This window comes from Mycobacterium sp. NGS34, assembly GCF_059812845.1.
In genome coordinates this window covers 111,478-226,172 of the sequence record NZ_JCALDM010000006.1, presented here as the reverse complement: position 1 = coordinate 226,172, position 114,695 = coordinate 111,478, and the positions used below count along the sequence as shown (strand labels likewise).

The following is a 114,695-nucleotide window of genomic DNA, read 5'->3' as shown; positions in this document are numbered from 1 at the left end:
TTGCCCGACGTTCCGGTGATCCCGATGACCGTGACGTGTTCCGACGGGTTTCCGTACACCGCGGCGGCCAGGCCGCCGAGCACGCCGCGGGGCGCCGGGTGCACCAGGGTGGGCACGGTCACTTCGCCCATTTCCGCGACCCCGGCGGCGTCGGTGAGCACCGCGACGGCACCGCTTTGGATCGCGTCGCCGGCAAAGCGGGCGCCGTGCGTGGCCGAGCCGGGCAGCGCGGCGAACAGGTCACCGGGCCGCACGTCCTGGGCGCGCAGCGTCACGCCGGTGACCGGGACGTCGGGCACTGCCACGCCGTCGGCCATCACCGCGCCGACCTGGGCCGCGAGCTCGGGCAACGGGACGCCGGCGCCCGCGCTGGGGCGCAAATCAGTGGACACCGACACACCTCCCGTCCACCCGCGTGGTCCTTTTGATCGGCCATGACACCCTACCGAGGAGCACCGGCCGGCCGGCGTTCCCGGGCGAGCGTGCGCGGTTGTAGACCCTCCCTCGCGTGCCGACGTACAGACACGCACCGTCGCGGCGGAGAGGGCGCGGCGGAGGGGGCTAGGTGGCCTGCAGGGTGAGCGGCGGTCCCGGATCCGGCGACAGCGGCACGTTCTCGCGCTGCATCAGCCAGCCGGCGATGTTGTGGAACAGCGGGGCCGCCGAGTGCCCGGGCGTGCCGTCGGCGTTGCGCTGGGGGTTGTCCATCATGATGCCGATGACGTAGCGGGGATTGTCGACGGTGGCCATGCCGGCGAAGGTGACCCAGTAGACGTCGTCGAAGTAGCAGCCACAGCCCGGATTGATCTGCTGGGCGGTGCCCGTCTTGCCGGCCATCTGGTAGCCGGGCACCGCGGCCGCCGCCCCGGTGCCCTGTTGGTAGCCCATCGGGTCGTGCTGCACGACGGCGCGCAGCATGCCCCGGACCGTCTGCGCGGTCTGCGGCGAGACCACCCGGACCCCTTCGGGGTGCGGTTCCTCGGTCCGGTTGCCGTCGGGTGCGATGGTGGCCTTGATGATCCGCGGCGGTACCCGCAGGCCGTCGTTGGCGATGGTCTGGTACATGTCGGTCATCTGCAGCAGGGTCATCGAAAGGCCCTGTCCGATGGGCAGGTTGGAGAAGGTGCTGCCCGACCACTGGTCGATGGGCGGGACCAGCCCGGCGCTCTCACCGGGCAGCCCGACGTTGGTGCGCTGGCCCAGCCCGAACTTGCGGACCATGTCATAGAAGCGTTCCGGGCCGACGCGCTGCGCCAGCATCAGGGTGCCGACGTTCGACGACTTCCCGAACACGCCGGTGGTGGTGTAGGGCATCACGCCGTGGTCCCAGGCGTCGTGGATCGGTACCCCGCCCATCTGGATCGAGCCGGGCACCTGCAACACCTCGTCGGGGTTGGACAGGCCGTACTCGATGACCGAGGACGCGGTGATCACCTTGTTCACCGACCCCGGTTCGAAGGGCGAGGACACCGTCAGGTTGCCCAGTTGCCGGTCGGCCTGGCGCCCGATGTCCTGGGACGGGTCGAAGGTGTTGTCGTTGGCCATGGCCAGCACCTCGCCCGTCTTGGAGTCCAGCACGACCGCCGAAACATTGTGCGCCCCAGACAAATTCTTCGCCTGCTGGACCTGCTGCTGGACGTAGAACTGGATGTCGTCGTCGAGGGTCAGCTGGACGGTCGAGCCGTTGACCGCCCGGTGCCGGTTGCGGTAACTGCCGGGGATGACGACGCCGTCGGATCCGCGGTCATAGGTGACGGAGCCGTCGGTTCCGGACAGGACGGAGTCCAGGGAATCCTCCAGCCCGAGCAGTCCGTGACCGTCCCAGTCGATGCCGCCGACGACGTTGGCGGCCAGCGATCCGCCCGGATACTGGCGCAGGTCCTGGCGTTCGGAGCCCACCTCGGGGAACTTCTCCGAGATCGCGCTGGCGACCGCGGGATCGACGGCGCGGGCCAGGTACACGAAATTCTCGTTGCTTTGCAGCTTCTTCAGCACGGTCGCATAATCCGGCTTGTTGTTCAGCCGCGCCGAGACCTCCTTGGCCATGTCGCGCAGCCGCTCCTGCGGATCGGGCGCCGCGGGGTTCTTCTTTTTCGCCTCCTCCAGCTGCTGGTGAATCCGCTTGGGCTGGAACGTCAATGCGCGCGACTCGATGGTGAACGCCAGCTGTTGGTTGTTGCGGTCGACGATGCTGCCGCGGACGGCCTTCTCGACGTCGGTGACCTTGAGCTGGCCGGCCGCCTGGGCGCGCAACTTCGGGGCGTCGGTGACCTGCAGGACGAACAGCTGCGCCGCCGCGACCGCCATCAGCAGCACGATCACCACGTTGCCGGCCCGATGCCGGAAGACGAACGACGCGCCGCGCGAGCCCACTTCCACGATCTGGCGGGTGCGGCGGTCGCGCGCCGAGTGTCCGACCGCCATCGCCTCGGCCGGACGAGCTTGCTTGGCCTGCTTGGCGTTCCGGGCCTTCTTCGGTTGCCGCACGTCCTTGGGCTCCTGCGGCTTACGGGGCCGGCGGGCCGGCCGCGCCGACGGCGACCGGCGTCCCCGCCCGTCCTCGCCGCGCCTCATCGGGCGGCACCCGGCGTCGCGGCGGTCAGCGGCCCGAGCTGTTGGCCGTTAGCCGGCGGGACCGGTTGAAGGGCCTGAGGCATTTGGGCAGCCGGGCCGGGCAACCCCGGCCGCACCGGGACCGGCACCTCCGCGGGCAGCGGGGCGGGCACCGGTGCGGGAGCCGGGATCGGCAGCCCGCCCATGGGAACCGAGACCTCGGCGGGCGCCGCAGGCTGCGCGGGACCCGCCGGGGACGGCAGCCCCGGCGTCGGCAGCACCGGCACCACCCCCTGGAAGTGCCCGGTGGCCGGACCGCCCGGCATCCCCGGCAGCGGGGTCACGGGCTGCGCGGGCAGGTGCTGGCCGCCCACCGTCGACGAACCGTCCGGGGCGCGCAACAGCGCCTCCGGTCCCGGCCGCGCCGGCACCGGCGGGGCCCCCGGCGCCGGCAGCACCCGGACCGGAACCTCCGGCGGCAGCGCCGGCGGCGGCGGAGCCGGCGGGGGCGCGTCGGAGATCTTGCTGTTCAGCGGTGGCGGCGGAACGCCGTCGGCCGGCTTCGGGCTGCCGACGACCACCCAGTTACCGGTCGGATCCTGCACCAGGTGCGCGGTGTCCCGCGTCGGGATCATGCCCTGCTTGCGGGCCGCTTCGGCCAGCGCCGGCGCCGACTCCGCCTCGCGCACATCGCGTTCCAGCGACTCCTTCTGCTGCTGCAGCATCCGGTTCTTCTCGCGGGCGTGGCTCAACTGATAGGAGCGCTCGGCGGAGTCGGTGGACAACCACAGCGTCAGGCCCAGCCCCAGGCCAAGGGCGCCGATGATCAGCACGACGAACGGAACCTTGCTCGCCAGCGTCCGCGGGCGCAGGTCGATCGACGCGAGCCGGGCGGCCAACCGCTCGGTCAGGCGGGGTCGGACGGCCTTGGGCGCCTTGGCTTTCCGCGCCTTGGCCCGCGCCTTGGCCTGGCTCGCATTCTTGGGGCGGCCCGGGCGTTCGGCCGGCCGGGCGATCGGGCTGGTTTGCGGTCCCGAATTGTGCGACCGGCCCTCGCGGGCGGTGGACGAGGCGGTCCCGGGCCGCGTGCGGCGCGGCGACGCCCCGTCGGCCGCGGCGCGCTTGTTCTTGCGGGCCGAGCCGTTGCGGCGCTTGGGCGTCTCGCGCGTTACCTTCATGAGTCGCCTTTCCGGCTAGCCTGCTGTGATTTCGCGTTTGGTCCCAGCCGTTGCAGCGCCCGCAATCGCACGGCGGCGCTGCGGGGGTTGCGCTCGACCTCGGCCGCGTCCGCGCGTTCGGCGCCGCGCGTCAACGACGTGAATCTCGGCTCGTGGCCGGGAAGTTCGAACGGCAGATCCACCGGCGTGCGCGACGCGACCGCGTCGGCGAACACCCGCTTGACGATCCGGTCCTCCAGCGATTGGTAGGCCATCACCGCGATGCGCCCGCCGACGGTCAGCGCGTCCAGCGCGGCGGGAAGGGCGGCGCGCAGCGAGGTCAGTTCGTCGTTGACGGCGATCCGCAGCGCCTGGAAGGTGCGCTTGGCCGGATGTCCGCCGGTGCGCCGGGCAGGCGCCGGAATCGCTTGGTAGAGCAGCTCTACCAACTGCGCGGTCGAGGTGAACGGGGCGCTGCGGCGCCGGCCGACGATCTGTTTGGCTATGCGGCGGGCGAACCGCTCCTCGCCGTAGCGGTGCAGGATGTCCGCCAGCGCGGCCTCGTCGTAAGTGTTGACGATGTCGGCCGCGGTCAGCGGCGACGACGGGTCCATCCGCATGTCCAGCGGCGCGTCCTGGGCATAGGCGAAACCCCGTTCGGCGCGGTCGAGCTGCATGGACGACACACCGAGGTCGAAGAGGATACCGTCGACGGATTCAGCTGCGGCACAGCCGGATTCGGCCAACGCCTCGGCGAGGCCGTCGTACCGGGTGCGGACCAGGGTGACCCGATCGGCGAACCGGTCCAGCCGGTCCCGGGTGATGTCGAGGGCGCTGGGGTCGCGGTCGAGTCCGATCAGCCGCAGACCGGGCAGTTCGGTCAGGAACCGCTCGGCGTGACCGCCGGCGCCGAGCGTGGCGTCGACGAGGACCGCGCCACTCCCGTCGGGGTGCCGGCGCGTCAGGGCCGGGGTGAGCAGCTCGACGCAGCGATGCAGCAGGACGGGCACGTGCCCGAAATCGTCCGAATTCTCAGCCACCGCAACGCCTCCCCTGAGAACCGCTGCCCTTGCATCCCGGCCGGCCCGGAGGGCCGCCCTTGCATCCCGGCCGGCCCGGAGGGCCGCCCTTGCATCCTGGTCCCTGTCCGAAGGTACGAACCTGGCGTTGGGGAAGTACGCCAGGGTCGGTTCGGGCAGAGGCCACGATGCACGGGCAAGCGCCTCAGATAATGTCGCCGAGTGCTTCATCGCTGGCCGCGGAGAAGTTCTCTTCATGGGTCTGCTGGTAGTCGTGCCAGGCCTGCGCATCCCAGATCTCGAGGTAGTCGACCGCCCCGATCACCACGCAGTCCTTGGTCAGGTTCGCGTAACGGCGGTGGTCGGCCGACAGCGTGATGCGGCCCTGCGCGTCGGGATGCTGCTCGTCGGTGCCGGCGGCGAGGTTGCGCAGGAAGGCCCGGGCTTCCGGGTTGCTGCGTGAGGTCTTGCTGGCCCGGCGCGCCAGCTGCTCGAATTCCGTCCGGGGGTAGACCGCGAGGCTGTGATCCTGGCTCTTGGTGACCATCAACCCCCCTGCCAACGAGTCGCGGAACTTGGCGGGCAACGTCAGCCGCCCCTTGTCGTCGAGCTTGGGCGTGTAGGTGCCGAGAAACACCAGCTCACCTCCCATGGAGACCCGGCTCTCGCCTCACCCAAACGCTTCAGCCACCATACCCCACCATCCCCCACTTCGCCCCATTATTGGGGTGGCGTGGCCGAGTTTTCCCCGTTATCCGCCACCAAGGCGGCCCCGGGCACCGACCAGTGGCTCCGGACGTCTCGTTGCAGCCCGACCTTCACGCCTGAAAACCGCACCTCAGGGCCATGGAACCGGCGGGTGGGGCGCGGTGGGGCGCCTCGGTGGGGCCCGGTGGGGCATGTCGGGCGCCGGAAGGCTCGATTCGGGCTCGATTGGGAGTCGAATTGAAATCCACCCGGCGCACCCACTCGCTCGGGCACAAAAAAAGAGGTAGCCGTGCCGGCTACCCCTTGTGACGCCTCGTCGTCTCCGCTACTCGTCGAAGCGCCGGCGGAAGCGATCCTCCATGCGACTGGTGAACGAGCCGCCACTCTTGTTGCGCCGCTGGCGCGCCGACCCGGGCGCGGATCCGGAACGATCCGGCCTGCCCGCCAGCCGCGGGCCGGTGATCGCATAGACCACGCCGCCGAACATCACGATGAAGCCAAAGACGCTCAGGATCGGGAAACTTCCGATCATCGTGGCTTTGAACGCAACCCCGGACACCAACATCGCCAGGCCGATGACGAACAACGCCGCGCCCTGCAGTCGCCGCCGCGCGGTCGGTGCGCGCAACCCTCCGCCACGGACGCTCGACGCGAACTTGGGATCCTCCGCGTAGAGGGCGCTCTCGATCTGATCGAGCATCCGCTGTTCATGATCGGAGAGTGGCATTCGTCCCTCCTTGCCGACAGTTTGACACGTAACTATCGATAGCACGCGGATGCCCGGTGTAAGGGCAACTACCACAAATGATACGAGGTCGATCTGCGCCGTACCACTGGTTCGGCAGCGATTCTATCCCGGGCGCCCTCCCACGCCCGCGCACCCAGCAACGACGGTGCGCCGCAACCCGCTTGCCGATGGGGCGCGCTTCGCCCCCTCATGGGAGGCTGCTACCCACGGCCGCCGGGCGCGCGGAGCCGCGGCGGTCGGATAATGGCGACAGCGGCACGGGCCGGAGCCACACCTGAATCCACCCGATGAGGAGGACACCGCGAGTTGGCGATATTCCTCATCGATCTGCCGCCGAACGATATGGAGCGCCGCCTGTCTGACGCCCTCGGGGTGTACGTCGAAGCGATGCGGTACCCGCGGGGCACCGAGAACCAGCGCGCCTCCATGTGGCTCGAACACATCCGTCGCCACGGCTGGCAGGGGGTGGCCGCCGTCGAGGCCGAGGCGCCCGAGGGCCCCGGCGCCCAGGCCCCGTCGGCCGCCGAACTGAGCGACGCGCCGCTGCTCGGCGTGGCCTACGGCTACCCCGGGGCGCCCGGGCAGTGGTGGCAGCAGCAGGTGGTCCTGGGCTTGCAACGCGGCGGCTCGCCGCCCCAGGAGATCGCCCAGCTGATGAACAGCTACTTCGAGCTGACCGAGCTGCACATCCACCCCCGCGCGCAGGGCCGCGGCCTCGGCGAGGCGTTGGCCCGCCGGCTGCTCGCCGGGCGCCCGGAGAAGAACGTCCTGCTCTCCACGCCGGAAATCAACGGAGAGCCCAACCGCGCCTGGCGGTTGTACCGGCGACTGGGCTTCACCGACGTCATCCGCCGCTACCACTTCGCAGGGGACCCACGCGCGTTCGCGATCCTGGGCCGCCCCCTGCCGCTGTAGCGACACCGCCCGGGGCGGCGCACCCGGCGGGCCGGATCTGGCACGATGACCTCGTGCACGCCAGTCTCGCCCCGGTCCGGCCCCGCGGCTTTACCCCCCGGCGGCGCCGCGTTCTGGCCATCGCGATGCTGCTGCTGATCGTGCCCCTGGCCAGTGGGTGCCTGCGGGTCCGGGCGTCGCTCACCGTCTCGCCCGACGACCTGGTGTCCGGGGAGATCATCGCGGCGGCCAAACCGAAGACGCCGAAGGACACCGGCCCGCAGCTCGACACCAATAACCTGCCGTTCGGCCAGAAGGTGGCGGTGTCGAACTACGACAGCGACGGCTACGTGGGCTCGCAGGCGGTGTTCTCCGATTTGACCTTCGCCGAGTTGCCGCAGCTGGCGAACATGAACTCCGACGCCCAGGGGGTGAGCCTGTCGCTGCGCCGCAACGGCAACCTGGTGATCCTCGAGGGCCGGGCGGACCTGACATCGGTGACCGACAACGACGCCGACGTCGAGTTGACGGTCGCCTTTCCCGGCGTCGTGACCTCCACCAACGGCGACCGCGTCGAGCCGGACGTGGTGTCGTGGAAGCTCAAACCGGGCGTGGTGACCACCATGAGCGCCAACGCCCGCTACACCGATCCCAACACCCGTAACTTCACCGGCGCGGGCGTCTGGCTGGGCATCGCGTCCTTCGCGGCCGCCGGCGTGGTGGCGCTGCTGGCCTGGATGAGCCGCGACCGCTCGCCGCGGCTCACCGCGCCGCGCGACCAGCCGCCGAGCTAGGGCGACCAGTAGTCCAGCATCTCCGCGAAGGTCTGGAACGCGGGCCCGGAAACCCCGTAGGTCGCCTCGAAATGGATGCTCAGGGGGAAGCCGAGCCCGGCCACGCCGTCGATCACGCGCTTGTACAGGTCGACCATCAGCCGGCGCTTCTCGTCCGGTTCGCTGCCGGCCAACCGCTGGACGAACTCCTGCTCGCCGGCCACGGCGGCGTTGCCCGGGTCCTGAATCAGCCAGTTGATCAGCCCGACGCGGCTCTCCACCTTCGGCACGAACCCGAAGGACAGCAGGATCTCCGGCCGGTGATCGGTGTTCTCGGCGAAGTCGGTCAGAAAGCCCACGATCGCGTCGGAATACAGCAGCTGCGTCATGCCGTACGTCGCGCCCTGGTTGCATTTGAAGTTCAGCCGGCCCTGCTCGCCCTCGCGGGTGGGGATCACGATCACGCCGCGGTTGGTCACCAGGTCGCGATAGATCGACAGGGCGTCGGTCGGTGCGACGCCGGAGCCCTCGCCGTCGTTCATGGTGCGCGGGACCCCGACGAAGACGACGCCCTCCATCCCGGCGGCGCACAGGTCGGTCAGCCGCTGGCGCAGCGACGCCTCGTCCATGAACGCGGTCACCTGGGTGCACAGGCCCTGGAAGCCCGGCAATTCGGGCTTGATGATCGACCAGAAGTCCAGCACGTCGAATTTCGGCTTCATGGCCACGGGCCGATCGTCGTCCTCCGCGATCATCCCGGGGATCATCACGTGCCGAATCCGGCCCTCGAGGCCGAACTCGCCCGAGTACCGCACCACTTTCCGCGCGTCTTCGAGTGCCCGCTCCTTGCCGTCTTCGACGTTGGGGGGCACCAACTCGAGCGCGATGGTGTTGAGGGTCACGCGGCTCCTATCGATCGGATATCAGACGACTTGTTTCCCAGATCGCCAGCATAGGGGCGGATTAGTGAGGCAGTCGAAGCAACTGGGCCCCGGAAGCGACATACACTGTCGGCCCAGGGACTGACGAGCAGAGAGGGGCGCCGCGCTGAGCCTGAAAGCTTCGGAGGCAGCGGCAGCCGTCGAGTTGACCGGCGCGATCACCGAGCAACTTCGGCGGTACCTGCGCGACCGGCGCGACCGGACGGCCTACATCGGCGCCGACTACGACGTCCTGGTCGCCGCCCTGGAGGACTTCGTGCTGGGCGGCGGCAAGCGGCTGCGGCCCGCCTTCGCCTACTGGGGTTGGCGGTCGGTGGCTCCCGGGGAGCCCGAACCCGAAGTGTTGCTGCTGTTTTCCGCCCTCGAACTGCTGCACGCCTGCGCGCTGGTGCACGACGACGTGATCGACGACTCCTCCACCCGCCGCGGCAAGCCGACCGCGCATGTCCGCTTCGCGGAGCTGCACCGCGGGCGGGGCTGGCGCGGCTCACCGGAGCGGTTCGGGACGTCGGCGGCCATCCTGCTCGGCGACCTGGCGCTGGCCTGGGCCGACGACATCGTGTTCGGGGTGGGATTGCCGCCCGACGCGCGCGGACGCGTCCAGCACGTGTGGGCCGACATCCGCACCGAGGTGCTCGGCGGGCAATACCTCGACATCGTCGCCGAGAACAGCGCCGCCGAGTCGATCGCGTCGGCGATGAACGTCGACACCTTCAAGACCGCCTGCTACACCGTGGCGCGGCCGCTGCAGCTGGGGGTGGCTGCCGCCGCCGACCGGCCCGACGTGCAGGCCGCCTTCAAGGAATTCGGGACCGACCTCGGCGTGGCGTTCCAGCTGCGCGACGACGTGCTGGGCGTGTTCGGCGACCCCGCGGTGACGGGCAAGCCGTCCGGCGACGACCTGAGGTCCGGCAAGCGAACCGTGCTGCTGGCCGAGGCGGTGGAGCTGGCAGACAAGTCAGATCCCTTGGCGGCCAACCGGTTACGCGACTCGATCGGTGCGCAGCTGACCGACGTGCAGGTCGCCGAGTTGCGCGACGTCATCGAGTCGGTGGGCGCGCTGGCCGCGGCGGAGCAACGCATCGCCGCGCTGACCGAACGCGCGCTCGGCACTCTCGCGGCCGCGCCGATCAATGCGGCGGCCAAGGCGGGGCTGACCGAGCTCGCCAGGATGGCCACGAATCGGTCCGCCTGATCCGATGACGAGTCCCACGAGCACCGCCGCCGATTCACCGGCGACCAAAGGATCGGTGGTGCAATACTTTTCACGGCTCGTCGCGTTCGCCGCCACCCCCGATGCGCGGCCGGCGAAGCTGGGCTTCCTGGGTTCGGTGCTGATCACCCTGGGCGGGCTGGGCGCCGGCAGCACCAAGCCGCACGACCCCCTGCTGGAAGCGCTGCACCTGTCCTGGCTGCGCTTCGGCCACGGACTGGTGCTGTCGTCGATCGTGTTGTGGGCGGGCGTGGGCCTCATGCTGATCGCGTGGGTGATGCTGGGCCGGCGCGCGCTGGCCGGGGACGCCACCGAGTTCACCATGCGCGCGACCACCGCCTTCTGGCTGGCGCCACTGCTGTTGTCGGTGCCCGTCTTCAGCCGCGACACCTATTCCTACCTGGCGCAGGGCGCGCTGCTCCGCGACGGCTTCGACCCGTACGCCGTCGGCCCGGTCGCCAATCCAAACACCTTGCTGGACAACGTGAGTCCGATCTGGACCATCACAACGGCGCCCTACGGGCCGGCGTTCATCCTGATCGCCAAGCTGGTCACGATGGTGGTGGGCAACCACGTGATCGTCGGCACGATGCTGCTGCGGCTGTGCATGCTGCCGGGGTTGGCGCTGCTGATCTGGGCGGCGCCCCGGCTCGCCCATCACCTGGGCACCAATGGCGCACTCGCGCTGTGGATCTGCGTTCTCAACCCGCTCGTGCTCATTCACCTGATGGGCGGCGTGCACAACGAGATGCTGATGGTGGGCCTGATGGCCGCCGGGATCGCGCTCACCTTCCAAGGCCGCCACGTCCTGGGCGTCGTGCTGATCACGGCGGCGATCGCGGTCAAGGCCACCGCCGGAATCTCGTTGCCGTTCCTGGTGTGGGTGTGGATGCGCCACCTGCGCGAGCGGCGGGGATACCGGGCGGTCCCGGCGTTCTTGGCGGCCACCGCGACCTCCCTGGCCGTCTTCGCGGTGGTGTTCGCGATCCTCTCCGCGGCGGCCGGTGTGGGGCTGGGGTGGCTGACGGCGTTGGCCGGCTCGGTGAAGATCATCAACTGGCTGACCGTGCCGACCGCGGTCGCCAACCTGATCCACGCGCTGGGCAGCGGCTTTTTCCACGTCGACTTCTACGCCACGCTGCGCGTCACCCGGTTCATCGGCATCGCGATCATCGCCGTGTCGCTGCCGCTGTTGTGGTGGCGGTTCCGCCGCGACGACCGCGCCGCGCTGACCGGGATCGCGTGGTCGATGCTGATCGTGGTGCTATTCGTCCCGGCCGCGCTGCCCTGGTACTACTCCTGGCCGCTGGCGGTGGCGGCCCCGCTGACCCAGTCGCGGCGGGCGGTCGCGGCCATCGCCGGCCTGTCGACCTGGGTCATGGTGATCTTCAAACCCGACGGATCGCACGGCATGTACTCATGGCTGCACTTCTCGCTGGCCACCGCGTGCGCGCTGGCGGCCTGGTACGCGCTGTACCGGGCGCCGGAATCCGTCAGTACGCCATAGCCTGCGCGCGCCGCACCACTTCCCGCGCCTGATGGCAATGCAATGCGTCGACGGGGCGGGCGTTGCTGATCGCGTCGCGGGTGCCGTCGCGCGTGATCGTCAGCGACGGGTCGGGGGTGAACAGCCAGCGCACGATCTCCGTCTCGTGATAGCCACCGTCGTGCAGGATGGTCAACAGCCCCGGCAGGCTCTTGACCACCTCACCGGAGTTGGTGAAGAACACCTGGGGCACCACCACGCCCCCGCCTCGCTTGACCGCGAGCAGGTGACCCTCCCGCAGCTGCTGCTGAACCTTGCTGACCGACACGCCGAGTATCGCGGCCACCCCCGGCAGATCGTAGGTCGGCTCGTCGGGATCCAGAACGTCGTCGCCGGCCGGAACACTGCTCACGGCGCCAGTGTAGGCCCTGCTTAGCGCCTTGGACCTACGTTTTCGCGTCCCGCACCTACGATGTCTGCGTGACGGGACCCGGGACGCGTGACCCCCTGGAGGGCACGTTGCTGGACGGCCGCTACCGCGTGGAGTCCAGGATCGCCAGCGGCGGCACCTCGACGGTGTACCGCGGCCTCGACGTCCGGCTCGACCGACCGGTCGCGGTGAAGGTGATGGACACCCGCTATGCCGGCGACGACCAATTCCTGACCCGCTTCCAGCTCGAGGCGCGCACGGTCGCCCGCCTGAAAAATCCCGGCCTGGTCGCGGTCTATGACCAGGGCATGGACGCCCGGCATCCGTTTTTGGTGATGGAGCTCATCGAGGGCGGAACGCTGCGCGAGCTGCTGGGCGAGCGCGGCCCGATGCCGCCCCACGCCGTGGCGGCGGTGCTTCGCCCGGTGTTGGGTGGGCTGGCCGCGGCGCACCGGGCCGGGCTGGTGCATCGCGACGTCAAGCCCGAGAACGTGCTGATCTCCGACGACGGCGACGTCAAGATCGCCGATTTCGGGCTGGTCCGCGCCGTCGCGGCCGCCGGAATCACCTCCACCAGCGTCATTCTCGGCACCGCCGCCTACCTCTCGCCCGAGCAGGTGCGCGACGGCAACGCCGGCCCGCGCAGCGACGTCTACTCCACCGGGATCCTCACCTATGAGCTGCTGACCGGGCACACGCCGTTCACCGGCGACTCGGCGTTGTCGATCGCCTACCGCCGCCTGGACGCCGACGTGCCGGCGCCCAGTGCCGCGATCGACGGCGTGCCAGCGCAATTCGACGAATTGGTGGCGCGGGCGACCGCGCGCGACCCCGCCGACCGCTACGCCGACGCCATCGAGATGGGCGCCGACCTCGCCGCGATCGCCGAAGAACTCGCGCTGCCGGACTTCCGGGTGCCCGCGCCGCGCAACTCCGCCCAACACCGATCGGCCGCACTGCACCACAGCCGGATGAGCCAGCGCCCGCCCGCCGCCCCGCAATCGCGCCCACCGGCGCCGGCCGCACCACCGGTCCGCAATCCCACCCGGCAGCTCCCCCGCGAAGCCGACGACCGCGAACGCGAATACCAGCCCGTCGCAGGCGAATTCGCGGGCATCGCGATGAGCGAATTCGTCTGGGCCCGCCAGCACGCGCGGCGGATGGTGCTGGTGTGGGTGGCCGTCGTGCTGGCGCTCACCGGGCTGGTCGCCACCATGGCCTGGACTCTCGGAAGCAACCTCAGCGGCCTGCTCTGAGCCCTTTCCGCGAGCGTGCGCAGTTGTACGTCCAAATCGGCGTGTCGCCGTACCAACACGCACGCTCGCGAGAAACGGGGGCTGCTAGTCGCGCAGCATCTCGGCGACCAGGAACGCCAGCTCCAGCGACTGCTGGGTGTTCAGCCGCGGGTCGCAGGCCGTCTCGTAGCGCCCGGCCAGGTCGGTGTCCGAAATGTCTTGCGCCCCACCCAAACACTCGGTGACGTTCTCGCCGGTGATCTCGACGTGAATGCCGCCGGGGTGGGTGCCCAGCGCGCGGTGCACCTCGAAGAACCCCTGCACCTCGTCGACGATGCGGTCGAAGTGACGGGTCTTGTAGCCGTTGGACGACTCGTGCGTGTTGCCGTGCATCGGGTCGCACTGCCAGATCACCTGGTGGCCGGTGGCCTGCACCTTCTCCACGATCGGCGGCAGCAGGTCGCGCACCTTGTTGTTGCCCAGCCTGCTGACCAGCGTCAGCCGCCCGGGCTTGTTGTGCGGGTCGAGGCGCTCGACGTATTCGACGGCCAGCTCGGGGGTCATCGTCGGGCCGATCTTCACGCCGATCGGGTTGGCGATCACCTCCGCGAACGCGACGTGGGCGCCGTCGAGCTGGCGGGTCCGCTCGCCGATCCACACGGTGTGCGCCGACAGGTCATACAGCTGCGGCTCGCCGCCCTCGTGGTCGGAAAGGCGCAACATCGCCCGCTCGTAGTCGAGCACCAAAGCCTCATGGCTGGCGTAGATTTCGGCGGTTTGCAGGTTGCGGTCGGCCACCCCGCAGGCGCTCATGAACTTCAAGCCCCGGTCGATCTCGCTGGCCAGCGCCTCGTAACGCGCGCCGGCCGGCGAGGTCCGGACGAATTCCCGGTTCCAGTCGTGCACCAGGTGCAGCGACGCCAGGCCCGAGGAGGTCAGGGCCCGCACCAGGTTCATCGCGGCGCTGGCGTTGGCGTAGGCGCGCACCAGCCGCGACGGGTCGTGCTCGCGGGCCGCGGCGTCGGGGGCGAAGCCGTTGATCATGTCGCCGCGGTAGGAGCGCAGGCCCAGCGCGTCGAGGTCGGCCGAGCGGGGCTTGGCGTACTGACCGGCGATGCGGGCCACCTTGACCACCGGCATGCTGGCGCCGTAGGTCAGCACCACGGCCATCTGCAGCAGGGTGCGGATGTTGCCGCGGATGTGGGGTTCGGTGTTGTCGACGAACGTCTCCGCGCAGTCGCCGCCCTGCAGCAGGAAGGCCTCGCCCCGGGCGACCTGCGCAAGCTGATCCTGCAGCCGCACGATCTCGGACGGCACGGTCACCGGCGGCACGCTCTCGAGGACCGTGCGCATCGCGGCGGCCTGTTCGGCGTCCCAGCTGGGCTGCTGGGCGGCCGGCTTGGCCAGCGCGGCGTCCAGCCGCGTACGCAGCTCGGTCGACAGCGGCGGCAGCGGCGGCAGCTGGTCGATCGGTATGTCGACGGTCCAGTTCATCGGTCCATGGTAACCGGGTCTGAACAGTGCCTGATCATGACTGATCAGGCAGAACGCCCCCCGCGCCGTCGGCGGAGGTGATCAGCCGGAATCGGCGGAGCTGATCGCGGGCGTCGACCAGGGCGTCGTGGGCGTCGCGCGGCCGGGGCGGCATCCGCGGCGATCCGCGCTCCTCCCACAACTGCCGAACTTCCCTGGTGAAGCGGGGTATCGCCTGGGGAAGCGCCGGCATCGCGCCCCACAACTGGCACAGCGCCACGTGGTCGTAGGCCCCCACCCAGGCCCACAGCTCGATCGGCTCGGTCCCGCCCACGCCGAAGAACTCCTCCAGGTCCTGGCGGATCTGCCTGCGCGAGCGCCACAACTGCGACGACGGTGGCGGCAGCTTGGGCAGCACGTTGGCGCGCACCCAGCTGCCGGCGCGCTCGGGATCGAATTCGGTGGACACGGCGTAGTACTCGCGCCCGTCCTCGGCGACCACCCCGATCGAGATCAGTTCGATGGTGCGGCCGTCCTCGATGAATTCCGTGTCGTAGAAGTACCGCACCCGAAAAGCCTAGGGGAACGCCATTATCGGCTGATCAGGATGGGCCCCGTCGGCGGCGGCGCCGCGTGCACGTCATGGTCGAGCTGGGCGTCGACGAGGCGCTCGTCGGGCAGGCGCGGGGTGCCCGCGATCGCGCACTGCACCCACAGCTTGACCCGCACGACCGGGCGGCGCAGCCGGCGTTCCCGCTGCAGCGCGCGTCGCATCTTGTCGGGCTGGGTGGTGTAGCGCCAGCGGGCCCACGGGGCGTGCGGGCGCGACAGCCGGATCGCGCCGATGACCAGCAGCACGACGATGAACATGCCCAGCAGACCGGTCCACACCTTGCCCTTGAGCAGCACCACCACGGCCAGCGGCAGCGTGAACACCAGCTCACCGGCCACCCCGGCGCGCAGCGCCACCGCGTCTGCGCCGTGCCAGAACGGCAGGAAGAACATCAGCGGGTGCAGGCCCATCATCAGCAGCCCGGCCACCGCCACCGCGGCGAACACCGCGTCCACCGACGTGCGGCCGTCCTCCTCCCAGTACACGTCCGACAGGTGCAGGATCAACGCGTACTCGTCGAGGACCAGCGCGGCCCCGGTCCCGAAAAGGATTGCCGCCAAGGTGAATTCGGGCTCCTGCCCGCTGATGGACAGGGTCACCAACATCAACCCCGAGAGCATCACCAGGACCACCCCGAATGCCACATGGTGGATGTGCACTTCCCCGATGTGGACGTTGCGCGGTTGCCACCACCGGGTCGGACGCCCGGTTTGGGCGCGGTGGCGGATAAGCCGCACGCACGTTCGCGTCACGAAGAAGGTCAGGATGAAGGCGACCAGGCAGCACAGCAGCGGGAGCCGGCCGCGGTGGATGATGTCGTGCGCGAACCAGTGGGCCACCCCGAACACGAACCAGTGGAGCACGCTAGAAACGTACGCCTGCATTTCCGGGCAGCGCGGGAGCCGCGCTGCGACACGTCGCCGGTGCCGGTACCGATTACGCTGTTATGCGACATGAGTAGATGGCGGGCGCCCGGCGTGGGCAGTCAACGCGGGCGGGTGGTGCTGTGGTGCCTGCTTTGGCTGGTCGCGGCCGCGGCGATGTATCACGTGGCCGCGGGCCAGTTCGGGCACACCCCGTACCGCATCGACATCGACATCTATCAGATGGGCGGCCAGGCCTGGCTGGACAACCATCCCCTCTACCGCGGCGACGTGAAGTTCCACACACCCATCGGGCTGAACCTGCCGTTCACCTATCCCCCGCTGGCGGCCATCGTTTTCTGCCCGTTCTCCTGGCTGCACATGCCGGCCGCCAGCGTGGCGATCACGGCGTTGACGCTGGTGCTGCTGATCGTCTCGACGACGATCCTGCTGACCGGCCTCGACGTGTGGGACACGTCGGCCGCGCTGGGCGGCCCGGCGTGGCTGCGCCGGCTGTGGTTGGCGGTGGTCATCACGGCCGCCGCGGCGAACTGGCTGGAGCCGATCGTTTCCAACTTCGCCTTCGGCCAGATCAACGTCGTGCTGATGACGCTGGTGATCGCCGACTGCGTGCCGCGCCGCACGCCGTGGCCACGCGGCGTGCTGCTGGGCCTGGGGATCGCGCTGAAGCTCACCCCGGCGGTTTTCCTGCTCTACTTCCTGCTGCGCCGGGACAACCGCGCGGCGCTCACGGCGATGGCGTCGTTCGCGGCGATGACCCTGCTGGGCTTCGCGCTGGCGTGGAGCGATTCGTGGGAGTACTGGACACGCACCGTCCACCACACCGACCGGATCGGTGAGGCCGCGCTGAACACCGACCAGAACATCGCGGGCACCCTGGCCCGGTTGGGGCTCGACGAGCACGCGCGGTTCCCGCTGTGGGTCGCCGCATGCCTGGTGGTGCTGGCGGTGACGATCTGGGCGATGCGGCGGGTGCTGCGGGCCGGCGAGCCGATCATGGCGGTGATCTGCGTCGCGCTGTTCGGTTTGGTGGTCTCCCCGGTGTCCTGGTCACACCACTGGGTCTGGGCGCTGCCGACACTGCTCGTGACCGGGGTGCTGGCGTGGCGGCGCCGCAACATCACGCTGGGCGTGCTCAGCGCCGTCGGGGTGGCGCTGATGAGGTGGACGTGGACGCCGATCGACCTGCTGCCCAAGCACCACGAGACCACCGCGAACTGGTGGCGCCAGCTCCTCGGCGCGTCCTACGTGTGGTGGGCGTTGGCGGTCATCGTCGCGGCGGGGCTGACGATCACGGCCCGAACGAACCGGTCCAAGCCGGCGGCGGCCACCCCGACGCCGGTGGCGGCTTCGAGTTAGCCGACGGCCGTCTCGGGGATCCGCGCGGCCTCACCGGTAGGGTCGTCGGCGCCCTCCGATTCGGGGCCGCGTTCCTTGAGACTGGCGGCGTAGATGTCGACGTACTCCTGCCCGGAGAGCCCCATCAGCTCGTAGATCACCTCGTCGGTGACGGCCCGCTCGATGAAGCGGTTGCCGGCCATCCCCTCGAACCGGGAGAATTCCATCGGCTTGCCGAACCGGACGGTGACCCGCCCGAAGCGCAGCATCGTGGTGCCCGGCGGGTTGACCACGTTGGTGCCGATCATCGCCACCGGGATCACCGGAACGCCGGTGAGCAGCGCCAGCCGCGCCAGCCCGGTCTTGCCCTTGTACAACCGGCCGTCGGGCGAGCGGGTGCCCTCGGGGTACATGCCCAGCAGCTTGCCCTGCTTCAGCACCTGCTCGGCGGTGTTGAGCGCGGCCTGGGCCGCGTCGGCGTCGGTGCGGTCGATCGGCACCTGCCCGACGGCGGTGAAGAACCACCGGCTGAACCAGCCCTTCAGACCGGTGCCGGTGAAATATTCGGACTTCGCGAGGAAGGTGATCCGGCGCCGGACGACCAGCGGCAGGAAGAAGCTGTCCATCACGGCGAGGTGATTACTCGCCAGGATCACCGGCCCGGACGTCGGAACGTATTCCAGCCCTTCAACTTTCGGCCGGCCGAGCAGGGACAGCAACGGGCCCAGCAGGATGTACTTGAATAGCCAGTACCACATGGCCCTCCCTCTCGCCCGCCACCCGCAGTGTTCTGGCCAACTGTACCGATCCCCGGGGCAACCGACCACCTTCATATCGGGCGGGTCATTCCTCCACGGTGACCGGGATCGGCTGGTATCGGGTCCGCACGGTGCCGTCGCCGTCGGGAGCCCCGGCGTCGGGCTCGGCGCCGACACCGCCGCCGGGCGGCCCGTCGGGCGGCGGTTCGGTCGAGCGGTCGATGTCGTTGACGTCGTTGACGATGCCGCGGATCACCTCCAGCAGCGCGATGCTGTGGTCGGCGATCACGGTCAGCAACGGGTGCTGCTCACCGGTGGCCAATGCGGCCAGCGCGCACACCGGGCACCACACCTGCTGGCACTTGCCGGTCCCGACTCCGCCGCCAGCCGTCAAAGCCGCCGCCGTTCGCACCGCCGGGTCGATCCCGTCGAGGATCATCTGGGCAAGCCGGCGCAGCTCCGGACCGATATCGGAATGAACCCCACTCACTTAGGCCACACCTCCGGATCCGGTCGAAAACGAACAGTCAGCTCACCGCCCCGCAGGTGCGCGTCGAGCACCGTGCAGCGCCGCAGCACGGACGCCAACCGAACCCTGCGCCGCAGCCCTCCGGCGCTGATGATCAGGTCGTCGTCGACTCGGCCCAACGAAAGTCCTCCGGGATCAAGTTGGGGCAACGTTAGCCGCATACGGTATATCGACCCAATCCCCGATCCGGATTCGAGGTCCACGACGGGCCGCAGCGGACCCGGCGGCGCCGTCCCGCCGCGCCGGCGGGCGCTGTCGAGCAGCGCGCCCAGCGCCTTGGGGCCGATCGGCTCGCCGGACAGGTGCGGGGTCAGCACCAGCGCCACGTCGCCGATGGTGGCGTCGAGTTCGTCGAGCACGACGCGTTGTTCGGCGATGCGCTCGGCGTACCAATAGAACGCCGGGTGCTCGGGCAGGTTGCGGTACTCGTAGGACTCGTCCTCGGTCAGGACCTGGTTGACGATCAGCTCCTCGACCCGCACCCCCATCAGCGCCAGCGAACCCAGCGTCCGCACCGCCTCGGCCGCCACCACCCGCTCGGGGGTCAGCACCAGATGCGCGGTGACGAGGTCGCCGTCGGTCAGCAACTCGCCGAGGCGATCGACGCTGGCGCTGATGCGCTCCAGCAGCTCCACCATCGCGCCCGAGCGGGCGTCGTCGGCGGCGATCGACAGCCGGCGGTGCCGCGGCCACGCGCGTTCCACGTAGAGCCCGAAGGTCGCGGGCAAGGTCAACATGCGCAACGCATCCGCGGTCGAGGCGCAATCGACGACGATGCGATCCCAGCGTCCCGAGGCGGCCAGCTCGCCGACGGCGTAGAGACCCAGCACTTCTTGGACGCCCGGTAACGCCGAAAGTTCTTCGGGCGCAATGGTGCTCAACTCGGAATCGGGAAACCGCCCGTCCAACGTGCCGACGACGTCGCGCCACCGGGCCTCCAGCAGGGCCAGGGTGTCCAGCGCCAGCGCGTCGAGGAAGCCGCCGCCCGCCTCCGCGTCATCGGCGAGCACCCGGACCGGTTCGCCCTGGCCGCTGGGCGGGACCGGCACCCCCAGCACGTCACCCAGCGAATGCGCCTGGTCGGTCGAGACCACCAGCACCCGCTGTCCAGTGCCCGCGTCGCAGACCGCGGTGGCAGACGCCAGGGTGGACTTACCTACCCCGCCCTTCCCAACGAACAGGCTGATCCGGGCCGGGGCGGCGCTGGACTCACTCAGCCTCGACTCGTTTCTTCAGGTCCTTCAAGGCGGTGTCGGTCAGGCGCCGCTCGGCCTTGCGCTTGAGCAGGCCGATCATGGGGATGGCCAGGTCGACCGAGAGCTCGTAGGTGACGTCGGTGCCGGATCCCTTGGGCGCCAAGCGATACGACCCTTCGAGCGAACGCAGCAACGAGCTGGAGACCAGGGTCCAGCTCAGCGACTGACGGTCCTTGGGCCACTGATAGGACATCACCATGGTGTCCTTGATGACACCCGCGTCCATCACGAATCGCACCGTCTTCGGATAGCCGTCGGCGCCCCGCTCCTGCACCTCGGCTTCCTTGTATTCCGAGATCCATTCCGGGTAGGAATCGATGTCGGCGATCACCTCCAGGACGGTGCCCGGATCGGCGTCGATGTGGATGGTCTGCGTCGTCTTCTCCGCCACCTGGCTGATGCCCTCTCTCCCGCAAGCGCGTAGGCCCGGCATGTGCAGGACTACCCCGGCCTTCGGGGCGAAACGGTACTCCTACCGCCCGACCTTGATCCGGTTAAGCTACCGGAGAAACGCCGACCGGACGCGACCGTTCCGCCGTCCTTTTGACCTCGAACGCCATTTTCTTACCCGCCACCCGACGGCGGTGCGTCATCTTCGCCAAATTCAACTTTGCCAGCTGCCACGCCGCGACGCCGCTGGGTTCGGCGTGCAGGAAGTAATGCAGCACCACCCCGTCCAGCGACGGCTCCAGCCAGATCTCCATGGTGCCGGTCAACGCGCCGGTGACCGTCCACCGGATCCCCTTCTCGGCGCGGTCCTCGACGACCTGCAGCCGCAGGTCCGGCCACCACCGACGCCAGCTCGACGGGTCGGCGACCACGGCGCCCACCCGCGCGCCGTCGGCGGCGACAAACGTCTGGTCGGCGATCTGAATGCTGTTCACCGCCATAGCTTCACACACCGATCCGGATCACCCGTACGCAGGCGCTCGGGCCGCAACCGCGGCCCGGCAGACCTCCGCCATGCTGCGCGAATTCGCGGATTAGGCTGGGCCACAGCAAGCCGGCAAGGCAACATCACGAATCCAATCGAGGTCTCAGAGTGCGTGAGTACAGCGTCCCCGCCCGTTTTACGGTCGGCGAGCACGAAAACGTCGCGGCCATGGTCTTCGAGCACGAGCGCGACGACCCGGGCTTCGTCATCTACCAACGGCAGATCGACGGGGTCTGGACCGACGTCACCTGCGCCGAGGCGGCCAAGCAGGTTCGTGCCGCGGCGCTGGGCCTGATCTCCCTCGGCGTGCAGGCCGGCGACCGGGTGTCCATCTTTTCGGCCACCCGCTACGAGTGGGCGATCCTGGACCTGGCGATCCTGTCGGTGGGTGCGGTCACCGTGCCGATCTACGAGACGTCGTCGGCCGAGCAGGTGCGCTGGGTGCTGCAGGACTCGGCGGCGGTGGTGGCCTTCGCCGAGACCGACGCGCACGCCGCGATGGTCACCGAACTCACCGCCGAGCTGCCCGAGCTGCGCCGGGTGCTGCGCATCGACGGGTCGGGCCCCAAGGCGCTCGACCAGCTCGCCGAGGCCGGCGCCGAAGTGGAGCCGGCCGAGCTGACCGCCCGGCTCGACGCCTTGCGGGCGGACGACCCGGCGACGCTGATCTACACCTCGGGCACCACCGGGCGGCCCAAGGGCTGCCAGCTCACCCATTCCAACCTGCTCTACGAGAGCCGGGGCGCCAAGGAGTGCTTGCCGACCCTGCTGCACGAGGGGCAGCGGCTGCTGGTGTTTCTTCCGCTGGCCCACGTGCTGGCCCGGTCGCTGACCTTGTCCGCATGCGCGAACAAGGTGACGGTCGGATTCACCAGCGACATCAAGAACCTGCTGCCGATGTTCGCGGTGTTCAAGCCGACGGTGGTGGTGTCGGTGCCGCGGGTGTTCGAGAAGGTGTACAACACCGCCGAGCAGAACGCCGCCAACGACGGCAACGGCCGGATCTTCGCGATGGCCGTGCAAACCGCGGTCGACTGGAGCCAGGCCCACGCCGACGGCGGGCGACCGGGCCTGCTGCTGCGGGCCCGGCACGCGCTGTTCGACCGGCTGGTCTATCACAAGCTGCGCGCGGCGCTGGGCGGCGACTGCCACGCGTCCGTCTCGGGCGGCGCACCGCTGGGCGCGCGGCTGGGCCACTTCTACCGCGGCGTGGGCCTGACCATCCACGAGGGCTACGGCCTGACCGAGACCAGCTCGGCCATCACGGTCAACCAGGTCGGCAACGTCAAGATCGGGACCGTGGGAACGCTGTTGCCCGGCAACAGCATGCGCATCGCCGAGGACGGCGAGCTATTGGTGCGCGGCGGCGTGGTGTTCAGCGGCTACTGGCACAACGAGCAGGCCACCCGCGATGCGTTCACCGACGGCTGGTTCAAGACCGGTGACCTCGGCGCGCTCGACGAGGACGGCTTCCTGAGGATCACCGGCCGCAAGAAGGAGATCATCGTCACCGCCGGGGGCAAGAACGTCGCCCCCGCGGTGCTCGAGGACCAGCTGCGGGCGCACCCGCTGATCAGCCAGGCCATGGTGGTGGGCGATGCCAAGCCGTTCATCGGCGCGCTGATCACCATCGACCCCGAGGCGTTCGGCCCCTGGAAGGAACGCAACCACAAACAGGCCGACGCGTCCGTCGGCGATCTGGTCACCGACCCCGACCTGTTCGCCGAGATCGACGCCGCCGTCAAGAACGCCAACCAGGCGGTGTCGCACGCCGAGTCGATCCGCAAGTTCCGCATCCTGCCCGTCGACTTCACCGAGGACACCGGCGAGCTGACCCCGACGATGAAGGTCAAGCGCAACGTGGTGGCCGAGAAGTTCGCCTCCGACATCGAATCGATCTACGAGAAGGACTGACGGTCGCTAGCCGCGCAGCAGGTCGGCCAGCCGGGCGGCCAGCGTGTCCCAGCGCCACTGGGACGTCACCCACTCGCGCCCGGCCGCGCCCATCGCGGCGGCCCGCTCGGGATCGCCCAGCAGCTCGGCGACGGCCTCGGCGACCTCGTCCACCGACCGGCCGTCGACCACCAGCCCGGTCTTGTTGTGCCGCACGGCTTCCGGGGCCCCGCCCGATAGGCCGGCGATGACCGGCACGCCCGTCGCCGAGGCCTCCAGGAAGACGATGCCCAGGCCCTCGACGTCCATGCCGGCGCCGCGGGTGCGGCACGGCATCGCGAAGACGTCGGCCAGGGCGTGGTGGGCGGGCAGTTCGGCGGCCGGCACGCCGCCGGTGAACGTCACATGCTCGGCGACGCCGCAGTCGGAGGCCAGCTTGCGCAGCGCGTCCAGGTACGGCCCGCCGCCGACGATGACCAGCGCCGCCCCGTCGACCCGCCGCCGGATCGATGGCAGCGCCTTGATCAGCGCGTCCTGACCCTTGCGCGGCACCAGCCGCGACAGGCACACCACGGTCGGCCGCTCGCCCAGCCCGTAGCGGGCACGCAGCTCGGCCCGGGCGGCCGGATCGGGGCGGAACCGGTCGGTGTCCACGCCGGGCGGCAGGTATTCCAGCCTCGCCTCGGGTCCGAAGGCCGACGCGAAGCGCGACCGGGTGTAGCGGCTGACGAAGGTGACGACGTCGGTGCCGTCGCCGATGCGGCGCAGCACCGACCGCGCGACCGGGAGCATCGACCAGCCGACCTCGTGGCCGTGCGTGCTGGCCAGCACCCGGGTCGCCCCGGCCTGCCGGGCGCGCGGCGCCAGCAGCGCCAGCGGCGCGGCCGCGCCGAACCAGACGGTGTCGATGCCGTGCTCGCCGATCAGCCGGCGCATCCGCCCGTCCACCGCCGGGCCCGGCAGCATCAGCGTGCCCGGGTGGCGCACCACGCGGTATCCGGCCGCGTCGGCCGACTCGTCGTGGGCATCCGCCCCTTTCCATTGCGGCGCGTACACCAGCACGGAATGCGAGCCCGCGCCCGCCAGCCGGCCGACGAACTCGCCGAGGTAGGACTGGATGCCGCCCGGGCGGGGCGGAAAGTCGTTGGTTACCAGTAGGACCCGGCTCACCTGCGTCAGGCTAGCCTGGCGACGATGCAGACCGTGTCACGGTCTGAGGTGGGGGTACCCCCAGCCGCGCAGCGGCGAGGGGGAGAGGCAGGCAATCCCGTCCTAGCGGGCCAGCCACTGGTGCCAGTGCACCAGCAGGCCGGCGGGATCGGTGTCGAGGACCTCGTGGGCCGCGGTGGGCACATCGGTGTGCCCCACACCGCAGCTGGCCAGGTAGAGCTCGCGCAGCTTGGGTGCCCCGTAGGTGTCGGCGACGAAGCGGGCGAACCACCACGCGCGGTCGTACGCCAACGAGCGCTGCGGCCCCGGCGCCTCCAGCTCCGCGTCGGTCGGCAGCGTCAGCGGCACCGGCACCGCGTCGGCGGGCACCGGGGTCTGCGGCCGGGCGACGAAATCGGCCACGCCCTCGGTGAGCCACTGGGGCGCGTCCGACGCGGTGTAGGGACGCGCGGCGTAGTGAAAAAGCTCGTGCGTCAAGACAATTCGCAGCGCGGACTCATTCATGTTGGCGGCGCCCGGGGCGAACACGATCCGTTGCCCGAGCGCCACCCGGTGCACGGGGTCGACGCGCTCGGCGACCGTCACGGCCGCGATGTCGGCCCACTGCGACGGCGGTCCCCCGCCGGCGGCGGCGCGAAACTGTTCGTCGGAGCCGGCGGCGAGCACCGTGATCTCGCGCGTCCAGTCGACACCCCAGAAGGCCTCCACCGCCTTGATCGCGGCGCCGATGTCGGCCGCCACCCGGGCCAGCAGCCGGTCGCCGGCCGGGCCGCCCAGGCCCACCAACCGAACGGTGCGATCGCCGACCACCAGCGACTTCGCCGCGGCGCCGGCCTGGCTGCGGGCGGGGGTGACCAGCTGCGCGTGTCGCGCCTTGCTGTCGCCGGCCTCGTCGAAGGGCACGGCCGCGGCCACGATCAGCTCGAGGGCGAACACCCAGGCCAGCAGGATCGGCAGCCGCCGACGCCAGCCGGAACGATCAGTAGCGACGCGCGTCGTGGACCGGGCCCGCGGCATTCATCGGCACCACCCGCACCGGCACGCCGTAGGTGGAGGAATGGATCACCATGCCGTCGCCGACGTAGATGCCGCTGTGTGACGCGTCGTTATAGAACGTGATCACGTCGCCGGGCTGCAGGTCCGACAGCGCCACCGGCTGACCGCCCTGGGCCTGCGCCTGGCTGGAGTGCGGCAGCGAGATGCCCGCCTGCTGAAACGCCCACATCACCAGGCCGGAGCAGTCGAACGCGCCGGGTGAGGCGCCGCCCCACACATAGGACGAACCAACCTGGGTCAACGCCGCCTGCACGACGGTCGCGCGGTCACCGCCGCCCACGCCGCCGGGGCCGCCCGGGGGCAACATTCCGGGCATGCCGGGCATCATCGCGCTGATGGGCGGACCGTCGCCGGGCGGCGGGGCGCCGGGCGGCAACGCGTCCGGTGCCGGTGCGCCGGGCGGCGGGGCGGCCGCCGGGACCTGCCCGGGATCGGCCAGCGCGGTGCGCTGCTGCGGCGTCAGGGAGACGTACTGCGACTTGACGACGGCGATCTGCACCTGCAGCTGGCTCTGCTTGGACTGCAGGCTCGCCCGTACCGCCGCGGCCTGCTCGGCCGCGCTCTTCGCGTCGGCGGCGGACTTGGCGGACGCCTGCTCGGCCTTGGCGGCCTGCTCACCGGCGATGCGGTAGTTCGCCATCTGCGTGCGCATCTGGGTCGCCATCAGCCGCTGCACGGCCAGCTTGTCGATCAGGCCCTGCGGCGATGCCGCGGTCAGCATTGCCTCCATGCCGTCGACGCGGCCGCCCATGTACTGCGCGGCGGCCAGCTTGTTGACGGCACCCTGGAAGGCGGCCAGCCGGGCCTTGGCGGAATCCACCGCGGCCTGGTCATCGGCGTGCTTCTTCTCCGCCGCCTGCTGGACCTTGAGCTTCTCGTTCAGGTCGAGCTGCGCGGTGTGCATCGCCTCGGTGGTCTGCTCGGCCTGACGCGACAGCTGGTTGAGTTTCGCCAGCGCGTCTTCGGCCGGATCGGCGGCGGAATTCGAGACAAAAGCCCCCGCGAAGATGGTCAGGCCCGCTAACGTCCCGAGGGCAGACCGTGTAATGACACGCGCGCGCGGGTACATACAAGCGAACCTCAAAATTGCATCCTTAAACGGCCTAGGACGGCTGATGCCAGGCACTGCCGGGGCGCCGTCGGGGTAGTTTAGGTCTCAAACAGGTTACGAAACGATATCGACGTTTGTCCAAGCGGGACCGTTAAGAAATCAGAAAGATTTCTGTCATTCGTCTGTGAATGATGGCAATCCCCTAAGACGGTCCAGCGGTTTTGGCGCACAAGGCAATTAGGCTACACCGGCCCCGCGGCCGCGATGAATCGGCACCAGCCGCAGCCGCGGCGCCAGCCCGACGTCCGCGAGGACGTCGAGCGCGGCCCGTTCGTCCTGCAATAACGTCTCGGGGACCCCGAGTAGGACGCTGACCACGCAGTCGCGGCAGCCGGGGCCGCGCACCGCGCAGTCGTCGCAGTCGATCACCACCGGCGCCGCGCCGTCGGGGTGCGCCGTGTTGTCGCCGTATGCCATCAGGTTGCCGTCCTCTCGGTCTGGCGTTGCCAAAGCTCTTACCCGCACGCTAACGGCGACCACCGACATCTCTCGCCCACCGCCGGCGTGGGAGCCCGCGGCTGTCGGTGCACCTGCCTAACGTCGCGGCCATGGGTGCGAGCGGTGCGACTCAGCTGAGTTTCGCCGAGCTGGGCCCGCGCTGGGACGCGGGCGCCTCCCCCGTCTCACCCATTGAGGAACTCCCCTTGCGCGAAACCACTTTCGTGGTGGTGGACCTCGAGACCACCGGCGGCCGCACCAAGAGCACCGACGGCACCCCCTGCGACGCCATCACCGAGATCGGGGCCGTCAAGGTCCGCGGCGGCGTCGTGCTGGGCGAGTTCGCCACCCTCGTCGACCCGCAACGCAGCATCCCGCCCCAGATCGTGCAGCTCACCGGCATCACGACGGCGATGGTGTGCGACGCCCCGACCATCGACGCCGTGCTGCCGATGTTTTTGGAGTTCGCCGACCTGGACCGGGGGGCGGTGCTCGTCGCGCACAACGCCGGGTTCGACGTCGGATTCCTGCGGGCCGCCGCGCGTCGCTGCGAGATCGCCTGGCCGCGGCCGCCGGTGCTGTGCACGGTCCGGCTGGCCCGGCGGGTCCTGGGCCGCGAGGAAGCCCCCAGCGTGCGTCTGGCCGCGCTGGCCCGGCTGTTCGCCGTCGCCGCCCAGCCCACGCACCGCGCCCTCGACGACGCCCGCGCCACCGTCGAGGTGTTGCACGCGCTGATCGAGCGGGTCGGCAACCAGGGCGTGCACACCTACGCCGACCTGCGTTCGTACCTGCCCGACGTGACGCCGGCCCAGCGGCGCAAAAAGGTGCTGGCCGAAGGGCTGCCGCACCGGCCCGGGGTCTACCTGTTCCGCGGTCCGGCGGGCGAGGTGCTCTACGTCGGGACCGCCGTCGACCTGCGGCGGCGCGTGGGCCAGTACTTCACCGGCGCGGATCCCCGCGGCCGCATGAAGGAAATGGTCACCCTCGCCAGCGCCGTCGACCACGTCGAATGCGCGCATGCGCTGGAGGCCGGGGTGCGGGAGCTGCGGATGCTGGCCGCGCACGCCCCGCCCTACAACCGGCGGTCGCGGTTCCCGCAGCGGTGGTGGTGGCTCGCGCTCACCGACGAGGCGTTTCCGCGGCTGGCGGCGGTGCGGGCGCCGCGCCACGACCGCGCCGTCGGCCCGTTTCGGTCCCGCACCGACGCCGCCGAAACCGCGGCCGTGCTGGCGCGGTTCACCGGCGCCCGGACGTGCACCGCGCGGCTGTCGCGCTCGGCGCTGCACGGGCCGGCCTGCCCGGAGGTCGAGGTGTCGCCCTGCCCGGCGCCGCGCGGCGTCACCGCCACCCAGTACGCGGCGGCGGTGGCGCGGGTCGCGGCGCTGCTCGACGGGCTCGACGACGGCGCGCTGGCCGCCGCCGTGCGCCAGGTCACGACGCTTGCCGAGCAACGTCACTTCGAGAGCGCGGCGCGGCTGCGCGACCGCGTCGCCGCCGCCATCGAGACGCTGTGGCGCGGTCAGCGGCTGCGGGCGCTGGCCGCGCTGCCCGAGCTGATCGCCGCCGCGCCCGACGGTCAGGGCGGCTACCACCTCGCCGTCGTGCGCTACGGCCAGCTCGCGGCGGCCGGCACGGCCAGGCGCGGGGTGCCGCCGATGCCGGTGATCGACGCCATTCACGCTGGCGCACAGGCGATCCTGCGGGCGGCGGCCCCGCTCGGCGGCGCGCTGGTGGAGGAGACGGCGCTCATCGCGCGCTGGCTGGCGGCACCCGGGGTGCGCATCGTCCGGGTTTCGGGCCCCTCCGACGAGGGCTGGTCCTCGCCGCTGCGGTCGGCCGGCGCCTGGTCGGAATGGGCCGCGCTGGCCCGTTCCGCGCGGCTGGCGGGCGAGCAGGTCGAGTCAGGGCTGCTGGCCGAACCGCACCCATCGCGCGAGCAGTTGTTCGGCCGCCCCGGAGTCGATGGCCGCGCAGGCCCGGCGCAGCCCGTCCTCCCACGCCGGCAGCCATTCGGCGCGGCTGGATAGGCCGGCGTGGGCGACGATCGCCCCGGCGGCGTTGAGCACTACGGCGTCGCGGACCGGGCCCTTGGCCCCGGCCAGCACCGCACGCGCCTCGGCCGCGTTGGCCCGGGCGTCGCCGCCCACCAGCTCGCCCAGCTCGGCGCGGCCGAACCCGAAGCCGGCCGGATCGAACGTCAGCCGGTCCACCGTGCCCGCCTGCACGCGCCAGATCGTGCTCGTGGTGGTGGTGGTCAGCTCGTCGAGCCCGTCGTCGCCGTGCACCACCAGCACGCTGGAGCGGCGCGACGCGAACACCCCGGCCATCACCTCGGCGAGGTCGGCGAACGCGCAGCCGATCAAACCCGCCCGTGGCCTCGCCGGATTGGTAAGCGGCCCAAGGAGATTGAACACCGTGGGCACCCCGATCTCGCGGCGCACGGCCGAGGTGTGCCGGTAGGACGGGTGAAACAGGGGCGCGAAGCAGAACCCGATCCCGACCTCCGCGACGCTGCGCGCGACCTCGTCGGGTTCGGAGTCGATGCGCACCCCGAGCGCCTCCAGGGTGTCGGCGCCCCCCGACAGCGACGACGCCGCCCGGTTGCCGTGCTTGACCACCGGCACCCCCGCGGCGGCCACCACGATCGACGCCATGGTGGACAGGTTGACCGTGTTGACGCCGTCGCCGCCGGTACCCACGATGTCGACCGCGTCGTCGGGGATCCCCGCGGCGGGCAACGGGCGGGCGTGGCTCAGCATGACGTCGGCCAGCTCGCTGACCTCGGCGGCGGTGGGGACCTTCATCGTCATCGCCACGGCGAAGGCGGCGATCTGGGCCGGGCTCGCGGCCCCGGACATGATCTGGTCCATGGCCCAGCCGGCCTGGCCCCGCGCCAGCTCCCGCCCGCCCGTCAGGCGCGCGAGGACCTGCGACCACCTCGGCGCCTCGCCGAGGGGGTCGGACACGGGTTCGGATGACGCGGGCACGCGCCGATGGTCCCACGAGGATCAGCGGGCCCCCAACCGTTGCGGGACGCGGGGCCGGCGGTAGCGCCGGAAACGCCGATTCGCGAAATTTCCGACCCGGGTAGAGTTCGACAACTACAAAGCGTCATACTTGCGGATGTGACCAGCGCTGTGGGGACCTCGGGTACTGCGATCACTTCGCGAGTGCATTCGCTGAATCGGCCCAACATGGTCGCGGTAGGCACCATAGTCTGGCTTTCCAGCGAACTCATGTTCTTTGCTGGCCTGTTCGCGATGTATTTCACGGCGCGGGCGCAGGCCGGCGGGAAGTGGCCGCCGCCGCCGACCGAGTTGAACCTGTATCAGGCCGTGCCGGTGACGCTCGTGCTGATCGCGTCGTCGTTCACGTGCCAGATGGGCGTGTTCGCGGCCGAACGCGGCGACGTCTTCGGGCTGCGCCGCTGGTATGTGGTCACGTTCCTGATGGGCCTGTTCTTCGTCCTCGGCCAGGCCTACGAGTACTACCACCTGATGACGCACGGGACGACCATCCCCGGCAGCGCCTACGGCACCGTCTTCTATCTGGCGACCGGTTTCCACGGCCTGCACGTCACGGGCGGTTTGATCGCCTTCATCTTCCTGCTGGCCCGCACCGCGATGAGCAAGTTCACGCCCGCGCAGGCGACGGCCAGCATCGTCGTCTCCTATTACTGGCATTTCGTCGACATCGTGTGGATCGCGCTGTTCACCGTGATCTATTTCATCCGATGAGCCGGCGCTAGACCTAGACGGACAGGAGTGCTCGGTTGAAGAAACTGGGGTCTACCCGAAACGGTGCGCGGCGGGGCCAGCCGCGAAAAGGGCAGCGTGACCGCTCGCGACGGCGCCTGCGGCGCCGGCTGTCGGGGGGCCTGCTGCTGCTGATCGCGCTGACCATCGCGGGCGGCCTGGCCGCCGTGCTGACCCCCACCCCGCAGGTGGCCGTCGCCGACGAGTCGGCGTCGGCGCTGCTGCGCAACGGCAAGCAGCTCTTCGACACGTCCTGCGTGTCGTGTCACGGCGCCAACCTGCAGGGCGTGGTCGACCACGGGCCGAGCCTGATCGGCGTCGGCGAGGCGGCCGTCTATTTCCAGGTGTCCACCGGCCGGATGCCCGCCATGCGCGGCGAGGCGCAGGCGCCGCGCAAGGAGCCGATCTTCGACGAGGCCCAGATCGACGCGATCGGCGCTTACGTGCAGGCCAACGGCGGTGGACCCACCGTCGTGCGCAACCCCGACGGCAGCCTCGCGATGCACTCGCTGCGCGGCGAGGACCTGGGCCGCGGCGGCGACCTGTTCCGGCTGAACTGCTCGTCGTGCCACAACTTCACCGGGAAGGGCGGGGCGCTGTCGTCCGGTAAGTACGCGCCCGACCTGGGTCCGGCCAACGAGCAGCAGATCCTGACCGCGATGCTGACCGGCCCGCAGAACATGCCGAAGTTCTCCGACCGCCAGCTCTCCTTCGACGCCAAGAAGGACATCATCGGCTACGTCAAAGCGGTGAGCGAAGAACGGCAGCCGGGCGGCTACGGCCTCGGCGGATTCGGACCCGCACCCGAGGGCATGGCCTTCTGGATCATCGCGATGGTGGCGGCCATCGGGTTGGCACTGTGGATTGGGGCGCGAGCATCATGAGCCTTTCCGATACGGACAACACCGCCCCGGTGGGACGCGAGCCCGACGAGGCGGCCCTGGCCGCGATGTCGCAGCAGGAACTCGTGGCGCTGGGCGGCAAGCTCGACGGCGTCGAGACGGTCTTCAAGGAGCCCCGCTGGCCCGTCGAGGGCACCAAGGCCGAGAAGCGCGCCGAGCGCTCCGTCGCGCGCTGGCTTTTGCTGGGCGGCGGGTTCGGGCTGGCGTTGCTGGTCATCTTCCTGTTCTGGCCGTGGGAATACCGGCCCAAGGAGGCCTCGGGCAACTTCCTGTACTCGCTGGCCACTCCCCTGTACGGCTTCACCTTCGGGATGTCGATCCTGTGCATCGCGATCGGCGCCGTGCTTTACCAGAAAAGGTTTATCCCGGAAGAGATCTCGATCCAGGAGCGCCATGACGGCGCCTCGCGCGAGATCGACCGCAAGACGGTCGTGGCGAACCTCGGCGACGCCTACCAGGGCTCGACGATCGGCCGGCGCAAGCTCGTCGGGCTGTCGCTGGGCATGGGACTGGGCGCGTTCGGCCTGGGCACCCTGGTCGCGTTTGCCGGCGGCCTGATCAAGAACCCGTGGAAGCCCGTCGTGCCCACCGCCGACGGCATGAAGGCCGAGCTGTGGACGTCGGGCTGGACCCCGCGCTTCCACGGCGAAACCATCTTCCTGGCGCGGGCCACCGGTTCGCATTCGGGAGCGCCGTTCGTCAAGATGCGCCCCGAGGACATGGACGCCGGCGGCATGGAGACCGTCTTCCCGTGGCGCGAGTCCGACGGCGACGGCACCACCGCCGAGTCCCACGAGAAGCTCACCGCGATCAAGATGGGCGTCCGAAACCCGGTGATGCTCATCCGCATCCGGCCCACCGACATGCCGCGGATGGTCAAGCGTCAGGGGCAGGAGAGCTTCAACTGGGGCGAATTCTTCGCCTACACCAAGGTCTGCTCGCACCTGGGCTGCCCCGCGTCGCTGTACGAGGAGCAGTCTTACCGAATCCTGTGCCCGTGTCACCAGTCGCAGTTCGACGCACTGCATTTCGCCAAGCCGATCTTCGGCCCGGCGGCGCGCGCGTTGGCGCAACTGCCGATCACCATTGACTCCAACGGGTACCTGGTCGCCAACGGCGACTTCATCGAACCCGTCGGTCCGGCATTCTGGGAGAGGACGACAACATGAGTCCGAAACTGAGTCCCCCGAAGATCGGTGACGTCCTGGCCCGCCAAGGCGAGGACATCGACACCCGCTACCACCCGTCGGCGGCCGTGCGGCGGCAGCTCAACAAGGTCTTCCCCACCCACTGGTCGTTCCTGCTGGGCGAGATCGCGTTGTACAGCTTCGTCATCCTGCTGATCACCGGCGTGTACCTGACGCTGTTCTTCGACCCGTCCATGGTCGACGTCACCTACAACGGCGTGTACCAACCGCTGCGCGGCGTCGAAATGTCGCGCGCGTACGAATCGGCGCTGAACATCTCGTTCGAGGTGCGGGGCGGCCTGTTCGTCCGCCAGATCCACCACTGGGCCGCGCTGATGTTCTCCGGGTCGATCATGGTGCACCTGGCGCGCATCTTCTTTACCGGAGCATTCCGCCGTCCCCGCGAGGCCAACTGGGTCATCGGTTCGCTGCTGCTGATCCTTTCGATGTTCGAGGGCTACTTCGGCTACTCGCTGCCCGACGACCTGCTGTCGGGCATCGGCCTGCGCGCCGCGCTGTCGTCGATCACGCTGGGCATGCCGGTGATCGGCACCTGGCTGCACTGGGCGCTGTTCGGCGGCGACTTCCCGGGCACCATCCTGATCCCCCGGCTCTACGCGCTGCACATTTTGCTGTTGCCGGGGATCATCCTGGCCCTGATCGGCCTGCACCTGGCGCTGGTGTGGTTCCAGAAGCACACCCAGTTCCCCGGGCCCGGCCGCACCGAGCACAACGTCGTCGGCGTGCGGGTGATGCCGATCTTCGCGGTCAAGTCCGGCGCGTTCTTCGCCTCCATCGTCGGCGTGCTGGGCCTGATGGGCGGCCTGCTACAGATCAACCCGATCTGGAACCTGGGCCCCTACAAGCCATCTCAGGTTTCCGCGGGCTCCCAGCCCGACTTCTACATGATGTGGACCGAGGGCCTGGCGCGCATCTGGCCGCCCTGGGAGTTCTACTTCTGGCACCACACCATTCCCGCGGTGGTCTGGGTCGCGCTGCTCATGGGCGCGGTCTTCATCCTGCTGATCATCTACCCGTTCCTGGAGAAGCGGTTCTCCGGCGACTACGCGCACCACAATTTGCTGCAGCGGCCGCGCGACGTTCCGGTGCGGACCTCGATCGGGGCCATGGCGATCTCCTTCTACATGGTGCTGACGCTCGCCGCGATGAACGACATCATCGCGTTCAAGTTCCACATCTCGCTGAACGCGACGACGTGGATCGGGCGCATCGGCATGGTGATCCTGCCGCCGTTCGTCTACTTCATCACCTACCGGTGGTGCATCGGTCTGCAGCGCAGTGACCGCGACGTGCTCGAGCACGGCATCGAGACGGGCATCATCAAGCGGCTGCCGCACGGTGCCTACATCGAGCTGCACCAACCGCTCGGACCGGTCGACGATCACGGCCACCCGATCCCGCTGGAATACCAGGGCTCGGCGCTGCCCAAGCGGATGAACAAGCTGGGTTCGGCCGGGTCTCCGGGGAGCGGCAGCTTCTTGTTCGCCGATCCGACGTCCGAGGACGCCGCGCTGCGCGAGGCGGCCCACTCCGCCGAGCAACGCTCCCTCACCGCGTTGCGCGAACACCAGGAGAGCGTCGTCGGCTCCACCAACGGCGAGCACGGCGAGCACTAGGGCCCGGGGCTCCGCTTCGTCGCGACACTTACACCACGCACACGACACGCCGAAAGCCGTAGCGGTGGTTTAAGTTTCGCGGCACCCTCGGCGGGTCAGCGCGGCACGCACCCGCTGCACGACGTGCTGGGGCTTGTCCTCGGCGATGACGCGGATGACGATCCAGCCGAGCTCCGCGAGCTCGCGCAGCCGCGCCTGGTCTCGGACATACTGGCGGCGGTCGGTTCGGTGTTGGTCGCCGTCGTACTCGGCCGCCACCTCGTACTGTTCCCACCCCATATCGAGCACGCCGACCAGTCGCCAGCCTTCGCTCGCCGGTATCTGCGTGGTGGGAACGGGCAGGCCGGCGTCGATCAACAGCAGGCGCAGCCACGTCTCCTTCGGTGACGCGGCGCCGCCATCGACGAGCAGAAGCGCCGCGCGCAGCCTGCGCAGGCCGCGGGCGCCCGGATACCGCTTGGCGAGCAGCACCCCATCCTCCACGGCGAACGGGCTCGCGCGCATCAGCGCGTCGAGCCTCGCCACCGCCTGCCCGGCGGGCAGTTGCCGTGCCAGGTCGAACGCCGTCCGCGCGCGGGTGGTCACCGGCAGACCGGCGACGCGGGTGATCTCGTCGGGCTCGACGCGTCGATTGCGGGTGATCACATCGGCCGGGGAATGCGGGTTACACCAGATCAACTCGACGGGCTCGTCGTCGTCGATCCAATTCGCGCCATGCAGCGCCGCCGCCGCGAGCCCGGCCAGGACGCCGCGCCGGCGTGACCACAGCCAGGCCGCGTGAGAACGGCTGCGCAGCGACGGCGTCGCGTGGTCCGCCAGGTACACGTCGGGGTAGATCGCGCGGAACGCGGTCCGCAACTGATACGGGCTCAGCCTCCCCTGCCGCAGCGCCTCGCTGCCCCTGAATGCCTCGTCCACAAACGAAAAGACGTCACGCCGCGCAGCCGGGATCCGCGAGACTTAACTGGCTGCAACATGTTCCGGCGTGTCGTCGCAGGCGTTTAAGTGTCGCGAGCCGAGCTGGGGCTGAGCCGAGCGCGGCGGGCTAGCGGGCTTCGTGGCTGCGGCGCAGCTGGCGCACTTGCAGCCATTCGACCGCCGGCATCGCCAGTGTGATGACCCCCGCCAGGCCGTAGCCCACCCAGGACCCGCCGTCGTGACCGACGGCCATCAGGTAAGTAGCGGTGGCCGCCGCGATCAGCGCGGCGCCCATCGTTCCCGCCAGCAGGACGGTGCCGCGCAACCAGATCCGGTCCACCGCCGCGCCGGACCACTCGGCGGCCGCCTCCGCGGCCTGCCCCCGCGGCTGACGGGCCCGCTCGGCCGCGGTGCGCGGCGCGGGCGCCATCAGGCGCACCGGGGGGCGGCTCGGCGGCCGCGCGGGCCGGGCCGCCGGCTCGATCAGACCCATGCGACGCGCCCGCACCAGCACCGGGATCGCCCCGGCGATGATCAGCGCGGAAACGATGATGACGGCGTACAACACCCACGACGTGTGCGATCCCCCGCCGGCCGTCTTGTGATAGCCCCGGCCCAGGTCCACCAGCGCCACGGCCGCGGCCACGCTCACGCCCAGCAGCACCAACCAGACGACGGCGCACGCGCCCACCAGGATGCGGTCGATGACGTCCGGCGGAACGGTGTCCGAACCCCGCCGATAGGCGGAATACCCGCTGACCATCAGCAGCTCGTCTGCGGCGAGTCGTTGTTGTTCGACGACAGGACCGTCCCGTCGCTGGTGGTGATCGAGCAGTTGAGCCGGCTGACCCGGAACAGGCTGGACGCCTGGACCGATCCGACGTCGGACGTCGAGATCGGTGTCACCGTCATCGACCACGGGATGTACACGTTGTGCTGGGTGCGCGACCGGCCCGACGCGTCGACGTAGGTCACCGAGATGATGTCGCCGGGGGCCTTGGTGCCGGTCACCGAGTAGGTCACCTGCCGCGGCCCGGCCGGGGTGGTGGTGGCCGGCGGGGGCGCCGGTGCGCTCGTCGCGGGCGGGGGCGGCGGTGGCGGCGGGGTGGGCGTCACCGTCACGGTCTGGGTCTCGGTGGGCGGCGGAGGGGCCTCGGTGGTGGGCGGCGGTGGTGGCGGAGGCGGCGGCGGTTTGGTGGTCGTTATCTCGTCCTGAACCGGCGGCGTGGACGGCGCGGTGGTGGTGGCGGGGTTGGCCAGCTTGTTGGTGTCGGTGTGCGTGACGAGCAGCGACACGGAGACCACGAGCGCGATCGCGGCCACGATCGCGGCGATACCGACCACCCACGGCCAGCGTGGGGCGCGGTGTTCGTCGTCCGGGTCGTCGGGCTCGTCGTAGCTGTCGTAGTCGTACAGCCGCATGTCGGCCGGCAGGTAGGGGCCCGTGACGAAGTGCTCGGACTCGGGGGCCGAATAGGCCCGCGAATAGGCGTCGGTCTGGCCGGTCTGGTCGGCCGGCGCGATTTCGGCGCTGTCGTCGATGGGCTCCGGCTCGTCATGCGGTTCGACCGCGTCGTCGCCCGAGTCCGGTTGGTGGCTGATGTCGCTGCCGGGATCGGGTTCGTCAGGTTCCCATCCCGGAGGATTCGGCCCGCTCATAGTTGCCTGCCCTGTCCAACTGCATCACCAGCGCGCGAGGCCCCGCGGCTGCATCGGTGCGCGCGCGTCTGGGAGTTTCTCATGGTGCCTGGGCAAACCCTACCGAACGGGATAGAGCAAGGAAGTCTCGGAAAACGGGCCCGGATCAACTGATGCCCTGATTGTGACCTTTGAGTCGCAAATCAGTGCTTCTCGGGACCCGTGTAGTACTCGAAGACCAGTCCGGCCGACGTCGCCAGGATGAACACCACCCCGGCGACGATCAACCACGGCAGCCACAGACCGATGCCGATCGCCGCGACCGAGCCGGCCAGCGCCACCAGGATGGGCCACCAGCTATGCGGCGCGAAAAAGCCCAATTCTCCTGCGCCGTCGCTGATCTCGGCGCCCTCGTAGTCCTCGGGCCGGGTGTCCAGGCGACGCGAGATGAACCAGAAGAAGCTACCCGTGATGACCGCCAGGCCACCGGTCAGCGCGAGCGCGGTGGTGCCCGCCCACTCCACGCCGCCGGTCGCGAACAGCGCGGTCAGGACCCCGTAGAGAACCGCCGACAGGACGAAGAAAGCGGCGATGAATTCGAACAGCCTGGCTTCGATCTTCATTGGGCGTCCTAACCTACCGGTGAACGTTGGGCCGCTTCGCCGCGACGGGTATCGAACGGATGGGTGGTCACCGCCAGCGGCGGTTGCGCGATGGCCTGCAGCGCCTCGGCGTTGGTCTTCCCGCCGATCCGTTGCTGCAAGTAGGCCTTGAAGTCGTTGGGCGGCACCACCCGCACCTCGAAGTTCATCATCGAGTGATAGGTGCCGCAGAACTCGGCGCAGTGGCCGACGAACGCCCCGGTCTTCTGGATCTCGTCGACCTGGAACACGTTGACCGAGTTGTTCGCCTCGGGGTTGGGCAGCACGTCGCGCTTGAACAGGAATTCCGGCACCCAGAACGTGTGCACGACGTCCGCGGAGGCCAGCCGGAATTCGATCTGCTTGCCGGCGGGCAGCACCAGCACCGGGATTTCCGTGGCGGTCCCCAGGATCTCGACCTTGTCGAAGTTCAGGTACGTGCGGTCCTGCGGGTTGAGCCCGCGCACGGCGCCGACGCGCTCCTCCCCGTGCTCGTCCTTACCCTCCGGCTTGGAGACCATCGCGTTCTTGCGGGCCGGGTCGGCCCCGTCATAGGTCAGCGTGCCGTCCTTGAAGTTGACGCGCTGATAACCGAACTTCCAGTTCCACTGGAAGGAGGTGACGTCGATCACGACCTCGGGGTCCTTGGCCAGGTGCAGCATCTTCTCCTGCACCACCACGGTGAAGTAGAACAGCACCGAGATGATGAGGAACGGTGTCACGGTGAGCACCAGCTCCAACGGCATGTTGTAGCCGAACTGCCGGGGCAACTCGGTGTCGGTCGCCTTCTTGCGGTGAAAAGCCGACGCCCAGAAGATGAGCCCCCACACGATGACGCCGACGACCAGGGAGGCGATCACCGCCCCGACCCACAGCTCCCGGTTGAGGTGGGCCTCCGGCGTGATGCCCTCCGGCCAGCCCATGCCGAGCACCTGCGACCAGCTGCATCCGCTCAGGGTCAGCGCCAGCACGCCCAGCGTCACGGCCAGCGCCAGCGGCCGGAGACGACGCTGGAACCTGCGCTGCGACGGACGTTGCGAACGGACCTGCTCGCGAGGTGTCACGTTGGCGCCTCCTGCTCGGATTCGAATACTACGCAGCGTAGACCACGCCGCTGACGCCGTCGCGCAAACCCCGGCCGGTCCCGGGCGTGCGGCGCCCCCGGCGCGGCCCAATTGGGGCATACTGGGGCGCCGTGTGTGGTCTGTTGGCGTTCGTGGCGGCCCCGGCCGGTGCTCGCGGCCCCGAGGCAGCAGGAGCCGCCGCCGCGGCCCGGGCCGACGGCGCCATTTCCGCCGCGTCGCACCTGATGCGCCACCGCGGGCCCGACGAGCCGGGAACGTGGGCCGACCCGGGCGCCGACGGCTCCGTGGTGTTCGGCTTCAACCGCCTGTCCATCATCGACATCGCCCATTCGCACCAGCCGCTGCGCTGGGGCCCGCCGGAGGCGCCCGACCGCTACGTGCTGGTGTTCAACGGCGAGATCTACAACTACCTCGAGCTGCGCGAGGAACTGGCCGCCCAGCACGGCGCCGTCTTCGCCACCGACGGTGACGGCGAGGCGATCGTCGCGGGCTACCACCACTGGGGCACCGACGTGCTGCGCAGGCTGCGCGGCATGTTCGCGTTCGCGCTGTGGGACACCAAGACCCGCGAATTATTCTGCGCCCGAGATCCTTTCGGTATCAAGCCGCTCTTCATGGCCACCGGCACCGGCGGCACCGCGCTGGCCAGCGAGAAGAAATGCCTGATGGACCTGGCCGAGTTGGTCGGGTTCGACACCGCCATCGACGAACGCGCGGTGCAGCACTACACGGTGCTGCAGTACGTGCCGGAGCCCGAGACGCTGCACCGCGGGGTGCGCCGGCTGGAATCGGGCTGCTACGCGCGCATCCGGCCCGGCCAGCCGCCCGAGACCACCCGCTACTTCGTGCCGCGGTTTGCCGCCACGCCGATCGCCGCCGGCTCCGAGCAGGCCCGCTACGACGAGATCACGGCGGTGCTGGAGGACTCGGTGGCCAAGCACATGCGCGCCGACGTCACCGTCGGGGCGTTCCTGTCCGGGGGGATCGACTCCACCGCCATCGCTGCGCTGGCCATCCGGCACAACCCCCGGCTGATCACGTTCACCACCGGCTTCGAGCGGGAGGGGTTCTCAGAGATCGACGTCGCATTAGCCTCGGCCGAGGCCATCGGGGCGCGCCACATCGCCAAGGTGGTCAGCCCCGACGAGTTCGTCGCCGCCCTGCCCGAAATCGTCTGGTACCTCGACGAACCCGTCGCCGACCCGGCGCTGGTCCCGCTGTTCTTCGTCGCCCGCGAGGCCCGCAAGCACGTCAAGGTGGTGCTGTCCGGCGAGGGCGCCGACGAGCTGTTCGGCGGCTACACGATCTACCGGGAACCGTTGTCGCTCAAGCCTTTCGAGTATCTGCCGCGGCCGCTGCGCCGGTCCATGGGCAAGGTGTCCAAGCCGCTGCCCGAGGGCATGCGCGGCAAGAGCCTGCTGCACCGCGGGTCGCTGACGCTCGAGGAGCGGTACTACGGCAACGCCCGCAGTTTCTCCGACGCGCAGTTGCGCGACGTGCTGCCGGGGTTCCGCGACGAATGGACGCACACCGATGTGACCGCCTCGGTGTACGCCGAATCCGCCGGCTGGGATCCGGTGGCCCGCATGCAGCACGTCGACCTGTTCACCTGGTTGCGGGGCGACATCCTGGTCAAGGCCGACAAGATGACGATGGCCAACTCGTTGGAGCTGCGGGTGCCGTTCCTGGATCCCGAGGTGTTCGCCGTCGCCTCGCGGCTGCCCGTCGAGGCCAAGATCACCCGAACCACCACCAAGTACGCGTTACGGCGCGCGCTGGAGCCGATCGTTCCCGCGCACGTGCTAAACCGGCCCAAGCTCGGCTTCCCGGTGCCGATCCGGCATTGGCTGCGCGCGGGCGAGCTGCTGGACTGGGCGTACGCGATGGTGGACACGTCGCAGGCCGACCAGCTGGTGGACCTGGCCGCGGTGCGCCGGATGCTCGACGAACACCGAAGCGGCACAAGCGATCACAGCCGCCGGCTGTGGACGGTGCTGATCTTCATGCTCTGGCACGCGATCTTCGTCGAGCACAGCGTCGTGCCGCAGATCAGCGAGCCGGTCTACCCCGTGCAGCTATAACGGCGAGCTAGGCCAGCACCGCGGCGATCTCGGCGGCCGCGTCGTCGCCGTACGCGCCGGCCAGCCGGCTCTTGGCGACCTCGTGGTCCCAGGCCCACTCCTGCGTTCCGGTGGACTCCAGCACCAGGACGGCGACCAGCGAGCCCAGCTGCGCCGAGCGTTCCAGGCTGAGGCCCGCGCTGCGCCCGGTGAGGAAGCCGGCCCGGAACGCGTCGCCGACGCCGGTGGGGTCGACCTGGCTGGTCTCGGGCACCACGTCGACGTGGGTGACGGTGCCGTCGGGCTCGACCAGGTCGACGCCCTTGGGGCCGAGCGTGGTCACCCGCAGCTCGACCTGGGCCATCACGTCGGCCTCGGTCCAGCCGGTCTTGGACAGCATCAGGTCCCACTCGTAGTCATTGGTGAACAGGTACTTGGCGCCGTCGGTGAGCGTGCGGATCTCGTCGCCGGACAGCCGGGCCAGCTGCTGGGACGGGTCGGCGGCAAAGGGCAGCCCGAGCTTGCGGCACTCCTCGGTGTGCACCTGCATGGCCTCCGGGTCGTTGGCCCCGATGATGACCAGCTCCGGCGTGCCGATGGACGCCACCACGTCGGCGAGCTTGATGTTGCGGGCCTCCGACATGGCGCCGGGGTAGAACGACGCGATCTGAGCCATGTCGACGTCGGTGGTGCAAGTGAAGCGCGCGGTGTGCGCGGTCTCGGAGATCAGGACGTTGTCGCAGTTGACGTTGTGGGACACCAGCCAGTCGCGGTAGTCGGCGAAGTCGTCGCCGGCCGCGCCGACCAGCGCGACGTCGCCCCCCAGCACGCCGATGGCGAACGCGATGTTGCCCGCCACGCCGCCGCGATGGATGACCAGGTCGTCGACCAGGAAGCTGAGCGACACCTTCTGCAGGTGCTCGGGCAGCAGCTGCTCGGAAAATCGGCTGGGGAAACGCATCAGGTGGTCGGTCGCAATCGAACCCGTTACCGCGATCGTCACGAAATCTCCTTCGTTAGTAAGGTTATCTAGCTTACTCAGGCGTATCGAGCGTCGTCGCGTCACGGTCCGCGCAAAGGGGTGCGCTAGCCTGCCTAGAAAGTCACTCAGCCGCCGGGACCCAGCCTTGGCCGCAGCCCCGCTCATGGTCCCGCCCACCAGCGTAGGAGAACCACATGGCAGGTCCGCACTGGCCGGACCAGAGTGTCGGCACCGACGGACCAACCCCCCAGCACCAGCCGCTCGACTTCCCCGATCAACCCGCCGCGGACGCACCCGCGAACTATGCCGGGCAGCCGGTGCCCTACCCGCAGCGACGATCCAAGCGGCGCTTCGTCATCGGCGCGCTGCTGGCCGTCGCGCTGGCGGCCGCGCTGACGCTGGCGATCACGTACGGGGTCCGCACCAACGGGGCCAACACCGGCACCTCGCTGTCCGACGGCGCGGCCAAAACGGCGATTCAGGACTACCTGGACGCGCTCGAGCACCGCGACATCGACGTCATCGTCCGCAACGCGCTGTGCGGCATGTACGACGGCGTGCGCGACAAACGGTCCGACCAGGCGCTGGCCAAGATGAGCAGCGACGCATTCCGCAAGCAGTTCTCCGATGTGGAGCTGACGTCCGTCGACAAGATCGTCTACCTGTCGCAATACCAGGCGCAGGCGCTGTTCACCATGCGGGTCACGCCCGCGGCCGGCGGCCCGGCGCGGGGCGACGTGCAAGGGGTGGCCCAGCTGCTATTCCAGCGGGGGCAGATCGAGGTCTGCTCGTATGTGCTGCGCACCGGCGGCTCCTACTGAGCCGCCCACCTCAGGTCAGTTGAAGGAGTCCCCGCAGGCGCACGAACCGGTGGCGTTCGGGTTGTCGATGGTGAAGCCCTGCTTCTCGATGGTGTCGACGAAGTCGATAGACGCGCCCTCGACGTACGGCGCGCTCATCCGGTCGACCGTCAAGGTCACGCCGCCGAACTGCGCGGTCAGGTCGCCGTCCAGCGACCGGTCGTCGAAGAACAGGTTGTAGCGCAGCCCGGCGCAGCCGCCCGGCTGGACCGCGATGCGCAGCGCCAGGTCGTCACGGCCCTCCTGGTCCAGCAGGGACTTCGCCTTGGCGGCGGCGGCATCGGTCAGGACCACGCCGTGGGTCTTGGCGGTCGTCGGCTCGTTTTGCACCGTCATTGCTTCTCCTAGTTGGCACTTTTTCTAGTTGGTCCTGGTCGGCTCGACATCCGGGCGATCGCTCGGGAAAAAGCCCACTGCATCAACGGTACCTTGCGGGACCGCTATTCCCGAGTCGTGCCGCGACCTCGGAGGCCAGACCCATCAGCTGATTGGCCGCGTCGGCCTGCGCCAACCGCACCGAACCTGCGTAATCGGCGATGGACAGCGCGGACATGATGCCCGACGAGCGCACCGCGGAATTCTCCAGGTCGACCTGCCCGGCCAGCACGATCACTGGAATGCCCAGCGGGCGGGCCGACTCGGCCAGATAGCCGACCACCTTCCCGAACAGGGACTGCTCGTCGAACCGCCCCTCACCAGTGACGATCATGTCCGCGACCTCGAGTTCGTCGGCCAGGCCGGTGTGCTCGGCGATGATCGCCGCGCCCAGCTCACAACGGCCGCCCAGCGCCATCAGCCCGGCCCCGATGCCGCCGGCGGCCCCGGCGCCCGGCTCCGAACTCACGTCCCGTCCGGCCGCGGCCTCCAATTCCAGGGCCCACTCCTCGAGGCGGACTTCCAGGGCGGCGACGGCGGCGGTGTCCGCGCCCTTCTGCGGCCCGAACACCCGGGCCGCCCCCCAGGGACCCACCAGCGGGTATTCGGTGTCCGAGGCGGCAATCAGGTCCACGTTGGTCATCCGCTGGCGCGCCTCGGCCAGGCCGCCGAGCTGGGTGATCATCCCCTTCCCGCCGTCGGTGCAGGCGCTGCCGCCCAGCCCCACCACGATCCGCATCGCGCCGGCCCGCAGCGCCTCGTCGACGAGCTGCCCGACGCCGCTGCTGTCCGCCGCCAGTGCGGTCTCCGGGCTGGGCGGACCGCCGAGCAGGCCCAGGCCGCAGGCCTGCGCGCACTCCAGGTACGCGGTCCGCGAAGTGCGGTCGAACACCCAGGCGGCCTCCACCGTGGTGTCCAGCGGCCCGCACACCCGCACCCGCCGCGTCTGCCCCAGCCGCCGGCCCAGCACCTCGACGAAACCGGGGCCGCCGTCGGACATGGGCGCGACGGTGAACCGGTCACCGGGACGCGATCGCGTCCATCCGGTGGCGATGGCGGCGGCGGCCTCCACGGCGGACAGGCTGCCCCCATAGCAATCCGGGGCGACCAGGACCTGCATGGCGGGCAGGCGCAGACGGCCCGGTGCGAGGCCAGCGGCAGCGTCATCCGAGGCCATCGTGCCGTCGTCCATCACAGGTAGCCGTTCATCACAGTCCAGCGTAGGGGCATACGTTGTGCACTGGCGCATGACCAATAACACCGCATTCCAGGTGCGTTACCGGCCGGTCTCCCCGCGAAGTAACCTGGCCATTGTGAAGCTATTGGGCCGCAAGAAGGGCGAGAACGACGACTTCGCAATTGCCGAAGTCGAAACGGACGGTCCCGCCGACACCGGGACGCGCCGGACGGGGCCCAAGGGCCGGCCCACACCCAAGCGCAGCGAGGCGCGGCGCAACGCGAGGAAGGGCCCGATCGCACCGGCGCCCATGACCGCGTCCGAGGCGCGGGCCCGGCGCAAGACGCTGGCCGGCCCCAAGCTCAGCCGCGAGGAGCGCCGCGCCGAGCGGACCGCTAGCCGCACGCGGATGACGGATCGCCGCGAGCGCATGATGGCCGGCGAAGAGGCCTACCTGCTGCCGCGCGATCAGGGACCCGTCAAGCGCTACGTGCGTGACGTGGTGGACTCCCGGCGCAACGCGCTGGGCCTGTTCATGCCGGCGACGCTGCTCTTGCTGTTCGCCTCGTTCGGTGTCCCGCAGGTGCAGCTGTACGCCTCCCCGGCGATGCTGGTGCTGATGGTCGTGATGGGCGTCGACGGGGTTCTGCTGGGCCGCAAGGTCAGCAGGCTGGTCGACGCGAAGTTCCCCGACAACACCGAAAGCCGTTGGAGGCTGGGCATTTACGCCGCGGGCCGGGCTTCGCAGCTGCGCCGCATGCGCACGCCGCGGCCCCAAGTCGAGCGCGGCAGCAGTGTCGGCTGACCGGCGCCCGAAAGCCGCCTGACCCCGGTGCGCACCCTGGTGCTCGGCGGGATCCGTTCGGGCAAGTCCCGCTGGGCCGAGGAGGCCATCGCCACGTCGCTGCCACCGGGGCAGCCGGTCCGCTACCTGGCGCCCCGCGTGGCGGGCCACGCCGACGCGGACTGGGCGGAGCGGGTGGCACGGCACCGGGACCGCCGGCCCGCGCATTGGTCGACGGTCGAAACCGACGACGTCACAGGCCAATTGCGCCAGTCGCCGGGCAGCCCGACGCTCGTCGACGACCTCGGCGGCTGGCTCACCGGCACGCTGGACCGCAACGACGCGTGGGACGACGGATCGGTGGCGGCGCCTATTGACGAAATGGTTGCCGCGGTAGGCGAATTCGGCTCCACGCTGGTGCTGGTCAGCCCGGAGGTCGGGTTGACCCTGGTGCCGGCGACCGCGTCCGGGCGCCGGTTCGCCGACGAACTGGGCCGCCTGAACCAGCGCATCGCCGAGCTGTGCGATCGGGTGGTGCTGGTGGTGGCCGGGCAGGCGGTGCAGATCAAGCCGTCGGGAACCTGATGGAATTCGCCCCGGTATCGCCGCCCGACGCGGACGCCGCCGCCGCAGCCCGCGCCCGGCAGGACACACTGACCAAGCCGCGCGGCGCCCTGGGGCGCCTCGAGGACCTGTCGGTGTGGGTCGCCTCGTGTCAGGGGAATTGTCCGCCAAGGCAATTCGAGCGCGCCCGGGTGATCGTCTTCGCGGGCGATCACGGCGTCGCGCGCTCGGGGGTGTCGGCGTACCCGCCGGAGGTGACCGCGCAGATGGTCGCCAACATCGACGCCGGCGGTGCGGCGATCAACGCGCTGGCCGGAATCGCCGGCGCGACGGTGCGGCTGGCGGACCTGGCGGTCGACGCCGCGGCGGCCTCGGACCGGATCGGCGCCCACAAGGTGCGGCGCGGCAGCGGCGACATCACCACGCAGGACGCGCTGTCCGACGCCGAGACCGTCGCCGCGATCGCCGCGGGCCGGGCCATCGCCGACGACGAGGTCGACGCCGGCGCCGACCTGCTGATCGCGGGCGACATGGGGATCGGAAACACCACCGCGGCAGCGGTTTTGGTGGCGGCGCTGACCAACGCCGAGCCGGTCGCCGCGGTCGGCTTCGGGACCGGGATCGACGACGCGGGGTGGGCACGCAAGACCGCGGCGGTGCGCGACGCCCTGTTCCGGGCCAGCCGCGTGCTGCCCGACCCGGTCGGGCTGCTGCGCTGCTGCGGGGGCGCGGATTTGGCCGCGATGGCCGGCTTTTGCGCGCAGGCCGCGGTGCGGCGCACCCCGCTGCTGCTCGACGGCATGGCCGTGACCGCCGCCGCGCTGGTTGCCGAGCGCCTGGCGCCCGGCGCCCGGCACTGGTGGCAGGCCGGTCATCGGTCCACCGAGCCGGGCCACCAGCTGGCGCTGACCGCGCTGGAGTTGGAGCCGATCCTGGACCTGCGCATGCGGCTGGGCGAGGGAACCGGCGCCGCGGTGGCCCTGCCGGTGCTGCGCGCGGCGGTGGCCGCGTTGTCGTCGATGGCGACGTTCGCGCAGGCCGGTGTGGCCGACCCGCTGGCGCAGTGATGCGTTCCCTGGCAACGGCTTTCGCGTTCGGCACGGTACTGCCGGTCCCCGGGGGCGGCAACGCACCGATGGGCCGCGGCGCCATGACCGCGCTGCCCGTGGTCGGCGCCGCGCTGGGGGCGTTGGCCGCGGGTGTGACGTGGTGCGGCGCTTGGGCTTTCGGCCCGTCCAGCCCCCTGGCCGGGCTGCTCGCCGTGGCGGCGCTGCTGCTGGCGACCCGGGGGCTGCACATCGACGGCGTCGCCGACACCGCCGACGGGCTGGGTTGCTACGGGCCGCCGCAGCGCGCGCTTTCGGTGATGCGCGACGGGTCGACGGGACCGTTCGGTGTGGCGGCCGTCGTGCTTGTGATCCTGTTGCAGGGGTTGGCCTTCTCGGCGTTGCAGCCGTCGGCCATTGTCCTGGCGGTGTTTTCCGGCCGAGTGGCCGCGGTGCTGGCCTGCCGCCGGTCGGTGCCGGCGGCGGAGGGCAGCTCGTTGGGGACCCGGGTCGCCGGCAGCCAGCCGGCGCCGGTGGTGGCGGCCTGGGTCGCGGTGCTGCTCGGCGCTTCGCTGCTTGTCGGTTCCCGGCCGTGGCAGGGACCCGTGGCGGTGCTGGCGGGCCTGTGCTGCGGGGCGGCGCTGGTGGCGCACTGCGTGCGCCGGTTCGGCGGCATCACCGGCGACGTGTTGGGCGCCGCGATCGAACTGACCGCGACGGTCAGCGCCGTGGCGCTGGCGGCGCTGGTGCGGGTGGGCTGGTAACGAGGCCGGGCTGTTACCTGAGGTTGTCGATCCAGCCGGCGGGTTCATGGTCGACTTCCCGGATGCCCAAATAGATCTGCGGCACCAGGTTGAGGCCCGTCAGTCGCTTCAACAACGCCTCGGCGTTGGTCGCTTCGCGCTTGGCGGCCTGCACCCGCTGGCCGCCGGCAATGCAGTTGCTTACCGTCGCGCTTGCGCCGGTTCGCCTCGCCAGTTCGGCCAGCTCGGCATTGCTGCGGTCGGTGGAGACATCATCGGCTTTCCGCTTCGGCTGGAAATCCGGCGCGAACAGCGCGACCTCGAACGCCTGATAGCGTTCGGGCTCTTTGGATTCCGCCACACAGGTGGCCGCCGCCACGGCACGGGTCGAATAGTCACCGCTCGCGGATTGCCAGTCGAAATCGTTGATCAGGTGATAGCGCACCGCGATCTTCTTGTCGTGCACGGCCTTTCGGATGTCCGATGCAGTCGTGTTGGCCACGCGCGCGCAGGGGACACAGAAGGGATCGGTGATCAGGTCGATCGTGCTGGCCGCCCGAACGCTGCCGACAAACACACCGTCGTCGTTGACGATGATCTTGACCGCTTCCGCGCGGGAGGCGAATTCGTCCTCGCACAGCCATGCGACCAGGACGGCGACCGTGACGACGGCCAGCGCCGCCGCCGCCCGGACCCGGCTGTCGCCTAGCCGGCCGGCCCAACGCGGCGCCCGGGGCGGCCGCGGCAGCGGATCGGGCAGCGGGGGCACCGGTTTCAGCGCCGTGAGCGCGGCGTTCAGCGTCGCCGAAGACTCATCGAATAGGGCCGGCTGGGAGTAGTCGACGATCCGGTAGGCCAGGAAGCGAGGCGGGGGTGCCGCGGCGGGCGGTGCCACCACAACCGGCAGCACCGGTCTGGCCAGCCGCTCCGCCCAGTCGAATTGGCGCCGGCAGCATTGCGATCGCAGTGCCGCCGGCGTGATGATCGGGATGAACACGTCGCTCTCTGCGATATCCCGCAGCGCTCGATCCCAAGATCGTCGGTCCCCGGGCGACTCGCCGTGGACCGATATCTGGTACTCGAGCGCGCGTAGCTGCTCGATTAGCCGGCCCACGCCCGGATGGTCGTCCTGAACGCCGGAGATGAACACCTTGGGCACGGTCAGGCCCCCTCGCCGTCCGGCGCGATGGGTTTGCCGGGGCACTGCAGTTGGTAGGCGATGGTCGGTGAGATCCATTCTCGCCACTGCCGGTGGCTCATGTTGGTGGCGATCTTCTCGCAGAGGACGTTCTGCGCGTTGAACGGAAAAGGCCAGGTGTGCAGGGACTTATCGCTGCCGCCACCGACCAGTGTGGTGCCCGTCGGGCTGAAGGCCACGCCGTACACCGCGTAGGTGCTGGCGCTGAGCGGCGCGCCGACGGGGTCGCCGCTGTCGACGTTCCATAGCCGCACGGTTCCGTCCTGGCCGGAGGACGCGATGTAGTGCCCGTCCGGTGAGACCGTGACCACGTTGACGCGGCCCACGTGCCCCGTCAGCGGCGGCCCAATCTGGTTGAGCCGCTCCACATCCCATCGGCGTACCGTGCCGTCGAAGCTGCCGGAGACCAGCATCCGGCTGTCCGGGCTGAACGCCACGCTGTAGACGATGTCGGTGTGGCCAGCCAGCTGCCCCTTGGGCTGGCCGGTGCGGGCGTCCCACAGCCGGATGGTGTTGTCGTCCCCGCCCGCGGCGAGCAGCGACGCGTCCGGACTGACGGCGAGGCTCTCCATACCGGGACCGTGACCGGTGAGGGACCCTCCGATCTGGGCGCCGGTGTGCGCGTCCCAGATCTGCAGTGCCCACTGTTTCGTCTTCTCGTCGTCACCGGTGGAGAAGATGCGTTGCCCGTCGGGGCTGTAGGCCACCGCAGCAACGGACGGCGTGGCCGTCGGAACGACACCGGGATTCGCCAGCTTGCCATCGTGGAGGTTCCAGATGTAAAGCTTGCCGTCGTCGTTGGCCGAGACGACGCGTTTACCGTCGGGGCTGAAGGCGAGCCAGTTCACGCCCGGGGATTTGCAGTCGGGGGCCTCGCCGCACGGCGCCAAGTTGCGGATGGGCCGGTAGTCAAAATCGGGGTCCCACACCAGGATATGGCCTTTGGCGTCGCCCGATGCGATCACGCCCGGCAGGGCGGGATCGAACGCCACCACGTTCACTTGGCCATGGTGGCCGTCCAGCGGAATCGCCTTGGACACGTTGTCCCACACCTGGATGCCGCCCGCCGGGCTGCTGGACATGGCACCCAGCTTGCCGCCCGAGGCGCAGTTCCCGTTCAGGTCGCACCAGGGCACCGGGTTGAACGCGACGGATTGGACCGGGTCTCCGCGGCGGGTCGAGGGAAGCAGCAGGCTGTATCCGTACGAGGACGACCCCTCGCCGACGTCCCACCACCGGATGGTGCCGTCCTGGCTGCCCGACATCAGCAGGCCGCCTCGCGGGTTGAAGGTGACCGCGTTGACGGGCGCCGTGTGAACGGCGTGCGGCTTGGCCTTGTCCAGCAGCTCGGCACCCACCGGGCGTGCGGCCTCGAACCCGTTCCACATCCAGATGGAGCCGTCGTAGCTGCCCGAGGCGAGCCGGTGACCGTCGGGACTGAACGCCAGGGACAGGATCGAATCGCCTTGCCCGGTGAGCGGCGGCCCGGCAAGCGACGCACCGTTTTCGGGGTTCCACAGCCTGATGGTCTTGTCGAGGCCGCCCGACGCGAGCCGGCGGCCGTCCGCGCTGAACGCGAGGCTGGACACGCTCTCGGTGTGGCCCTTCAGCGCGGGCCGGCTGAACCGCAGCGTTCCGGGGTCCCAGAGCTGCACATTGTGATCGGTGTCGCCGGTCGCGAGGTACTTGCCGTCGGGGCTGTAGGCGAGAGCCTCGATGCCGGGATTCCCGCCGAACGGATCGGGGTTGGCGGGACACTCGGACCCCGCGGTGGTCATGCAGGCGATCGGTTCGCCTTTGTCCGCATCCCACAAGCGCAGTTCGCCGTCCCTACCGGCCGACACCAGGCGGCTGCCGTCGGGACTGAACGCCACGCCGGTGATCGTGCCGTGGTGACCCAGCAACGGCCGCCCGATCTGCGCCCCGGAGTCGGCGTTCCAGATCCGCACTGTGTAGTCGAACCCGCCGGATGCGATGCGCCGGCCGTCCCCGCTGTAGGCCGCCGTCGACGTCGGTCCCGAGGCGATCAGCTTGCTCGCCCAGGACAGCTTGACCGCGGCCGCGACCGCATAGTCGGCGGTAGTCGCCGGCGAAAGTGCCGTCGCCGCAAGCATTTCCTGAATCGCCCGCGCGTCGCTGCCGGGACGGTCGCGGTTGAGAATGCCCAACGCATCTGCGCCCACCTTTTCCGCGGTGGCCCCCAAGAACTTCTGGCGGGCGACGTTCCGTTGCTGCGTGGCCTGATACTGGGCATAGATCGCAAAGCCGAGGCTGAGCACGGCCACCGTGGCGATGACCCCGATGATGGCGAGCGCCCGCCGCAGCTTCCGCGAGTGCGCGCGCTCCTCCTCGGCGAGGGCTTCGGCGGCTTCGGCGCGTTCGCGCTCGATGCGCACCGCGTCGGCGGTCCGCGCGTCTTCGGCCTGCCGCGAGGCCGCCAAGAATTCTCGCACATCGGCCAGCCGCGCCCCGAATTGCGTTGACTCCGCGAGCCTTTCGGCGTCCGCCAGTCGGGTGCGGGGCAGCAGCCAGTCCGGGTTGCGGTGCGCGCGCCAGCCGGCCGCGCTGCGCTCGACGTCGTGGACGTTCTTGAGGTCCTCGCGCTGCTCGTCCAGCCAGCCCCTCAGGTCGTCCCAATGCTCGAACAAGCTCTCCAGCGCGACTTCGATGACCACCCGACCCCGCTCGTCGCGATCACGGACCAGCAGCCGCCTCTGCACCATCTTGTCGATCAGCGGGCGAGCCTCCTCCGGAAGCTCGGACTCCGGCGCCACGCGGCGCATCGGCCGGTTGTTCTCGGGATTGATGTTCACCAGGCACGGGATGAACGCCGCGCGAAGCAGCCCCAGGGCCCGCTCCCGTTCCTGGCCGTCGCCGGGCACGACCTGCTTGATTTCGTTGTTGACCACGTCGCGCATCCCGCCCATGCGGTGGTAGTTGTCCAGCGTGAAGTGGTGATTGTGGTGATAGCGCCGATAAAGCCGGTCGAGCGTCAGCGCCAGCAGCGGCAGCGTGTCGGCGCCCTCGGCGTCAGTCATCAACTGCTGCACCAGGTCCGGGTCGAAAGTCAGCGGAGTTTTCTCGCTGACGCGCCGCGCCGGCCCGGTGATCACTTCTTTGTGCTCACTGGCCGGCATCGGTTTGAGATCGTTGAACAACACCGCACCGACCCCGCGCAGCGCGGGATGGGTCTGCATCCTCTCGTAGCGATCGGTGCGGATGGTGGCGGCCACCATCAGCCCGACATCGGTGAGGTTCATCTGGGTGAGCAGCTGCGCGAGGAGCTTGAGGAACCGCGCGGCCTCGGTACCGGCGCGGGCGGGAAACAACTCCTCGGCCTGATCCAGCGGCAAGACCAGGGTGGGAGCGGTCATCGGCGCCGCGTCGGTGCGGGTCTCACCCGGCTCGTCCGCCAGCTCGGCGGGGTCCCGACGGGCGGCCGCCGCGGCGCGCATCCGCAAGAACAACTCGCAGATACGGGCCGCGTCGCCCGTCCGGCACGCGTCCTCGATGTCGTCCACCGACGTGGCGCTCACCCCCAGAGCGCGGCGTCCCTGGTCGATGGCGGCGGCCAGGCCGTGCTCCCCGGTGAGGGCATGACCGGCGCGTACGAACCCGAGGACCGCGAAGTTGCCGTCGTCGCGCTGCAGTCGCGGAATCAGCCCCGCCCGCAGGAATGACGACTTTCCGCTACCCGAGGGTCCGAGCACCACGAACATCGACTCGGGGCCGGGGAACCGGTCGGGTGCGGGGAAACGCATGTTGCGCAGCGTGTTCCGGGCCGATGCGATCGCCGCGTCACGCCCGAAGAAGACCCCCGCGTCGATGTCCTCGAATGGCTCCCAGCCGCGATACGGGGCCCGCTGCGGATCGTCGCGGGGTGGCCACTGAAACGAGTCGGGCCCGATCCCTGGCCCTTCGATCAGCCGACAGATCCGGTGCAGCGCCGCGGTATTGAACGACACCGGCGGCCCGTCGGGAACCGTCGGCGGGTCGGCGACGATTTCGACCGTCGTCTGCGGGCCTTCGCGGAACAGATCGCAGCGTTGCCAGTGGGAGGTGATGTCGCCTTTGGGCTCGCCGGCATCATGCCAATCGGCGTCGCTCACCTCTTCGAGCCGCGCGATCAGGATGCCCTTGCCCGTGCGGTCCGCCAATTCGTATTCGATCAAGCATTCCTTCGAGACGATCCAATCGCGCGACACCAAACACAGCAGCCACTCACAGCCGGTGTTGCGAAGTAACAGCTCTTCCTTCCACTGCCGGCCGAGCCGCAAACCCGTCTTGTCGTCGATGTCCAGAAAGATCTCGGTAGCGAGCTCGGGACGGCGCTCGGTCAGCCACTGTTTGAGGGCCACGGTCTCCCGGTTGTTCTTGCCGGAATGGCTCATGAAAATACGTAACACTTGGACTCCGAGGGGCCGAAAGCGCGATCGGCCGCCAAGTTTGCCAGGTCGCAGGCGTTTTCGGGTAGCTTTGTAACTTTTCCGGACCTGCCGCGGGACATGCGCCCACCGGCGGTGCCGCGCGGCCGCACCCATCAGCTCACCGAATGCCCATAATGGCTTTGATCCCTGGCGCACAATGAAGGCTGTGTCGGATCAAGATCGGCTGAGGCACCGACGGGCGCCGTGGTGAACCAACCGCTCGCTCCGTGGATCACGATCACCGGGTTGGACGGCTCGGGCAAGACGACGTTGCTGCGGGCCTTGTGCGAGGAGCTGGGCGGATTTCAGTTCCGCTTGCCCTACCACCCGTTCGTGCGCCAGTTCCTCGACTTTTCAGGAGGGGGGTCGGCGTTCGGCGACGTCCACACGGACCGCTTGCTTTTCGCGACGGATGCCCGGCTGACCAACGTTCTGATCCGGTCTTGGCGGCGAACGCATCGGCTGCTGCTGTCACAGCGGGGCTGGATGGACAACTTCATCTTCGGGGCCGTGCAGGGGGTCAGCTACGAGGAGGCCAATTCGCTGCTGCGGACTTCGGAACTGGAACGTCCCGCCGCGATCGTTTATCTGACCGCCGAGCCGCGGGTAGCGTTCGACCGCATCATGGCCGACGCCAACGGGGACAAGTACGAGACGCTCGACTTCATCACCGAGCAACACCGGCAGACGGTGCGCTTCTACGAATCCGTCGGCACCGGTCTGCCGGCCCTTTCGGCGTTCGCGGGCATCCCCGCGATCTACATCGACACCACGGCGAAGACCACCGAGGAGGTGCTGCGGGAGGCGCGCGAGTTCGTGGGCCGCGCCGTCCGGCCGCGCGCAATGCCACAATGACGAGATGGCAAGGCGTGGCGGCAACGACGTCGTGCTGGTCGACATGGACGGGGTGCTGGCCGATTTCGACGCCGCGGTACTCGACGCGCTGCCGCCGTCGATTGCGCGCGTCGCGCGGACGAATTTCCACATCGCATTGGACTATCCGCGGCACGTCGCCCGCGTCGAATACATCACCAGCCACCCGGACTTCTTCCTCGATCTGCCGCTGGTCGACCACGCGCTGCACGGGTGGCAACGACTCATCGACGCCGGATACCGGCCCCGCATCTGTTCGGCGCCGCTGCGGCGAAACAAACGATCCGCGCAGAACAAACTCGCGTGGCTGCGCCGCCACTTCGTGCCGCGCTTCGGCGAATCGGTGATCAGCGAGGCGATCATCGACAAGAACAAGCACCGCTACGACGGGCTGGCCCTGATCGACGACCGGCCGGAGGTCGACTCCAACGGCGGCCGGGCGACGTGGCGCCACATCGTGTTCGACCGCCCTTACAACCAACGGTCCAGCGCCGCACTGCGGATACGGGGCTGGGCCGACCCCGATCTCGAGGAGACGCTCGACGCCGCGCGCTGAAGCGCACATGTCCCCGCCGCGCGACGGTATCGTTGAGCCGATGTGGGATGGGTCGGCAGAACCGATTGCGCAGGCCATCCACGCGCGCTGGCGCAGCGAGCAGATCGCGGCCGGAAAGCCGGCGCCGCCATGGGAAGAACTGGACGAATCGCGTAAAGAGTCGAGCCGCGCCCAGGCGCGGGACATCCCCGCCAAGCTTGGCTCGATCGGCTGCGACATCGCGCCGCTAAGCGCCGGCGACCACGGAGATTTCGCCTTCACCGGTGCGGAGGTCGAGACGCTGGCGGCCGCCGAACACGCCCGGTGGGTGAGCGAGCGCATCGAGGACGGCTGGACCGCCGGCGACAAGGACGCCGCCCGCAAGGTGACGCCGTACCTGGTGCCGTTCGACGAGTTGCCCGCCGACGTGGCGGACTACGATCGGACCTTCGTCCGGGAAATCCCCCGGTTGCTGGCATCGGTGGGCTTGCAGATCGTCCGCAAGCCGCCGGCGCCCGACACCACGGGCGGCTGAGCCATCGGAATACCTTGGCTTCGTTGCGCTTTCGCTCACACGTCCGCAGGTTCAGGCGCTCTGGCCGTCGAGAATTCCGGGCCGCGATAGACCGGCACCGGGCCCCGATAGCGCCGTCGGAATTGGTCGGCCGCAACCGGCCACTGTTCGCCCCTGTCGCCCTGGATCACGAAGTCGCCCTCCTCGGCGATCACGGGGCCCTCGAGCGTGTAGACGGTCTCGCCGGGCCGCGCCGACCGCACCAGCACCCTGCCCCGGCGTTCCCATTGGTCTCGCCGGACGTGACGATAGGACCCGCGGAAGACGTCGTCGCGCACCGGCCATGCGTTGCCTTCATCGCGTACCTCCCAGTCACCGGCCGACGCGTGAAGGCGTTGGCCGGAGGCAGTGGTGCACGTCCATTGCCGGCGATGGCGTTTCGCGGTGACGGTCCCGGCGCGTTCGTAGGTCTTCCACAGCGGCTGCGAGCGGTAACCGAGACCGGCCAGCTCGATGAGCGTGCCGGCCAAGCTCTTCAAAGCCGCCGCTTTCAATTCCGGGTCGGCGACCGTGGCTTCCCAGTCGTCCACCAACTTCTCGTGCAACTTGTGCGCTTCGTCTCGCTCGTCGCCCCACGACCACCCGTGTTTGCGCAGATATCGGCTCCAGTCCTGCCATTCGGCCTGTGCCATCGCACAGGCGGCGTCTTCGCTGAAGCCGAGCCGCTTCAGCTTAGCCAGCGCGACTTGGGAATCCGCAAGGCTCTTCAGCGCCGCGCCTTTGAGTTTGGGATCGGCCAGCACCTCGTCCCAGCTTTCCACCAGCCTTTCGTGCCGCCTATTCTTAATATCGCGCTTGGGACCCCAGGTCCAGCCGCGGTCGCGTAAGTGTCGGCTCCACCTCTCCCAATCCGCTTGTGCCAGACAGTGAATCGTGGGTTCGCTGAATCCGAGTCGTTCCAGCGTCTCGACCGCGGCGGTAGCCGGATCGGCGGGCGGGCTGGTTGCGCCGAGGCCAAGGGCGTCCAGCTCCTGAAGGCGCTCCGGCGGAAATTGTTGACGCGACGCATCTGCCGTGTTCCAGGTGTGACCCGCGATCTTCTCGACCATCCAGAGGGCGTTTCGCAGCTGGCGACGGTTGGAGCCTTGGTAGAAGCCACTGAGCCTCTCCCAGGGCTGCGCCGACGGCTTGCTGCGGTCCGCCTGCGACGAAGCGTATCGCTCGTGGATCAACATGGCGGCGCGCTCGAAGTTGTCGTGGGCGTGTCCGTCCGACAGCGCCATCCCGAGCCGGTAGGTGCGCAGCTCACACGCGACCGGTAACCGCTCGGCGTCGATGCGGGCGGCCGGATCGCACATAAAGATCGGCATCGTGGGATGGCTTGCGGCCAACCGAGTCCCCAAGATCGGATCGGCGGCAGCGGTCGAGTCGACCACGATCACGGCCGTAGTGGAGGCCTCGCCTTCGGTTTGGTCGACGACCCTGCTGACGACCGCCGCGGACGGCTTGGCGGCGACCCGGTCGACGGGTGGCGGGCCGCCGGCAAGTCCCTTCCGCTTGTGGCGCGCCTCGTGATCGCGAACGTATTCGTCGGAATCGGCCGCGATCAGCGTCAGCGCCGGCAGCCCGGGATCGCCCGCTGGGGCGTGGAACATGTGTTCGGCATGCCGCAGCGCCATTTCGGCGCACAGCGCGAGGGTCAGCTGCGAACTGCCGCAGACGATGATTCGGCGAATCGACTTGTTGCGCAGGATCTCCTCGACCAGCCGGCGAGCGGTCGCCTCGTACTTTGAGACCGTGTCGGCGGCCCACAGGTGATCGGAGCCGTCCCCGTGGTGTCCGAACTGTTGGGCTCGCCACGCCCCGGCCAGCCAGGGGTCGTCGATGCGCACGATCAGCGGGATCCGCCGCTTGGTGGCTGCGGGCGCCAACCGTTGGCCGATCGCCGAGAGCCGCAGCAGGTTCGTCGACGGATCGGCCGAGAGGAGATACAGGGCGCTCAGCCGACGCCAGAACCTTTGTGTCACAAGGGTTTCCGGTTTATCGAAGCCCACTTGCACGACGCGTGCGCCCTGCCTGCGCGCGTCGGCCACACAGGCCTTGCCGACGTCGTCGGCCATGAGGACCAGGGCGCCGCCCGGGGACAGCGTGCGCGCGATGGGGCCGATCATCGACGCCGAGTCGTCGTCGAGGTCCACCACGACGGTCACCGATCGCGCCAAAGCGGCGCGCAACCGGTCGGATTGCGCGCGGAAAGCCGCGGCGATGACAGCTGCCAGGCTGATGAAGATCGCCGCGACGATCGTCAGCCGTGCGACCTCCAGCGCGGTCGGCGTCGGTTTCGGACATATCCCCGTGCTGTCGAGGGATACGTCGCCGATGCCGCCCTTCACCAGCGCGACCGTCCACAGCAGCGGGCCGATGAGGGTCGGATGGTCGTTGTTGGTGCATCTCCAGAACGAGCTCAAGCCCAAGTAGATGCTGGTCGCGGTCAGTCCGGCGACGATCATGACCGGCACGGCCACCGACGAGCGATCGCGCCGCAACAGATAGGTCAGGACGCACAACAGCGCCACGACCGCGCTGACGAGCACCACCGGCACCCAGTCCCCACCCTGGGCCAGCCACAGCACCCAGCGGGACCACCTCCGTTGCCAATTGGAGGCAAACAGTCCAAGGCAGGCGATGAGGCCGACGGCGACAACCAGTAGCGCTAGCTGTGCGACCCGCAGGGCCGCACCCTTCACCCGAGCACGCCGGGTGTCGGCATCAGCTGCCGGAAAAGCGCCGCGCCAAGGGCTTTCAGTTGATTGGTGGCAGTCGTCGCGGCCCGGCTGCAGCGTCATTGGAACCCACCGCAACGCGCGCCTGGCCATCGGCTCATCGGCAAAGGATATCGACGCGCAGTTCGCCGCGGGAGGGGTTTTGCCGTGGCCGTGGGGGCGGCCTCATGGCCAGCGTGTGATGCAACCGTTTTCGTCACCCAGCACCGCGACGCGAAACGCCGCCACACGCGCGAACACCGATGGCGCCGACTCGCCGTTGACGTCGCCGTTGGTCAGCAGCAATCCGGCGTTCGTGTTGTCGAGCGGCAGTCCACCGTGCTGCCGCCGAACGTTGGGTTCAGCTCTCCGCTTCGGCGGCGCGAGGTTCTTGCACAATTTCGCCGCGCTCGAGCGTCTGATATGCGACCCACTTCTATCCGAGCCGCGCCATCCAGCCGTGGGTGTCGGCGAAGGTGCCCCGCTGGATCCCGGTCAGCGTGTCGCGCAGCGCCATCGTCACCTCACCGGGTTGCCCGTCGGCGATGGTGAACTCGCTGTCCCCGTACTTCACCCGCGAGACCGGTGTGATGACGGCGGCGGTGCCGCACGCGAACACCTCGGTGATCTCGCCGGCGGCGGCCTTCTTCTGCAACTCGTCGATGTCGATCCGGCGCTCCTCGACGGCGAACCCGGCATCAATGGCCAACTGCAGCAACGAATCCCGGGTGATGCCGGGCAGCAGCGAGCCGGACAGCTCCGGGGTGACCAGCCGGGCCGAGCCGCCGCTGCCGAGCACGAAGAACAGGTTCATCCCGCCCATCTCCTCGATGAAGCGGCGTTCGACGGCGTCCAGCCACACCACCTGGTCGCACCCGTGTTCGGCGGCCTCGGCCTGGGCCAGCAGCGACGCGGCGTAATTCCCGCCGAACTTGGCCGCGCCGGTGCCGCCCGGGCTGGCCCGCACGTACTCGGTCGACACCCACACGGTGACGGGGCTGATGCCGCCCTTGAAGTAGGCGCCGGCCGGCGAGCCGATCAGCAGGTAGCGGTACTGTTTGGCCGGCCGCACGCCCAGCCCCGGCTCGGTGGCGAAGATGAACGGCCGCAGGTACAGCGCCTCCTCGCCGCCGGCCGGCGGCACCCAGGCCTTGTCGACGGCGACGAGCTGGCAAAGCGATTCGATGAACAGGTTTTCGGGCAGCTCGGGAATGGCCAGCCGCCGCGCCGACGACCGCATCCGGGCCGCGTTGGCCTCGGCGCGAAACGACACGACGGAGCCGTCCGCCCAGCGGTAGGCCTTGAGGCCCTCGAACACTTCCTGGGCGTAGTGCAGCACGATTGCCGACGGATCCAGTTCGATCGGGCCGTACGGGATTACGCGCGGGTTGTGCCAGCCCTGGCCCTCGGCGTAGTCGATCGACACCATGTGGTCGGTGAAGTACTTGCCGAAACCCGGGTCGGCCAGTATCGATTCACGTTCGGTGTCGGTCGCCGGATTGGACGCGCGTAGAACCGTGAACTCGGGCGAGTCGCTGGTCATGGGGCCGATTCTATATCCGCGCGCCAACGGGTTTTTGCCACCGAGCGCGCGCTAACGCGTTTTCACGGCGACGAACGGCGGGCGCACGACCTCGCATTCGGCGGCGCGGCCGCGGACGTCGACGGTGACGCGCTGACCGTCGTCGATCCCCGCGTCGGTGTCGATCAACGCCAGCGCGATGCCGACTTGCAGTGTCGGAGAGAACGTCCCGGACGTGGTGACCCCGACCGGTCGCTCCCCCGCCAGCACGGTCAACCCGGGGCGCAGCACGCCGCGGCCGACCATCCGCAGGCCGCGCAGCAGCCGGCGCGGTCCGGCTTCTTTCTCGGCCAGCAGCGCCTCGCGGCCGAAGAACGCGTCCTTCTTCCAGCCGATCGCCCAGCCGCAGCGGGCCTGCAGCGGCGAGATGTCGAGCGAAAGTTCGTGCCCGTGCAGCGGATAGCCCATCTCGGTGCGCAGCGTGTCGCGGGCGCCCAGGCCGGCGGGCTCGCCACCGGCCGCGCGCACCGCGGCGACCAGCCCGTCGAACACCACCCCCGCGGAGTCCCAGGGCGGCAGCAGCTCGTAGCCGTGCTCCCCGGTGTATCCGGTGCGGCAAACGCGCACCGGCACGCCCGAGTAGGAGGCGTCGGCGTAGCCCATGTAATCCATGTCGGTCGGCAGGCCCAACTCGCCCAGGACGTCCGCCGATCGCGGGCCCTGCACGGCCAGCACCGCGTAGGAGCGGTGCTCGTTGGTGATGGTCAGCCCGTTCGGAGCCGCGGCTTGTAGCGCCTCAACCACCGCGGCGGTGTTGGCGGCGTTGGGCACCAGGAAGATCTCGTCGTCGTCGACGTAGTAGGCGATCAGGTCGTCGATGACGCCACCGGATTCGGTGCAGCACAGCGTGTATTGCGCCTTGCCCGGACCGATGCGGCCCAGGTCGTTGGTGAGCGCTGAGTTGACGAACGCGGCCGCCCCCGGCCCGCGGACCAACGCCTTGCCCAGGTGGCTGACGTCGAACAGGCCCACCGCGTTGCGGGTGGCGTTGTGTTCGCTGACGGTGCCGGCATACGACACCGGCATCAGCCAGCCGCCGAACTCGGCGAAGCTTGCGCCCAGGTCACGATGGCGGTCGTCCAGCGGTCCGTGCTGCAGCTCCGTCACGACGCCTTACCCTAATCGGCGCCACGGCTGGCACACTTGGGCAGGTGTCCGATCCGCTGGACTTCGACGAGCTGGAGGCCGCGGGCGTCACAAACCCCCGCGAGCGGGCCGACCTGATCAAGTACCTGGATGATCTGGGCTTCACCGCCAGCGAAATGGTCGAAGCCGAACGCCGCGGCCGGCTGTTCGGGCTCGCCGGCGATGTCCTGGCGTGGTCGGGGCGCCCGATCTACACGCTGCAGGCGGCCGGCGAGCAACTCGGCATATCGGCTGACGACGTGGCGTACGCCTGGGCGTTGCTCGGCCTGACCGTCGCCGGTCCCGACGTTCCCGTGCTGAGCCAGGCCGACGTCGACGCGCTGTCGACCTGGCTCGCGCTCAAGGCGGTCGTCGGCGAGGACGGGGCGTTCGGCCTGCTGCGGGTGCTCGGCGCCGCGATGGCCCGGCTGGCGGAGGCCGAGGGGACGATGATTCGCGCCGGGACGCCGGACATCCAGATGAACTACACCCACGATGAGCTCGCCACGGCGCAGGCGTACCGCTCGGTCGCCGAGTTCGTGCCCCGCATCGGCGCCCTGATCGACGTGGTGCACCGTCATCACCTGACCAGCGCGCGAACCTATTTCGAGGGCGTCCTTCAGGACACGTCGGCCAGCGTGGTGTGCGGCATCGGTTTTGCGGATCTGTCCAGCTTCACCGCGCTGACGCAGGCGCTCACACCTGCGGAATTGTCGGATTTGCTCACCGAATTCGGGGCCACCGTCGCGGACGTGGTGCACGCCGACGGCGGGCGGGTGGTGAAGTTCATCGGCGACGCCGTGATGTGGGTCTGCTCGTCGCCGGAGGGGCTCGCGAAGGCGGCGCTCGATCTGGTCGACCACCCGCGGGCGCGGGAGGAGGGCCTGCAGGTGCGCGCGGGCCTGGCGTACGGCGCGGTGCTGGCCATCAACGGCGACTACTTCGGCATCCCGGTCAACCTGGCCGCCCGGCTGGTGGCGGCCGCGGCGCCGGGGCAGATCCTGGCCGCGGCCGAGCTGCACGAGAAATTGCCGGGCTGGTCCGCTGTCGCCCACGGGCCCTTGACGCTCAAGGGTTTCGAGGAGCCGGTGACCGCCTTCGATCTGCGCCCATCACCGGTTGACTAGGGTGGTTTGCCGTGACCACCGAACCTGGCTACCACGCGCCCACCGTCAACGTCGCCACGGCGCTACCCAAGCGGGGTGCGGGTTCGACGGTATTGCTGGTGCCGGTCGTCTCGACCGGCGACGAGGACAAGCCGGGCGCGGTTGTCACCGCGGCCGATGCGTTCCTGTCCGACGAGGCCGTCGCCGAGATCCAGGACGGGCTGCGGGCGCTGGAGGCCACCGGCGGCAGTGAGCAGGTGCACCGGCTGGTGGTGCCGTCGCTGCCGGTGTCCAGCGTGCTGACGATCGGCCTGGGCAAGCCGCGCCCCGAGTGGCCGGCCGACACGATCCGCCGCGCCGCCGGCATGGCGGCCCGGTCGCTGGGCACCGCCGAGTCGGTAATCACCACGCTGGGCGAGCTACCGGGCGACGACGTCTGCTCCGCCGCCGTCGAGGGGCTGGTGCTAGGCAGCTACCGGTTCACCGAGTTCCGCAGCGAGAAGACCGCCCCCAAAGACAAGGGACTGCGCAAACTCACCGTGCTGGCCACCGCCAAGGACGCCAAGAAGCAGAGCGCGCACGGCGCCGCCGTCGCGACCGCGGTCGCAACGGCCCGGGATCTGGTCAACACTCCTCCGAGCCACCTGTTCCCGGCCGAATTCGCCAAGCGCGCAAAGGCTTTGGGCGAATCGGTCGGCCTCGAGGTGGAGGTGCTCGACGACAAGGCGCTGCAGAAGGCCGGCTACGGCGGGGTGATCGGCGTCGGGCAGGGCTCGTCGCGCCCGCCGCGGCTGGTGCGGCTCACCCACCGCGGCTCGAAGCTGGCCAAGAAATCGAAACAGGTCAAGAAGGTCGCGCTGGTCGGCAAGGGCGTCACGTTCGACACCGGCGGCATCTCGATCAAGCCGGCGGCGTCGATGCACTACATGACCTCGGACATGGGTGGCGCGGCCGCCGTGATCGCGACGGTTGCGCTGGCCGCGCAGCAGCAGCTGCCCATCGACGTGATCGCCACGGTGCCGATGGCCGAGAACATGCCGTCGGCCACGGCGCAGCGCCCCGGCGACGTGCTGACGCAGTACGGCGGTATCACCGTCGAGGTGCAGAACACCGACGCCGAGGGCCGGCTCATCCTGGCCGACGCGATCGTGCGGGCGTGTGAGGACAACCCGGACTACCTGATCGAGACGTCCACGCTGACCGGCGCGCAGACGGTGGCGCTGGGCGCCCGGATCCCCGGCGTCATGGGCAGCGACGAGTTCCGCGACCGGGTGGCCGAGATCTCGCAGCGGGTGGGCGAGAACGGCTGGCCGATGCCGCTGCCCGACGAGCTCAAGGACGACCTGAAGTCCACCGTGGCCGACCTGTCCAACATCAGCGGCCAGCGCTTCGCCGGCATGCTGGTGGCCGGGGTTTTCCTGCGCGAGTTCGTCGCCGACGGCGTGAGCTGGGCGCACATCGACGTCGCCGGGCCGGCCTACAACACCGGCGGCCCGTGGGGGTACACGCCCAAGGGCGCCACCGGTGTGCCGACCCGCACCATGTTCGCGGTGCTCGAGGACATCGCCGAAAAGGGCTGAGCCCTAGGCCGTCAGGCGCTTGAGGACCGCCCGGCCCACCTTGCGGCGCGGCCAGCCCGTCACGCGGGCCGCGGCCAGCGCCGCGTTGGCCGCGTTGCGCCCACACGCGCCGTGCACGGATCCCCCCGGGGTGGCCGACGCGCTACCCAGGTACAGCCCCTCGACCGGGGTTTCGGCGCGCCCCAGCCCCGGCGCCGGGCGGAAGATCGCCATCTGTTGCAGCTGCGCGGTTCCCCGTTGAGGGCGCCCAGGTGCAGGTTGGCGTCGCTGGCCTCCAGGTCCGACGGGCGCTGCACGAACCAGTCGATCACCGCCGAGCCGAAACCGGGGGCATGCTCCTCGATGACGTGATCCACCGACTTGGCCAGCCGCTCGGCCGCGGCGTCGTCGGCCACGTTGCGCGGCAAACGCGTGTAGGCCCAGACACTTTCGGTGCCCTTCGGCGAACGGCTCGGGTCCGCGGTGGTGGTCTGGCCCAACAGCATGAACGGATGCTCGGGCACCACCCGGGTGTTCAGGTCGGCCATCCAGCGCACCAGCCCGTCGGCGTCGGCCCCCAGGTGCACGGTGCCCACGCCCCGCAGGCACTCCGATCGCCACGGGATGGGGCGGTCCAGCGCGTAGTTGACCTTCACCACCGGCGGATCCCAGATGTAATGCGCCAGCGCGCGGCGCAACGCGGCCGGGACCGCATCCGCGGGCAGCATGTCGCAGAACAGCCGCGGCGCCGTCACGTCGGCCACGATCGCCCGGCGCGCCCGGACCGTGCGACCGCCGGCGGTCGTCACCGCCACCGCGCGGCCGCCGCGCACCTGGATGCGAGACACGTTCTGGCCACACTCGATTCGCGCACCGGCGGCCTCGGTGCGCCGCACCAGCGCGGCCGTCAACTGCCCCGAACCGCCGACGGGCACCGGCCAGCCGCCGTCCTGGGCCAGCATCGTCATCAGAAAACCCATGGGGCCGCTGACCGGCGCGTCCGGCGGCACGTCGGCGTGCATCGCGTTGCCCAGCAACAGGATTCGCGGCGCATCGCCGTCGAACAGCTCGTCCACCATGGTGTTGGCCGGCTGGATCAACAGGCGGGCGAGCCGCACGGCCATGCGCTATTTGACCTGGCTCGGCTCGAGCCGTTCGGCGAGCGCGGTCAACCGCAGCAGGCACTCGCGGTTGCGCGGGTAGACGGCGGCCAGGGCCAGCCGATCTGGGATGACCTTGATCGGCCCGGAGGCGGGCACCTCGATCATGTCGATGCGGCACCCGCCGTCCGGAGTGTCCGTGAGCCGCAGCGTTATTCGCGCGGCCCCCAATCGGCCGAGGCCCGCCCGCAGCACGAGTTCTTCTCCGGGGGTGCAGCTTTCGACGACGGTCCCGTCGCTGATGACCAGCGGCCAGACACCGATCGAGTGCTTGATGGCGGAGCCGGGCTGTGGCCACTGCGGGTCGACGGCACGGGTTCGGCTGTTACCCACCACCCACTGCGAATATGTCCATCCGTCCGCCATCGCGTCCCAGATCTGCTGGCGGGACGCCCTTACCTCGCGGGTTGTAGCCATTGTCATGGCGTCCGGATACCCGGGTCGGCACAAACCATGCGCGCCGTATCGGGCCACGACAGACGTTTAGCGACCGCGGCCAGCGGTTACTAAGGCGTTACCAAACTCGTGTTTGACGGGAGGCCAATAGTGACTGTGCGACGGTTGATTATCGCGGTGGGTGCGGTGCTCTTGCTGGCCGGCATCATCGGGCTGCTGGTACCGGTGTCCGTGTCGGACGGCAGCGGCAATTCCGTGTCATGCGGGAACGGAATCGCCACCGACCTGTCCAGCGCGCGCAGCGCCAACGACAAGAACGGCGCGAACATTCCAATCCTGAACCAGGTCCTCCCGCACACCGACTACGTGGCTCAATGCCAGTCGTCGGTCAACGGCCGTCGCAGTTGGACGATCCCGCTGGCCGTCATCGGGATCCTCGCCGTCGGCGGCGGGCTGGTGGTCGGACGCCAGGGCGCGCGGCGGACAGGCGTCTAGTGGCGACCGCGAGCGCGGCGTAGCCGGGCGAAGCGGGTCGACACCATTGGTCTAGTGGCGACCGCGAGCGCGGCGTAGCCGGGCGAAGCGGGTCGACACCATTGGTCTAGTGGCGACCGCGAGCGCGGCGTAGCCGGGCGAAGCGGGTCGACACCATTGGACTAGATCACCCGCACGCGTGCGGCGTTTCGCAACGCCTGCGGCGCCACGCGGGACAGGCCGTAAACCGCATAGGCTTCCGGCGCGACGGGCCGGATCGGCTTCTTCTTCTTGACCGACGACAGGATCGCGTTGGCGACCTTGTCCGGCCCGTAGTGGCGCAGCGCGAACATCCGGCCGATCTGGCCGCGCCGGTCGTCGACCTGCTCGTCCTTGCCCACCGGCGCGCTGAACCGGGTGGTGCTGATGATGTTGGTGTTGATGACGCCGGGGCAGATGGTGGTCAACCCGACGTCGGCCACGTCGAGTTCGGCCCGCAGGCAGTCGGAGAACATGTAGGTGGCGGCCTTGGAGGTGCAGTACGCGCTCAGCGACCCCAGCGGCGAGAAGGCGGCCATCGACGCCACGTTGACGATGTAGCCGCCGGTGCCGCGCTCGACCAGGCGCCGGCCGAAGGACCGGCAGCCATTGACCACGCCACCCAGGTTGATGTCGAGCACCCGGTCGAATTGCTCGGCGGGGGTGTCCAGGAATCCGCCGGCCGCGCCGATGCCGGCGTTGTTGACGACGATGTCGGGGACGCCGTGTTCGGCGCTGACGCGCTCGGCGAAGGCCTCTACCGCGTCGGCGTCGGACACGTCGAGCACGTAGGCGTGGGCGACGCCGCCGCGCGCGGTGATCTCGGCGGCGGTCTCCTTGACCGTCGCTTCGTCGATGTCGCTGACCACCAGCTCGGCGCCCTCGCGCGCGAAGGCGAACGCGGTCTCCCGCCCGATGCCGCTGCCCGCGCCGGTGACCGAGACCAGGGTGTCGCCGAAGTACTCGCGGGGACGCCCGACCTGCGCGCGCAGCATCGCCCGGCTCGGCGGCTTGCCCGCGGTGAGGTCGGCGAAGTCGTGCACCGCGGCCGCCATCACCTGTGGGTGTGACATCGGCGAGAAGTGCCCGGCCCGGATGTCGCGCCGCCACAACCGCGGCACCCAGCGCGCGGTCTCGTCGTACCCGTAGGGCCGCACGTACTTGTCGCGCGTGTTGACGATGAGCTGCACCGGCACGTCGACGGTCTGCGGCCGGCCGCGCATGGAGAACGAGCGAAAGTAATTGGCGGGGTAGGTCTTCACCGAACGCGCGGCGTCGGAGGGCAGCTTGTCCGAGTGGTGAATTTTGTCACCGGGGATGTTGTCGACGGCGTTGCGGCGCAACGCCGGGATCGACAGCGTCAGCCGGAGAAACAGGGGCGCCAGCACCGGGATCGAGAAGAACACCATGTAGGTCAGCCGCAGCGCCTGAGTGATCGAGCGCAGGAATCGCCGCGGGCGCCAGGGCTGGCGCAGCCCGCTGAACATGTAGTGGACCAGCTGCTCCTGGCTGGGGCCGGACACCGAGGTGAACGAGGCGACCCGGTCGGCCGCGCCCGGCCGCTTGAGGTACTCCCAGATGCCCACCGAACCCCAGTCGTGGGCCAGCACGTGCACGGGCCCGCCCGGGCTGAGCTCGCCGATCACCGCGGCGAAGTCGTCGGCGAACCGGGCCATGCCGTAGGCGGAGACCCGTTTAGGCGCCGACGTCATGCCGACGCCGCGGTTGTCGTAGCGAATGACGCGGAACCGCTCGGTCAGCTGCGGGACGACGCCGTCCCACAGCACGTGCGAGTCGGGGAAGCCGTGCACGAGGACGACCGTCGGGCCCTCGCGGTTGCCCTCCTCGTATACCGCGACGCGCACGCCGTCGCTGCTGTCGACGAACCGCTGGGGTACCTGTGGTAGCGCCGGCATCGAACCTCCCCGTTCTGTCTGGCCCCTGTGCCAGTGGCCACACGGTAGCAAGCGGGGCGGCGGCGACCGGGCACCCGAGCGCTGTCCGCCCTGGATGTGTGCCGACGAATGCGCGGTGACAGGATAGTTTTGATAGCGACTTCGGTTCTGCCAAGCGACATGTTCGACGCGCCCCGACCTACGATCGAGGAGTCAGAAGAGATGGCCTTCTCCGTCCAGATGCCGGCACTCGGTGAGAGCGTCACCGAGGGGACGGTCACCCGCTGGCTCAAGCAGGAAGGCGACACGGTCGAACTCGACGAGCCGCTCGTCGAGGTGTCGACCGACAAGGTGGACACCGAAATCCCGTCGCCGGCCGCCGGTGTGCTGACCAAGATCGTCGCCCAGGAGGACGACACGGTCGAGGTCGGCGGCGAGTTGGCGGTCATCGGCGACGCGGGTGAGCAACCCCAGGCCCAGCCCCAGGCGCCCAGCCAGCCGGAGCCCGAGCCGCAGCCGGAGCCGGAGCCCGAGCCGGAACCGCAGGCCCAGGCCCAGCCCGAGCCCGAACCGGCGGCGCCGGCCCAGCCGGCCCAGCCGGCCGCGTCGGGCGGCGGTTCCGGTGACGCCAAGCCGGTGCTGATGCCCGAACTCGGCGAGTCGGTGGCCGAGGGCACCGTGACCCGCTGGCTGAAGAAGGTCGGCGATTCGGTCCAGGTCGACGAGCCGCTGGTGGAGGTGTCCACCGACAAGGTGGACACCGAGATCCCGTCGCCGGTGGCCGGTGTCCTGCTCAGCATCACAGCGGAGGAGGACGCGACCGTCCCGGTCGGCGGCGAGCTGGCGCGGATCGGTGCCGGAGCGGACGCCGCCGCGCCGGCCCCCCCGGCGCCGCCCGCACCCAAACCCGAGCCCAAGCCGGAGCCAACGCCCGAACCCAAGCCGGAGCCCGCGGCGGCGAAACCGGCGCCCGCGCCGCCGCCCCAACCCGAACCAACACAGGCCGCGCCCGCCGGCGGCCCGAGCCCGGACGGCGCGCCCTACGTGACCCCGCTGGTGCGAAAGCTGGCCAACGAGAACAACATCGACCTCGCGCAGGTCGCCGGCACCGGGGTCGGCGGTCGCATCCGCAAGCAGGACGTGCTGGCGGCCGCCCAGAAGAGGGAGGAGGCGAAAAAGGCGCCCGCGCCCGCCGCCGCAGCCGCGCCCGCAGCCGCTCCCGCCTCCGAAGGCAAGGCGGCCCCCGCCGCGGCGGCGGCCCCGGCCCCCGCGCTGGCTCACCTGCGCGGCACCACCCAGAAGGCCAGCCGGATCCGGCAGCTCACCGCGGCCAAGACGCGCGAGTCTCTGCAGGCCACGGCCCAGCTCACCCAGACCCACGAGGTCGACATGACCAAGATCGTGGGGCTGCGGGCCCGGGCCAAGTCCGCGTTCGCTGAGCGCGAGGGCGTCAACCTGACCTATCTGCCGTTCATCGCCCGCGCCGTGATCGACGCCCTCAAGATCCACCCCAACATCAACGCCAGCTACAACGAGGAAACCAAGGAGATCACCTACTACGACGCCGAGCACCTCGGCTTCGCGGTCGACACCGACCAAGGACTGCTCTCCCCCGTCGTCCACAACGCCGGCGACCTGTCGCTGGCCGGGCTGGCCCGGGCCATCGCCGACATCGCCGAGCGCGCCCGGTCGGGCAACCTGAAGCCCGACGAGCTGTCCGGCGGCACGTTCACCATCACCAACATCGGCAGCCAGGGCGCCCTGTTCGACACCCCGATCCTGGTTCCGCCGCAGGCGGCCATGCTGGGCACCGGCGCGATCGTCAAGCGGCCGCGGGTGATCGTGGACGAGTTCGGCAACGAGTCGATCGGCGTCCGCTCGATCTGCTACCTCCCGCTGACCTACGACCATCGCCTGATCGACGGCGCCGACGCCGGACGTTTCCTCACCACGATCAAGAACCGGCTCGAAGAGGGAGCCTTCGAGGCTGACCTGGGGCTGTGACGACGTGCCCAAGCCGGTCATCGCGATAGCGGGTTCCTCCGGCCTGATCGGCTCGGCCCTGGCGGCGGCCCTGCGCGCCGCCGACCATCCGGTGCTGCGCATCGTGCGCCGGACGCCGGCGAATTCCGAAGAGCTGCACTGGAATCCGGAGAGCGGCGAGTTCGACGCCGACGCGCTGATCGACGTCGACGCCGTCGTCAACCTGTGCGGCGTCAACATCGGGCAGCATCGTTGGTCGGGCGCCTTCAAGCAGAGCCTGCGCGACAGCCGCATCGCTCCCACCGAGGTGCTGGCCAATGCCGTCGCCGACGCCGGCGTCGAAACGCTGATCAACGCCAGTGCGGTCGGCTACTACGGCAACACGAGAGACCGGGTGGTCGACGAAAACGCCCGGGCGGGAAGCGGTTTCCTCGCCCAGCTGTGCGAGGACTGGGAAGCCGCCACGCTGCCCGCCCAGTACGCCGGCACCCGGGTGGTGCTGGCCCGCACCGGGCTGGTGCTGTCCCGGTCGGGTGGCGCGCTGCGCCGGTTGCGGCCGCTGTTCTCGACGGGACTCGGCGCCCGGCTGGGCAGCGGCCGTCAATACATGTCGTGGATCACCCTGGAAGACGAGGTGCGGGCGCTGCTGTTCGCCATCTCACACCCCTCGCTGTCGGGGCCGGTCAACCTGACCGGGCCGGCGCCGGTGACCAACGCGGAGTTCACCACCGCGTTCGGCCGCGCGCTCAATCGCCCGACCCCGTTGATGATGCCCGGTTTCGCGGTGCGGGCCGCGCTCGGCGAGTTCGCCGACGAGGGGCTGCTCATCGGTCAGCGCGCCATCCCGTCCGCGCTGGAACGCGCCGGTTTCGAGTTCCACCACAACACCATTGGCGAGGCGCTCGCCTACGCCACCGCCCGCCGCGAGCACGATTAGCCGCACGCGGCCTTGGCGTCGCGTCGCCGGTCGGGCGCGGGCCGAGTAGCGTCGGCGGAGTGAGTGATTCCATCCGGTCGAGTTCGGCCGCGATCGACGTCCGCCAACTGGGGACGGTCGAATACCGCACCGCCTGGCAGCTGCAGCGCGACCTGACCGACGCCCGGGTCGCCGGCGGGCCCGACACCCTGCTGCTGCTGGAGCACCCCGCGGTCTACACCGCCGGGCGGCGCACCGAGGCGCACGAGCGGCCCGTGGACGGGACGCCAGTGGTCGACACCGACCGCGGCGGCAAGATCACCTGGCACGGCCCCGGGCAATTGGTCGGCTACCCGATCATCGGGCTCGCCGAGCCGCTCGACGTCGTCAAATACGTTCGGCGCCTTGAGGAATCGCTGATCAAGGTGTGCGGCGACCTGGGCCTGGACACCGTCCGGATCGACGGCCGGTCCGGCGTCTGGGTCCCCGCCGGCGGCGGCCGCCCGGCGCGCAAGGTCGCGGCCATCGGGGTACGGGTGTCGCGGGCGACGACGATGCACGGGTTCGCCCTGAACTGCGACTGCGATCTGGGTGCCTACAACTCGATCGTCCCGTGCGGCATCAGCGACGCTGGGGTGACGTCGGTGTCCGCCGAGCTGCGGCGCACGGTCACCGTCGACGAGGTCCGGGCGGCCGTCGCCGTCGCCGTCTGCGACGCCCTGGACGGCGCGCTTCCGGTGCGTGACCACCCGGTCGCCCGCGTAGCATCAACGATGTGACTGTCGCTCCCGAGGGCCGCAAGCTGCTGCGCCTTGAGGTGCGCAACGCGCAGACCCCGATCGAGCGCAAGCCACCGTGGATCAAGGTCAGGGCCCGGATGGGACCCGAGTACACCCAGTTGAAGGGCCTGGTCCGCCGCGAGGGTCTGCACACGGTCTGCGAAGAGGCCGGCTGCCCCAACATCTTCGAATGCTGGGAGGACCGGGAAGCCACCTTCCTGATCGGCGGCGACCAGTGCACCCGCCGCTGCGACTTCTGCCAGATCGACACCGGAAAGCCCGCCGGGCTGGACCGCGACGAGCCGCGCCGGGTCGCCGAAAGCGTCCAGACGATGGGGTTGCGGTACGCGACCATCACCGGCGTCGCGCGCGACGACCTGCCCGACGGCGGCGCCTGGCTGTACGCCGAGACCGTGCGCGCCATCAAGGAGCTCAACCCGTCGACCGGCGTCGAGCTGTTGATCCCGGACTTCAACGGCGAGCCCGCGCGGCTCGCGGAGGTTTTCGAGCCACGCCCGGAAGTGTTGGCCCACAACGTCGAAACCGTGCCGCGGATCTTCAAGCGGATCCGGCCCGCCTTCACCTACGAGCGCAGCCTGGGCGTGCTCACGGCGGCCCGCGACTTCGGCCTGATCACCAAGAGCAACCTCATCCTCGGGCTGGGCGAAACCGCCGACGAGGTGCGCGGCGCGCTGGCGGACCTGCGCGACGCCGGCTGCGACATCGTCACCATCACCCAATACCTGCGCCCGACGTCGCGCCACCACCCGGTCGAGCGTTGGGTGACGCCCGAGGAGTTCGACGAGTTCGCCCGGCACGCCGAGGACCTCGGCTTCTCGGGGGTGTTGTCCGGGCCGCTGGTGCGATCGTCCTACCGGGCCGGGCGCCTCTACGACCAAGCCGTTCGCGGCCGGGCCTCGGCACCATAGATAACCCGCCCGAACGTATCCTTGGTCATTATGGCTAAACCCCGCACCGCCGCCGAGAACAAGGCCGCCCGGGCCCAGGCAACCGCCGCCCGCAAGGCCGCCGCGAAGGAACGCCGCGGCCAGCTTTGGCAGGCGTTCAACATGCAGCGCAAGGAGGACAAGCGCCTGCTGCCGTACATGATCGGCGCGTTTGTGCTGATCGTCGGCGCCTCGGTGGCCGTCGGCATCTGGGTCGGCGGGATGGCGATGATCACGCTGATCCTGCTGGGCGTGGTGCTGGGTGTCCTGGTGGCGTTCATCATCTTCAGCCGCCGCGCCCAGCGCGCGGTCTACAGCAAAGCCGAAGGCCAGACCGGCGCCGCCGCGTGGGTGCTGGACAACCTGCGCGGCAAGTGGCGGGTGACCCCCGGCGTCGCCGCCACCGGCCACTTCGACGCCGTGCACCGGGTGCTCGGCCGGCCCGGCGTGATCCTGGTCGGCGAGGGATCGGCCGTCCGCGTCAAACCGCTGCTGGCCCAGGAGAAGAAGCGCACCGCCAGGCTGGTCGGCGACGTGCCGATCTACGACATCGTGGTCGGCAACGGCGACGGCGAGGTCCCGCTGGGCAAGCTGGAACGCCACCTCACCCGGCTGCCCAACAACATCACCGCCAAGCAGATCGACACGCTGGAGTCGCGGCTGGCCGCGCTGGGCTCCCGCGCCGGCGCCGGCGTGATGCCGAAGGGGCCGCTGCCCAACGCCGGCAAGATGCGCGGCGTGCAGCGCACGGTGCGCCGCCGGTAACGCCGCGGCGATCGCAAGCGCGACGAAGCCGGGCGCTGCGGGTCGCCGCCACCATGGTCCGCCGCCATCAGGTCAGCGCCGCAGCACGGCCGTCCCGGTGATCCGATCGTGCAGGCCGCGGCCGTCGGAGTCAGTGAACAACGCCGGGATGACGGTCGCGATGAGCAGCCCGCGCGCCACCAGCCGGCCGAGCCCGACCGGCACCCGCCCGTCCACCGACGCCACTTGCAGACCCAGCGCCAGCTGCCCGGGCGTGAAGCTGAACAGCCGAACCGCCACCACGCCGAGCACGAACCAGATCACCAACACCGCGGTCGCCAGCGTCCGCTGGGAGAACAGGCCGAACGCCATGGCCAGCGCCCCCAGCCCGTAGGAGATCAGCCAGTCGATCATCAACGCGACCAGCCGTCGGCCCATCGGCGCCAGCGATCCCGGCCCGCCCTGCGGCAGGCCGAGGCTCTCGCCCGGATAGGCCGATCGCGATCCCGGCAAACCGTCGCTCACGGACGGCTTCCGGGGGCCCGGCGGGACTGCCCCGCAAGCCCGAAACCGGGGCGGGATGCGCCCGTGGGGCCGTGTTGCAGACCAGATACGATGCTGCCGTCCATGGCCCCACAATAGAACCCTGCAGCGACCCGGATTCTGGTGCGGGGAAGCATGGTCACGTAACCTCTGCGCAACATCGGGTTGACTGACGGGCAACACAAGCTCCATAGCGTCAGGCCGCGGATCACCAAGTAAAGGAGCAATTCTGTGACGGAAATGACGCCCGACGACGTCTTCAAACTCGCCAAGGACGAGAACGTCGAATTTGTCGACGTCCGGTTCTGTGACTTGCCAGGCATCATGCAGCACTTCACGATTCCGATTTCGTTCTTCGACGAGAGCGTGTTCGAGGACGGCCTGGCCTTCGACGGCTCCTCGATACGCGGGTTCCAGTCGATCCACGAGTCCGACATGTTGCTCCTGCCCGACCCCGCCACGGCCCAGATCGACCTGTTCACCGCGCACAAGACGCTGAACCTGAACTTCTTCGTGCACGACCCGTTCACCCTCGAGCCCTACTCGCGCGACCCGCGCAACATCGCGCGCAAGGCGGAGAACTACCTGATCAGCACCGGGGTCGCCGACACCGCGTACTTCGGCGCCGAGGCCGAGTTCTACATCTTCGACTCGGTGAGCTTCGACTCGCGCACCAACGGCTCGTTCTACGAGGTGGACGCGATCTCCGGCTGGTGGAACACCGGTGAGCCCAACGAGAGCGACGGCAGCCCCAACCGCGGCTACAAGGTCCGCCCCAAGGGTGGGTATTTCCCCGTCGCGCCCGTCGACCACTACGTCGACCTGCGCGCTGACATGCTGTCGAACCTCATCAAATCGGGGTTCAGCCTCGAGAAGGGCCACCACGAGGTCGGCAGCGGCGGCCAGGCCGAGATCAACTACAAGTTCAACACGCTGCTGCACGCGGCCGACGACATGCAGCTCTACAAGTACATCGTCAAGAACACCGCGTGGCAGGCGGGCAAGACCGTCACCTTCATGCCCAAGCCGCTGTTCGGCGACAACGGGTCCGGGATGCACACCCACCAGTCGCTGTGGAAGGACGGCAGCCCGCTGATGTACGACGAGACGGGCTACGCCGGCCTGTCGGACACGGCGCGCCACTACATCGGTGGCCTGTTGCACCACGCGCCGTCGCTGCTGGCGTTCACCAACCCGACGGTGAACTCCTACAAGCGTCTGGTTCCCGGCTTCGAGGCGCCGATCAACCTGGTGTACAGCCAACGCAACCGGTCGGCGTGCGTGCGCATCCCGATCACCGGCAGCAACCCGAAGGCCAAGCGGCTCGAGTTCCGTTGCCCCGACTCGTCGGGCAACCCGTACCTGGCGTTCTCGGCGATGCTGATGGCCGGCCTGGACGGCATCAAGAACAAGATCGAGCCGCAGGCGCCGGTCGACAAGGACCTCTACGAGCTGCCCCCGGAGGAGGCCGCAAACATCCCGCAGGCGCCCACCCAGCTGTCCGCGGTGATCGACCGGCTGGAGGCCGACCACGAATACCTCACCGAGGGCGGCGTTTTCACGCCCGACCTCATCGAGACGTGGATCAACTTCAAGCGCGAGTACGAGATCCTGCCGGTCCAGATCCGGCCGCACCCCTACGAGTTCTCGCTCTACTTCGACGTTTAAGCCCATTTAATCGTCGCGAGCAGACGCAGAATCGCCCTCAGCGCCGCGCCTCGGTGCGATTCTGCGTCTGCTCGGCGGTGAAAGTGGCGGTGAAAGTTTCTCTGCCGCCACCCTAACCGGGGCGGCGGCCCAAGATCCCGCGTGACATCCGCACCGGCTGGCCCTCGGCCATCTCCACGACCTCCAGCCAGCCCCCCGGCGCGACGTAATGCCGCTCGACGTCTTCGCGGTGCATCGAGATGATCAACACCCCGGCGTCGGTGATCTCGTAGCTGTCGAAAGCGCCGTAATCCCGCGGTTCACCGTTGCTGAAAACGACCGTGAAAGCCATCCCCCGAAGTTTAGCCGTCCAGCGCCAGGTCTTTGCGGAAGCGCTGCATGCCGTCGATCTTGTCGTCCAGCGTGGCGTCCGGCCCGGCGTAGAACATCCACGGCATGGTGATGATGCCGGTGATGCCGGCGTCCGCGGCGCGCCGGTAGTCGGCGGTGGTGAAGGAGTCGGTCAGCGGCGTCAGGATCGTGAAATCGTCCATGGACAGGCCGAGTTCGGCCCGCAGTTCGCGCAGCCGGCCCACCGCCTCGATGGCCCGATCGGTCTTGATCAGGTCGCCGATCCAGCCGTCGTTGCGGGCGGCGCGGCGCAGCGCGATGTCGCTGAGGCCGCCGACGTACACGGGTATCGGTGGCGGCGTCGGCTCCATCTCCAGCCGCGGTGTGCGGTAGAACGCGCCGTCGAACTCGGTCCAGCCCGGCCGCCACAGCGCCCGCATCAGGTCGATGATCTCGTCGGTGCGTTTGCCGCGGGCCTCGAACTGCTCGCCCATCAAGGCGAATTCCTCGCGGCACCAGCCGACACCGATGCCGAGCTCCACGCGGCCGGACGCCAAAACCGCCGCCGTGCCAATGGCTTTCGCCGCCGAATACGGGTTGCGCATGGCGGGAATGTAGACGGTGGTGACAAACCGCAGCCGGGTGGTGACCTGGGCCAGCGCGCCGACGAGGACCCAGGGGTCGGGCCAGTCGGTGAAGGGCTGCCAGCGCCGCTGGCCGTCCTTGGTGTACGGGTACGGGGTGTCCAGCGTCTCCAGGTTGACGACGTGGTCGGGGATCCCGATCCCGTCGTAGCCGAGTTCGTCCGCCGCCTTGGCGATCTCGACGATCTCACGGGTGTTCAAGAACGCGCTGCTGACATAGAACTTCATTCGGCGTCCCTCGCCCACGACGGCTCGATGAAGACGCCGTCGGCCTCGACGGTGACCCCATGCGCGTCCGAAATAGTGCCGCGGGCAAAGACTTTGACGCCCTCCTTGCGGTCGATCCACGCCTCGGAGCGCAGCGGGCCCAGCGGGGTGCCGCGCAGGTACTTCACGGTGATGGTCCCGGTGAACCGCGGCTTGGACAGCCCCTCGCTGGCCGCCTCGCCCAGCATGTGGTCGAGCACCAGGGCGCTCACCCCGCCGTGCACCAGCTTGGGCGGGCCCTCGTAGGCCGTCCCGAGGACGAACTCGCTCCAGCAGCGGCCGCCGCCGTCGTGGTGGACGATCACGGGCGGCGCGATCGGGTTGCCCAGGCCGATCGCGGCGTTTCCCATCGTCAGCGGGCGGCCGCCGTCGACGCGGTAGGTCACCCCCATCGGCCGGGTCCGTTGCCGCAGCGACTCGGTGACGGCCTCGATCGCGGCGCGCGCGTCGGCGACGACGGCGTCGTCGGCCTCGGTGCGGATCGTGGCGTCGATGAGTTCCCGGACCGCGTCGGCCAGCGGGGTGTACAGGGCCGTCACGCGTTGGGCTTCCGCCGCGCTGAGCACCTCGAATGTGGCGTCCAACGCGCCGGCCTCCTGACTCAACTTCCAAACACCTTGCGCACCACCGCTTTTGCCCGGCGCGTCACTCGCAGATAATTGTCCAGGAACTCGCCGCCGTCGTCGGACGACCAGCCCGCGGCGACAGCGACCGCCTTGAGTTGGCGCCCCGGCCCCGGCAGCTGGTCGGTGGGCTTGCCGCGGACCAACACCAGCGCGTTGCGGGCCCGGGTGGCGGTCAGCCAGGCCTGCCGCAGCAGGTCGACGTCCTCCTCGGGCACCAGGCCGGCCGCGGCGATGGCGTCCAGGGATTCCAGCGTCGACGTGTTGTGCAGCGCGGGCACCTCGTGCGCGTGCCGCAGCTGCGTGAGCTGCACGGTCCATTCAATGTCGGCCAGTCCTCCGCGCCCGAGCTTGGTGTGGGTGTTGGGGTCCGCCCCCCGCGGCAACCGCTCGGACTCGACGCGGGCCTTGATGCGGCGGATTTCGCGCACCGCCTCCGCCGACACGCCGTCGGGCGGGTAGCGCGTCTGGTCGGCCATCACCAAGAACCGCTGGCCCAGCTCGGCGTCGCCGGCGACCGCGTGCGCGCGCAGCAGGGCCTGGATCTCCCACGGCTGCGCCCACTGGGCGTAGTAGGCGGTGTAGGAACTCAACGTGCGCACCAGCGGGCCGCTGCGGCCCTCGGGCCGCAGGTTCGCGTCGACCTCCAGCGGCGGGTCGACGCTGGGCGTGCCCAGCAGCGCCCGCACCTGCTCGGCGATCGTCGTCGACCATCGCACCGCCTGCGAGTCGTCGACGCCGGAGGCGGGCTCGCAGACGAACATCACGTCGGCGTCGGACCCGTAGCCCAGCTCGGCGCCGCCCAGCCGGCCCATGCCGATGACCGCGATGGCCGCGGGAGCCCGGCCGTCCTCGGGGAGGTTGGCCCGGATCATCGCGTCCAGGGCGGCCTGCAGCACGGCCAACCACACCGAGGTGAGTGCCTTGCACACGTCGGTGACCTCGAGGAAACCGAGCAGGTCGGCCGAACCGATGCGGGCCAGCTCGCGGCGCCGCAGCGTGCGCGCGGCCGCGATCGCCCGCACCGGGTCGGGGTGGCGGCCCGCCGAGGCGATCAGCGCCCGGGCCACCGTCGCAGGGTCGGTTTCGAGCAGCTTGGGGCCGCCCGGGCCGTCACCGTAGTCCTGGATCACCCGGGGCGCGCGCATCAGCAGATCCGGCACGTAGGCGGAGGTCCCCAGCACGTGCATGAGCCGCCTGGCCACCGCGGGCTTGTCGCGCAGCGTGGACAGGTACCAGCTCTCCCCGCCCAGCGCGTCGGACAGGCGCCGGTAGGCCAGCAGCCCGCCGTCGGGGTCTGGCGCGTAGGACATCCAGTTCAGCAGCCTCGGCAGCAGCACCGACTGCACCCGGCCGCGCCGCCCGCTCTGGTTGACCAGCGCCGACATGTGCTTCAGCGCGGTCTGCGGCCCCTCGTAGCCCAGCGCCGCCAGCTGCCGCTCGGCGCCCTCGGATGTGATGCCGTGCGCGATCTCCAGGCCGGCGGGTCCGATCGACTCCAGCAGTGGCTGATAGAAGAGCTTGGCGTGCAGCCCGGACACCCGCACGTTCTGGTGCCGGAGCTCCTCGCGCAGCACCCCCGCGGCGTCGTGGCGGCCGTCGGGCCGGATGTGCGCCGCGCGCGCCAGCCAGCGCACCGCCTCCTCGTCGTCGGGCTCCGGCAGCAGATGGGTGCGCTTGAGCCGCTGCAGCTGCAGCCGGTGCTCGAGCAGCCGGAGGAACTCGTAGGAGGCCGTCAGGTTCGCCGCGTCCTCGCGGCCGATGTAGCCGCCCTGGCCCAGCGCGTCCAGCGCGTCCACCGTGGAGGCCACGTGCAGCGAGTCGTCGCTGCGGCCGTGCACCAGCTGAAGCAGCTGCACCGCGAACTCCACGTCCCGTAGTCCGCCACTGCCGAGCTTGATCTCGCGAGCGCGCACCTCGGCGGGCACCAGCCGCTCCACCCGGCGGCGCATGGCCTGGACCTCGACGACGAAATCCTCGCGCTCACAGGCGACCCAGACCATGGGCGTCAGGGCGGCCAGGTAGCGCTCGCCGAGTTCGGCGTCGCCGACGGCCGCCCGGGCTTTCAGCAGCGCCTGGAACTCCCATGTCTTGGCCCAGCGCTGGTAGTAGGCGACGTGCGATTCGACGGTGCGGACCAGCTCGCCGCTGCGCCCCTCCGGACGCAGCCCGGCGTCGACCTGGAAGAAGGCCTCGGAGGCCACCTTCATCATCTCGCCGGCCACGCGGGCGCTCTGCGCGTCGGCGCGCTCGGCGACGAAGATGACGTCGACGTCGCTGACGTAGTTCAGTTCGCGGGCACCGCATTTGCCCATCGCGATGACCGCCAGCCGCGGCGGCATCCGGTCGCCGCACACGGTGGCCTCGGCCATGCGCAGCGCGGCGGCTAGCGCGGCGTCCGCCAGGTCCGACAGCTGGGCGCTCACCACGGTGAACGGCAGGACCGGCTCGTCCTCGACCGTGGCGGCCACGTCGAGGGCCGCCAACACCAGCAGCTGGTCGCGGTACAGGATGCGCAGGCGTTCCACCGCCGACCCGGGGGCGCCCAGCGCCTCGTCGCAGCACTCGATGAACGTCGTGCGCAGTTCGTCGTGCGAGGGCAGGTGGGCCTTGCCCCGCAACAGCTTCCAGGACTGCGGGTTGGCGGCCAGGTGATCGCCCAAGGCCAGCGACGAGCCCAGCACCCCGAACAGCCGCCCCCGCAGCCCGCGCTCGGTGAGCAGCGCGGCGCTCAGTTCGTCCCAGTCGCTGTCCGGGTTCTCCCACAGCCGGACCAGCACCCGCAGCGCGGCGTCGGGGTCGGGCGCGCGCGACAACGCCCACAACCGGTCGATGTAGTTCGGGTCGTCGCGCTCGTACCAACCCAATTGCGCCAGACGGTCACCCGCGGGAGGGTCGACCAACCCGAGCCGGCCCACGCTGGGCAGCCGGGGGCGCTCCGTCGCGGGTTTGGTCACGCCCACGACCGTAGCGCAGGCCGCCTAAAGCGACAGGTAGGTGCTCAGCTCGTAGGGCGTGACGTGGCTGCGGTAATTCGCCCACTCCGTGCGCTTGTTGCGCAGGAAGAAGTCAAACACGTGCTCCCCCAAGGTTTCCGCGACGAGCTCGGAGGCCTCCATGGCGCGAAGCGCGGCGTCCAGGCTGGTGGGCAGCTCGCGGTAGCCCATCGCGAGGCGTTCCTCGGGCGTCAGGTCCCACACGTTGTCCTCGGCCTGCGGACCCAGCACGTAGCCCTTCTCCACCCCGCGCAACCCGGCGGCCAGCAGCACCGCGAACGCCAGGTACGGGTTGCACGCCGAGTCGGGGCTGCGCACCTCGATCCGCCGCGACGACGTCTTGTGCGGCGTGTACATGGGCACCCGCACGAGCGCCGACCGGTTGGCCGCGCCCCACGACGCGTTGGTGGGCGCCTCGCCGCCCTGCACCAGCCGCTTGTAGGAGTTGACCCATTGGTTGGTGACGGCGCTGATCTCCGAGGCGTGCTCGATGATCCCGGCGATGAACGACTTGCCCACGTCCGACAGCTGCAGCGGGTCGTCGGTGCTGTGGAAGGCGTTGACGTCGCCCTCGAACAGGCTCATGTGGGTGTGCATGGCCGAGCCGGGATGTTCCGCGAACGGCTTGGGCATGAACGACGCCCGCGCGCCGTTTTCGATCGCGACCTCCTTGATGACGTAACGGAACGTCATCACGTTGTCGGCCATCGACAGCGCGTCGGCGAAGCGCAGGTCGATCTCCTGCTGGCCGGGCGCGCCCTCGTGATGGCTGAACTCGACCGAAATCCCCATGAATTCAAGGGCTTCGATGGCGTCGCGGCGGAAGTTGGACGCGGAGTCGTGCACCGCCTGGTCGAAATAGCCGGCGCTGTCGACGGGGACGGGACGCGTCCCGTCGTCGGGGCCGGGCTTCAGCAGGAAGAATTCGATCTCCGGGTGCACGTAGCAGGAAAAGCCGAGGTCGTTCGCCTTCTGCAGCTGGCGGCGCAGCACGTGGCGCGGGTCCGCCCAGGACGGCGAGCCGTCGGGCATGGTGATGTCGCAGAACATCCGCGCGGAGTGGTGGTGGCCGGACGAGGTGGCCCAGGGCAGCACCTGGAAGGTCGACGGGTCCGGGTTGGCGACGGTGTCGGATTCGGAGACGCGCGCGAAGCCCTCGATCGAGGAGCCATCGAAGCCGATGCCCTCCTCGAAGGCGCCCTCGAGTTCGGCCGGGGCGATGGCGACGGACTTCAGGTAGCCGAGCACATCGGTGAACCAGAGCCGAACGAAGCGGATGTCTCGCTCCTCCAGAGTGCGGAGGACGAATTCCTTCTGTCGATCCATAACTCGAACAGTAGGCAACGGCTGTTAATTTTGTGTTACCGAGGTGCTTTTAAGCTGTGCCGTTGCGTCGATCGGCCGCCGAAATGGGTCGGGCTAGAGGCCCGTGCCGCCGCGGCCGCCGGTCGCGGTGCCGGTGCCGGTGCCCATGACGGCGGCGCTGCCGCCACCGCCACCGCCGCCACCGCCGCTGAGGACGTCGCCGACGCCGCCGGCGCCGGCCGTGCCGCCGCCGCTACCGGTGCCGCTGTGGCCGTTGGCGCCGCCGCTGCCGCCGGTGCCGCCGCTGCCGCCACTGCCGCCGGTGCCGCCGCCGACGCCGCCGCCAGTGCCACCGCCGCCGCCGGTGCCGCTAAGGCCGATGCCACCACCGCCACCACCGCCACCGGCGAGTTCCACGGAGGAGGCCGTGGTCCCGGTGGCGGTGGCGCCGCCACCGCCGTTGAGGACGAAGACGCCGGGACCAGCTCCGTTGCCGCCGTTGCCACCGGTGATGGTGGTGGCGCCGACGTTGACGGCGGCGCCACCGCCACCGCCGCCACCGGTGCCGCCGGTAATCAGCAAGTTCGAGCCGCCCCCTTGTCCTCCGGCGCCGCCGCCGCTGGTCAGGTCGAGGCTGAGGCTGGGATCGATCAGTTCCACACCGCCGCCGGGGCCGCCGGCTCCGGCGGTGCCACCGGTGCCGCCGGTGATGAACAAGCCGCCCAATTGGCCGCTGCCTCCGGCGCCCCCGCCACCACCACCCCCGCCGGCGATGGCGCCACTGGCGGTGGTGAGGACGCCCTGGCCGCCGGCACCGCCGTTGCCGCCATGGCCGCCGTTCAAGCCGATTCCGCCGTTACCGCCAACGCCACCGGTGCCGCCGACACCGCCGCTGAAGGTGGTGCTGCCGCCGGGACCGCCATCGCCGCCGGCGCCCCCGGTGCCACCTTCACCGAACAAGCCCGAGCTCGGGCCGCCGGCACCGCCCACACCGCCGGCGCCTCCGTCCCCGCCGTTGATCGAGCCGGCGGTGCCCGCCAACCCGGTGCCGCCGGTCCCGCCCACACCGCCGGTCCCGCCCGCGCTCAGCAGACCGACGCCCGCGCCGCCGGGCCCGCCGGCGCCACCGACACCGCCACCCGCGGTGCTTGCGCCTCCGGTGCCGCCGACACCGCCATTGCCGAAGATGGCGCCGCCGGTGCCGCCCGCTCCCCCGACGCCGCCGGTGGCACCGGCCCCGCCGGTCCCGCCCTGGCCGCCGTTGCCGAGCAGCCCGGCATTACCGCCGCGGCCGCCGGGTTGCCCCGGTAGGCCCGACCCGCCGTTGCCGCCGTTGCCCCACAACAGCCCGCCCGGCCCGCCGGCCTGCCCGGTTCCCGGCGCACCGTTGGTGCCGTTGCCGATCAGCGGAGTCCCCAACAACAACTCGGTGGGCGCGTTGATCACACCCCGCACGTCCTGCCAAACGGTTTGCAGCGGCGAGGAATTCGCCGCCTCGGCCGCCGTATAGCCCCCCGCCGCCGCGCGCAGGGCCTGCACGAACTGGTCATGGAACACGGCCGCCTGCGCGCCGAGTCCCTGGAACTGCTGGCCGTGGGCGGAGAACAGCGCCGCGATGGCCGCGGACACCTCGTCTTCCCCCGCGGCCAGCACCCCCGTCGTCGGGAGCGCCGCCGCCCGGGCCGCGCCGAGCGTCGACCCGATACCGGCCAGATCCGACGCGGCCGCCGCCATCAATTCCGGTGCCGCGATGAGAAACGACATGTCGGTCCACCTACCAGCTAGCCCCGGTTGTCACTAGCCCGGCGGTCCTCCACCCGTCAGGTGCATGCAACGTAACAGGAGGCCCGAGGGAAGGGGCGCGGTTTAGGTCAGGACCGGCACCGCAACGACGCGGGCGGCAGCGCGCCCGCCACGAAGTAGCGCACCACGGCGGTGTCCACGCACTGATCGCCGTTGAACACGGCGGTGTGCTGGGTGCCGTCGTAGGTGATCAGCGGGGCCCCGAGCTGCCGGGCCAGGTTGACGCCGGCCTGGTACGGGGTGGCGGGGTCGTGCGTCGTGGAGACGACGACGGCCTTGCCGGGCGCGACGGGCGCCGCGGCGTGCGGCCTGGAAGTGGCGGGCACCGGCCACAGCGCGCACAGGTCGCGGGGGGCATTGCCGGTGAACTGCCCGTAGCTCAGGAACGGGGCGACCTGGCGCATCTTCTGATCCGCGGCGACCCACGTCGCCGAGTCGGTCGGCGTCGGGGCGTCGACGCACCGCACCGCGTTGAACGCGTCCTGGTCGTTGCTGTAGTGCCCGTTCTTGTCCCGGCCCTCGTAATCGTCGGCCAGCAGCAGCAGGTCGCCGGCGTCGGTGCCGCGCGCCAGCCCGAGCAGGCCACTGGTCAGGTACTTCCAGTGCTGCGGGGTGTAAAGCGCGTTGATGGTGCCGGTGGTGGCGTCGGCGTAACTCAGGCCGCGCGGGTCGCTCGTCCGGCCCGGCTTGGCGACCAGCGGGTCGACCAGGGCGTGGTAGCGGTTGACGAACTGCGCCGGATCGGTGCCCAGCGGGCAGCCGGCCGAGCGGGCGCAGTCTTTGGCGTAGTCGTTGAAAGCCGTTTGAAATCCGGCCATTTGGTTGATGTTCTCGGTGACCGGATCCACCGTCGGGTCGATGGCGCCGTCGAGCACCATCGCGCGCACGTGCTCCCCGAACGACTCGATGTAGGCGGTGCCCAGCTCGGTGCCGTAGCTGTAGCCGAGGTAGTTGATCTGATCGTCGCCCAGCGCCTGGCGGACCATGTCCATGTCGTGCGCGACGGACGCGGTTCCCGCGTTGGCCAGGAACGCGTTGCCCATCCGGCCGGCGCATTGCTGGGCCAGGTGCTGGTTGAGCTGCTCGATGTGTGCCACGCCGCCCGGGCTGTAGTCGACCATCGGTTCGCGCCGAAACGCGTCGAAGTCGGCGTCGCTGCGGCAGCGCAACTGCGGGGTCGAGTGGCCCACCCCTCGAGGGTCGAACCCGACCAGGTCGAAGTTTCGGGTGATGTCGCTGTTTTCCAGGTCCGACGCCATGCCGGCGACCATGTCGACCGCGGACGCACCCGGCCCGCCCGGATTGATCAACAGCGATCCCATCCGGCGGCCCGTCGCGGGCACCCGGATCACCGCCAACTTGGCCTGCGCGCCACCCGGATTGGCGTAGTCCACCGGGACCGACACGGTGGTGCACTGGGCGGTGGGGACGTCGCTGGTGTCGGTCAGGAATTGGCTGCAGCCGCCCCAGTTCTGCGAACGCACCGCGGCGGCCGGCGGAGCCGGGGTCGGGGTCTGGCCCGCACCCGGTTCCGGGGTCGCGCCCGCCACGGGCAGCACCGGTTGTCCCACAACGAAAATCCCGAACGACAGCAGCGCCGAGCTCAGCGTTCTCAGGCGCGACATGGCTGTCAATGTTTGCAGCCGCGTATTCCCGTCGGGCCGCGAAACGGTCACGGCTTGGTCTCGCGTCGGCGCGTCGCCACTGCTGCGCCGAGACTGCGCTCAGCGCTGAAAATGGCCGGATTTCTCGCGCTGAGCGCAGTCTCGGCGAGACGACGGCCCTAGCACTTGGCGCCGCTCGGCGGCGTGTCGCCGCCGATCAGGTACTGCGTCACGTAGTCGTCGATGCAGCTGTCGCCCTGGAAGACCACCGTGTGCTGGGTCCCGTCGAAGGTCAGCAGCGAGCCGCGCAGCTCCTGCGCCAGGTCGACGCCGGCCTTGTAGGGAGTCGCGGGGTCGTGGGTGGTCGACACCACCACCGTCGGCGCCAGGCCGGGCGCCGTGATGGCGTGCGGCTTACTGGTCGGCGGCACCGGCCAGAACGCGCAGGTGCCTAGCGGCGCGTCCCCGGTGAACTGGCCGTAGCTCATGAACGGCGCCACCTCGCGCGACCGGCGGTCTTCGTCGATCACCTTGGCGCGGTCCGTAATCGGCGGCTGATCAACGCAATTGATCGCCACCCGGGCGTCGGTGGCGTTGCTGTAGTGGCCGTGCGGGTCGCGGCGCATGTACATGTCGGCCAGCGCCAGCATCGTGTCGCCGCGGTGGTCGACGAGTTCGGACAGGCCGTCGGTCAGGTGGTGCCACAGCGACGGCGAGTACAGCGCCATGATGGTGCCCACGATGGCGTCGGCATAACTCAACCCGCGCGGGTCCTTGGTGGGTATCGGCCGGCCGACCATCGTGTTGTTCGGGTCCACCATCGGGTCGACCAGGCTGTGGTAGACGGTGACGGCCTTGGCGGGATCGGTGCCCAGCGGGCAGGTCGGCTGCTTGGCGCAGTCGGTCGCGAAGTCGTTGAACGCGTCCTCAAATCCCTTGGCCTGGCGCAGATCCGCCTCGATCTGGTCGGCGTTGGGGTCGACGGCGCCGTCGAGGATCATCGCGCGCACCTTCGTGGGGTAGGCCTCGGCGTAGGCCGAGCCGATCCGGGTGCCGTACGAGTAGCCGAGGTAGGTCAGCTTGTCGTCGCCCAGCGCGGCGCGGATGGCGTCCAGATCGCGGGCGACGTTGACCGTCCCCACATTCGCCAGGAAGTCCTTGCCCATCTTGTCGACGCAGCGGCCGACGAACTCCTTGGTCTCGTCCTCCATGTGGGCGACGCCGGCGGGGCTGTAGTCGACGTTCGGCTCGGTGCGCAGACGGTCGTTGTCGGCGTCGGAGTTGCACCAGATGGCCGGCCGCGACGACCCGACCCCGCGGGGATCGAAGCCGACCAGATCGAAGCGTTCGCGGATGCGCTTGGGCAACGTCTGGACGACGCTGAGCGCGGCGTCGATGCCGGACTCGCCGGGACCGCCGGGGTTGATCACCAGCGAGCCGATCTTGTCGCCCGTCGCCGGGAACCGGACCATCGCCAGCGTCGCCACGTCGCCGTCGAGGTGGTTGTAGTCGACGGGCACGGCCAGCCTGCCGCACATGGCGCCGCTGGGGATCTTGGTCTTGGGGTTGGACGAGCGGCACGGCGTCCATTCGACCGCCTGGCCCAGCTTGGGCCCCGCCATGACGGCGCGCCCATTGACCACGCGGAGGCAACCGGCGAGCAGCATCGCCACGGCCGCGATCGCCGTCCAGATCAGCAGCGTGCGCGCGACCTTGTCGCGGCGAGACAACCCCATGTCCACATATGCTGCCAGAGCCAACCTGAGATTCTGATGAGCGCCTCCAGCGGCGAACTATCCGGCGGCCGCGAGCAGTTCTTCCATCGCCACCGCGAAGTCGTCGGCCATCTCCCACAGGTCCGGCAGCAACTCCGGGCACGAGGTCAGCCCGACGTCCAAGGTGCCGTTCAGCGACATCACGGTGATGTTGAGCCCCGAGCCGTGGAAGATCGGCCCCAGCGGGTACATCGCCTTGACCTCGCAGCCCAGGAAGTACAGCGGCTCCTGGGGGCCCGGGACGTTGGAGACCACCAGGTTGTGCACCGGCATGCTCTCGGTCAGCCGGGTCCGGGCGTACAGCCGCATAGCGATGCCGAACACCGCCGGCGCGGCGAACTGCGTCCAGTCCTGCAGCAGCGAGGCGCCGATCGCCGAACTGTGCTCCTTGGCAAGCGAATTCGCCTCGGCGATGGCCGCCAGCCGCTCGACCGGCTCGGCGATCTCGGTGTGCAGGCTGGAGAACATGGCCGAAACCTGGTTGCGCCCCGGGCGATCCGACTTTCCGCGCACCGACACCGGCACCGACGCCACCAGCGACGAGTCGGGCAACGCGTCGCGCTCGGCCAGGTACTGGCGCAGCACCCCGGACACCAGGGCCATCACGACATCGTTGACCTTGACACCGAAGTGGTTCTTGACGGTCTTGACGTCCTTGAGGTCCAGCTGCGCATACGCGATGTTGCGGCGGCCGGTGATGGAGGCGTTGAACGCGGTGCGCGGCGCGGCGAACGGACGCGCCATCGCCTGGCCCTCGACGGCCTTGCGCACCGTCGCGACCACCGAGGACACGGTCTGGGGCAGCACGTTGGCCAGCCGCAGCGGCCGGCTGGCGAACCGGACCAGCCCGCCCGCGGCGATCTGCCACCCGCTGCCACCGCCGACGCCGTCCACCGGATCCGGCGCGGGCGAGTCGGCCTCGGTGCCGCACAGCTGCGACATCAGGTTGGCGCCCGTCACCCCGTCCACCCCGCAGTGGTGCACCTTGGTCATCACCGCGACCCGATCGGAATCGGCGCCCGCCACGCCTTCGATGACCCACATCTCCCATAGCGGCCGGCTCCGGTCCAGCTGCAGCGACGCGATGTGCCCGCAGATCTCCGACAGCTCGCTGCGGCCGCCCGGCGGCGGCAACCCGATGCGGTGCAGGTGGCGGTCGACGTCGAAGCTCTCGTCCTCCACCCACACCGGGTGATCGAGGTTCAGCGCGCTGTCGGCGAGCTTCTCGCGAAACTGCGGCATCGCCTTCAGGCGCAGCGTCAGCGCGTCGCGGAGCCGGTCGAAGGTGTAGCCGCCCGGCATCGTCGAGGTGTCCACCTCGATGATCGAGCAGACATGCATGGGCTGCGCGGGGGTCTCGAGGTAGAGGAAACTGGCGTCGAGACCGCTGAGCCGCTGCATGGCCGCCAATGGTATGTCTCACATCACACGGGCGGTGCAACCGCGCATCGGAGATGGCAGAATGGCGGGAGTCAGCGAACCCGGGGACCTTAACGGCCACGAGGATCGATCCGACCACTACCAGGGACAATGATGTCTGAGCAGAACCCTTACGGTGCAAACCCGCCTGCGTCCGCCAAGCCGCCGACCCGGATCCGCACCCACCACCTGCAGAAAATGAAGGCCGAGGGCCACAAGTGGGCCATGCTCACGGCCTACGACTACTCGACCGCCCGGATCTTCGACGACGCCGGCATCCCGGTGCTGCTGGTCGGCGATTCGGCCGCCAACGTCGTGTACGGCTACGACACCACGGTGCCCGTCTCGATCGACGAGCTCATCCCGCTGGTGCGCGGCGTGGCGCGCGGCGCCGAGCACGCGATGGTCGTCGCCGACCTGCCGTTCGGCAGTTACGAGGCCGGCCCGGCCGCCGCGCTGGCCGCCGCCACCCGGTTCATGAAGGAGGGCGGCGCGCACGCCGTCAAGCTCGAGGGCGGCGAGCGGGTGGCCGACCAGATCGCCTGCCTGACCGCCGCGGGCATCCCGGTGATGGCGCACATCGGCTTCACGCCGCAAAGCGTGAACAGCCTCGGCGGCTTCCGGGTGCAGGGCCGCGGCGACGCCTCGGAACAGACCGTGCACGACGCCATCGCGGTCGCCGAGGCCGGGGCGTTCTCCGTCGTGATGGAGATGGTGCCCGCCGAGCTGGCCACCCAGATCACCGGCAAGCTCACCATCCCGACCATCGGCATCGGGGCCGGTCCCAACTGCGACGCCCAGGTCCTGGTGTGGCAGGACATGGCCGGCCTGAGCGGCGGCAAGCCCGCGCGGTTCGTCAAGCGGTTCGCCGACATCGGCGCCGAATTGCGAAAGGCCGCAACGCAATACGCTCAAGAGGTGGCCGAGGGCTCCTTCCCCGCCGAGGAGCACTGCTTCTAGAGGCCGCTTAGCCGGAAGGCCCGCGCCCGGGCCTTTTCCCCGGTTGAAGAGTCGACCCTGTCCAGACAAGTTTTTGCTGAAATCCGTTGCGTGACAGGGAGTACGATTTCTTCTGTAAACAGTCGTGACTCCGTGGCGGGGGGTTGAACACATCGGCACTCGTGGTGGCTTCGTGCACCGCCGAACGGTCTTGAAGTTGCCGCTGCTACTGGCAGGAGGCGCTAGCCTGGCGCGAGTGCCTCGCGCCGCCGCACAACCGTCCCCCGGTCCGCCGGAAGCGAGCCGGTGGTCACCCGAGCGCGCCGACCATTGGTACCGGGCGCAGGGGTGGCTCGTCGGCGCCAACTACGTCACGTCGAACGCCATCAACCAGCTGGAGATGTTCCAGCCCGACACCTTCGACCCGCTGCGCATCCATGTGGAGTTGGGCTGGGCCCGGTCCGCCGGATTCAACACCGTGCGGGTGTTCCTGCACGACCAGCTCTGGACCCAGGATCAGCGCGGGTTCCAGGCCCGCCTTGCCCAGTTCGTCGCCATCGCGGCCGACCGCGGCATCAAGCCCCTGTTCGTCTTGTTCGACTCCTGCTGGGACCCGTTCCCCAAGCTCGGCCCGCAGCGTGCCCCGACGCCCGGCGTCCACAACTCGGGCTGGGTCCAGAGCCCGGGCGCCGAACGCCTCGGCGACCGCGGCTACCTCGACACCATGCGCGCCTACGTGACGGCGGTGCTGACCCAATTCCGCAACGACGACCGGGTTTTGGGTTGGGACCTGTGGAACGAGCCCGACAATCCCTCGCACCACTACGCGTCGGTCGAGAGGCCGGACAAGGAGCAGCTGGTCGCCGAGCTGCTTCCGCAGGTGTTCGGGTGGGCCCGCGCGGTTGATCCCGCCCAGCCGTTGACGAGCGCCGTGTGGCAGGGCGAATGGCCCGACGCCGGAAGCACCGGCGCGATCGCCGCCATTCAGCTCAACAACTCCGACTTCCTGACCTTCCACTCCTACGGCGGGCCGGCGGACTTCGAGAACCGCATCAACGAGCTGGCGTCCCAAGATCGGCCGATTCTCTGCACCGAGTACCTGGCCCGGCCCCTGGGCAGCACCGTCGCGGACATCCTGCCAATTGCCAAGCGCCACAAGGTCGGTGCGATCAATTGGGGCCTCGTCGCGGGAAAGACCCAGACGTACTTCCCGTGGGATTCGTGGGATCACCCGTACCCCTCGATTCCCGACGTGTGGTTCCATGACCTGTTGCAACCCGACGGGCGGCCGTTTCAGGACAGCGAAATCCAGACGATCCGTCAGCTGACCGGCGGGGCGATGCATCTCAACGGGTAGCGCTTTACCGCGATGTGGCACCCTATGGGTTGCCCACCCGCCGCCTCAATCCGCCGCCGCAATGGAGCCGAGAATGCCTGTGAAAGCGCCGAAAACCTCGCGTCATCTGGAGGTGGAGCGCAAGTTCGACGTGGTGGAGTCCACGGTGTCACCGTCGTTCGAAGGCATCGCCGCGGTCGCTCACGTCGACAAGTCGCCGGTCGAATCGCTCGACGCGACGTACTTCGACACGCCGACGCAGGACCTGGCGCGCAACAAAATCACCCTGCGCCGCCGCACGGGCGGCCACGACGCGGGCTGGCACCTGAAGCTGCCGTCGGGCCCGGAGGCGCGCACCGAGGTGCGCGCGCCGCTGGACGCGTCGGAGCCCGACACCGTGCCGGACGAGTTGCGGGACGTGGTGCTGGCCATCGTGAGAGAGCGCCCGCTGCAACCCGTCGCCCGCATCAGCACCGAGCGCGAAACGCAGGTGCTCTACGGCGCCGACGGGGCGGCGCTGGCCGAGTTCAGCAACGACCACGTCACCGCGTGGGCGGCCGGGGACTCCGACGCGCAACCCGCCGAACAGGAGTGGCGCGAATGGGAACTCGAGCTCGCCGAAGGCAACGGCGCGGCCGACACTGAGCTGCTGAGCCGGTTGAGCAATCGGCTGCTCGACGCCGGTGCCGCACCGGCCGGTCACGCCTCCAAGCTGGCCCGCGTGCTCGGCTCGCCGGCGCGTCCCGACGGCGCGGCACTGCCCGCCGACCCGGTCCACCGGGCCGTGGCCGAGCAGGTCGGCGAGCTGCTGGTGTGGGATCGGGCGGTGCGCGCCGACGCCTACGACGCGGTGCACCAGATGCGGGTGACCATCCGCAAGATCCGCAGCCTGCTGGCCGATTCCCAGGGGTCTCCCGGGCCGTCCGAGGACGCGTGGATCCTCGACGAGCTCCGCGAGCTGGGCAACGTGCTGGGTGCGGCCCGCGACGCCGAGGTCCTGGCCGAGCGCTACGAGCAGGCGTTGGACAAGCTGCCGGCCGAGCTGGTGCGCGGACGCGTCCGCGAACGCCTCGTCGAGGGGGCGCGCCGCCGCTACCAGACCGGCCTGCGACGCTCGCTCATCGCGATGCGCTCACAGCGGTATTTCCGGCTGCTCGACGCCCTCGACGCGTGGGTGGCCGAGGCTCCCGCGGCCGTCGAGGGCGTGGAGCCGGCGCCGGTGACCCTCGACGCCGCCTACCGCAAGGTCCGCAAGGCCGCCAGGGCCGCCGCCCAGCTGGAATCCGGCGACGAGCACGAACACGACCTGGCGCTGCATCGAATTCGCAAGCGCGCCAAGCGGCTTCGCTACACCGCCGCGGCCACTGGCGCCACGCAGGTGTCCGAGCAGGCGAAGGCCATCCAGACGCTGCTGGGCGATCACCAGGACAGCGTCGTCAGCCGCGAACACCTGGGTCACCAGGCCGAGGCCGCGCACACCGCCGGCGAGGACACCTTCACCTACGGGCTGCTGTACCAGCAGGAGGCCGACCTCGCCGAGCGGTGCCGCCAGCAGCTCGACGACGCGCTGCGCAAACTCGCCAAGGCGGTGCGCTGAGCCTTAACGCGGTGGGCGGACGAGTTGGCCTGTAAGCCGGATTCTGTTCCCCGCCGCCGCGGCATAAGCAACGGCGGCGGGGCGGCGACCATCCATCTGGACACACCGTTGCCGGGTGCCTCGAGCGGCCTACCCGCAGGCTCGGGCGAGCAACCCTCGAACGCCTGCGCAGCCGCACCGGGTGCGGCCTTCTTGGCCTTGCTTCGGGTGGGGTTTGCCTAGCCACTCCGGTCACCCGGAATGCTGGTGCGCTCTTACCGCACCGTTTCACCCTTACCACCGCGAGGGTGGCGGTCTGTTTTCTGTGGCACTTTCCCGCGAGTCACCTCGGATTGCCGTTAGCAATCACCCTGCTCTGTGAAGTCCGGACTTTCCTCGACTCGACACGCGAGCCGCGGCCGCCCGGCCAACTCGTCCGCGACGGTCCACGGTACTCGCCGCGGAATCTGCTGACCAGCGGCATTCGGCCGCGTCCGCAATTACCTAATCATTGCCTAAATAGCGATGTTGGTGTCACATTGACCCCATGGCAGAAACCGAAGGGTATGTCGATCAGGCGTTCGCGGGGCTCGCTGACCCGCAGCCGATGTACAAGGCGTTGCGCGAAACCACCCCGGTATTCCGCTCGCCGTCGGCGTGGGTCCTTAGCCGGCTGGCCGACATCGAGATGGCCCTCAAACACACGGAGTTGTTCTCGTCGAACATGGACGCCGTCGACCTCGGCAACGTCCGGCCGATGATCCCGCTGCAAATCGACCCGCCCAATCACGCGAAGTACCGCCGCGTCCTGGACCCGCTGTTCACCCCGCGGGAGATGGCCCGGCGCGAGCCCCAAGTGAGCCAGCTGGTCAACGAGATGATCGACCGCTTCGCCGGGCGGGGCGAATGCGACTTCCACGAGGAGTTCGCGGTTCCCCTCCCCTGCACCGTCTTCCTGCAGCTGCTCGGCCTGCCGCTGGAGGATCTCGACCAGTTCCTTCAGTGGAAGGACGGCATCATCCGGCCGGAGGGCGACGCGGGCTTCGACCGCCGTCACGAGTCCGGCGCTCCCACGGCGCAACAGATCTACGAGTACTTCGAGCGCGCCATCGACGACCACATCGCCAGCCCGCGCGACGACGTGCTGTCCGCCATGATCGCGGCGAACGTGGAAGGCAAACCGCTGACGCGCGAGGAGCTGCTCGACATCTGCATCCTGTTCCTGATCGCCGGGCTGGACACCGTGACGGACTCCCTGGACTGTTTCTTCGTGTTCCTGGCCCGCCACCCCGAGCACCGTCGCCAACTCGTCGAGCAGCCCGACATCCTGCCGAGCGCCATCGAGGAACTGTTGCGCTGGGAGACGCCCGTGCCGGGCGTGGCCCGCGTCGCGATCCAGGACACCGAGGTGGGCGGGTGCCCCATCAGCAAGGGCGAACGCGTCAGCCCGCTGCTCGGCGCGGCCAACACCGACCCCGCCGAATTCCCCGATCCGGACGTCGTGGACTTCAGCCGAAACCCCAACCGGCACCGCGCGTTCGGCGGCGGCCCGCACCGCTGCCTGGGATCCCACCTCGCCCGCATGGAGCTGCGGGTGGCGCTGCGCGAATTCCACCGCCGCATACCGGAATACGAGGTCAAGCCCGGCACACAGCTGACCTACACCGCGGCGCTGCGGTCGGTGGAGTCGCTGCCGTTGGTGTTCCCGGCGTCGTGAGCAGAGTGTCGGTCGACCCCGACCGCTGCACCGGGCATGGGCGCTGCTACACCCTGGCTCCCGACGTCTTCGACGCCGACGACGTGGGCCACTGCGTCGTGCTCGTCGAGGAAGTCTCGGGCGACCTCGAGGCGCAGGCCAAGACCGGTGAGCAGAACTGCCCGGAGCAGGCAATCACGCTGTCGCCCTGAGGATTACGCGAAGCACACCACGCTGCGAGCGCCGCGGCCGGCGGTCATGTCGGTGAACGCCGCCTCGACGTCGTCGATGCCGATCCGCCGAGTCACCAACGCTTCGAGGTCGAGCTTGCCGCGCTGGGCCAGCGCGGCGAGCACCGGGATGTCGCGCGCCGGGTCGCTGGCGCCGTAGACGCTGCCCTGGATCGCCTTGCCGTCGGCCATCAACGACAGCGCGGGAAACGTCACCTCCTCGGCGACGCCGGCGGCGCCCACCAGGGTCACCTTGCCGCCGCGGCGGGTGGCGTCGTAGGCCAGGCGCATGGTTGCGGGCTTGCCCACCACCTCGATCCCGTGGTCGACCCCGAGTCCCCCGGTGAGATCGCGCACCGCGGCGACGACGTCGGCCTCGCCGGCGTCGATGGTGTCGGTTGCCCCGTTGGCCACCGCGGCCGGAAGCTGGCCGACCGCCCGATCGGCGGCGATGATCGGCGCCGCACCGGCCAGCCGCGCACCCTGGATCGCGGCCAAACCCACACCGCCGCAACCGATCACGAGCACGCTCTCCCCCGGACGCACGGCCGCGGTGCGCATCACCGCGCCCACCCCGGTGGTGACGCCGCAGCCCAGCAGCGCCGCGAGGTCGAGCGGCAGCGACTCGTCGACCGGCACCACCGCCGCCGCCGGCAACAGCGTCTCCTCGGCCAGCGACCCGACCCCCATCCCTGGCCACACCGGGGCGCCGGCGCCCTCGGCATACGGGCCGCCGTACGCGTGGTCGTAGCCGTGCACGCACAGTTGCGCCTCGCCGCGCAGGCAGTGCGGGCAGGAGCGGCAGGGCACGTTCCACGTCAGCACCACGTGGTCCCCCGGGCTGACGGTGGTGACGTCGGCGCCCACCTCGGCGACGATCCCGGCGCCCTCGTGCCCGAGCGTCGACGGCAGCAGCGTCGGGATCGCACCGTCGCGCAACGACAGGTCGCTGTGGCACACGCCGCTGGCGTGCAGCCGCACCCGGACCTCGTGGGCGCCCAGGGGCCGCAGCGCGAGCTCCTCCACCGCCGTGGGCCGTCCGACCTCGCGCAGGACGACGGCTTTCATCGGGCCAGAAATGTGATCGGCGTCATAGCGACTTACGATGGCGGGACAACGGGGCCGGGTCAAGGGAGACGGGTCATGACGGGATCGACGACGATCACGCGCGAAAGCCAAACCGCCGGTGACGGGCCGGTCCTGACGATCGGCGGCGAGCCGCAGCGGGGCGGCGCCGGAACCTATCCCGTGCACAACCCGGCCCGGCCGGCCGAGATCGTCGGCCACGCGCCCGCCGCCGACCGCGCCCAACTCGACGCCGCGGTGTCGGCGGCAAGGCACGCGGCGGCGGGCTGGCGGGCGCTGGGCGTCGCCGAGCGGGTCGCCGCCCTCTCGGTCGCCGCGGCCACGGCCGCCGAACAGCTGGCCGCGCGCGACGGCGCGCGGCTGTACACCCGCGAACACGGAAAGGTGCTCAGCGAGGCGAACTTCGAGATCAGCACCGGGCCGGGGCTCACCGCGCTGATCGGTTCGATGGCCGAGGCGGCCCTGGCGCCCGAACAGGTCGACCCGGGCTCGGTTTACCCGCGGCTGCACCGGGAGCCGTTCGGCGTCGCCGCGGTCGTCCTGCCGTTCAACTGGCCACTCGCGCTGACGATGACGAAGCTGGCGTCGGCGCTGACGGCGGGCAACACCGCCGTCGCCAAGGTTCCGCCGAGCTGCCCGCTGGCGGCGCTGCGGCTCGCCGGGGCGCTGGCCGCGGCGCTGCCGCCGGGCGTGGTGAACGTCCTGTCCGGACCGGGCAGCGAGCTGGCCCAGGCGCTGGTCACCCACCCGGGCATCGACCTGATCTCGCTGACCGGCGGCGTCGCCACCGGACGCGCCGTCATGGCGGCCGCCGCGCCGCGCCTCACCCCGGTGCTGCTCGAGCTGGGTGGGAACGACGCCGCGATCATCGCGCCGGACATCGAGGTCACCGACGAGCTGTTGGAGCGGCTGGTGACGGCGACCTACACCACCGGCGGCCAGGTCTGCATGGCGATCAAGCGGCTGTACGCGCCCGCCGAACGGGTCGGCGAACTGGCCGAGGCGATGCTCGCGCGCTGCGAGCGGGAGGTGATCGGCGACGGCCTCGCCGAGGAGACCACGCTCGGCCCGCTGCACACCGCCGCCGGGCGCGACCGGGTCGCCGCGCTGGTCGGCGACGCCGCGGCCCAGGGCGCGTCGGTGCGCACGGCCGGGGTGATCCGCGAGGCCGACGCCGGCTCCGGTGGCTACTTCGCGCTGCCGACCGTCGTCACCGGCCTCGCCCCCGATTCGCGGCTGGCCACCGAGGAACAGTTCGGCCCGGTGCTGCCGATCTTCGGCTACGACGACGTCGACGACGCCGTAACCGCCGCCAACGCAACCGAATTCGGCCTCACCGCGTCGGTCTGGACCGGCGACGACGCGCTCGCCGACCGGATCACGGCCCGGCTCGTCGCGGGCACGGTCAGCGTCAACTGCCATGGCCTGGCCGCGCAGGACCCGCGTCTGCCGTTCGGCGGCTGCGGCCAGTCGGGCCTGGGCCGGGAACTCGGCGTCGACGGGATCCGGGCGTTCACCCAGCCGCGGGCTTTCGTCCGCCATCCGGCGCCGAGTTAGCCGCTGCCCGCGATCGGCAGCCCGGGGCAAAGCTTGACGTAGCCCATGTCGGGCGACACCCAGTCGCGCCACTGTTGGCGGCTCATGTTCGAGGTCAGCTTGGCGCACAGCATCTCCGGCGAGGCGTCCGCGGGCCACAGCCGCACCGTGGTGTCGGCGCCCGCGGAGGCCAGCCGTTGCCCGTCGGGGCTGAACGCGACGCTGAGCACCGGACCGGAGTGGCCTTCGAGGTAGGCGCCGAACGGTTGGCCGGTGGCGGCGTCCCAAAGCTGCAGCGTCCCTTCGGTTTCCGCGGTGGCCAGCCGCTGCCCGTTGGGGCTGAAGGCCAAAGCGTTCACGGTGTCGCCGTTCCCTCGTAGAGGGTCATCGACCGGTTGTCCGGTTCCCGCGTCCCACAGCCGCACCGTCTGGTCGCCGCTCGCGGTGGCCAGCCGGCGCCCGTCCGGACCGAACGCGACACTGAATACCGGGCCCGCGTGGCCATCGATGACGGCGACCGAGTGCCCGGTGCCCGCATCCCAGAGCCGCACCGTCTGGTCGACGCTGGCCGAGGCCAGCCGGCGCCCGTCGGGGCTGAAGACCACGCCGTCCACTTTGCCGGTGTGGCCGGTAAGCGCGATCGACTTGCCGGTGGCGGCGTCCCACAGCCGCACCGTCCGGTCGTCGCCGGCCGACGCCAGCTGGCGGCCGTCGGGGCTGAACGCCACGCTGAGCACGGCGCCGGAGTGACCCAGCAGGGGCACGCCGAGCGGCTGGCCGGTCCCCGCGTCCCACAGCCGCACCGTCCCGTCGTCGCCGGCCGAGGCCAGCCGGCGCCCGTCCGGGCCGAACGCCACGCTGTTGACCCTGCCGGTGTGGCCGCGCAGGGGCACGCCGACGGGTTGGCCGGTGCCGGCTTCCCACAGCCGCACCGTCTGATCCTCACTGGCCGAGGCCAGGCGGCGGCCGTCGGGGCTGAACGCCACGCTGTTCACCTTGCCGGTGTGGCCGACCAGCGGCGCGCCGAACGGTTGCCCGGCGTCCCACAGCCGTACGGTGGCGTCCGCGCTGGCGGTGGCCAGCCGGCGCCCGTCGGGGCTGAACACCACGCCGTTCACGATGCCGCTGTGCCCGACGAGCGCCGACCCGCGGTCGCGGCCGGTGTCGGCGTCCCACAGCCGCACGGTCTGGTCGGCGCCCGCGCTGGCCACCCGGTGGCCGTCGGGGCCGAACGCCACGCCCTGCACCGGTCCGTTGTGGCCGGTCAGCGGTCCGCCGAGCCCCTGCCCCGTGTCGGCGTCCCAGATCCGGACCGTCGTGTCCATGCTCGCGGAGGCCAGCCGGTGCCCGTCCGGGCTGAACGCGACGCTGAGCACCGGGCCGATGTGGCCGACCAGGGGGCCGCCGACCGGTTGGCCGGTCCGGGCGTCCCACAGCCGCAGCGTTTGGTCGTCGCTCGCCGTCGCCAGCCGCTGCCCGTCGGGGCGAAACGCCACGCTGACCACCGAGCCCGTGTGACCGACGAGGCGGGGGCCGGGCGAGTAGCCGGTCCGGACGTCCCACAGCTGCACGGTCCGGTCACTGCTCGCGGTGGCTAGCCAGTTCCCGTCCGGGCTGAACGCCACGCCCAGCACCGAACCGGTGTGGCCGCGCAGCGGGGCGCCGACCGGTTGGCCCGTGTCGGCGTCCCATATCCGGACCGTCTTGTCCATGCTCGCGGAGGCCAGCCGGCGCCCGTCGGGGCTGAACGCCACCCCGATCACGTTGTCCTGATGACCGGTCAGGGGCGCGCCCACCTGTTGGCCGGTGTCGGCATTCCACACCCGCACGGTCTTGTCGAGGCCGGCGCTGGCGAGCCGGTGCCCGTCGGGGCTGAACGCCACGCCGTTCACCGCGCCGGTGTGGCCGGTGATGATCTTGAGGGTGCTGGCCCGTTGGGCGACCGCGGTGTAAAGCGGGCCGTCGTCGGAGGGGGTGAGCAGGGCGCGCGCGGCGAGGATCTGCTGGAATGCCCGGGCGTCGCCGCCGGGCTGGGTGCCAGCCAGCATGTCCTGCGCCTCGGCGATCAGGATCTGGCGCTGGGTGAGCAGCTTCTGGTGCAGCTGCAGCTGCGCCTCGTGCCGGGCTTGGACGGCCTGCACGCCGAGCATCACGGCGACGAGGGCGACGGCGGCGGTGACCGCCAACGCGGCGACGAGGATCTGTGCGCGTTTGCGCAGGGCGACCGCGCGTCGCTGGGCGGCTTCCAGTCCGGCCTGCTGGCCGTCCGCGCGGGATGTCAAGGCGCCGTTCACCTTTCCGGCGCGTCGCCGGTCCCGATGCTCTCGCACCGCATCGGTGAGCACGTCGTGCGCGAGCTCGATGCGCTGCGCGCCGTGGTATTCCTCGAGGCGCAGCAGCCGCGACCCGATCAGCCGGGTCAGCTCGTCGTCGGTGAGCCGCGACGGCACCGCTTCCTCGCGGACATAGCTGTCGCGGAATCCCTTCTCGGTGATGAGCTCGGACTCGATGAATTGGGCGACGCGCGGGGGAAGATCGCGCACACACGACAGGTAGTAGTTCGACAGGATCTCCCGCTTGGCGTCCTCGACCAGCAGCTCGTCGAAGTGGCTCTGGCCGCGCCGCTTCCGCTCCTCGTTGAGTTCGCGGCAGAACAAGCTGAGCAGCGCGGGTTCCACCTCCAGCGCTCCCGAATCATCGAAGCCGGGCCGGGCGCGATGGAGGTGCTCGCCCGCGACGATCGCCACCACCCGGCGCGCCAGCGAGCGGGGCATCATCTCTTCCGCCGGTTTGTGGACCGCGTCGACCGCCTCGCTCGTCCCCATCCGCAGCAGGCGCATCCGCGACTGCCCGAGTGAAGGCATGAGCTGGCGCCACGCTTCGAGGTCTGGGACAGATTCCTCCCGAACGCTGATCAGCAGCTTGTGGTTGCCCGTGCGTTCGGCCAGCTCACCGAGCTCATTCCTGAATTCCCGAACGAGGTCGGCAACCCGCTGAGCGGGCGTCAAGAGTCCCTCGAACTGGTCGAGGACGATCACCGGCGTAAGTTGCTCGCCCCGCTCGCTTCGGAGCTCGAAGTCGTCGCGATGCAGATATTCCGAAAGAGATTCATCCTCCGAAGGCAGCACCGGATCGGGCACCTCGGCCCGAATCGAGTCGTAGACCGATTGCCGCAATTGATGAGTGAGGGGTGCGGCGCCCGGCGCGAGGTCGAAGCGCACGTAGGCCGGCAGAAAGTGGTTGTCGCGCAGTAAGGGGAACAGGCCCGCACGCAGCAACGACGTCTTGCCGAGGCCGGAGCGCCCGTACAACAGGGTGACCGGGGCGTCGAGGACGCAACTCAGCAGTGTCGTCGATTCGTGGCCACGTCCGTGGAAGAACGCGCGAGCGTATTCGTCGAACGACTCGAGCCCCGGCCATGGGTTTTCGCTGTCGATCTGCTCGGCCGCCGTCGCGCGCGTCACGGCGCATCACCAAACCCCAAGCGCTTCAAGACAACCGGAATCGACGAACGCATCGTTCGGCGGGTCGCGGTCAAGTCTTACGCTCCCATGCGTCCCCCGGGCCTACAAAGCCCAAGATAAGCGGATATACAGGGTGTCGGAGGCTAAATCACTTTTTTCATATCTGCAAGCCGAAGCGGGCATTTCGGCTGTTTCCAGACTAGCCGTGCGGCCGGTTCACCGGTTTTCCTGCACGGCAAGGTGTTTGCGGCCCCCGATGGGGCGGCGAACGCGGGTAGAGTGGCTCGATGGCCGTCGCCCCGTCGAACGAGCGGATGATCGCCGGCGTCGCCGCCGCGGCCGTCTCGCTCGGGGTAGCCCAGCTGGTGGGCATCCCGTTCGGCGCGCGGGCCGACGCGCGCGCCGCGATCGGCTCGGTGGCCGTCGACGTGACACCGGGACCCGTCAAAGAGTGGGCGATCCAGACGCTCGGCTCCCTGGACAAGCCGTTTGTGGCCATCGTCGTCCTGGTGGCGATCGCCACGATCGCCGCCATCGCCGGGACCCTCGAGACCCCGCGCCGCCCCCTGGGCAGCGCCACGATCGCCGCGGCGGGCGTCCTCGGCTGCCTCGCCGTGTTGTCGCGGCCGGGCGCGGCGGCCCTCGACACGATCCCGACGCTCGCCGGCGCCGCCTGTGGCGTGGCGACCCTTCGTTTGCTCACCCGCCGGATCGGGTCGAGCCCCGGTGATTCGGACGACGATCCGGACGCGGGCAGGCGCAGGTTGGTCATGCTGGGACTGCTCGGATTCGGCGTCGTAAGCGGCGTGGCGGGCGCGGTCGTCACGCGGTTGGTGCATTCCGTGGCCGCCGACCGCACCGGCTTCGCGCTCCCCCACCCGCGCACGCCGGCGCCACCCATACCCGCCGATGTGCAACCGAACGGCGTTGCGCTGCCGAGCTTTATCACGCCGGCCGCCGACTTCTACCGCGTGGACACCGCGCTGACCGTTCCCCAGCTCAGCCACGGCGACTGGCAGCTGCGCATCCACGGCATGGTGGACCGCGAAACCACCTACCGCTTCGACGACCTGGCCCGCTTCGACATCGTCGAAACCGTGACGACGCTGACTTGCGTATCGAATCCCGTTGGCGGAAGCCTGATTTCGACCGGCCTCTGGACGGGCTACCGGGTGGCGGACCTGCTGGCCGCGGCCGGCGTGCACGCCGACGCCGACATGGTGCTCTCGACGTCGATCGACGGGTTCACCGCCGGCACGCCCGTGCAGGCGCTCACCGACGGCCGCGCCGCGCTGCTGGCGGTCGGCCTCAACGGTCAGCCGCTGCCGATCGAGCACGGCTACCCGGCCCGGCTGGTGGTGCCCGGGCTCTACGGGTACGTGTCGGCGACCAAGTGGGTCGTCGATTTGGAGCTGACCCGCTTCGACAGGGCGAAGGCCTACTGGACGCGGCAGGGCTGGGCGCCGCGCGCACCCATCAAGACCGAGTCGCGGATCGACGTGCCGAAAGGCGGCCAGCAGGTCCCGATGGGGCCCGTCGTGTTCGGCGGCGTCGCGTGGGCACAGAACCGCGGAGTGCGGGCCGTGGAGGTTCGCATCGACGACGGCGGGTGGCAGCCCGCCGAGCAGGGCACGAGCTATTCCAACGACACGTGGCGGCTGTGGAGCTTCCCTTGGCAGGCGAAAAAGCCTGGGAGACATAGCATCACCGTGCGCGCCACCGACAACACCGGAGCCACCCAAACGCCGGATGAGGTCGGTAGCGTCCCCGACGGGGCCACCGGCTGGCACACGGTGGACTTCACCGTGTCGGAGCGGTGAATCGTTATTTCGACGAGAGTTTCCGCCAGCTGAACGCCGCGATCGCGATGCCGATCAGCACGGTGATGGGACCGATGATCGACCAGGTTGTCGTATTGCTCATCGGGCTACCAAGGAGCACACCGAACCCCTGGAGCGCCCAGATCAGACCGAATAGCGCGACGATAACCCCGAACGCGAGCGTGACGACGAAAGTCCTTCGCATACGGCGAGGCTACGCGCCGAGTGCACCCAGGGCGCCCTGGACTCACATTCAAAGCCCTGAGTGCACACTCTCCGTCAACGAAAACTGGGGTAGTCGACTACGCGTGTGACGCGGTCCCCCGCCACCAAGACTTGCTGGTGAAAGCACTTCACCGACGACCCCTGGGGAACACCATGACCATCGCGGTTGATGCGCCGACCTGCCCGAGCGTCTTCGCCGCCGGGCTGCCAACGATCGATTACGACCATTGCCAGAGCCCGGCAGAGGCGCACGAGATCCTGCATCGGGCCCGGCGCCGGGCGCCGATCGCGCTCGGCCCGCACGGGCCGGAGCTGCTGACCTACGACCTGGTCCGAACGGTGCTGCGCGACCCCCGATTCCGCCTGCCGCAGGGCATGTTCCTGGCCTCCCAGGGCATCACCAGCGGCCCGTTATGGCAGCGCGTCGCAACCAACTTGATCAGCCTCGACGGGGCCGAGCACCACCGGCTGCGACGACTGGTGTCCAAGGCCTTCACACCACGGGCCACCGAGCGGCTGCGCGCGACGATCGTCGACGTGATCACCGAACTGGTGGACCGCCACTCCCCAACCGGGCACTGCGAGGTGGTGAGCGAGATCGCCCGCCAGTACCCGATTCCGATCATCTGCGCGCTGCTGGGCGCCCCGGCCGAGGATTGGCAGCTCTTCTCGGACTGGACCGACGACGTCTTCAAGGCGTTCAGCTGGGACGTCGCGGCTCACCAGCGGACCATCCTGGCCGCGTGGGACGAACTCGACGCCTACACCGACGCGATGGTCGCCCAGCGGCGCCACACGCTGACCGACGACCTGATCTCGGAGCTTATCCGCGCCGAGGACGACGGCGATCACCTCGGCGCCGACGAGCTACGGATGCTGGCGGCCGGCCTCCTGATCGCCGGCACCGACACCACCCGCAACCAGCTGGCGGCCTCCGTGCACGCCCTGTGCGACCACCCCGACCAGTGGGAGCTGCTGGCCCGGCATCCCGAACTCGCGGCCAAAGCGGTCGAAGAGACGATGCGCCATTCCCCGATCGCGGCCGCCACCCTGCGCGTCGCCCTCGAGGACGTCGAAATCGCCGGGGTGTTGATCCCGGTCGGCACACTGGTCATCGCCAACACCGCCGCCGCGAACCGCGACCCCGCCGTCTACGCCGAGCCCGACCGCCTCGACATCACCCGCGAAGGCGCCCCGCCGATGCAGACGTTCGGCGCCGGCATGCACTACTGCCTGGGCGCCAACCTGGCCAGACTGGAGCTGGCCGAGGCCCTGGCGATCATGACCCGGCGCATGCCCAACCCGCGCCGCACCGGCCCGGCTCCATGGAAACCCCTCACCGGGCTGAGCGGACCCATGACGCTGCCCATCCAATTCGATCCCGGGCATTGATCGCTATCGCGCGGTGCGAATGACGAAGGCGTCGGTGCTCTCGTCGTAGCCGACCGTTTCGTCGACGAACAGCTCCCCAACCGCGTGGCCGTCCTCGGCAACCGCAATGAAGCGCGCCGCCTCCTGGTCGTAGGTCACCGACCCCTGCACGAACATCGCCGCGACCTCGCGCCCGTCGGCACCGAAAACGACAAGCTTCAAGCCTCCGGCATCCCTGAGGTACTGCGCCGCTTCGGCACGTGTCTTGGCCATCTGCCCGGATTCCTTCCGCTGGTGGTGGCTTTGAGTGTGCGCCCAGGGCGTCGCGTGTGCACGAGTGGCGCCCTGGGTTCCCACGAAAGCGCCCGCACCGCCAACTTCACATTCATTGCATAGATAGCATTGACAGCGCGGCAAAACCGACGATAGTCATCAGGTATGGCGCTGCTGCCAGACCCCGATCCCCGGCAGCGACAGCACGTCGTGATCTCGGTCGACGACCACGTCATCGAGCCGCCGGATCTGTTCATCGGCCGGCTCCCCGCGGCGCTGTCCGACCGCGCCCCCAAGGTCGTCGAGACCGACGACGGGCGCCAGGTGTGGCGTTACGAGGGTCGCGAGTATCCCAACATCGGCCTCAACGCGGTGATCGGACGACCCCGCGAGGAATGGAGCATGGAGGCCGCCCGGTTCGACGAAATGCGGCCCGGCTGTTGGGATGTCGACGCGCGGATCGCCGACATGGACCTCGCCGGCATCTGGGCATCGCTGAACTTCCCGTCGCTGATCGCCGGGTTCGCCGGCACCGTCTTCTGGAAGAGCGACGACCTGGAGCTGGGCCTGGCCACCCTGCGGGCCTGGAACGACTGGCACCTCGAGGCGTGGGCCGGCGCCTATCCCGACCGGATCATCCCGCTGCAGCTGCCGTGGCTGGCCGACCCGCAACTCGCGCCCGACGAGGTCCGCCGCAACGCCGCACGCGGCTTCAAGGCCGTTAGCTTCCCCGAGCTGCCGGCCCAATGCGGAATCCCGAGCCTGCACAGCGGCGCGTGGGATCCGTTCTTCGCCGCCTGCGAGGAGACCGGCACCGTGGTCTGCCTGCACACCGGATCCGCGCAGTGGGCCCCAATCCCCGCCCCGGACACGCCCTTCGAGACCATCACCACGCTGTTCCCGGTGAACGCTCTGGTCGCGTGCGCGGACATGCTGTGGTCGGGCATCCCGGTGCGCTTCCCGGGGCTGAACATCACGCTGGCCGAGGGCGGTCTCGGCTGGGCGGCCATGCTCGGCGACCGCGCCGATTACGTTCTGGCGCACTCCGCTTCGGGCCACGAGGGCGGCGCGTGGAAGAGCGACCTGCTGCCCAGCGAGGTGCTGCGGCGCAACTTCTGGTTCTGCTCGATCGACGACCCGCACGCCTTCGGCACGCTGGACGCGATCGGGGCCGACCGCATCCTCGTCGAAAGCGACTACCCGCACGCCGACTCGACGTGGCCCGACACCCAGCAGGTGGTGGCGCGCAACGTCGCCGGCCTGTCGGAACAGGACGCAGCCCGGATCACCCACCGCAACGCGGCGCAGCTGTTCCGCCACCCGCTGCCCGACGAGGGGTGGCTCGCCAGAACGTAGGAGGCCTGCAAGTGCTTGATTTGTTGATCCGCGACGCCGAGATCGTCGACGGCACCGGGGCACCCGCCCGCCACGGCGACGTCGGCGTCAGCGACGGGCGCATCGTCGCCGTGGGCGACATCGACGACATGGCCGCCAAAACCGTTGACGCCCAAGGGCAGACACTGACGCCGGGGTTCGTGGACCTGCACACCCACTACGACGCGCAGCTGTTCTGGGACCCGACGGCCAGCCCGTCGGTGCAGCACGGCGTCACCACCGTCTTCGGCGGCAATTGCGGCTTCACGCTGGCGCCCGCAACGCCCGACCAGCACGACTACCTCACCCGGATGCTGGCGCGGGTGGAGGGGATGCCGCTGGACGCGCTGCGAGCCGGCCTGGACTGGGACTGGGCATCGTTCGGCGACTGGCTCGGCCGCCTCGACGGGCGCACCGCGGTCAACGCCGGCTTCCTGGTTGGCCATTCGGCGCTGCGACTCGCCGCGATGGGCGTCGACGGCGTCGGCGGCGAGGCGACACCGGAACACATCGAAAAGATGGTCGCGGTGCTGCACGACGCGCTGGCGGCCGGCGCGCTCGGGTTGTCGACCTCGCAGTCGCCCACCCACAACGACGGCGCCGGGCGGCCGGTGCCGTCGCGCAGCGCATCACGACAGGAACTGGTGACCCTCGCGGCCGCGCTCCGCGACCACCCGGGCACCACGCTCGAGGCCATCATCGCCGGCTGCCTTTCGGGCTTCACCGACGACGATATCGCACTGCTCACCGACATGTCGGTGGCCGCGGACCGCCCGCTGAACTGGAACCTGCTCGGCGTCTCGGCGGCCAACCCGACCGGACACGAAAAGCAATTGCGCGCCTACGACGCCGCGGCCCAGCGCGGCGGCCGGGTGGTGGCGCTGACCCTGCCGCAAGCCATGAAGATCCGGCTGTCGTTCCTGTCCGGCTTCGTGCTCGACGGGCTGCCCGGCTGGCGCGACACGATGCACCTGCCGGTGCCCGAACGGCTTGTCGCGCTTGCCGATCCGCAGGTACGCCGCCGCCTCGCCGAGGGCGCCGCCTCGAAGGAGGCCGGCATGCTGCGCGGCCTCGCGCAATGGGACCGGCTCGTCATCGTCGAGACGTTCGCACCCGAGAACGCCGACGCCACCGGCCGCAGCGTCGGCGAAATCGCCGCCTCCCGCGGGGGCGAGCCCTTCGACACGCTGCTGGACATCGTGATCGCCGACGAGCTGCGCACCGGCCTGTCCCCGCCGCTGACCGGTGACGACGCGGCGGACTGGCGGGCGCGCGCCGAGGTGTGGCAGCACCCGGGCGCGGTGATCGGCGGATCGGACGCGGGCGCCCACCTCGACATGATGTGCGGCGCCATCTATACGACATCGCTGCTGGGCCGCGGCGTCCGCGAGCATCAGGTTGTCACGCTCGAGGAGGCGGTCCGGCTGATCACCGACGTGCCGTCCCGGTTCTACGGGCTGACCGAACGCGGCCGCATCGAGCCCGGCTGGCATGCCGACCTGGTGCTGTTCGACCCGGCCACGGTCGACCACGGGCCCGAGCGGACCCGGTACGACCTGCCCGCCGGCGCGCCGCGACTGGTCGCCGACGCGTACGGGATCACCTCGGTGCTGGTCGGTGGCGTCGAGGTCTGCCGCGACGGTGAAGCTACCGGCGCCCTGCCCGGGACCGTGCTGCGGTCCGGGCGCGACACCGAGACGGTCAAAGCCTCGTGACCAGCCGCGCCTATTTTCGCCCCAGCGCGTGCCACGCCATCTCGGCAACCGCCTCGCAGTAGCGGTCGTCGACTGGCATGTCGGAGTAGAGGGCACGAACGTTCAGCGGCGCCAGGACGATCTGTACAGCGGCCAGGGTGTTGACGTCGTCACGCAAGTCGCCGCGTTTCCTGGCCCGGTCGACGACCTCGCGCACCACCGCGAAACGGGCCTCCCACACCATCATTCGCGTCTCTTCGTCGTGCGGTCCGCGACGGTCCATGACCAGCGCCCGCATAAACGTGCGGCCCTCCCGGCTGTTGATTCGATGGGCCAGCTTCCGCGCCAACGCCAGCAGGTCCCCGCGCAGCGAGCCGGTGTCGGCGATCGAACTGTAGGCCTCCGCATCGGCCAGGGCCGCGGCGACGATGAGTCGCTGCCGGGTGCCCCAGTGACGGTGGATCATCGCGGGATCGAGGTGATGACGTTCCGCCAAGGCCTCGATGCTGAACCGCTCGACGCCCCAGCGGGTCAGTTCATCGAGCGCCGCGTCCATCACCCGCGCCCGGACTTCCGCCGACAAAGGCGGATCGGGCGGTTGAGACGGCTGCATCGATGTCCCCCTTATAGCCCGGCTACAGATAGCCCGTCTGGTTTACCAGCCGCACCGACGACGCCCCATCCGAGTAGAACTCTGCGATGCTCAGCGACGCCAAATCAAGGTGCAACCGGTACAGGATGCCAGGCCCGGCATCCAGCGCCAGCCGCAGCAGCATCTTGATCGGCGTGACGTGGGAAACCACCAGCACCGTCGCGCCCGCGTGTGACTCGGTGATTCGTTCGCGAACCCGAAGCACCCGGTCGAGCACGGCGTCGAAGCTTTCACCGCCCGGCGGCGTCGTGCTGGTGTCGCGCAGCCACCGCCGGTGCAGCTCCGGATCACGTTCGGCCGCTTCGACGAACGTCAGCCCCTCCCACGCGCCGAAGTCCGTCTCGATCAGGTCGTCGTCCACCGTGACGTCCAGCCCGAGCGCCTTGGCCGCCGCCGCCGCGGTGTCGTAGGCCCGCTGCAACGGCGAGGAGATCACGGCGGCGATCCCGCCGCGCTCCGCGATGTATCGCGCCGCGGCCCCGGCCTGCCGGCGCCCCACCTCCGTCAGTGCCGGGTTGCCGCGACCCGAGTAGCGGCGTTCCGCCGACAGTTCCGTCTGCCCGTGCCGCAGTAACAGCAGCCGGGTCGGGGTGCCCCGCGCCCCGGTCCAGCCGGGCGACGTCTTGGCCTCGGCCGCAACGCTTTTGGTGGGCTCCGCCGGCTCGTCGATGTCCGCCGCGGCGTCCATCGCCTCGTTGGCCAGCCGGTCGGCGTGCGAGTTCTGGGCCCGGGGCACCCAGGCGTAGGAGATCCGGTCGAACCGCGACGCCAGTTTTCGGGCCTGCGCGTGCAGCTCGATCAGGTCGGGATGCTTGACTTTCCACCGCCCGGACATCTGCTCGACCACCAGCTTGGAGTCCAAGAAGGCCTCGACCTCGGTGGCCCCCATTTGCAGGGCGTCGTCCAAACCGGCTATCAGGCCGCGATATTCGGCGACGTTGTTGGTCGCCACGCCGATGGCCTGCTTGGTCTCGGCCAGCACCGTCGAGCGGTCCGCGGTGCGGACCACCGCGCCGTAGCCGGCCGGGCCGGGGTTGCCGCGCGACCCGCCGTCGGCTTCGACGATTACCTTCACTGGTCGAAGCCCTTGACCCGCAACAGGATCGCGCCGCACTCCGGGCAGCGCACCAGCTCGTCCTCGGGGGCGGCCGAGATGCGCGACAGTTCGGTGCGGCCGATCTCGATCCGGCAGGCGCCGCACCGATGTCCGAGCAGCGGCCCGGCCCCCGGCCCTCCCCGGGCGCGCTGCCGCTCGTACATGGCGGACAGGTCGGGATCCAGCCCCGCGGACAGGGTGTCGCGTCGCGTCGAACGAACCTGGCGCGCCTCGTCGATTTCGGCGACCGCGGCGTCGAGAGCCTCCTGCGCGACGGCGAGTTCGGACTCCAACGCCTCGACGGCCCGCTGCTCGCCGTCCAGCTGGGCCTGCAACTCCTCGCGCCGCTCCATCACCTCCAGCAGCGAATCCTCGAGACTGGTTTGACGCCGAAGCAGGGTCTCGAGCTCGTGCTGCAAGTCCGACAGTTGTTTGGCGTCGGTCGCACCGGACGTGAGCATCGAGCGGTCCCGGTCCTCGCGTTGCCGCACCGCCTCGATCTCCGACTCGAACCGCGACACCTGGGCGTCCAAGTCTTCCAACGCGATCCGCAGCGCGCCCAACCGGTCGGCGGCGGCGCTGTGGTCAGCCCGGATCCGCTCGACCGCCTCCTGCTGGGGCAGGTGGGAGGCCTGGTGCGCGATGCGCGACAGCTCCGCATCCAGCTTCGACAATTCGAGTAGTGACAGTTGCTGTGTGACCTCAGCTTTCATGTTTTCTCTCCCCGCTGTTAGTGCCAAGGTCCCATGGGTCCGTGCGGATGGTGCACACCCGCACGGGCAGCGCCTCCCCGAACCGGGACCGCAGTATGCCGGCGGCCTGCTCGCACCAGGGGAATTCGCTCGCCCAGTGCGCCACGTCGACCAGCGCCACGCTCGAGGCCCGGCGATGCTCGTCGGCCGGATGGTGCCGCAGGTCGGCGGTGACGTACGCCTGCACGTCCGCGCGGGCCGCGGCGGCCAGCAGCGAATCCCCGGCGCCGCCGCACACGGCGACCCGCGACACGGGCGCGTCGGGATCCCCGGACGCGCGCACGCCCCACGAGGTCGGCGGCAGCGCGGCGCCGACGCGGGAAACGAAGCTGCGCAACGGTTCCGGTCGGGGCAGCGTGCCGACGCGGCCCAACCCGGCGTCGCCGGGCGGGGGCACCAGCGCGAAGATGTCGAACGCGGGCTCCTCGTAGGGATGGGCGCCGCGCATCGCCGCCAGCACCGCTGCGCGGGCGCGAGCCGGTGCGACGACCTCGAACCGGTCCTCGGGCACCCGTTCGACGCTGCCGACGCTGCCGATCGCCGGCGAGGCCCCCTCGTGCGGCAGGAACTGCCCGATGCCGCTCACGCTCCAGCTGCAGTGTGAATAGTCGCCGATGTGGCCGGCGCCGGCGTCGAACACGGCCTGCTGCACCGCCTCGGCGTTTTCGCGCGGCACGTAGACGACCCACTTGTCGAGATCGCCCGCCGCCGTGACCGGTTCGAGCACGGCCTCGACGGTCAGCCCGAGGGCGTCGGCCAGCGCATCGGACACGCCCGGGGAGGCGGAGTCGGCGTTGGTGTGCGCGGTGAACAGCGAACGGCCGGTGCGGATCAGGCGATGCACCAGCGCGCCCTTGGGTGTGCTGGCCGCCACGGTGTCGACCCCGCGCAGCAGCAAAGGGTGGTGGGCCAGCAGCAGCCCGCCGTCGGGAACCTCGCCGACGACGGCCGGTGTCGCGTCGACGGCGACGGTCACCGAGTCCAGCATGTCGTCGGGGTCGCCGCACACCAGGCCGACGGAATCCCACGATTGCGCGAGCTGCGGCGGGTACGCCCCGTCGAGCACGTCGATCACGTCGGCCAGCCGCACGCTCACCGGGCCGCCTCCGCGATGGCCTGGACCAGCAGTGGCCACTCCCGTCGCACCGCCGCCCGCAGGTACCGGTCGTCCAGGCCGACGAAGGTGTCGCACCGGCGAACGGCAATCCCCCTGCGCTCCAAGGCGTTTCGTATCCGATCGGCGTTGGGCAGGCGGAACAGGACGAACGGGCCCCGGCCGTCGACCACGTCGGCGCCCACCGAGACCAGGCCCGCCACCATCTCGGCGCGCAGCTCCGCCAGTCGCCGCGCGCCGGCGGCCGCCTCGGCGACGGCCCGCGGCTCGCAGCAGTCCGCGATCGCCGTCAGCTGCAGGGTCCCCACCGGCCAGTGCGCGCGCCGCGCGGTCAGCCGCGCCAACAGCTCCGGCGCGCCCAGGGCGTAACCCACCCGCAGCCCGGCCAGCGCCCACGTCTTGGTCAGGCTGCGCAGCACCAGCACGTCGGGCAGCGGGTCGCCGGCCAGCGACTCCGGCTCGCCGGGAACGGAGTCGGCGAACGCCTCGTCGACCACCAGGATCCGACCGGGCCGGCGCAGCGCGAGCAGCTGCTCGCGGGTGTGCAGCACCGAGGTGGGGTTCGTCGGGTTGCCCACCACGACGAGGTCGGCGTCGTCGGGTACCCGCGCGCCGTCCAGGCGGAATGGGGGCTCGACGACCACGTGCTGCACCGGCACCCCGGCCGCGCCCAGCGCCACGGCCGGCTCGGTGAACGACGGCGCCACGATCGCCGCCCGCGCCGGGCACAGGTTGGGCAACAACGCGAAGCCCTCGGCCGCGCCGGCCAGCGGCAGCACCTCGTCGCGGGTGCGGCCGTGCCGCCCGGCGGCCGCGTCCTGCGCCCGGTGCACGTCCGGCAGGCCCGGGTAGCGCGCCAGGTCGGGCAGCCGTGCGGCCAGCCGGCCCGTCAGCCACTCCGGCGGCTGCGCGTGCCGGACGTTGACGGCGAAGTCGAGCATCCCGGGCGCCACGGCCTGATCGCCGTGATAGCGCGCCGCCGCTGGCGGGCTCGGGTTCAGAGTCGCCATCCGAGAAACACTAGTGGGCCGCCGTAAGGGCGTGCGGCCATCTAGGACAATGGTCTGGTGACAGGCACGACCTCCGATTGCCCGGAGCTGGTGATCTTCGATCTCGACGGCACGCTGACCGACTCGGCGGAAGGGATCGTGGCCAGCTTCCTGCACGCGCTCGAGCACGTCGGGGCCGCCGTGCCCGAGGGCGACCTGGCCGCGCAGATCGTCGGGCCGCCCATGGACGACACCTTCCGCACGATGTTCGGCGACTCCGCCGAGGACGCCATCACGGCCTTCCGGGCCGAGTACGGCGCCCGCGGCTGGGCGATGAACACGCTGTTCGACGGCATCGAGCCGCTGCTGGCCGACCTGCGCGCGGCCGGCGTCCGGCTCGCCGTGGCGACCTCCAAGCTGGAACCGACGGCGCGGCGCATCCTGGCCCATTTCGGGCTGGACGGGTACTTCGAGGTGATCGCCGGCGCGGCCCCCGACGGCTCGCGCAAGAGCAAGGAGGAGGTGCTGGCCCACGCCCTCGAACAGCTCCAGCCGCTGCCCCAGCGGGTCCTGATGGTCGGCGACCGCAGCCACGACGTGCATGGCGCGGCCGCGCACGGCATCGACACCGTGGTGGTCGGCTGGGGCTACGGCCGCGACGACTTTCACGGGGGCTTCAGCCTCGCCGGCGTGACACACGCCTCGACCGTGCCGGAGTTGCGGAGGGCCCTCGGTGTCTGAGCGCCTGCATGTCACCTTCGTCTGCACCGGCAACATCTGCCGCTCCCCGATGGCCGAGAAGATGTTCGCCGACCAACTGCAGCGGCGCGGCCTCGGCGACGCGGTCCGGGTGACCAGCGCGGGCACCGGCAACTGGCATGTCGGCAGTTGCGCCGACGACCGGGCCACCCGCGTGCTGCATGCCCACGGCTATCCCACCGCCCACTGCGCCGCGCAGCTCAACGACGACCACCTCGCCGCCGACCTGGTGGTGGCCTTGGGCCGCAACCACGTTCGGATGCTGCGTCAGCTGGGCGTGCAGGACGACCGGATCCGGATGCTGCGGTCGTTCGACCCGCGCTCGGGTGCGCACGCCCTCGACGTCGAGGACCCCTACTACGGCGACCACGATGACTTCGAGGACGTCTTCACCGTCATCGAGGCCGCCCTGCCCGGCCTGCACGCCTGGGTCGACGAACGGCTCGCGGAAAACGGGCACGCTTAATGCGGCGCATTGCGTTCCTGCTGCGGCCGGGCTGGATAGCCCTGGCGGTGGTGGTGATCGCCTTCACCTACCTGTGTTTCATGGTGCTCGCGCCGTGGCAGCTGGGGAAGAACACCAGGACGTCGCGGGAGAACCACCAGATCGAGTACTCCCTCAACACCCCGCCCGTCCCGTTGAAAACCTTGCTGCCCCAGCAGGATTCGTTGGCGCCGGGCGCGCAGTGGCGCCGGGTGACGGCGACCGGGCACTACCTGCCCGACGTGCAGGTGCTGGCCCGCCTGCGGGTGGTCGAGGGCGATCAGGCGTTCGAGGTGCTCGCGCCTTTTGTCGTCGACGACGGCCCCACCGTGCTCGTCGACCGGGGCTACGTGCGGCCCGAGCCGGGATCGCATGTCCCCCCGATCCCCCGCCCGCCGGCGGAGACGGTGACCGTCACCGCGCGGCTGCGCGACTCTGAACCCACCGTGGCGGGCAAGGATCCCTTCGTCAGAGACGGTGTGCAGCAGGTGTATTCGATCAACACCGAACAGGTCTCGGCGTTGACGAAGGTGCCGCTGGCCGCGTCGTATCTGCAACTGGTCGACAACCAGCCCGGCGGACTGGGCGTGATCGGCGTGCCGCACCTCGACGCGGGACCGTTCCTGTCCTACGGCATCCAGTGGATTTCGTTCGGCATCCTCGCGCCCATCGGGTTGGGCTATTTCGTCTACTCCGAGCTGCGGGTGCGCCGCCGGGAAAAGCAACAAAGCGCCGCCGCGCCGGCGACCGTCGAGGAGAAGCTCGCCGACCGCTACGGACGCCGCCGATAGGCCACGAGCCCGACGGACAACGCCGCGGCCGCCTGGACCGCCCGCGACAGCGCCACCGCGCGGCGCAGGTCGGCCTCCTCGGGGGCCCGCCCGTCCCCGAGCGTGGGCCGAATCTGTAGCTCGTGGCGATACTGCGTGGGCCCGCCCAGGCGAACGCCCAGCGCCCCCGCGAAGGCCGCCTCGACCACCCCGGCGTTGGGGCTGGGATGCCGGGCCGCGTCGGCGCGCCAGGCTCGCAACGCCCCGGCCGGCGAGCCCGAGACGAGCGGTGCGCACAGCACCACCAGCGCCGCGGTCACCCGCGCGGGGACGTAGTTGGCCGCGTCATCCAATCGCGCCGCGGCCCAACCGAATCGGAGGTAGCGCGGGGAGCGGTGGCCGATCATCGAATCCAGCGTGTTGATGCCGCGGTAGGCCAGCACCGCGGGCGCCCCGCCCGCCGCCGCCCACAGCAACGGCGCCACCTCGGCGTCCGAGGTGTTCTCCGCGACCGATTCGAGCGCCGCGCGCGTCAGGCCGGCGGCGTCGAGCCGGGCAGGGTCGCGCCCGCACAACGACGGCAGCAGCCGTCGGGCGGCGTCGACGTCACCGCGCTCCAACAACCGCGACATCTCCTGGCCGGTGCGACCCAACGACGTTCCGCCCAGGCAGACCCAGGTCGCCGCGGCGGTGGCCAGCGGCCCGCCCCGGCGCGCGGCGGCCGCGCCGAGCAGCGTCACCGCGCCGACCAGCAGGCCCACGTGCAGCGCGCCGGCGACCTTCGCGTCGCGATAGGTGCCGCGCTCCACCGCCGCGGCCGCCCGGCCGAACAGCGCGACCGGATGGCCCCGTCTGGGGTCACCCAGCGCGAGGTCGGCGAGGTAGCCGGCCAGCACGCCGGCGCTTCGGGCCCGAGTCGCACACACCCGGGCAGCGTCTCACACCGCCGCGACCGGGGGCGGCGCGCTAGATGGCCAAAATGGCCGCCACGATCACCACGACGATCAGCAGGCCCACCACCCACCACAGCAATGCGTCGGGGTCGGCGGTCGGTGACAGGTTGGGCGCGCGCGGCAGCGGGCGGATGGGGTTACCGGGTTGGGTACTCATCGTGCAGGTCTGCCCGTTTTTCCGCGGATATAACGGTTTGCCGTGGTGTACTCGACTCCATGAGGGGTAATCCGCGATGAAGCGGCCCGCAACCCGGATCGCGGATTTGCTGAACCCGGCGGCGATGTTGCTGCCCGCCGCGAACGTGATCATGCAGTTGTCCCTGCCCGGCGTCGGCTACGGGGTGCTGGAAAGCCCGGTGGACAGCGGCAACGTCTACAAGCATCCGTTCAAGCGGGCCCGCACCACGGGGACCTATCTGGCCGTCGCGGCCATCGGGTCCGAGTCGGACCGAGCGTTGATCCGCGACGCCGTGGACGTCGCGCACCGGCAGGTTCGCTCGACATCGTCAAGCCCGGTGTCCTACAACGCTTTCGATCCGAAGCTGCAGCTGTGGGTGGCCGCTTGCCTGTACCGCTATTTCGTCGACCAGCACGAGTTCCTGCACGGTCCGCTGGACGACGCCACCGCCGAGTCGGTCTATCGCGACGCCAAACGGCTGGGGACCACCCTGCAGGTTCCCGAGCGCATGTGGCCGCCGGACCTGGCCGCGTTCGACGAGTACTGGAAGCGTTCCCTCGACGAGCTGCGCATCGACCCGCCGGTGCGCGAACACCTGCACGGCGTGGCCTCGATGGCGTTTCTGCCGCTGCCGCTGCGGGCGCTGGGCGGGCCGCTCAACCGGTTCGCGACGACGGGATTCTTGGCCCCGGAGTTCCGCGCGATGATGGAGCTGGACTGGTCGCAGGCCCAGCAGCGCCGATTCGAGTGGCTGCTGACCGCCCTGCGCCTGGCCGACCGGCTCATCCCGCACCGGGCTTGGGTCTTCGGCTATCAGCTTTACCTGTGGGACATGCGCTTTCGGGCGCGCCGGGGTTGGCGCATCGTCTAGCGCGCCACTTGCCCCCGTCGAGCGTGCAAATGGCGACGCTTCCACGGCGTGTCGCGTCGTGAAAAGCACGCTCGGCGAAGGCGGGTCAGCGCACCGTCGCGAAGAATGCGCGCACGTCGTCCACGAACAGTTCCGGTTGCTCGAACGCGGCGAAATGCCCGCCGCGCGGCATGTCCGTCCAGTGCGTGATGTTGTACACGGGCTCGCACCAGCTCCGCGGCGCCTTCAGCAGCTCGCCCGGGAAAGCGCTGACACCGGTGGGTAATTCGACCCGGTCCAGCTGGCCAAAGACGCGGAAGCTTTCCCAGTACAACCGGGCGGACGACGCGCCGGTCGCGGTCACCCAGTACATCATCACGTTGTCCAGCAGCTCGTCGCGGGCGAACACGTTCTCGGGGTGCCCGTCACAATCGGCCCACGCCCAGAACTTCTCGACGATCCACGCCAGCTGCCCCACCGGCGAATCGACCAGCCCGTAGCCCAGCGTCTGCGGCCGGGTGGA

Annotated in this window: 100 protein-coding genes, 1 other RNA gene and 3 pseudogenes (2 of these 104 only partly in view); 44 read left to right on the top strand and 60 right to left on the bottom strand. The window is 70.1% G+C overall.

The annotated features are described in order from the left end of the window. The 6 genes from AC5Y7V_RS17210 to AC5Y7V_RS17185 all read right to left on the bottom strand — a co-directional run. On the bottom strand, positions 1-398 hold the 5' end (the start) of the coding sequence (locus tag AC5Y7V_RS17210) for a UDP-N-acetylmuramoyl-L-alanyl-D-glutamate--2,6-diaminopimelate ligase (RefSeq protein WP_499881235.1). It extends 1,129 nt beyond the left edge of the window; only the first 398 of its 1,527 coding nucleotides appear in the window; its start codon is at positions 396-398; the stop codon falls past the left edge of the window. 163 nt (positions 399-561) lie between these two features. Then, positions 562-2,574, bottom strand: a complete 2,013-nt coding sequence (locus tag AC5Y7V_RS17205; RefSeq protein ID WP_499881234.1) for a peptidoglycan D,D-transpeptidase FtsI family protein — start codon at positions 2,572-2,574, stop codon at positions 562-564. Then, positions 2,571-3,731, bottom strand: coding sequence for a cell division protein FtsL (gene ftsL, locus AC5Y7V_RS17200; RefSeq protein ID WP_499881233.1), 1,161 nt, complete (start codon positions 3,729-3,731; stop codon positions 2,571-2,573). Before ftsL ends, AC5Y7V_RS17205 begins: the two co-directional genes overlap by 4 nt. Continuing rightward, entirely contained in the window at positions 3,728-4,960 is a 1,233-nt protein-coding gene (gene rsmH / locus AC5Y7V_RS17195) for a 16S rRNA (cytosine(1402)-N(4))-methyltransferase RsmH (protein ID WP_499881232.1), read from the bottom strand. The genes ftsL and rsmH overlap by 4 nt, the downstream gene beginning before the upstream one ends. Continuing rightward, a complete protein-coding gene (mraZ, locus tag AC5Y7V_RS17190; protein WP_499881402.1) occupies positions 4,935-5,366 on the bottom strand; it encodes a division/cell wall cluster transcriptional repressor MraZ in 432 nt (143 codons plus the stop codon). The genes rsmH and mraZ overlap by 26 nt, the downstream gene beginning before the upstream one ends. A gap of 396 nt (positions 5,367-5,762) precedes the next feature. After that, the gene (locus AC5Y7V_RS17185) at positions 5,763-6,164 is read right to left on the bottom strand and encodes an SCO2097 family morphological protein (RefSeq protein WP_068126470.1); all 402 of its coding nucleotides are present in this window, start codon (positions 6,162-6,164) and stop codon (positions 5,763-5,765) included. Between the two features lie 327 nt (positions 6,165-6,491). Between AC5Y7V_RS17185 and AC5Y7V_RS17180 the strand changes: the two genes are divergently transcribed. Beyond that, a complete protein-coding gene (locus AC5Y7V_RS17180) occupies positions 6,492-7,100 on the top strand; it encodes a GNAT family N-acetyltransferase (RefSeq protein ID WP_499881231.1) in 609 nt (202 codons plus the stop codon). Positions 7,101-7,225: 125 nt separating this feature from the next. Next, on the top strand, positions 7,226-7,873 hold the full coding sequence (lppM, locus tag AC5Y7V_RS17175; RefSeq protein WP_499881401.1) for a lipoprotein LppM: 648 nt from the start codon (positions 7,226-7,228) through the stop codon (positions 7,871-7,873). Here the strand turns inward: lppM and AC5Y7V_RS17170 are convergent. Beyond that, the gene (locus AC5Y7V_RS17170) at positions 7,870-8,754 is read right to left on the bottom strand and encodes a mycobacterial-type methylenetetrahydrofolate reductase (RefSeq protein ID WP_499881230.1); all 885 of its coding nucleotides are present in this window, start codon (positions 8,752-8,754) and stop codon (positions 7,870-7,872) included. The two genes, lppM and AC5Y7V_RS17170, sit on opposite strands and share 4 nt — an antisense overlap. A gap of 184 nt (positions 8,755-8,938) precedes the next feature. On the opposite strand from AC5Y7V_RS17170, the gene idsA2 reads away from it, so the two are divergent. Together idsA2 and AC5Y7V_RS17160 are read left to right on the top strand one after the other, a co-directional pair. Then, the gene (gene idsA2, locus AC5Y7V_RS17165; protein WP_499881229.1) at positions 8,939-9,988 is read left to right on the top strand and encodes a bifunctional (2E,6E)-farnesyl/geranyl diphosphate synthase; all 1,050 of its coding nucleotides are present in this window, start codon (positions 8,939-8,941) and stop codon (positions 9,986-9,988) included. A gap of 4 nt (positions 9,989-9,992) precedes the next feature. Continuing rightward, positions 9,993-11,513: an alpha-(1->6)-mannopyranosyltransferase A gene (locus AC5Y7V_RS17160; protein WP_499881228.1), complete on the top strand. Its 1,521-nt coding sequence runs from the start codon at positions 9,993-9,995 to the stop codon at positions 11,511-11,513. On the opposite strand, the gene AC5Y7V_RS17155 is transcribed toward AC5Y7V_RS17160, so the two are convergent. Next, positions 11,500-11,904 carry an Rv2175c family DNA-binding protein gene (locus AC5Y7V_RS17155; protein ID WP_499881227.1) on the bottom strand — a complete coding sequence of 135 codons (405 nt, stop codon included), beginning with the start codon at positions 11,902-11,904 and terminating at the stop codon, positions 11,500-11,502. The two genes, AC5Y7V_RS17160 and AC5Y7V_RS17155, sit on opposite strands and share 14 nt — an antisense overlap. Before the next feature lie 68 nt (positions 11,905-11,972). Between AC5Y7V_RS17155 and AC5Y7V_RS17150 the strand changes: the two genes are divergently transcribed. Next, positions 11,973-13,178 (top strand): protein kinase domain-containing protein, encoded by a 1,206-nt coding sequence (locus AC5Y7V_RS17150; protein ID WP_499881226.1) that lies wholly within the window; start codon positions 11,973-11,975, stop codon positions 13,176-13,178. Positions 13,179-13,262: 84 nt separating this feature from the next. On the opposite strand, the gene AC5Y7V_RS17145 is transcribed toward AC5Y7V_RS17150, so the two are convergent. Genes AC5Y7V_RS17145 through AC5Y7V_RS17135 form a run of 3 tightly spaced genes read right to left on the bottom strand, consistent with a single transcriptional unit; the run spans position 13,263 to position 16,127 of the window. Continuing rightward, positions 13,263-14,651, bottom strand: coding sequence for a class II 3-deoxy-7-phosphoheptulonate synthase (locus tag AC5Y7V_RS17145; RefSeq protein ID WP_499881225.1), 1,389 nt, complete (start codon positions 14,649-14,651; stop codon positions 13,263-13,265). A 34-nt stretch (positions 14,652-14,685) separates the two neighbouring features. Then, complete coding sequence (locus AC5Y7V_RS17140; protein WP_499881224.1) at positions 14,686-15,198, bottom strand: polyadenylate-specific 3'-exoribonuclease AS; 513 nt, start codon at positions 15,196-15,198, stop codon at positions 14,686-14,688. 23 nt (positions 15,199-15,221) lie between these two features. Then, positions 15,222-16,127, bottom strand: coding sequence for a hypothetical protein (locus AC5Y7V_RS17135; RefSeq protein ID WP_499881223.1), 906 nt, complete (start codon positions 16,125-16,127; stop codon positions 15,222-15,224). Positions 16,128-16,196: 69 nt separating this feature from the next. Here AC5Y7V_RS17135 and AC5Y7V_RS17130 point away from each other — a divergent pair, with 69 nt between their 5' ends. Next, positions 16,197-17,486, top strand: a complete 1,290-nt coding sequence (locus AC5Y7V_RS17130) for a glycosyltransferase 87 family protein (protein WP_499881222.1) — start codon at positions 16,197-16,199, stop codon at positions 17,484-17,486. Here AC5Y7V_RS17130 and AC5Y7V_RS17125 read toward each other — a convergent pair. The 5 genes from AC5Y7V_RS17125 to AC5Y7V_RS17105 form a co-directional block, all read right to left on the bottom strand. Then, positions 17,483-18,223: a lysophospholipid acyltransferase family protein gene (locus AC5Y7V_RS17125; protein ID WP_499881221.1), complete on the bottom strand. Its 741-nt coding sequence runs from the start codon at positions 18,221-18,223 to the stop codon at positions 17,483-17,485. The genes AC5Y7V_RS17130 and AC5Y7V_RS17125 overlap by 4 nt on opposite strands. Before the next feature lie 85 nt (positions 18,224-18,308). After that, positions 18,309-18,713: a hypothetical protein gene (locus AC5Y7V_RS17120; protein WP_499881220.1), complete on the bottom strand. Its 405-nt coding sequence runs from the start codon at positions 18,711-18,713 to the stop codon at positions 18,309-18,311. After that, a complete protein-coding gene (locus AC5Y7V_RS17115) occupies positions 18,710-19,969 on the bottom strand; it encodes an ArsA family ATPase (RefSeq protein ID WP_499881400.1) in 1,260 nt (419 codons plus the stop codon). Before AC5Y7V_RS17115 ends, AC5Y7V_RS17120 begins: the two co-directional genes overlap by 4 nt. Then, positions 19,962-20,399 (bottom strand): SRPBCC family protein, encoded by a 438-nt coding sequence (locus AC5Y7V_RS17110; protein ID WP_067004662.1) that lies wholly within the window; start codon positions 20,397-20,399, stop codon positions 19,962-19,964. The genes AC5Y7V_RS17115 and AC5Y7V_RS17110 overlap by 8 nt, the downstream gene beginning before the upstream one ends. Before the next feature lie 103 nt (positions 20,400-20,502). After that, positions 20,503-20,892 (bottom strand): polyketide cyclase / dehydrase and lipid transport, encoded by a 390-nt coding sequence (locus AC5Y7V_RS17105; RefSeq protein WP_156772265.1) that lies wholly within the window; start codon positions 20,890-20,892, stop codon positions 20,503-20,505. Between the two features lie 158 nt (positions 20,893-21,050). On the opposite strand from AC5Y7V_RS17105, the gene AC5Y7V_RS17100 reads away from it, so the two are divergent. Continuing rightward, complete coding sequence (locus tag AC5Y7V_RS17100) at positions 21,051-22,856, top strand: AMP-dependent synthetase/ligase (RefSeq protein ID WP_499881219.1); 1,806 nt, start codon at positions 21,051-21,053, stop codon at positions 22,854-22,856. Between the two features lie 6 nt (positions 22,857-22,862). On the opposite strand, the gene pimB is transcribed toward AC5Y7V_RS17100, so the two are convergent. The 4 genes from pimB to AC5Y7V_RS17080 form a co-directional block, all read right to left on the bottom strand. Then, on the bottom strand, positions 22,863-24,005 hold the full coding sequence (pimB, locus tag AC5Y7V_RS17095; protein ID WP_499881218.1) for a GDP-mannose-dependent alpha-(1-6)-phosphatidylinositol monomannoside mannosyltransferase: 1,143 nt from the start codon (positions 24,003-24,005) through the stop codon (positions 22,863-22,865). Between the two features lie 102 nt (positions 24,006-24,107). Next, positions 24,108-24,941, bottom strand: a complete 834-nt coding sequence (locus AC5Y7V_RS17090) for a hypothetical protein (protein WP_499881399.1) — start codon at positions 24,939-24,941, stop codon at positions 24,108-24,110. Positions 24,942-24,984: 43 nt separating this feature from the next. Continuing rightward, positions 24,985-26,130, bottom strand: a complete 1,146-nt coding sequence (ripC, locus tag AC5Y7V_RS17085) for a peptidoglycan hydrolase RipC (RefSeq protein ID WP_499881217.1) — start codon at positions 26,128-26,130, stop codon at positions 24,985-24,987. Between the two features lie 219 nt (positions 26,131-26,349). Next, complete coding sequence (locus AC5Y7V_RS17080; RefSeq protein ID WP_499881398.1) at positions 26,350-26,589, bottom strand: hypothetical protein; 240 nt, start codon at positions 26,587-26,589, stop codon at positions 26,350-26,352. Positions 26,590-26,720: 131 nt separating this feature from the next. Here AC5Y7V_RS17080 and AC5Y7V_RS17075 point away from each other — a divergent pair. Next, positions 26,721-28,574 (top strand): annotated as a pseudogene (locus tag AC5Y7V_RS17075) (DEDD exonuclease domain-containing protein); the annotation flags it as partial. Here AC5Y7V_RS17075 and trpD read toward each other — a convergent pair. Next, positions 28,512-29,597: an anthranilate phosphoribosyltransferase gene (gene trpD / locus AC5Y7V_RS17070; RefSeq protein ID WP_499881216.1), complete on the bottom strand. Its 1,086-nt coding sequence runs from the start codon at positions 29,595-29,597 to the stop codon at positions 28,512-28,514. The pseudogene AC5Y7V_RS17075 and the gene trpD sit on opposite strands and share 63 nt — an antisense overlap. Before the next feature lie 138 nt (positions 29,598-29,735). Here trpD and ctaE point away from each other — a divergent pair, with 138 nt between their 5' ends. Genes ctaE through qcrB form a run of 4 tightly spaced genes read left to right on the top strand, consistent with a single transcriptional unit; the run spans position 29,736 to position 34,091 of the window. Further along, positions 29,736-30,347: an aa3-type cytochrome oxidase subunit III gene (ctaE, locus tag AC5Y7V_RS17065; protein WP_499881215.1), complete on the top strand. Its 612-nt coding sequence runs from the start codon at positions 29,736-29,738 to the stop codon at positions 30,345-30,347. 35 nt (positions 30,348-30,382) lie between these two features. Next, the gene (gene qcrC, locus AC5Y7V_RS17060) at positions 30,383-31,249 is read left to right on the top strand and encodes a cytochrome bc1 complex diheme cytochrome c subunit (protein ID WP_499881214.1); all 867 of its coding nucleotides are present in this window, start codon (positions 30,383-30,385) and stop codon (positions 31,247-31,249) included. Further along, positions 31,246-32,436, top strand: a complete 1,191-nt coding sequence (qcrA, locus tag AC5Y7V_RS17055) for a cytochrome bc1 complex Rieske iron-sulfur subunit (RefSeq protein ID WP_499881213.1) — start codon at positions 31,246-31,248, stop codon at positions 32,434-32,436. Before qcrC ends, qcrA begins: the two co-directional genes overlap by 4 nt. Next, complete coding sequence (gene qcrB / locus AC5Y7V_RS17050; protein WP_499881212.1) at positions 32,433-34,091, top strand: cytochrome bc1 complex cytochrome b subunit; 1,659 nt, start codon at positions 32,433-32,435, stop codon at positions 34,089-34,091. The genes qcrA and qcrB overlap by 4 nt, the downstream gene beginning before the upstream one ends. A gap of 69 nt (positions 34,092-34,160) precedes the next feature. Here qcrB and AC5Y7V_RS17045 read toward each other — a convergent pair whose 3' ends face one another. The 5 genes from AC5Y7V_RS17045 to ctaC all read right to left on the bottom strand — a co-directional run bounded on the left by AC5Y7V_RS17045 (position 34,161) and on the right by ctaC (position 38,352). After that, a complete protein-coding gene (locus AC5Y7V_RS17045) occupies positions 34,161-35,009 on the bottom strand; it encodes a putative endonuclease domain-containing protein (RefSeq protein ID WP_499881211.1) in 849 nt (282 codons plus the stop codon). A 127-nt stretch (positions 35,010-35,136) separates the two neighbouring features. Next, entirely contained in the window at positions 35,137-35,772 is a 636-nt protein-coding gene (locus AC5Y7V_RS17040) for a DUF2561 family protein (RefSeq protein ID WP_499881210.1), read from the bottom strand. Beyond that, on the bottom strand, positions 35,772-36,668 hold the full coding sequence (locus AC5Y7V_RS17035; protein ID WP_499881209.1) for an MmpS family transport accessory protein: 897 nt from the start codon (positions 36,666-36,668) through the stop codon (positions 35,772-35,774). The genes AC5Y7V_RS17040 and AC5Y7V_RS17035 overlap by 1 nt, the downstream gene beginning before the upstream one ends. A gap of 182 nt (positions 36,669-36,850) precedes the next feature. Beyond that, the gene (locus tag AC5Y7V_RS17030) at positions 36,851-37,270 is read right to left on the bottom strand and encodes a cytochrome c oxidase subunit 4 (RefSeq protein ID WP_499881208.1); all 420 of its coding nucleotides are present in this window, start codon (positions 37,268-37,270) and stop codon (positions 36,851-36,853) included. Positions 37,271-37,278: 8 nt separating this feature from the next. Further along, the gene (gene ctaC, locus AC5Y7V_RS17025) at positions 37,279-38,352 is read right to left on the bottom strand and encodes an aa3-type cytochrome oxidase subunit II (RefSeq protein WP_499881207.1); all 1,074 of its coding nucleotides are present in this window, start codon (positions 38,350-38,352) and stop codon (positions 37,279-37,281) included. Between the two features lie 131 nt (positions 38,353-38,483). Here ctaC and asnB point away from each other — a divergent pair, with 131 nt between their 5' ends. Beyond that, a complete protein-coding gene (gene asnB, locus AC5Y7V_RS17020; RefSeq protein WP_499881206.1) occupies positions 38,484-40,454 on the top strand; it encodes an asparagine synthase (glutamine-hydrolyzing) in 1,971 nt (656 codons plus the stop codon). Between the two features lie 7 nt (positions 40,455-40,461). Here the strand turns inward: asnB and AC5Y7V_RS17015 are convergent, their stop codons facing one another. Continuing rightward, on the bottom strand, positions 40,462-41,436 hold the full coding sequence (locus tag AC5Y7V_RS17015; protein WP_499881205.1) for a carbohydrate kinase family protein: 975 nt from the start codon (positions 41,434-41,436) through the stop codon (positions 40,462-40,464). A 173-nt stretch (positions 41,437-41,609) separates the two neighbouring features. On the opposite strand from AC5Y7V_RS17015, the gene AC5Y7V_RS17010 reads away from it, so the two are divergent. After that, a complete protein-coding gene (locus AC5Y7V_RS17010) occupies positions 41,610-42,236 on the top strand; it encodes an Rv0361 family membrane protein (protein WP_499881204.1) in 627 nt (208 codons plus the stop codon). A 15-nt stretch (positions 42,237-42,251) separates the two neighbouring features. On the opposite strand, the gene AC5Y7V_RS17005 is transcribed toward AC5Y7V_RS17010, so the two are convergent. Then, positions 42,252-42,611 carry an iron-sulfur cluster assembly accessory protein gene (locus AC5Y7V_RS17005; protein WP_499881203.1) on the bottom strand — a complete coding sequence of 120 codons (360 nt, stop codon included), beginning with the start codon at positions 42,609-42,611 and terminating at the stop codon, positions 42,252-42,254. 82 nt (positions 42,612-42,693) lie between these two features. Then, positions 42,694-43,770: a glycerate kinase family protein gene (locus tag AC5Y7V_RS17000; RefSeq protein ID WP_499881397.1), complete on the bottom strand. Its 1,077-nt coding sequence runs from the start codon at positions 43,768-43,770 to the stop codon at positions 42,694-42,696. Between the two features lie 280 nt (positions 43,771-44,050). Between AC5Y7V_RS17000 and AC5Y7V_RS16995 the strand changes: the two are divergent. The 4 genes and pseudogenes from AC5Y7V_RS16995 to AC5Y7V_RS16980 all read left to right on the top strand — a co-directional run. Continuing rightward, positions 44,051-44,632: pseudogene (locus AC5Y7V_RS16995) on the top strand (DUF3043 domain-containing protein); the annotation flags it as partial. A gap of 27 nt (positions 44,633-44,659) precedes the next feature. Then, entirely contained in the window at positions 44,660-45,196 is a 537-nt protein-coding gene (locus AC5Y7V_RS16990; RefSeq protein WP_499881202.1) for a bifunctional adenosylcobinamide kinase/adenosylcobinamide-phosphate guanylyltransferase, read from the top strand. Next, positions 45,193-46,242, top strand: a complete 1,050-nt coding sequence (cobT, locus tag AC5Y7V_RS16985; RefSeq protein WP_499881396.1) for a nicotinate-nucleotide--dimethylbenzimidazole phosphoribosyltransferase — start codon at positions 45,193-45,195, stop codon at positions 46,240-46,242. Before AC5Y7V_RS16990 ends, cobT begins: the two co-directional genes overlap by 4 nt. Next, positions 46,239-46,985 carry an adenosylcobinamide-GDP ribazoletransferase gene (locus AC5Y7V_RS16980; protein ID WP_499881201.1) on the top strand — a complete coding sequence of 249 codons (747 nt, stop codon included), beginning with the start codon at positions 46,239-46,241 and terminating at the stop codon, positions 46,983-46,985. Before cobT ends, AC5Y7V_RS16980 begins: the two co-directional genes overlap by 4 nt. Before the next feature lie 13 nt (positions 46,986-46,998). Here the strand turns inward: AC5Y7V_RS16980 and AC5Y7V_RS16975 are convergent, their stop codons facing one another. Further along, entirely contained in the window at positions 46,999-48,123 is a 1,125-nt protein-coding gene (locus tag AC5Y7V_RS16975) for a TIR domain-containing protein (RefSeq protein WP_499881200.1), read from the bottom strand. A gap of 2 nt (positions 48,124-48,125) precedes the next feature. Next, entirely contained in the window at positions 48,126-52,553 is a 4,428-nt protein-coding gene (locus AC5Y7V_RS16970) for an nSTAND1 domain-containing NTPase (RefSeq protein ID WP_499881199.1), read from the bottom strand. Between the two features lie 243 nt (positions 52,554-52,796). Here AC5Y7V_RS16970 and AC5Y7V_RS16965 point away from each other — a divergent pair, with 243 nt between their 5' ends. From AC5Y7V_RS16965 to AC5Y7V_RS16955, 3 genes are read left to right on the top strand one after another with little or no spacing between them, the layout of a single operon-like run. Then, positions 52,797-53,444 carry a nucleoside/nucleotide kinase family protein gene (locus AC5Y7V_RS16965; protein ID WP_499881198.1) on the top strand — a complete coding sequence of 216 codons (648 nt, stop codon included), beginning with the start codon at positions 52,797-52,799 and terminating at the stop codon, positions 53,442-53,444. A gap of 4 nt (positions 53,445-53,448) precedes the next feature. After that, positions 53,449-54,018: a 5' nucleotidase, NT5C type gene (locus AC5Y7V_RS16960; protein ID WP_499881197.1), complete on the top strand. Its 570-nt coding sequence runs from the start codon at positions 53,449-53,451 to the stop codon at positions 54,016-54,018. A gap of 40 nt (positions 54,019-54,058) precedes the next feature. Beyond that, positions 54,059-54,532, top strand: coding sequence for a RyR domain-containing protein (locus AC5Y7V_RS16955; protein WP_499881196.1), 474 nt, complete (start codon positions 54,059-54,061; stop codon positions 54,530-54,532). Between the two features lie 35 nt (positions 54,533-54,567). Here AC5Y7V_RS16955 and AC5Y7V_RS16950 read toward each other — a convergent pair whose 3' ends face one another. The 3 genes from AC5Y7V_RS16950 to gcvT all read right to left on the bottom strand — a co-directional run bounded on the left by AC5Y7V_RS16950 (position 54,568) and on the right by gcvT (position 59,962). Then, entirely contained in the window at positions 54,568-57,144 is a 2,577-nt protein-coding gene (locus AC5Y7V_RS16950; RefSeq protein WP_499881195.1) for a hypothetical protein, read from the bottom strand. A gap of 565 nt (positions 57,145-57,709) precedes the next feature. Then, a complete protein-coding gene (locus AC5Y7V_RS16945) occupies positions 57,710-58,816 on the bottom strand; it encodes a branched-chain amino acid aminotransferase (RefSeq protein WP_499881194.1) in 1,107 nt (368 codons plus the stop codon). A gap of 51 nt (positions 58,817-58,867) precedes the next feature. Next, positions 58,868-59,962, bottom strand: a complete 1,095-nt coding sequence (gene gcvT, locus AC5Y7V_RS16940; RefSeq protein ID WP_499881193.1) for a glycine cleavage system aminomethyltransferase GcvT — start codon at positions 59,960-59,962, stop codon at positions 58,868-58,870. Positions 59,963-60,006: 44 nt separating this feature from the next. Here gcvT and AC5Y7V_RS16935 point away from each other — a divergent pair, with 44 nt between their 5' ends. Then, positions 60,007-61,107: an adenylate/guanylate cyclase domain-containing protein gene (locus AC5Y7V_RS16935; protein ID WP_499881192.1), complete on the top strand. Its 1,101-nt coding sequence runs from the start codon at positions 60,007-60,009 to the stop codon at positions 61,105-61,107. Between the two features lie 11 nt (positions 61,108-61,118). Next, a complete protein-coding gene (locus AC5Y7V_RS16930; RefSeq protein WP_499881191.1) occupies positions 61,119-62,666 on the top strand; it encodes a leucyl aminopeptidase in 1,548 nt (515 codons plus the stop codon). Positions 62,667-62,669: 3 nt separating this feature from the next. Here the strand turns inward: AC5Y7V_RS16930 and AC5Y7V_RS16925 are convergent. Next, positions 62,670-63,766, bottom strand: a pseudogene (locus tag AC5Y7V_RS16925) (phytoene desaturase family protein); the annotation flags it as partial. 6 nt (positions 63,767-63,772) lie between these two features. Continuing rightward, positions 63,773-64,222, bottom strand: coding sequence for an SRPBCC family protein (locus tag AC5Y7V_RS16920; protein WP_499881190.1), 450 nt, complete (start codon positions 64,220-64,222; stop codon positions 63,773-63,775). Positions 64,223-64,351: 129 nt separating this feature from the next. On the opposite strand from AC5Y7V_RS16920, the gene AC5Y7V_RS16915 reads away from it, so the two are divergent. After that, the gene (locus AC5Y7V_RS16915; protein WP_499881189.1) at positions 64,352-64,696 is read left to right on the top strand and encodes an aminopeptidase; all 345 of its coding nucleotides are present in this window, start codon (positions 64,352-64,354) and stop codon (positions 64,694-64,696) included. Between the two features lie 161 nt (positions 64,697-64,857). On the opposite strand, the gene AC5Y7V_RS16910 is transcribed toward AC5Y7V_RS16915, so the two are convergent. Beyond that, positions 64,858-66,630, bottom strand: a complete 1,773-nt coding sequence (locus AC5Y7V_RS16910) for an SDR family oxidoreductase (RefSeq protein ID WP_499881188.1) — start codon at positions 66,628-66,630, stop codon at positions 64,858-64,860. A gap of 201 nt (positions 66,631-66,831) precedes the next feature. On the opposite strand from AC5Y7V_RS16910, the gene sucB reads away from it, so the two are divergent. From sucB to AC5Y7V_RS16885, 5 genes are read left to right on the top strand one after another with little or no spacing between them, the layout of a single operon-like run. After that, positions 66,832-68,613 carry a 2-oxoglutarate dehydrogenase, E2 component, dihydrolipoamide succinyltransferase gene (sucB, locus tag AC5Y7V_RS16905; protein ID WP_499881187.1) on the top strand — a complete coding sequence of 594 codons (1,782 nt, stop codon included), beginning with the start codon at positions 66,832-66,834 and terminating at the stop codon, positions 68,611-68,613. Positions 68,614-68,617: 4 nt separating this feature from the next. Continuing rightward, the gene (locus AC5Y7V_RS16900; RefSeq protein ID WP_499881186.1) at positions 68,618-69,529 is read left to right on the top strand and encodes a TIGR01777 family oxidoreductase; all 912 of its coding nucleotides are present in this window, start codon (positions 68,618-68,620) and stop codon (positions 69,527-69,529) included. Positions 69,530-69,588: 59 nt separating this feature from the next. Then, the gene (lipB, locus tag AC5Y7V_RS16895) at positions 69,589-70,287 is read left to right on the top strand and encodes a lipoyl(octanoyl) transferase LipB (protein ID WP_499881185.1); all 699 of its coding nucleotides are present in this window, start codon (positions 69,589-69,591) and stop codon (positions 70,285-70,287) included. Then, the gene (lipA, locus tag AC5Y7V_RS16890; protein WP_499881184.1) at positions 70,284-71,216 is read left to right on the top strand and encodes a lipoyl synthase; all 933 of its coding nucleotides are present in this window, start codon (positions 70,284-70,286) and stop codon (positions 71,214-71,216) included. The genes lipB and lipA overlap by 4 nt, the downstream gene beginning before the upstream one ends. Positions 71,217-71,246: 30 nt before the next feature. Beyond that, entirely contained in the window at positions 71,247-71,999 is a 753-nt protein-coding gene (locus tag AC5Y7V_RS16885) for a DUF4191 domain-containing protein (protein ID WP_499881183.1), read from the top strand. A gap of 72 nt (positions 72,000-72,071) precedes the next feature. On the opposite strand, the gene AC5Y7V_RS16880 is transcribed toward AC5Y7V_RS16885, so the two are convergent. After that, positions 72,072-72,491, bottom strand: a complete 420-nt coding sequence (locus tag AC5Y7V_RS16880) for an RDD family protein (protein ID WP_499881395.1) — start codon at positions 72,489-72,491, stop codon at positions 72,072-72,074. A gap of 261 nt (positions 72,492-72,752) precedes the next feature. Here AC5Y7V_RS16880 and glnA (AC5Y7V_RS16875) point away from each other — a divergent pair, with 261 nt between their 5' ends. Next, entirely contained in the window at positions 72,753-74,189 is a 1,437-nt protein-coding gene (glnA, locus tag AC5Y7V_RS16875; protein ID WP_499881182.1) for a type I glutamate--ammonia ligase, read from the top strand. Between the two features lie 112 nt (positions 74,190-74,301). On the opposite strand, the gene AC5Y7V_RS16870 is transcribed toward glnA (AC5Y7V_RS16875), so the two are convergent. The 9 genes from AC5Y7V_RS16870 to AC5Y7V_RS16830 all read right to left on the bottom strand — a co-directional run bounded on the left by AC5Y7V_RS16870 (position 74,302) and on the right by AC5Y7V_RS16830 (position 86,937). Beyond that, positions 74,302-74,520, bottom strand: a complete 219-nt coding sequence (locus AC5Y7V_RS16870) for a hypothetical protein (protein WP_499881181.1) — start codon at positions 74,518-74,520, stop codon at positions 74,302-74,304. A gap of 10 nt (positions 74,521-74,530) precedes the next feature. Beyond that, positions 74,531-75,391 carry a TIGR03619 family F420-dependent LLM class oxidoreductase gene (locus tag AC5Y7V_RS16865; protein ID WP_499881180.1) on the bottom strand — a complete coding sequence of 287 codons (861 nt, stop codon included), beginning with the start codon at positions 75,389-75,391 and terminating at the stop codon, positions 74,531-74,533. Continuing rightward, positions 75,388-76,035, bottom strand: coding sequence for a PaaI family thioesterase (locus AC5Y7V_RS16860; RefSeq protein ID WP_499881179.1), 648 nt, complete (start codon positions 76,033-76,035; stop codon positions 75,388-75,390). The genes AC5Y7V_RS16865 and AC5Y7V_RS16860 overlap by 4 nt, the downstream gene beginning before the upstream one ends. Then, complete coding sequence (locus AC5Y7V_RS16855) at positions 76,032-79,016, bottom strand: bifunctional [glutamine synthetase] adenylyltransferase/[glutamine synthetase]-adenylyl-L-tyrosine phosphorylase (RefSeq protein ID WP_499881178.1); 2,985 nt, start codon at positions 79,014-79,016, stop codon at positions 76,032-76,034. Before AC5Y7V_RS16855 ends, AC5Y7V_RS16860 begins: the two co-directional genes overlap by 4 nt. Before the next feature lie 18 nt (positions 79,017-79,034). Beyond that, positions 79,035-80,375, bottom strand: coding sequence for a type I glutamate--ammonia ligase (gene glnA / locus AC5Y7V_RS16850; RefSeq protein ID WP_499881177.1), 1,341 nt, complete (start codon positions 80,373-80,375; stop codon positions 79,035-79,037). A 93-nt stretch (positions 80,376-80,468) separates the two neighbouring features. Beyond that, positions 80,469-82,118 (bottom strand): PE family protein, encoded by a 1,650-nt coding sequence (locus AC5Y7V_RS16845; RefSeq protein ID WP_499881176.1) that lies wholly within the window; start codon positions 82,116-82,118, stop codon positions 80,469-80,471. Between the two features lie 107 nt (positions 82,119-82,225). Next, positions 82,226-83,791, bottom strand: coding sequence for an alpha/beta hydrolase (locus AC5Y7V_RS16840; protein WP_499881175.1), 1,566 nt, complete (start codon positions 83,789-83,791; stop codon positions 82,226-82,228). A 149-nt stretch (positions 83,792-83,940) separates the two neighbouring features. Next, positions 83,941-85,503, bottom strand: a complete 1,563-nt coding sequence (locus AC5Y7V_RS16835; RefSeq protein ID WP_499881394.1) for an alpha/beta hydrolase — start codon at positions 85,501-85,503, stop codon at positions 83,941-83,943. A 51-nt stretch (positions 85,504-85,554) separates the two neighbouring features. Further along, positions 85,555-86,937, bottom strand: coding sequence for a WS/DGAT/MGAT family O-acyltransferase (locus AC5Y7V_RS16830; RefSeq protein WP_499881174.1), 1,383 nt, complete (start codon positions 86,935-86,937; stop codon positions 85,555-85,557). Positions 86,938-87,069: 132 nt separating this feature from the next. On the opposite strand from AC5Y7V_RS16830, the gene panB reads away from it, so the two are divergent. The 3 genes from panB (at position 87,070) to AC5Y7V_RS16815 (ending at position 90,827) form a co-directional block, all read left to right on the top strand. Then, the gene (gene panB / locus AC5Y7V_RS16825) at positions 87,070-87,915 is read left to right on the top strand and encodes a 3-methyl-2-oxobutanoate hydroxymethyltransferase (protein ID WP_499881173.1); all 846 of its coding nucleotides are present in this window, start codon (positions 87,070-87,072) and stop codon (positions 87,913-87,915) included. A gap of 172 nt (positions 87,916-88,087) precedes the next feature. Beyond that, a complete protein-coding gene (locus tag AC5Y7V_RS16820) occupies positions 88,088-89,251 on the top strand; it encodes a cellulase family glycosylhydrolase (RefSeq protein WP_499881172.1) in 1,164 nt (387 codons plus the stop codon). A 73-nt stretch (positions 89,252-89,324) separates the two neighbouring features. Continuing rightward, complete coding sequence (locus AC5Y7V_RS16815; protein WP_499881171.1) at positions 89,325-90,827, top strand: CYTH and CHAD domain-containing protein; 1,503 nt, start codon at positions 89,325-89,327, stop codon at positions 90,825-90,827. Positions 90,828-90,843: 16 nt separating this feature from the next. On the opposite strand, the gene rnpB is transcribed toward AC5Y7V_RS16815, so the two are convergent. Beyond that, positions 90,844-91,241, bottom strand: an RNA gene (rnpB, locus tag AC5Y7V_RS16810) — RNase P RNA component class A. Positions 91,242-91,353: 112 nt separating this feature from the next. Here rnpB and AC5Y7V_RS16805 point away from each other — a divergent pair. Further along, positions 91,354-92,523 (top strand): cytochrome P450, encoded by a 1,170-nt coding sequence (locus AC5Y7V_RS16805; RefSeq protein ID WP_499881170.1) that lies wholly within the window; start codon positions 91,354-91,356, stop codon positions 92,521-92,523. After that, positions 92,520-92,714, top strand: a complete 195-nt coding sequence (locus AC5Y7V_RS16800) for a ferredoxin (RefSeq protein ID WP_499881169.1) — start codon at positions 92,520-92,522, stop codon at positions 92,712-92,714. The genes AC5Y7V_RS16805 and AC5Y7V_RS16800 overlap by 4 nt, the downstream gene beginning before the upstream one ends. Positions 92,715-92,717: 3 nt before the next feature. Here the strand turns inward: AC5Y7V_RS16800 and AC5Y7V_RS16795 are convergent, their stop codons facing one another. Next, positions 92,718-93,800 carry a Zn-dependent alcohol dehydrogenase gene (locus AC5Y7V_RS16795; RefSeq protein ID WP_499881168.1) on the bottom strand — a complete coding sequence of 361 codons (1,083 nt, stop codon included), beginning with the start codon at positions 93,798-93,800 and terminating at the stop codon, positions 92,718-92,720. Between the two features lie 75 nt (positions 93,801-93,875). Here AC5Y7V_RS16795 and AC5Y7V_RS16790 point away from each other — a divergent pair, with 75 nt between their 5' ends. Beyond that, positions 93,876-95,375: an aldehyde dehydrogenase family protein gene (locus tag AC5Y7V_RS16790; protein WP_499881167.1), complete on the top strand. Its 1,500-nt coding sequence runs from the start codon at positions 93,876-93,878 to the stop codon at positions 95,373-95,375. Here the strand turns inward: AC5Y7V_RS16790 and AC5Y7V_RS16785 are convergent. Next, a complete protein-coding gene (locus AC5Y7V_RS16785) occupies positions 95,372-98,818 on the bottom strand; it encodes an nSTAND1 domain-containing NTPase (protein WP_499881166.1) in 3,447 nt (1,148 codons plus the stop codon). The two genes, AC5Y7V_RS16790 and AC5Y7V_RS16785, sit on opposite strands and share 4 nt — an antisense overlap. Before the next feature lie 287 nt (positions 98,819-99,105). On the opposite strand from AC5Y7V_RS16785, the gene AC5Y7V_RS16780 reads away from it, so the two are divergent. Then, positions 99,106-100,638 carry a molybdopterin-dependent oxidoreductase gene (locus AC5Y7V_RS16780; protein ID WP_499881165.1) on the top strand — a complete coding sequence of 511 codons (1,533 nt, stop codon included), beginning with the start codon at positions 99,106-99,108 and terminating at the stop codon, positions 100,636-100,638. 4 nt (positions 100,639-100,642) lie between these two features. Here AC5Y7V_RS16780 and AC5Y7V_RS16775 read toward each other — a convergent pair whose 3' ends face one another. Then, entirely contained in the window at positions 100,643-100,843 is a 201-nt protein-coding gene (locus tag AC5Y7V_RS16775; RefSeq protein WP_499881164.1) for a hypothetical protein, read from the bottom strand. Positions 100,844-101,016: 173 nt separating this feature from the next. Here AC5Y7V_RS16775 and AC5Y7V_RS16770 point away from each other — a divergent pair, with 173 nt between their 5' ends. Beyond that, on the top strand, positions 101,017-102,255 hold the full coding sequence (locus AC5Y7V_RS16770; protein ID WP_499881163.1) for a cytochrome P450: 1,239 nt from the start codon (positions 101,017-101,019) through the stop codon (positions 102,253-102,255). 3 nt (positions 102,256-102,258) lie between these two features. Here AC5Y7V_RS16770 and AC5Y7V_RS16765 read toward each other — a convergent pair whose 3' ends face one another. After that, positions 102,259-102,507 carry a hypothetical protein gene (locus AC5Y7V_RS16765; RefSeq protein ID WP_499881162.1) on the bottom strand — a complete coding sequence of 83 codons (249 nt, stop codon included), beginning with the start codon at positions 102,505-102,507 and terminating at the stop codon, positions 102,259-102,261. A 165-nt stretch (positions 102,508-102,672) separates the two neighbouring features. Between AC5Y7V_RS16765 and AC5Y7V_RS16760 the strand changes: the two genes are divergently transcribed. Further along, positions 102,673-103,863, top strand: a complete 1,191-nt coding sequence (locus AC5Y7V_RS16760) for an amidohydrolase family protein (protein WP_499881161.1) — start codon at positions 102,673-102,675, stop codon at positions 103,861-103,863. An 11-nt stretch (positions 103,864-103,874) separates the two neighbouring features. After that, complete coding sequence (locus tag AC5Y7V_RS16755) at positions 103,875-105,596, top strand: N-acyl-D-amino-acid deacylase family protein (protein WP_499881160.1); 1,722 nt, start codon at positions 103,875-103,877, stop codon at positions 105,594-105,596. Positions 105,597-105,606: 10 nt separating this feature from the next. Here the strand turns inward: AC5Y7V_RS16755 and AC5Y7V_RS16750 are convergent, their stop codons facing one another. From AC5Y7V_RS16750 to cobC, 5 genes are read right to left on the bottom strand one after another with little or no spacing between them, the layout of a single operon-like run. Next, positions 105,607-106,188, bottom strand: coding sequence for a TetR-like C-terminal domain-containing protein (locus AC5Y7V_RS16750; RefSeq protein WP_499881159.1), 582 nt, complete (start codon positions 106,186-106,188; stop codon positions 105,607-105,609). Positions 106,189-106,210: 22 nt separating this feature from the next. Then, the gene (locus tag AC5Y7V_RS16745) at positions 106,211-107,302 is read right to left on the bottom strand and encodes a bifunctional RNase H/acid phosphatase (protein WP_499881158.1); all 1,092 of its coding nucleotides are present in this window, start codon (positions 107,300-107,302) and stop codon (positions 106,211-106,213) included. Beyond that, positions 107,299-108,036 (bottom strand): zinc ribbon domain-containing protein, encoded by a 738-nt coding sequence (locus tag AC5Y7V_RS16740; RefSeq protein ID WP_499881157.1) that lies wholly within the window; start codon positions 108,034-108,036, stop codon positions 107,299-107,301. The genes AC5Y7V_RS16745 and AC5Y7V_RS16740 overlap by 4 nt, the downstream gene beginning before the upstream one ends. Further along, entirely contained in the window at positions 108,026-109,171 is a 1,146-nt protein-coding gene (locus tag AC5Y7V_RS16735; protein WP_499881156.1) for a Nif3-like dinuclear metal center hexameric protein, read from the bottom strand. Before AC5Y7V_RS16735 ends, AC5Y7V_RS16740 begins: the two co-directional genes overlap by 11 nt. Further along, positions 109,168-110,199 carry an Rv2231c family histidinol phosphate aminotransferase CobC gene (gene cobC, locus AC5Y7V_RS16730; RefSeq protein ID WP_499881155.1) on the bottom strand — a complete coding sequence of 344 codons (1,032 nt, stop codon included), beginning with the start codon at positions 110,197-110,199 and terminating at the stop codon, positions 109,168-109,170. The genes AC5Y7V_RS16735 and cobC overlap by 4 nt, the downstream gene beginning before the upstream one ends. A gap of 57 nt (positions 110,200-110,256) precedes the next feature. Here cobC and AC5Y7V_RS16725 point away from each other — a divergent pair, with 57 nt between their 5' ends. The 3 genes from AC5Y7V_RS16725 to AC5Y7V_RS16715 are packed head-to-tail and all read left to right on the top strand — an operon-like array spanning position 110,257 to position 112,212. Continuing rightward, positions 110,257-110,919: an HAD-IA family hydrolase gene (locus AC5Y7V_RS16725; protein WP_499881154.1), complete on the top strand. Its 663-nt coding sequence runs from the start codon at positions 110,257-110,259 to the stop codon at positions 110,917-110,919. Beyond that, a complete protein-coding gene (locus tag AC5Y7V_RS16720) occupies positions 110,912-111,403 on the top strand; it encodes a low molecular weight protein-tyrosine-phosphatase (protein WP_499881153.1) in 492 nt (163 codons plus the stop codon). The genes AC5Y7V_RS16725 and AC5Y7V_RS16720 overlap by 8 nt, the downstream gene beginning before the upstream one ends. Beyond that, positions 111,403-112,212, top strand: a complete 810-nt coding sequence (locus AC5Y7V_RS16715; protein WP_499881152.1) for an SURF1 family cytochrome oxidase biogenesis protein — start codon at positions 111,403-111,405, stop codon at positions 112,210-112,212. The genes AC5Y7V_RS16720 and AC5Y7V_RS16715 overlap by 1 nt, the downstream gene beginning before the upstream one ends. Here AC5Y7V_RS16715 and AC5Y7V_RS16710 read toward each other — a convergent pair. Next, positions 112,194-113,117: a cobalamin biosynthesis protein gene (locus AC5Y7V_RS16710; RefSeq protein WP_499881151.1), complete on the bottom strand. Its 924-nt coding sequence runs from the start codon at positions 113,115-113,117 to the stop codon at positions 112,194-112,196. The two genes, AC5Y7V_RS16715 and AC5Y7V_RS16710, sit on opposite strands and share 19 nt — an antisense overlap. A gap of 40 nt (positions 113,118-113,157) precedes the next feature. Further along, positions 113,158-113,301 (bottom strand): hypothetical protein, encoded by a 144-nt coding sequence (locus AC5Y7V_RS16705; RefSeq protein WP_156766946.1) that lies wholly within the window; start codon positions 113,299-113,301, stop codon positions 113,158-113,160. A gap of 76 nt (positions 113,302-113,377) precedes the next feature. On the opposite strand from AC5Y7V_RS16705, the gene AC5Y7V_RS16700 reads away from it, so the two are divergent. Then, positions 113,378-114,193: an oxygenase MpaB family protein gene (locus tag AC5Y7V_RS16700; RefSeq protein ID WP_499881150.1), complete on the top strand. Its 816-nt coding sequence runs from the start codon at positions 113,378-113,380 to the stop codon at positions 114,191-114,193. A gap of 85 nt (positions 114,194-114,278) precedes the next feature. Here AC5Y7V_RS16700 and AC5Y7V_RS16695 read toward each other — a convergent pair whose 3' ends face one another. Further along, positions 114,279-114,695 carry the final stretch of an epoxide hydrolase family protein gene (locus AC5Y7V_RS16695; protein WP_499881149.1) on the bottom strand. 702 nt of this gene lie beyond the right edge of the window, so only the last 417 of its 1,119 coding nucleotides appear in the window; the start codon falls outside the window, past its right edge; it ends in the stop codon at positions 114,279-114,281.

Excerpts from the sequence above, each read along its gene's own strand:
- AC5Y7V_RS16885 (WP_499881183.1), top strand. The coding sequence starts at position 71,247 with ATGGCTAAACCCCGCACCGCCGCCGAGAACAAGGCCGCCCGGGCCCAG.
- AC5Y7V_RS16910 (WP_499881188.1), bottom strand. The coding sequence starts at position 66,630 with ATGCCGGCGCTACCACAGGTACCCCAGCGGTTCGTCGACAGCAGCGAC.
- AC5Y7V_RS17130 (WP_499881222.1), top strand. The coding sequence starts at position 16,197 with ATGAGTAGATGGCGGGCGCCCGGCGTGGGCAGTCAACGCGGGCGGGTG.
- AC5Y7V_RS16830 (WP_499881174.1), bottom strand. The coding sequence starts at position 86,937 with ATGCAGCGGCTCAGCGGTCTCGACGCCAGTTTCCTCTACCTCGAGACC.
- cobC (WP_499881155.1), bottom strand. The coding sequence starts at position 110,199 with ATGGCGACTCTGAACCCGAGCCCGCCAGCGGCGGCGCGCTATCACGGC.
- AC5Y7V_RS16765 (WP_499881162.1), bottom strand. The coding sequence starts at position 102,507 with ATGGCCAAGACACGTGCCGAAGCGGCGCAGTACCTCAGGGATGCCGGA.
- AC5Y7V_RS16805 (WP_499881170.1), top strand. The coding sequence starts at position 91,354 with ATGGCAGAAACCGAAGGGTATGTCGATCAGGCGTTCGCGGGGCTCGCT.
- AC5Y7V_RS17030 (WP_499881208.1), bottom strand. The coding sequence starts at position 37,270 with ATGAAGATCGAAGCCAGGCTGTTCGAATTCATCGCCGCTTTCTTCGTC.
- glnA (WP_499881177.1), bottom strand. The coding sequence starts at position 80,375 with ATGGATCGACAGAAGGAATTCGTCCTCCGCACTCTGGAGGAGCGAGAC.
- AC5Y7V_RS17125 (WP_499881221.1), bottom strand. The coding sequence starts at position 18,223 with ATGTGGTACTGGCTATTCAAGTACATCCTGCTGGGCCCGTTGCTGTCC.
- AC5Y7V_RS17035 (WP_499881209.1), bottom strand. The coding sequence starts at position 36,668 with ATGAGCGGGCCGAATCCTCCGGGATGGGAACCTGACGAACCCGATCCC.
- AC5Y7V_RS17160 (WP_499881228.1), top strand. The coding sequence starts at position 9,993 with ATGACGAGTCCCACGAGCACCGCCGCCGATTCACCGGCGACCAAAGGA.
- AC5Y7V_RS16960 (WP_499881197.1), top strand. The coding sequence starts at position 53,449 with ATGGCAAGGCGTGGCGGCAACGACGTCGTGCTGGTCGACATGGACGGG.
- AC5Y7V_RS16920 (WP_499881190.1), bottom strand. The coding sequence starts at position 64,222 with ATGGCTACAACCCGCGAGGTAAGGGCGTCCCGCCAGCAGATCTGGGAC.
- AC5Y7V_RS17205 (WP_499881234.1), bottom strand. The coding sequence starts at position 2,574 with ATGAGGCGCGGCGAGGACGGGCGGGGACGCCGGTCGCCGTCGGCGCGG.
- ftsL (WP_499881233.1), bottom strand. The coding sequence starts at position 3,731 with ATGAAGGTAACGCGCGAGACGCCCAAGCGCCGCAACGGCTCGGCCCGC.
- AC5Y7V_RS17010 (WP_499881204.1), top strand. The coding sequence starts at position 41,610 with ATGGCAGGTCCGCACTGGCCGGACCAGAGTGTCGGCACCGACGGACCA.
- ripC (WP_499881217.1), bottom strand. The coding sequence starts at position 26,130 with ATGTACCCGCGCGCGCGTGTCATTACACGGTCTGCCCTCGGGACGTTA.
- AC5Y7V_RS17135 (WP_499881223.1), bottom strand. The coding sequence starts at position 16,127 with ATGCAGGCGTACGTTTCTAGCGTGCTCCACTGGTTCGTGTTCGGGGTG.
- AC5Y7V_RS17185 (WP_068126470.1), bottom strand. The coding sequence starts at position 6,164 with ATGCCACTCTCCGATCATGAACAGCGGATGCTCGATCAGATCGAGAGC.
- AC5Y7V_RS16760 (WP_499881161.1), top strand. The coding sequence starts at position 102,673 with ATGGCGCTGCTGCCAGACCCCGATCCCCGGCAGCGACAGCACGTCGTG.
- panB (WP_499881173.1), top strand. The coding sequence starts at position 87,070 with ATGTCTGAGCAGAACCCTTACGGTGCAAACCCGCCTGCGTCCGCCAAG.
- AC5Y7V_RS16790 (WP_499881167.1), top strand. The coding sequence starts at position 93,876 with ATGACGGGATCGACGACGATCACGCGCGAAAGCCAAACCGCCGGTGAC.
- AC5Y7V_RS16775 (WP_499881164.1), bottom strand. The coding sequence starts at position 100,843 with ATGCGAAGGACTTTCGTCGTCACGCTCGCGTTCGGGGTTATCGTCGCG.
- AC5Y7V_RS16970 (WP_499881199.1), bottom strand. The coding sequence starts at position 52,553 with ATGAGCCATTCCGGCAAGAACAACCGGGAGACCGTGGCCCTCAAACAG.
- AC5Y7V_RS16865 (WP_499881180.1), bottom strand. The coding sequence starts at position 75,391 with ATGAAGTTCTATGTCAGCAGCGCGTTCTTGAACACCCGTGAGATCGTC.
- AC5Y7V_RS16750 (WP_499881159.1), bottom strand. The coding sequence starts at position 106,188 with ATGCAGCCGTCTCAACCGCCCGATCCGCCTTTGTCGGCGGAAGTCCGG.
- lppM (WP_499881401.1), top strand. The coding sequence starts at position 7,226 with ATGCTGCTGCTGATCGTGCCCCTGGCCAGTGGGTGCCTGCGGGTCCGG.
- rsmH (WP_499881232.1), bottom strand. The coding sequence starts at position 4,960 with ATGAAGCACTCGGCGACATTATCTGAGGCGCTTGCCCGTGCATCGTGG.
- AC5Y7V_RS16700 (WP_499881150.1), top strand. The coding sequence starts at position 113,378 with ATGAAGCGGCCCGCAACCCGGATCGCGGATTTGCTGAACCCGGCGGCG.
- AC5Y7V_RS17080 (WP_499881398.1), bottom strand. The coding sequence starts at position 26,589 with ATGGCATACGGCGACAACACGGCGCACCCCGACGGCGCGGCGCCGGTG.
- sucB (WP_499881187.1), top strand. The coding sequence starts at position 66,832 with ATGGCCTTCTCCGTCCAGATGCCGGCACTCGGTGAGAGCGTCACCGAG.
- AC5Y7V_RS17145 (WP_499881225.1), bottom strand. The coding sequence starts at position 14,651 with ATGAACTGGACCGTCGACATACCGATCGACCAGCTGCCGCCGCTGCCG.
- AC5Y7V_RS16955 (WP_499881196.1), top strand. The coding sequence starts at position 54,059 with ATGTGGGATGGGTCGGCAGAACCGATTGCGCAGGCCATCCACGCGCGC.
- AC5Y7V_RS16715 (WP_499881152.1), top strand. The coding sequence starts at position 111,403 with ATGCGGCGCATTGCGTTCCTGCTGCGGCCGGGCTGGATAGCCCTGGCG.
- AC5Y7V_RS16795 (WP_499881168.1), bottom strand. The coding sequence starts at position 93,800 with ATGAAAGCCGTCGTCCTGCGCGAGGTCGGACGGCCCACGGCGGTGGAG.
- AC5Y7V_RS16845 (WP_499881176.1), bottom strand. The coding sequence starts at position 82,118 with ATGTCGTTTCTCATCGCGGCACCGGAATTGATGGCGGCGGCCGCGTCG.
- AC5Y7V_RS16815 (WP_499881171.1), top strand. The coding sequence starts at position 89,325 with ATGCCTGTGAAAGCGCCGAAAACCTCGCGTCATCTGGAGGTGGAGCGC.
- AC5Y7V_RS17005 (WP_499881203.1), bottom strand. The coding sequence starts at position 42,611 with ATGACGGTGCAAAACGAGCCGACGACCGCCAAGACCCACGGCGTGGTC.
- AC5Y7V_RS16770 (WP_499881163.1), top strand. The coding sequence starts at position 101,017 with ATGACCATCGCGGTTGATGCGCCGACCTGCCCGAGCGTCTTCGCCGCC.
- AC5Y7V_RS16705 (WP_156766946.1), bottom strand. The coding sequence starts at position 113,301 with ATGAGTACCCAACCCGGTAACCCCATCCGCCCGCTGCCGCGCGCGCCC.
- AC5Y7V_RS16740 (WP_499881157.1), bottom strand. The coding sequence starts at position 108,036 with ATGAAAGCTGAGGTCACACAGCAACTGTCACTACTCGAATTGTCGAAG.
- AC5Y7V_RS16945 (WP_499881194.1), bottom strand. The coding sequence starts at position 58,816 with ATGACCAGCGACTCGCCCGAGTTCACGGTTCTACGCGCGTCCAATCCG.
- AC5Y7V_RS17040 (WP_499881210.1), bottom strand. The coding sequence starts at position 35,772 with ATGGTCAGCGGGTATTCCGCCTATCGGCGGGGTTCGGACACCGTTCCG.
- qcrA (WP_499881213.1), top strand. The coding sequence starts at position 31,246 with ATGAGCCTTTCCGATACGGACAACACCGCCCCGGTGGGACGCGAGCCC.
- qcrB (WP_499881212.1), top strand. The coding sequence starts at position 32,433 with ATGAGTCCGAAACTGAGTCCCCCGAAGATCGGTGACGTCCTGGCCCGC.
- AC5Y7V_RS16870 (WP_499881181.1), bottom strand. The coding sequence starts at position 74,520 with ATGGCTTTCACGGTCGTTTTCAGCAACGGTGAACCGCGGGATTACGGC.
- AC5Y7V_RS16780 (WP_499881165.1), top strand. The coding sequence starts at position 99,106 with ATGGCCGTCGCCCCGTCGAACGAGCGGATGATCGCCGGCGTCGCCGCC.
- AC5Y7V_RS17000 (WP_499881397.1), bottom strand. The coding sequence starts at position 43,770 with ATGCAGGTCCTGGTCGCCCCGGATTGCTATGGGGGCAGCCTGTCCGCC.